108 protein-coding genes and 5 pseudogenes (1 of these 113 running past the window's edge) are annotated in these 115,343 nt (G+C 34.0%); 70 read left to right on the top strand and 43 right to left on the bottom strand.

Features of this window, described 5'->3' with window-relative positions; genetic code table 11:
* The 22 genes from AN161_RS17745 to AN161_RS17640 all read left to right on the top strand — a co-directional run.
* Window positions 1–812, top strand: partial view of a hypothetical protein gene (locus tag AN161_RS17745; protein ID WP_053595667.1) — the 3' portion only. 421 nt of this gene lie to the left of the window's left edge; only the last 812 of its 1,233 coding nucleotides appear in the window; its start codon lies off the left edge, out of view; it ends in the stop codon at window positions 810–812.
* A 417-nt stretch (window positions 813–1,229) separates the two neighbouring features.
* Window positions 1,230–1,793 (top strand): hypothetical protein, encoded by a 564-nt coding sequence (locus AN161_RS28275; RefSeq protein ID WP_053595666.1) that lies wholly within the window; start codon window positions 1,230–1,232, stop codon window positions 1,791–1,793.
* 82 nt (window positions 1,794–1,875) lie between these two features.
* Window positions 1,876–2,706 (top strand): hypothetical protein, encoded by an 831-nt coding sequence (locus AN161_RS17735; protein ID WP_053595665.1) that lies wholly within the window; start codon window positions 1,876–1,878, stop codon window positions 2,704–2,706.
* A gap of 10 nt (window positions 2,707–2,716) precedes the next feature.
* On the top strand, window positions 2,717–4,468 hold the full coding sequence (locus tag AN161_RS17730) for a hypothetical protein (protein ID WP_053595664.1): 1,752 nt from the start codon (window positions 2,717–2,719) through the stop codon (window positions 4,466–4,468).
* 32 nt (window positions 4,469–4,500) lie between these two features.
* The gene (locus AN161_RS17725) at window positions 4,501–6,009 is read left to right on the top strand and encodes a hypothetical protein (RefSeq protein ID WP_053595663.1); all 1,509 of its coding nucleotides are present in this window, start codon (window positions 4,501–4,503) and stop codon (window positions 6,007–6,009) included.
* Window positions 6,010–6,217: 208 nt separating this feature from the next.
* Entirely contained in the window at window positions 6,218–7,672 is a 1,455-nt protein-coding gene (locus tag AN161_RS17720) for a hypothetical protein (RefSeq protein ID WP_053595662.1), read from the top strand.
* Window positions 7,673–7,720: 48 nt separating this feature from the next.
* Window positions 7,721–8,185, top strand: a complete 465-nt coding sequence (locus tag AN161_RS17715) for a hypothetical protein (protein WP_053595661.1) — start codon at window positions 7,721–7,723, stop codon at window positions 8,183–8,185.
* Between the two features lie 46 nt (window positions 8,186–8,231).
* Window positions 8,232–9,200, top strand: a complete 969-nt coding sequence (locus tag AN161_RS17710; RefSeq protein ID WP_053595660.1) for a hypothetical protein — start codon at window positions 8,232–8,234, stop codon at window positions 9,198–9,200.
* 66 nt (window positions 9,201–9,266) lie between these two features.
* Window positions 9,267–9,707 carry a hypothetical protein gene (locus AN161_RS17705; protein ID WP_053595659.1) on the top strand — a complete coding sequence of 147 codons (441 nt, stop codon included), beginning with the start codon at window positions 9,267–9,269 and terminating at the stop codon, window positions 9,705–9,707.
* Window positions 9,708–9,721: 14 nt separating this feature from the next.
* Window positions 9,722–10,147 carry a hypothetical protein gene (locus AN161_RS17700; protein ID WP_053595658.1) on the top strand — a complete coding sequence of 142 codons (426 nt, stop codon included), beginning with the start codon at window positions 9,722–9,724 and terminating at the stop codon, window positions 10,145–10,147.
* A 1-nt stretch (window position 10,148) separates the two neighbouring features.
* On the top strand, window positions 10,149–10,445 hold the full coding sequence (locus tag AN161_RS17695) for a hypothetical protein (protein ID WP_053595657.1): 297 nt from the start codon (window positions 10,149–10,151) through the stop codon (window positions 10,443–10,445).
* Window positions 10,442–11,137: a hypothetical protein gene (locus AN161_RS17690; protein ID WP_053595656.1), complete on the top strand. Its 696-nt coding sequence runs from the start codon at window positions 10,442–10,444 to the stop codon at window positions 11,135–11,137. The genes AN161_RS17695 and AN161_RS17690 overlap by 4 nt, the downstream gene beginning before the upstream one ends.
* Window positions 11,138–11,211: 74 nt before the next feature.
* Window positions 11,212–11,655, top strand: a complete 444-nt coding sequence (locus AN161_RS17685) for a hypothetical protein (protein ID WP_143114894.1) — start codon at window positions 11,212–11,214, stop codon at window positions 11,653–11,655.
* A gap of 14 nt (window positions 11,656–11,669) precedes the next feature.
* Window positions 11,670–12,428 carry a hypothetical protein gene (locus AN161_RS17680; protein ID WP_053595654.1) on the top strand — a complete coding sequence of 253 codons (759 nt, stop codon included), beginning with the start codon at window positions 11,670–11,672 and terminating at the stop codon, window positions 12,426–12,428.
* A gap of 39 nt (window positions 12,429–12,467) precedes the next feature.
* Window positions 12,468–13,448 (top strand): Ig-like domain-containing protein, encoded by a 981-nt coding sequence (locus AN161_RS17675; RefSeq protein WP_053595653.1) that lies wholly within the window; start codon window positions 12,468–12,470, stop codon window positions 13,446–13,448.
* A gap of 81 nt (window positions 13,449–13,529) precedes the next feature.
* Entirely contained in the window at window positions 13,530–14,033 is a 504-nt protein-coding gene (locus AN161_RS17670; protein ID WP_053595652.1) for a hypothetical protein, read from the top strand.
* Between the two features lie 2 nt (window positions 14,034–14,035).
* The gene (locus AN161_RS17665; RefSeq protein ID WP_053595651.1) at window positions 14,036–14,536 is read left to right on the top strand and encodes a hypothetical protein; all 501 of its coding nucleotides are present in this window, start codon (window positions 14,036–14,038) and stop codon (window positions 14,534–14,536) included.
* Between the two features lie 85 nt (window positions 14,537–14,621).
* Window positions 14,622–15,803 (top strand): zinc-ribbon domain-containing protein, encoded by a 1,182-nt coding sequence (locus AN161_RS17660; protein ID WP_053595650.1) that lies wholly within the window; start codon window positions 14,622–14,624, stop codon window positions 15,801–15,803.
* A gap of 173 nt (window positions 15,804–15,976) precedes the next feature.
* Window positions 15,977–16,984, top strand: a complete 1,008-nt coding sequence (locus tag AN161_RS17655) for a site-specific integrase (protein ID WP_241774599.1) — start codon at window positions 15,977–15,979, stop codon at window positions 16,982–16,984.
* Window positions 16,985–17,190: 206 nt separating this feature from the next.
* Window positions 17,191–17,817, top strand: a complete 627-nt coding sequence (locus AN161_RS17650) for a hypothetical protein (protein WP_053595648.1) — start codon at window positions 17,191–17,193, stop codon at window positions 17,815–17,817.
* Between the two features lie 46 nt (window positions 17,818–17,863).
* A complete protein-coding gene (locus AN161_RS17645) occupies window positions 17,864–18,115 on the top strand; it encodes a hypothetical protein (RefSeq protein WP_053595647.1) in 252 nt (83 codons plus the stop codon).
* A gap of 189 nt (window positions 18,116–18,304) precedes the next feature.
* On the top strand, window positions 18,305–19,348 hold the full coding sequence (locus tag AN161_RS17640; RefSeq protein ID WP_053595646.1) for a hypothetical protein: 1,044 nt from the start codon (window positions 18,305–18,307) through the stop codon (window positions 19,346–19,348).
* 53 nt (window positions 19,349–19,401) lie between these two features.
* On the opposite strand, the gene AN161_RS17635 is transcribed toward AN161_RS17640, so the two are convergent.
* Complete coding sequence (locus tag AN161_RS17635; protein ID WP_053595645.1) at window positions 19,402–19,842, bottom strand: hypothetical protein; 441 nt, start codon at window positions 19,840–19,842, stop codon at window positions 19,402–19,404.
* Window positions 19,843–20,021: 179 nt separating this feature from the next.
* On the opposite strand from AN161_RS17635, the gene AN161_RS17630 reads away from it, so the two are divergent.
* The 31 genes and pseudogenes from AN161_RS17630 to AN161_RS17480 form a co-directional block, all read left to right on the top strand.
* Complete coding sequence (locus AN161_RS17630) at window positions 20,022–20,228, top strand: helix-turn-helix domain-containing protein (RefSeq protein WP_241774597.1); 207 nt, start codon at window positions 20,022–20,024, stop codon at window positions 20,226–20,228.
* 93 nt (window positions 20,229–20,321) lie between these two features.
* Window positions 20,322–20,831, top strand: a complete 510-nt coding sequence (locus AN161_RS17625) for a hypothetical protein (protein WP_053595643.1) — start codon at window positions 20,322–20,324, stop codon at window positions 20,829–20,831.
* 160 nt (window positions 20,832–20,991) lie between these two features.
* A complete protein-coding gene (locus tag AN161_RS27710) occupies window positions 20,992–21,903 on the top strand; it encodes an ORF6N domain-containing protein (RefSeq protein WP_075807288.1) in 912 nt (303 codons plus the stop codon).
* A gap of 177 nt (window positions 21,904–22,080) precedes the next feature.
* Complete coding sequence (locus AN161_RS27705; RefSeq protein WP_075807287.1) at window positions 22,081–23,508, top strand: zinc-ribbon domain-containing protein; 1,428 nt, start codon at window positions 22,081–22,083, stop codon at window positions 23,506–23,508.
* Between the two features lie 401 nt (window positions 23,509–23,909).
* A complete protein-coding gene (locus tag AN161_RS17610; RefSeq protein WP_053595642.1) occupies window positions 23,910–24,107 on the top strand; it encodes a hypothetical protein in 198 nt (65 codons plus the stop codon).
* A gap of 7 nt (window positions 24,108–24,114) precedes the next feature.
* Entirely contained in the window at window positions 24,115–24,447 is a 333-nt protein-coding gene (locus tag AN161_RS17605) for a type II toxin-antitoxin system PemK/MazF family toxin (RefSeq protein WP_053595641.1), read from the top strand.
* 158 nt (window positions 24,448–24,605) lie between these two features.
* Window positions 24,606–27,017, top strand: a complete 2,412-nt coding sequence (locus tag AN161_RS17600; protein WP_053595640.1) for a phage tail tape measure protein — start codon at window positions 24,606–24,608, stop codon at window positions 27,015–27,017.
* A 425-nt stretch (window positions 27,018–27,442) separates the two neighbouring features.
* Window positions 27,443–27,865, top strand: coding sequence for a PBECR2 nuclease fold domain-containing protein (locus AN161_RS17595; RefSeq protein WP_241774596.1), 423 nt, complete (start codon window positions 27,443–27,445; stop codon window positions 27,863–27,865).
* A 571-nt stretch (window positions 27,866–28,436) separates the two neighbouring features.
* The gene (locus AN161_RS17590) at window positions 28,437–28,646 is read left to right on the top strand and encodes a phage tail tape measure protein (RefSeq protein WP_053595638.1); all 210 of its coding nucleotides are present in this window, start codon (window positions 28,437–28,439) and stop codon (window positions 28,644–28,646) included.
* 331 nt (window positions 28,647–28,977) lie between these two features.
* Window positions 28,978–35,463: a phage tail tip lysozyme gene (locus AN161_RS17585; protein ID WP_053595637.1), complete on the top strand. Its 6,486-nt coding sequence runs from the start codon at window positions 28,978–28,980 to the stop codon at window positions 35,461–35,463.
* Window positions 35,463–36,059, top strand: coding sequence for a phage tail domain-containing protein (locus tag AN161_RS17580; RefSeq protein ID WP_053595636.1), 597 nt, complete (start codon window positions 35,463–35,465; stop codon window positions 36,057–36,059). The genes AN161_RS17585 and AN161_RS17580 overlap by 1 nt, the downstream gene beginning before the upstream one ends.
* A 2-nt stretch (window positions 36,060–36,061) precedes the next feature.
* On the top strand, window positions 36,062–36,718 hold the full coding sequence (locus tag AN161_RS17575; RefSeq protein ID WP_053595635.1) for a hypothetical protein: 657 nt from the start codon (window positions 36,062–36,064) through the stop codon (window positions 36,716–36,718).
* 11 nt (window positions 36,719–36,729) lie between these two features.
* Entirely contained in the window at window positions 36,730–37,368 is a 639-nt protein-coding gene (locus AN161_RS17570) for a phage tail domain-containing protein (protein ID WP_053595634.1), read from the top strand.
* A gap of 17 nt (window positions 37,369–37,385) precedes the next feature.
* Window positions 37,386–41,228 carry a phage tail spike protein gene (locus AN161_RS17565; protein WP_053595633.1) on the top strand — a complete coding sequence of 1,281 codons (3,843 nt, stop codon included), beginning with the start codon at window positions 37,386–37,388 and terminating at the stop codon, window positions 41,226–41,228.
* A 12-nt stretch (window positions 41,229–41,240) separates the two neighbouring features.
* On the top strand, window positions 41,241–41,708 hold the full coding sequence (locus AN161_RS30685) for a hypothetical protein (protein ID WP_053595632.1): 468 nt from the start codon (window positions 41,241–41,243) through the stop codon (window positions 41,706–41,708).
* Between the two features lie 15 nt (window positions 41,709–41,723).
* Window positions 41,724–42,884 carry a hypothetical protein gene (locus tag AN161_RS17555; RefSeq protein WP_053595631.1) on the top strand — a complete coding sequence of 387 codons (1,161 nt, stop codon included), beginning with the start codon at window positions 41,724–41,726 and terminating at the stop codon, window positions 42,882–42,884.
* 54 nt (window positions 42,885–42,938) lie between these two features.
* Window positions 42,939–43,688, top strand: a complete 750-nt coding sequence (locus tag AN161_RS17550; RefSeq protein WP_053595630.1) for a hypothetical protein — start codon at window positions 42,939–42,941, stop codon at window positions 43,686–43,688.
* A gap of 94 nt (window positions 43,689–43,782) precedes the next feature.
* Window positions 43,783–44,379, top strand: a complete 597-nt coding sequence (locus AN161_RS17545; RefSeq protein ID WP_053595629.1) for a hypothetical protein — start codon at window positions 43,783–43,785, stop codon at window positions 44,377–44,379.
* Between the two features lie 21 nt (window positions 44,380–44,400).
* Window positions 44,401–44,991: a hypothetical protein gene (locus AN161_RS17540; RefSeq protein ID WP_053595628.1), complete on the top strand. Its 591-nt coding sequence runs from the start codon at window positions 44,401–44,403 to the stop codon at window positions 44,989–44,991.
* 33 nt (window positions 44,992–45,024) lie between these two features.
* Complete coding sequence (locus AN161_RS17535) at window positions 45,025–46,239, top strand: discoidin domain-containing protein (protein ID WP_053595627.1); 1,215 nt, start codon at window positions 45,025–45,027, stop codon at window positions 46,237–46,239.
* 1 nt (window position 46,240) lies between these two features.
* Entirely contained in the window at window positions 46,241–47,482 is a 1,242-nt protein-coding gene (locus AN161_RS17530) for an SPRY domain-containing protein (RefSeq protein ID WP_053595626.1), read from the top strand.
* A gap of 46 nt (window positions 47,483–47,528) precedes the next feature.
* Window positions 47,529–48,716, top strand: coding sequence for a discoidin domain-containing protein (locus tag AN161_RS17525; protein WP_053595625.1), 1,188 nt, complete (start codon window positions 47,529–47,531; stop codon window positions 48,714–48,716).
* A 3-nt stretch (window positions 48,717–48,719) separates the two neighbouring features.
* Complete coding sequence (locus tag AN161_RS17520) at window positions 48,720–49,667, top strand: LamG-like jellyroll fold domain-containing protein (protein ID WP_053595624.1); 948 nt, start codon at window positions 48,720–48,722, stop codon at window positions 49,665–49,667.
* 17 nt (window positions 49,668–49,684) lie between these two features.
* Window positions 49,685–51,985, top strand: coding sequence for a LamG domain-containing protein (locus AN161_RS17515; RefSeq protein WP_053595623.1), 2,301 nt, complete (start codon window positions 49,685–49,687; stop codon window positions 51,983–51,985).
* Window positions 51,986–52,015: 30 nt separating this feature from the next.
* Window positions 52,016–53,926 carry a DNRLRE domain-containing protein gene (locus AN161_RS17510; protein ID WP_053595622.1) on the top strand — a complete coding sequence of 637 codons (1,911 nt, stop codon included), beginning with the start codon at window positions 52,016–52,018 and terminating at the stop codon, window positions 53,924–53,926.
* Window positions 53,927–53,947: 21 nt separating this feature from the next.
* Complete coding sequence (locus tag AN161_RS17505; protein ID WP_053595621.1) at window positions 53,948–54,397, top strand: hypothetical protein; 450 nt, start codon at window positions 53,948–53,950, stop codon at window positions 54,395–54,397.
* Between the two features lie 17 nt (window positions 54,398–54,414).
* Entirely contained in the window at window positions 54,415–54,702 is a 288-nt protein-coding gene (locus tag AN161_RS17500; RefSeq protein WP_053595620.1) for a hypothetical protein, read from the top strand.
* Window positions 54,703–54,748: 46 nt separating this feature from the next.
* The gene (locus AN161_RS17495; protein WP_053595619.1) at window positions 54,749–55,216 is read left to right on the top strand and encodes a hypothetical protein; all 468 of its coding nucleotides are present in this window, start codon (window positions 54,749–54,751) and stop codon (window positions 55,214–55,216) included.
* 196 nt (window positions 55,217–55,412) lie between these two features.
* Window positions 55,413–55,859, top strand: coding sequence for a hypothetical protein (locus AN161_RS17490; RefSeq protein ID WP_053595618.1), 447 nt, complete (start codon window positions 55,413–55,415; stop codon window positions 55,857–55,859).
* 17 nt (window positions 55,860–55,876) lie between these two features.
* Entirely contained in the window at window positions 55,877–56,158 is a 282-nt protein-coding gene (locus AN161_RS17485; RefSeq protein ID WP_198926908.1) for a phage holin, read from the top strand.
* Window positions 56,158–56,631: pseudogene (locus AN161_RS17480) on the top strand (N-acetylmuramoyl-L-alanine amidase family protein); the annotation flags it as partial. The gene AN161_RS17485 and the pseudogene AN161_RS17480, both read left to right, overlap by 1 nt.
* A gap of 492 nt (window positions 56,632–57,123) precedes the next feature.
* Here the strand turns inward: AN161_RS17480 and yfkAB (AN161_RS17475) are convergent.
* Together yfkAB (AN161_RS17475) and AN161_RS17470 are read right to left on the bottom strand one after the other, a co-directional pair.
* Complete coding sequence (yfkAB, locus tag AN161_RS17475) at window positions 57,124–58,227, bottom strand: radical SAM/CxCxxxxC motif protein YfkAB (RefSeq protein ID WP_053595616.1); 1,104 nt, start codon at window positions 58,225–58,227, stop codon at window positions 57,124–57,126.
* A 61-nt stretch (window positions 58,228–58,288) separates the two neighbouring features.
* Window positions 58,289–58,894: a zinc ribbon domain-containing protein gene (locus AN161_RS17470; protein ID WP_053595615.1), complete on the bottom strand. Its 606-nt coding sequence runs from the start codon at window positions 58,892–58,894 to the stop codon at window positions 58,289–58,291.
* 127 nt (window positions 58,895–59,021) lie between these two features.
* Between AN161_RS17470 and yfkAB (AN161_RS17465) the strand changes: the two are divergent.
* Window positions 59,022–59,900 (top strand): annotated as a pseudogene (yfkAB, locus tag AN161_RS17465) (radical SAM/CxCxxxxC motif protein YfkAB); the annotation flags it as partial.
* A gap of 109 nt (window positions 59,901–60,009) precedes the next feature.
* On the opposite strand, the gene AN161_RS17460 reads toward yfkAB (AN161_RS17465), so the two are convergent.
* From AN161_RS17460 to AN161_RS17450, 3 genes are all read right to left on the bottom strand, one after another.
* Window positions 60,010–60,969, bottom strand: coding sequence for an Rpn family recombination-promoting nuclease/putative transposase (locus AN161_RS17460; RefSeq protein WP_053595614.1), 960 nt, complete (start codon window positions 60,967–60,969; stop codon window positions 60,010–60,012).
* A 265-nt stretch (window positions 60,970–61,234) separates the two neighbouring features.
* The gene (locus tag AN161_RS17455; RefSeq protein ID WP_053595613.1) at window positions 61,235–62,242 is read right to left on the bottom strand and encodes an LLM class flavin-dependent oxidoreductase; all 1,008 of its coding nucleotides are present in this window, start codon (window positions 62,240–62,242) and stop codon (window positions 61,235–61,237) included.
* A 73-nt stretch (window positions 62,243–62,315) separates the two neighbouring features.
* A complete protein-coding gene (locus AN161_RS17450) occupies window positions 62,316–62,741 on the bottom strand; it encodes a hypothetical protein (protein ID WP_053595612.1) in 426 nt (141 codons plus the stop codon).
* 215 nt (window positions 62,742–62,956) lie between these two features.
* Here AN161_RS17450 and AN161_RS17445 point away from each other — a divergent pair, with 215 nt between their 5' ends.
* The 6 genes from AN161_RS17445 (at window position 62,957) to AN161_RS17415 (ending at window position 69,728) form a co-directional block, all read left to right on the top strand.
* Window positions 62,957–63,724 (top strand): TSUP family transporter, encoded by a 768-nt coding sequence (locus AN161_RS17445; RefSeq protein ID WP_053595611.1) that lies wholly within the window; start codon window positions 62,957–62,959, stop codon window positions 63,722–63,724.
* Between the two features lie 696 nt (window positions 63,725–64,420).
* Window positions 64,421–64,939 (top strand): sigma-70 family RNA polymerase sigma factor, encoded by a 519-nt coding sequence (locus AN161_RS17435; RefSeq protein WP_053595609.1) that lies wholly within the window; start codon window positions 64,421–64,423, stop codon window positions 64,937–64,939.
* Window positions 64,932–65,819, top strand: coding sequence for a DUF3298 and DUF4163 domain-containing protein (locus AN161_RS17430; RefSeq protein WP_053595608.1), 888 nt, complete (start codon window positions 64,932–64,934; stop codon window positions 65,817–65,819). The genes AN161_RS17435 and AN161_RS17430 overlap by 8 nt, the downstream gene beginning before the upstream one ends.
* Window positions 65,820–65,989: 170 nt before the next feature.
* On the top strand, window positions 65,990–67,114 hold the full coding sequence (locus AN161_RS17425; RefSeq protein WP_053595607.1) for an endospore germination permease: 1,125 nt from the start codon (window positions 65,990–65,992) through the stop codon (window positions 67,112–67,114).
* The gene (locus AN161_RS17420) at window positions 67,114–68,574 is read left to right on the top strand and encodes a spore germination protein (RefSeq protein WP_053595606.1); all 1,461 of its coding nucleotides are present in this window, start codon (window positions 67,114–67,116) and stop codon (window positions 68,572–68,574) included. Before AN161_RS17425 ends, AN161_RS17420 begins: the two co-directional genes overlap by 1 nt.
* Window positions 68,571–69,728: a Ger(x)C family spore germination protein gene (locus AN161_RS17415; RefSeq protein ID WP_053595605.1), complete on the top strand. Its 1,158-nt coding sequence runs from the start codon at window positions 68,571–68,573 to the stop codon at window positions 69,726–69,728. The genes AN161_RS17420 and AN161_RS17415 overlap by 4 nt, the downstream gene beginning before the upstream one ends.
* Before the next feature lie 61 nt (window positions 69,729–69,789).
* Here the strand turns inward: AN161_RS17415 and AN161_RS17410 are convergent, their stop codons facing one another.
* Window positions 69,790–71,547 carry an ABC transporter ATP-binding protein gene (locus AN161_RS17410; RefSeq protein ID WP_053595604.1) on the bottom strand — a complete coding sequence of 586 codons (1,758 nt, stop codon included), beginning with the start codon at window positions 71,545–71,547 and terminating at the stop codon, window positions 69,790–69,792.
* Between the two features lie 422 nt (window positions 71,548–71,969).
* Here AN161_RS17410 and AN161_RS17405 point away from each other — a divergent pair, with 422 nt between their 5' ends.
* The 3 genes from AN161_RS17405 (at window position 71,970) to AN161_RS17395 (ending at window position 74,281) form a co-directional block, all read left to right on the top strand.
* Window positions 71,970–72,731, top strand: coding sequence for a TerC family protein (locus tag AN161_RS17405; RefSeq protein WP_053595603.1), 762 nt, complete (start codon window positions 71,970–71,972; stop codon window positions 72,729–72,731).
* Window positions 72,732–73,052: 321 nt separating this feature from the next.
* Window positions 73,053–73,688 (top strand): Bax inhibitor-1 family protein, encoded by a 636-nt coding sequence (locus tag AN161_RS17400; protein WP_053595602.1) that lies wholly within the window; start codon window positions 73,053–73,055, stop codon window positions 73,686–73,688.
* A gap of 83 nt (window positions 73,689–73,771) precedes the next feature.
* On the top strand, window positions 73,772–74,281 hold the full coding sequence (locus AN161_RS17395) for a ferritin (RefSeq protein WP_053595601.1): 510 nt from the start codon (window positions 73,772–73,774) through the stop codon (window positions 74,279–74,281).
* A gap of 49 nt (window positions 74,282–74,330) precedes the next feature.
* Here the strand turns inward: AN161_RS17395 and AN161_RS17390 are convergent, their stop codons facing one another.
* The 17 genes from AN161_RS17390 to AN161_RS17310 form a co-directional block, all read right to left on the bottom strand.
* A complete protein-coding gene (locus AN161_RS17390) occupies window positions 74,331–75,638 on the bottom strand; it encodes a DUF4179 domain-containing protein (RefSeq protein WP_053595600.1) in 1,308 nt (435 codons plus the stop codon).
* Complete coding sequence (locus AN161_RS17385) at window positions 75,639–76,145, bottom strand: sigma-70 family RNA polymerase sigma factor (protein ID WP_053595599.1); 507 nt, start codon at window positions 76,143–76,145, stop codon at window positions 75,639–75,641. It lies immediately after the preceding gene.
* 147 nt (window positions 76,146–76,292) lie between these two features.
* Window positions 76,293–78,146: a dynamin family protein gene (locus AN161_RS17380; protein ID WP_053595598.1), complete on the bottom strand. Its 1,854-nt coding sequence runs from the start codon at window positions 78,144–78,146 to the stop codon at window positions 76,293–76,295.
* Between the two features lie 252 nt (window positions 78,147–78,398).
* On the bottom strand, window positions 78,399–79,280 hold the full coding sequence (gene rbsK, locus AN161_RS17375; protein ID WP_053595597.1) for a ribokinase: 882 nt from the start codon (window positions 79,278–79,280) through the stop codon (window positions 78,399–78,401).
* A 162-nt stretch (window positions 79,281–79,442) separates the two neighbouring features.
* Window positions 79,443–79,613 carry a hypothetical protein gene (locus tag AN161_RS30190; RefSeq protein ID WP_198926907.1) on the bottom strand — a complete coding sequence of 57 codons (171 nt, stop codon included), beginning with the start codon at window positions 79,611–79,613 and terminating at the stop codon, window positions 79,443–79,445.
* Window positions 79,610–80,821, bottom strand: a complete 1,212-nt coding sequence (locus tag AN161_RS17370; RefSeq protein WP_053595596.1) for an MFS transporter — start codon at window positions 80,819–80,821, stop codon at window positions 79,610–79,612. The genes AN161_RS30190 and AN161_RS17370 overlap by 4 nt, the downstream gene beginning before the upstream one ends.
* Before the next feature lie 14 nt (window positions 80,822–80,835).
* The gene (locus AN161_RS17365) at window positions 80,836–82,107 is read right to left on the bottom strand and encodes a helix-turn-helix transcriptional regulator (RefSeq protein WP_053595595.1); all 1,272 of its coding nucleotides are present in this window, start codon (window positions 82,105–82,107) and stop codon (window positions 80,836–80,838) included.
* Window positions 82,108–82,541: 434 nt separating this feature from the next.
* Entirely contained in the window at window positions 82,542–83,132 is a 591-nt protein-coding gene (leuD, locus tag AN161_RS17355) for a 3-isopropylmalate dehydratase small subunit (protein WP_053595593.1), read from the bottom strand.
* A gap of 30 nt (window positions 83,133–83,162) precedes the next feature.
* Window positions 83,163–84,572: a 3-isopropylmalate dehydratase large subunit gene (gene leuC, locus AN161_RS17350; protein ID WP_053595592.1), complete on the bottom strand. Its 1,410-nt coding sequence runs from the start codon at window positions 84,570–84,572 to the stop codon at window positions 83,163–83,165.
* Between the two features lie 16 nt (window positions 84,573–84,588).
* Window positions 84,589–85,689, bottom strand: coding sequence for a 3-isopropylmalate dehydrogenase (gene leuB, locus AN161_RS17345; protein ID WP_053595591.1), 1,101 nt, complete (start codon window positions 85,687–85,689; stop codon window positions 84,589–84,591).
* Window positions 85,690–85,890: 201 nt separating this feature from the next.
* On the bottom strand, window positions 85,891–87,429 hold the full coding sequence (locus AN161_RS17340) for a 2-isopropylmalate synthase (protein ID WP_053595590.1): 1,539 nt from the start codon (window positions 87,427–87,429) through the stop codon (window positions 85,891–85,893).
* On the bottom strand, window positions 87,416–88,450 hold the full coding sequence (gene ilvC / locus AN161_RS17335; RefSeq protein WP_053595589.1) for a ketol-acid reductoisomerase: 1,035 nt from the start codon (window positions 88,448–88,450) through the stop codon (window positions 87,416–87,418). Before ilvC ends, AN161_RS17340 begins: the two co-directional genes overlap by 14 nt.
* Window positions 88,451–88,552: 102 nt before the next feature.
* The gene (gene ilvN / locus AN161_RS17330; RefSeq protein ID WP_053595588.1) at window positions 88,553–89,068 is read right to left on the bottom strand and encodes an acetolactate synthase small subunit; all 516 of its coding nucleotides are present in this window, start codon (window positions 89,066–89,068) and stop codon (window positions 88,553–88,555) included.
* Window positions 89,065–90,831 carry a biosynthetic-type acetolactate synthase large subunit gene (gene ilvB, locus AN161_RS17325; protein WP_053595587.1) on the bottom strand — a complete coding sequence of 589 codons (1,767 nt, stop codon included), beginning with the start codon at window positions 90,829–90,831 and terminating at the stop codon, window positions 89,065–89,067. Before ilvB ends, ilvN begins: the two co-directional genes overlap by 4 nt.
* 457 nt (window positions 90,832–91,288) lie before the next feature.
* Window positions 91,289–92,959 carry a dihydroxy-acid dehydratase gene (ilvD, locus tag AN161_RS17320; protein WP_053595586.1) on the bottom strand — a complete coding sequence of 557 codons (1,671 nt, stop codon included), beginning with the start codon at window positions 92,957–92,959 and terminating at the stop codon, window positions 91,289–91,291.
* 356 nt (window positions 92,960–93,315) lie between these two features.
* Complete coding sequence (locus tag AN161_RS17315) at window positions 93,316–94,638, bottom strand: D-arabinono-1,4-lactone oxidase (protein ID WP_053595585.1); 1,323 nt, start codon at window positions 94,636–94,638, stop codon at window positions 93,316–93,318.
* Window positions 94,626–95,801, bottom strand: a complete 1,176-nt coding sequence (locus tag AN161_RS17310) for an amino acid deaminase/aldolase (protein WP_053595584.1) — start codon at window positions 95,799–95,801, stop codon at window positions 94,626–94,628. Before AN161_RS17310 ends, AN161_RS17315 begins: the two co-directional genes overlap by 13 nt.
* Window positions 95,802–96,772: 971 nt before the next feature.
* Between AN161_RS17310 and AN161_RS17305 the strand changes: the two genes are divergently transcribed.
* Together AN161_RS17305 and AN161_RS17300 are read left to right on the top strand one after the other, a co-directional pair.
* On the top strand, window positions 96,773–97,318 hold the full coding sequence (locus AN161_RS17305) for an isochorismatase family cysteine hydrolase (protein WP_053595583.1): 546 nt from the start codon (window positions 96,773–96,775) through the stop codon (window positions 97,316–97,318).
* A gap of 251 nt (window positions 97,319–97,569) precedes the next feature.
* On the top strand, window positions 97,570–97,827 hold the full coding sequence (locus AN161_RS17300; RefSeq protein ID WP_053595582.1) for a GlsB/YeaQ/YmgE family stress response membrane protein: 258 nt from the start codon (window positions 97,570–97,572) through the stop codon (window positions 97,825–97,827).
* Between the two features lie 356 nt (window positions 97,828–98,183).
* Here AN161_RS17300 and AN161_RS17295 read toward each other — a convergent pair.
* From AN161_RS17295 to AN161_RS17285, 3 genes and pseudogenes are all read right to left on the bottom strand, one after another.
* A pseudogene (locus tag AN161_RS17295) lies at window positions 98,184–98,534 on the bottom strand (lytic murein transglycosylase); the annotation flags it as partial.
* A gap of 103 nt (window positions 98,535–98,637) precedes the next feature.
* Window positions 98,638–100,461 carry a reverse transcriptase/maturase family protein gene (locus tag AN161_RS17290; RefSeq protein WP_053595581.1) on the bottom strand — a complete coding sequence of 608 codons (1,824 nt, stop codon included), beginning with the start codon at window positions 100,459–100,461 and terminating at the stop codon, window positions 98,638–98,640.
* A gap of 581 nt (window positions 100,462–101,042) precedes the next feature.
* On the bottom strand, window positions 101,043–101,402 hold the full coding sequence (locus tag AN161_RS17285; RefSeq protein WP_241774595.1) for a hypothetical protein: 360 nt from the start codon (window positions 101,400–101,402) through the stop codon (window positions 101,043–101,045).
* Window positions 101,403–101,571: 169 nt separating this feature from the next.
* Here AN161_RS17285 and mscL point away from each other — a divergent pair, with 169 nt between their 5' ends.
* Window positions 101,572–101,961: a large conductance mechanosensitive channel protein MscL gene (gene mscL / locus AN161_RS17280; protein WP_053595580.1), complete on the top strand. Its 390-nt coding sequence runs from the start codon at window positions 101,572–101,574 to the stop codon at window positions 101,959–101,961.
* Here the strand turns inward: mscL and AN161_RS17275 are convergent.
* Window positions 101,958–102,542, bottom strand: a complete 585-nt coding sequence (locus AN161_RS17275) for a hypothetical protein (protein ID WP_053595579.1) — start codon at window positions 102,540–102,542, stop codon at window positions 101,958–101,960. The genes mscL and AN161_RS17275 overlap by 4 nt on opposite strands.
* Window positions 102,543–102,741: 199 nt before the next feature.
* Here AN161_RS17275 and AN161_RS17270 point away from each other — a divergent pair, with 199 nt between their 5' ends.
* Together AN161_RS17270 and AN161_RS17265 are read left to right on the top strand one after the other, a co-directional pair.
* Window positions 102,742–103,857 carry a methionine biosynthesis PLP-dependent protein gene (locus AN161_RS17270; RefSeq protein ID WP_053595578.1) on the top strand — a complete coding sequence of 372 codons (1,116 nt, stop codon included), beginning with the start codon at window positions 102,742–102,744 and terminating at the stop codon, window positions 103,855–103,857.
* A gap of 2 nt (window positions 103,858–103,859) precedes the next feature.
* Window positions 103,860–105,026 (top strand): aminotransferase class I/II-fold pyridoxal phosphate-dependent enzyme, encoded by a 1,167-nt coding sequence (locus AN161_RS17265; protein WP_053595577.1) that lies wholly within the window; start codon window positions 103,860–103,862, stop codon window positions 105,024–105,026.
* Between the two features lie 72 nt (window positions 105,027–105,098).
* Here the strand turns inward: AN161_RS17265 and AN161_RS17260 are convergent, their stop codons facing one another.
* Window positions 105,099–105,527 (bottom strand): NUDIX domain-containing protein, encoded by a 429-nt coding sequence (locus AN161_RS17260; protein ID WP_053595576.1) that lies wholly within the window; start codon window positions 105,525–105,527, stop codon window positions 105,099–105,101.
* Between the two features lie 69 nt (window positions 105,528–105,596).
* Between AN161_RS17260 and AN161_RS17255 the strand changes: the two genes are divergently transcribed.
* Window positions 105,597–106,082 carry a GNAT family N-acetyltransferase gene (locus tag AN161_RS17255; protein ID WP_198926906.1) on the top strand — a complete coding sequence of 162 codons (486 nt, stop codon included), beginning with the start codon at window positions 105,597–105,599 and terminating at the stop codon, window positions 106,080–106,082.
* Window positions 106,083–106,257: 175 nt separating this feature from the next.
* Here the strand turns inward: AN161_RS17255 and AN161_RS30680 are convergent, their stop codons facing one another.
* The 12 genes and pseudogenes from AN161_RS30680 to AN161_RS17195 form a co-directional block, all read right to left on the bottom strand.
* Window positions 106,258–106,479, bottom strand: a complete 222-nt coding sequence (locus AN161_RS30680) for a hypothetical protein (RefSeq protein ID WP_241774594.1) — start codon at window positions 106,477–106,479, stop codon at window positions 106,258–106,260.
* A gap of 44 nt (window positions 106,480–106,523) precedes the next feature.
* Complete coding sequence (locus AN161_RS17245) at window positions 106,524–107,060, bottom strand: hypothetical protein (RefSeq protein ID WP_053595575.1); 537 nt, start codon at window positions 107,058–107,060, stop codon at window positions 106,524–106,526.
* Between the two features lie 105 nt (window positions 107,061–107,165).
* Window positions 107,166–107,714: pseudogene (locus AN161_RS30675) on the bottom strand (YwqG family protein); the annotation flags it as partial.
* A 50-nt stretch (window positions 107,715–107,764) separates the two neighbouring features.
* A complete protein-coding gene (locus tag AN161_RS31110) occupies window positions 107,765–108,037 on the bottom strand; it encodes a DUF1963 domain-containing protein (protein WP_053595572.1) in 273 nt (90 codons plus the stop codon).
* Window positions 108,038–108,180: 143 nt separating this feature from the next.
* Window positions 108,181–108,333, bottom strand: a complete 153-nt coding sequence (locus AN161_RS27690; RefSeq protein ID WP_075807286.1) for a YpzG family protein — start codon at window positions 108,331–108,333, stop codon at window positions 108,181–108,183.
* Between the two features lie 93 nt (window positions 108,334–108,426).
* A complete protein-coding gene (locus tag AN161_RS17225; protein WP_053595571.1) occupies window positions 108,427–109,212 on the bottom strand; it encodes a nucleotidyltransferase domain-containing protein in 786 nt (261 codons plus the stop codon).
* Window positions 109,213–109,240: 28 nt separating this feature from the next.
* A complete protein-coding gene (locus AN161_RS17220) occupies window positions 109,241–110,887 on the bottom strand; it encodes a sensor domain-containing diguanylate cyclase (RefSeq protein ID WP_053595570.1) in 1,647 nt (548 codons plus the stop codon).
* Window positions 110,888–111,007: 120 nt separating this feature from the next.
* Entirely contained in the window at window positions 111,008–111,256 is a 249-nt protein-coding gene (locus AN161_RS17215) for a hypothetical protein (RefSeq protein ID WP_053595569.1), read from the bottom strand.
* Entirely contained in the window at window positions 111,249–111,773 is a 525-nt protein-coding gene (locus AN161_RS17210; RefSeq protein ID WP_241774593.1) for an RNA polymerase sigma factor, read from the bottom strand. Before AN161_RS17210 ends, AN161_RS17215 begins: the two co-directional genes overlap by 8 nt.
* Window positions 111,763–112,140 (bottom strand): hypothetical protein, encoded by a 378-nt coding sequence (locus tag AN161_RS17205; RefSeq protein ID WP_053595568.1) that lies wholly within the window; start codon window positions 112,138–112,140, stop codon window positions 111,763–111,765. Before AN161_RS17205 ends, AN161_RS17210 begins: the two co-directional genes overlap by 11 nt.
* Window positions 112,141–112,148: 8 nt before the next feature.
* Window positions 112,149–112,907, bottom strand: coding sequence for an ABC transporter permease (locus tag AN161_RS17200; RefSeq protein WP_053595567.1), 759 nt, complete (start codon window positions 112,905–112,907; stop codon window positions 112,149–112,151).
* Window positions 112,904–113,626, bottom strand: coding sequence for an ABC transporter ATP-binding protein (locus AN161_RS17195; RefSeq protein ID WP_053595566.1), 723 nt, complete (start codon window positions 113,624–113,626; stop codon window positions 112,904–112,906). The genes AN161_RS17200 and AN161_RS17195 overlap by 4 nt, the downstream gene beginning before the upstream one ends.
* 267 nt (window positions 113,627–113,893) lie before the next feature.
* Here AN161_RS17195 and AN161_RS17190 point away from each other — a divergent pair, with 267 nt between their 5' ends.
* On the top strand, window positions 113,894–114,481 hold the full coding sequence (locus tag AN161_RS17190) for a hypothetical protein (protein ID WP_053595565.1): 588 nt from the start codon (window positions 113,894–113,896) through the stop codon (window positions 114,479–114,481).
* A gap of 219 nt (window positions 114,482–114,700) precedes the next feature.
* Here the strand turns inward: AN161_RS17190 and AN161_RS17185 are convergent.
* Both AN161_RS17185 and AN161_RS17180 read right to left on the bottom strand, forming a co-directional pair.
* Window positions 114,701–115,036: pseudogene (locus AN161_RS17185) on the bottom strand (transposase); the annotation flags it as partial.
* Window positions 115,037–115,052: 16 nt separating this feature from the next.
* Window positions 115,053–115,241: a hypothetical protein gene (locus tag AN161_RS17180; protein ID WP_082340200.1), complete on the bottom strand. Its 189-nt coding sequence runs from the start codon at window positions 115,239–115,241 to the stop codon at window positions 115,053–115,055.
* Between the last annotated feature and the right edge of the window lie 102 nt (window positions 115,242–115,343).

Below are 115,343 nucleotides of genomic sequence, written 5' to 3'. Positions count from 1 at the left end.
CGAGTAAAATCACAGTTAAACCTAAATCAGTTAAATTTGATATTGAAAATGTGCTTTCACAACTACAAGATAAAGTTAAAAAAGTAGTAATAAATAAGATTGATTTCAAAGGTGAAAATTTGTTAGAAATACCTCTAGTAGATATGCACTTTGGAATTAATGATTTAGAATATTACAGTGAAACATTAAATGAGATTTTGGAGCTAATCGAGTCTAAGAAATGGGACACTATTTATATTCCAATCGGAAACGACTTACTGCACCATGACGACTTTAAAGGACATACTAGCAATGGCACAGCAATTGAGAAAGTAGATATAGAGAATGCTTGGACTGATGCATTTACTTTCTACAGTTACATTTATGAGGCTTCATTGAAGAATTCGAATAATGTAGTATCTGATTACGTATGTGGTAATCATGATAAAGTTATGACTTACGGTTTAGTTAGGGCATTAGAAGTTAAGTTTCCTCAAGTTAAATTTGATGCTTCTATTGAAAACAAGAAAATGTTCACATGGAAAGACGTTGCTATTCTAAGTCTACATGGAGATAAAGGATCAAATCGAATTAGTAAAACCATTTACAAGGAATACGGTAAAATTATTGCCGACAAGAAGGTTGTCGAGATTCATAGTGGTCATCTTCATTTCTCACAATCTAAAGATGATTTCGGTGTAGTATTTAGAACATTGCCTACTAAAGCTAAAACTGATGAATGGCATAGAGAAGAATCATTCGTTGGTGCAGGTAAATATTTCAGTTTATTTGAATATAAATCAGATTTATTGAAAACTATACATAATATTTAGGTGATACATATGAAAAACTTAATATTTGATATTAGATTCTCAGTTTTTATATACATACAGCAGCTAAAAATTTTGTTAAAACGGTTATTTTATTTAAATTAATAAAATACATAACGTTTGTTTTTATTTTCATTGATTATTCATAGAACCTCTCCTTTTAGCACATCTATGCAGATTACTCCCCTTTCCTTTATAGGTGTGCAATAAAGTAGAGATGCTTATCGAGTAGGAAATATTGGGAAGTCATGAGCCTGATATGAGTGTACACATTCCTTACACTTTCCTACTCTTTTTATTATTTAGGAATGAAAATACATAAAGGAATGATGTATATGGGTAAAAATAAAAAATGGAACGATGAAGAAAATAATAAACTAAAAGAAATTTATTGTGATGCTAGTAAAGAAGAATTGGAATATGTTTTTAAAAGAAATTACAGTACAATTCATTTGCGAAAAGCATACAGAGATTGGTGTACAAACCAATAATTTTGCAAATTTAAGGAAATCTAAAATTTCAATATGTGTAGAATGTTACAGAGATATGACAAATGGTAAGTATAGTCCTTCATTCAAAGGCGGTATTGGTGAACTCAAAGATTTACTTAGAGGAATAATAGCTGATTGGAAAAAGGAAAGTATGAGGAAAAGCGATTACAAATGTGTATTATCTGGTGAAAAATTTGATGATATTCACCATTTATATGGATTTAATTTAATAGTCGAAGAAACATTATCTGAATTAAAATTATCTAGATTACCGCAGGTTAAAGATTATACAGATGATGAATTAGATTTAATAAAAAATACATTCTCCAAGATACATGATTCTTATCCTTTAGGTGTTTGTTTAGCACATGATGTACATGTACTTTATCATAGAAATTATGGATATGGAAGTAATACTCCAGAACAATTTGAAGAGTTTACATTGAGATTTGCCAAGGGGGAATTTGAAGAAGTTTTAAATAATATAAGTTAATACATACATAATTTAATTTCAATACAAGAGATGTCGTATAAGCGATGTCTCTTTTTATTTTGACAGCAAGGAGGTTGTTACTTTGAATAAGATAACATGTAATTGTTGCGGTAAAGAAAAGAAACCGGAAGATTTCTACTCGTCACCTTCTCAATTCATGAAGCATACTGGTAAAGTTGGAGTTTGTAAAATTTGTATATGGAATTATGTAGAGCCAACTGAAAAAGACAATTACAATATTGAAATAGTTAAAGATGCACTTAGAATGATAGATAAGCCTTTCATTCAAGACTTGTGGGAATCTGCTATAAGTGAAGCAGAATCTAGAAATACTAAATCTAACTACTTTAAATTGTATATGAAGAATATTGCCATGCCTCAAAACATCTCACTATCTTGGAAAGACAGTGATTTTGCATTTGTTATCAGCGATAATACAATTAATGTAGAGTCTAGTGAAGTAGATATTAAAAATGACTTCAACGATAAAGATAATAAATCGTACAACAAGAAGTGGATGGGGGAATACTCCCCTTCTGAGATAGAGTATCTAGAAGGTTACTTAAATGGATTACATAAGGATTTTAAAATTGTTACAGAGAATCATAAGGACTATGCAAAGAAAATAGCAAAAGCAAGTCTACATATGGACAATTGCTTCAGAGATGTATTAGAAGGTGTTAGTGGAGCAGATAAGCGTTATAAAGATGCTAAAGATGTATTTGATACACTTTCCAAATCAGCTCAATTCTCTGAAAGTCAACGTGGACAAAATGAAGTTGGATTAGGATGCTTTGGTAGAGTATTTGAATTAGTTGAAACTAAAACATTTATTCCAGAGCATATCCCTACCGAACAAGATGACATCGACAAAATGCTAAATGACTTTGGTCACATCTTGAAATCGTTGTGAGGTGATTTAAATGTCATCTTACAAACACTATAGTCATAAAAACAGAAAAATAAAAGACAACAACTACAACGACTTCGATAATTCAGCTAGTTATGATCCTGCAAAATTAGAAGAAATAGATATTGAGGAATGGGTCAAATTTATATCTTACTATCGTTATTACATTGATGAATTCGCTATAAATATTTTAGGGTTAAAGTTATACCCTTTTCAACGTGTAATTTTAAGGGCAATGGCAAGGCATGAAGAGTCAATGTTTATCGCTAGTCGAGGACTAGGTAAAAGTTACCTTTCTGCCGTATTTTTTATTTGCGTGGCGATACTTTACCCGTCAATAAAACTGGGCATTGCCTCAGGTAAAGGACAGCAATCACGTAACGTAATTGTACAAAAAGTTAAAGGTGAGTTATATAAAAATGAAAACGTAAAGCGTGAAATCGAGAATATTAAAACTGGTTCAGATGACTGTTCTGTAATTTTTAAAAATGGTTCTGAAATACGAGCAATTGTATTAGGTCATGACGGTGAAAACGCTCGTTCATGGAGGTTTTCGCAGATACTAATTGATGAAGCGAGGATTGTGTCAGACGATATCGTATCAGAAATTTTAGCCCCGATGACCAAGACTAGGCGTAATACAGTGATAAATCTGTCTATGATTTACGGAGATAAAATGCCAATAGAGAAAGGTAAACTTATATACATATCTTCTGCCTACTTGAAAACTTGTGATTTATATCAAAGGTTTATGACTCATTATAACAGTATGAAGGAAGGTAATAAGGAATACTTTGTATGCACCCTCCCCTATCAGGTAGGGGTTAATGCAGGAATATATTATGAAGACGACATAGTTAAAGAGAAATCCAAACCTAGTATGACTTCTGATAAATTCGCATATGAATATGAAGCTGTTTTTGTTGGAAATAGTAATGACAGTTATTTCCCTTATGACTTGACAGAAAGTGTAAGGTCACTTGACAAGGTGGAATACAGACAACCTAAAAAAGCAGTTAATTCATATGTAATTTCGCATGACGTAGCAATTTCGGACAAAGCTGGTAGCGATAACGCTTGTACAACGGTTATAAAATTAAAAGAAAAACCAAATGGATCTATAATCAAAGAGTTAGTGTATATAAAAACACATAACGGAATGTCTCTGCCTGAACAAGCTAAATATTTAAGAGAGTTGTTATTAAGATTTGAAAATACTCAAAAGTTAGTAATTGATGTTCGAGGAAACGGTGAAGCTCTTCCATCTTTATTAGCTGAATCTTGGGAACATATGAATGCCAATGGAGATATGGTTGAATACCCTCCTCTTATTCCTGATGATGGCAATCCTAAATATACAAATATTAAAAATGCAAATCCTTTAATCAGAGAGATAGCCGCAACGAATCAACTTAATAATACGATGTACACATATATGAAGACTTGTTTTGAAGATAAGAGTTTAAGATTAGCTGTCAATTCTGCTGAAATTGATAATGATTATAAACAAGGTAAGGTTACTAATGAAGAATTTCTAGTTCACGTTAATACTGATTTATTAATACAAGAATTAAGTAATATAAAACAAGAAATTAGTGGTCTCAGTAACATACTATACAATCGTATTGCTAAGGCAACTAAAAGAGACAGGGTTACGAGTCTAGGGTATGCCATGTATTACATCAAAGAATTAGAAATGGATAATAAGAACAATGTAAATTCTTCTATCGATGATTATCTATTTTTCATGCAATCAGGATTTTAATTAAATAAATACATAAAGAAAGGAGGGGTTAAATGTCTGAAGATAATACTTCATCAAATTACAACGAATGGATCGAAGTTGCAGGATTAACTGATTTCATTACTCAATATGGCTCTGGTAGTTCCTTACGAGATATTAGTTTAACTGATTTATATAGGTATCTACAGAATCCATATTCTAATATTAAAGAAATTCAAAAAGCATCAAAATATCTAACTAATAAGCATGGAATTATTAAAGAAGTATTGCGTTCATTGAAGTCGCTCCCTACTTTAGATTATATTATTTCATGGTCAGAAGTAGATGATGAAAAGAAACTTAAAAATTATGAACGTAAAGTTAATGACTTTTTACGTGAAATTGATGTTAAGCAATTTGTTCGAGATGGATTATTTGAAGTTGGTGAAATGGGTACAATCGTCACTTGTTTGCGTAGTAAGCGATATGTTCAATTTTTGGATATTGACGATTTACGAATTAATAAACAGCGTAACGGTAAATGGGTAGTAGAATTTGATTTAAATACTATTAAAAAATGTAAGAATGTAAATGACAAATTAGCTATTATCGAGTCGCTGCCTGAAGAAGTATCTTTAGCAAAATATAGCCTGTACATGAATAAAGGTGAAGATTATCGATACGTAGAATTAAAGGATGCCGATGTAATTAATATCGATGGTAACAGGAATATGCCCTATGGATTACCGTTAACTATAGGCTCGTGGTCTGCTCTGTTGCAAAAGGAGATTATTGATCAAGTTGAACGTTCAGTAGCAGACAGACTATTGAAAACAATAGTTATTCTTTCAGCAGGACATTTAGATAAAGACGGTACAAAGCCAGTGCCTAAAGAAGTTGTTACAGCTTATTTTAATGAAGTGAGTAAGTTATTTAAGAAAAAGAATGGTATAAATCCAAATTCAAGTACTGATAATTCAGGAACAGGAACTATTGCCCTCCCCCACTTCTTTAAATTAGATACATTAGATGTTGATACTGAATTATTTAAGAAAGAGTTATATGAAAAAATTGAAAATGATATTTATTCAAACTTAGGCATCAGCCCTGCTGTACTTTGGGGTGGTGGAGGTAATAACTTTAGTTCTGCCACGTTAAACAGTCAGAAATTCTTCAGATACATCCACACACTATTAGAAAAATTTGAAGTAATAATTAATAACTACCTTAAGAATATTTTACCTAAATCAGTTTCTTGTAATTTTGTTTTTGCTAAATCTACAATATTAAATCACGAAAAATATATCGATAAATATAAAGATTTATATATGCAAACAGGAACTTCTAAATTCTGGTTAGAATCACTCACTGGTCTTCCTTATGAAAATGTCATTGGACAAGCTGAATATGAGCGCAAAATATTGAAAACGGAAAGCGTCCTCTACCCTGCTTCAAATGCGTATACTCAAAGTGGTAAAGTTGATAATGGTGGAGCTCCTGAAGTAGATAATCCTACCAACGAAAATACAATTAAAAGCAAGTCTAGTGGCAGTAATAACAATCCTAAGCCATCAACAAGCTAAATGAGGTGAATTATATGAAAGGTTACTCCCCTACTTTCGAAGTTAATCCTAATACAGAAGTAGCGTCTAAAAAACAACATACTTTTATTGAATTGGGTATTAAGAAGCCAGTACATGAAAACGATTGTAAATGTGATATCTGCATTAATAAAGAAAATACATAAAAACATTTTAATGATGCCTAATTCAATTAGAAGGAGGTGAATTGATGACTAAAAAAAGGCAATTACTAACATCGTCTATTATAGAGATTTCAAGTAAAGATGACGTATCTAGAGAAATAGTAATGCTAGTACATAAGCTTGATACTACTAATGCGAACGGACTTGATTTTAAAGAAAACTATACAGAAACTTATATGAATTCTTTAATTAATAAACCTGTTGTAACTAAATACTTTGATAAAATTGAGGATTTAGGAACACACGAACAAATAGTTGATGATGACGGCAATATTGTTGGATTAGAGACAATTGCTATTGGAACAATTAAAGAAGTATGGATTGATAAAGTTGAGGATGATGAGGATGTGAAAGCATTATACGCCAAAGCAGACTTGTGGAACTATAAATATCCTGAAATTATAGCATGTGTTGAAAAATTATTTAATGAAGACAATGCTGATAGTTCAGTTGAAGTTGAAATTTATGCATATGAAGACAATCCTACTCAAGACTATCGTGTTGCAAAAGAGTATACATATTTATCTAATTGCTTGTTAGGTAGCAGCATTTCTCCTGCAGATTCAGATGCAGGAGTTATTTCAATAGCGCAACGTGAAATTGCGATGGCGGTAAAAAATGATCTACAAAAAATTAAAAATGAACAGAAAGGAGTAAATAAATTGGCTGAGAAAGAGTTATTTAACAAAGGATACAAAACTAAATTTCATATCGAAATAAGCGAGTTGAGTCATGATGACATTCGCCAACAAATCTATAATTTTATCAATCCTGTAAACCCTACAACAGAAGAGCGATCTTATAAATATTGGATTCGTGAAGTATTTCAGACGTACGTTATCGTTGAAGAATGGAACGATTCAAATAAATTATATAAAATTGACTACTCCTTAAATGATGACACAGTAGTTTTATCTTCTGACTATCAACAAGTAGAAATTACTTATCAAGTTGTAGGTACTAATATTAATGGAGAGTTAAATAAATTACAAACAGAATTAAATAGTACAAAGGAGGAGTTGTCTAAAATGGATAAGACAAATGAAGCAAAAGTAGTTGAACTTCAAAACAAAATTGAAGAATTGGAAGCAAAAGTAGTTGAGTTAAATTCCACTGTAGTTGAACAACAAGAGGCTAAAACAGCTCTAGAATCTCAAGTAACGGAGTTAAATTCTACTGTTGAAAAATTAGGTAAATATAAGGAGCAAGTAGAAACTGCTGAAAAAGAAGCTAAGTTAACAGAACTTTCATCTCGTTATGAAAAGTTACTTTCAGAAGAAACGTTTAAAACAACTGAAGTTCAAGAGGCTTTGCAATCGCTAGATGCACAAAAGTTAAATGAGATTGTTGTAAATGAGGTTGCTAAAAGTAAATCAATCACAGAAGTAAACTCTATTACGACTAAAGACATTATTGTAAATGCTAAACAAGGTGAGAATTTAATACCTCAAACCATTCTACAAAAGTATGAAATTAAGTAATAAAAATTAATAAATAAAATACATAAAATAAAGGTGGAAAAATAACTTATGGTAAAAAAATACGGTATTGTTCGATTAGATTTAATGGCAGGTCACGTTTATCACTATGATGCAGATGTTGCTATTGAAAATGGAGTGTTAGCAGAAATTGATTATACTACAGGCAAAATTGCTCCTACTACAGATGCAACGAAAGATCAGGTATTAGTAGCTTCAGTTACAAATCTATATGATTCAGAAGATGAGTCTGATTTTATCAATGAAGCAAAAGGAATGAAAGTTCGTACTTATGAATTTGAAAAAGGTGATATTTTCACTACTACTCAAGTAGATTTATCAGGTACTCGTACTACATTTGCTTCAATTGCAAAAGGCGATTATGCTTATGGTGTTATTGGCGGTAAATTTGCATTCGATACCACTGCACCTACAACTAAGCAAGTATTCCGAGTAATTGAGCGCACAGTTTTAAATGGTCAAGAAGCAGTAGCGTTACAAGTTGAACAAGCATAAAAATAATTAATAAAATACATAAATAATAAAGGTGGAAAAATAACTTATGGTAAAGTATAAAAAAGTTTTAGAATTATGTTCTGATGTACGTAAAGGTGAATCTTCAATTGAAGGAGTTTCTATTAACGAGCGTAAATCAGAATTAGTGGAAATCTTCTCTGAATTAATGAAAGATTATGAAGGAAATAAAAAAGAAATTAATGCAATCATCACTGAAAATGTTGATGTAGTATTAGAATCAAAATTAAAAGATGCGCTAGAAATCTTTGCAGAGATTGCTCCTGTACCTCATGGTACTAAAAAGAAATTCCGTGTGCGTAATGGCAAAATTAAGGCAGAATACGTTGCATTAGGTTCAGAGATTCGTCGTCAAAAAATCTATAAACAAGAGATTCCTGCTCAACCTCGTGCTATCGGTTCAAGCGTGTATGTTGAATGGGATGACGTATTATCTGGTCGCGCAGAAGCATTTACTGAAATTGTAGACGAAATGGCTGATGCTATTCTAGATGAAATCTTAAAAGATGTTCAAGCTTCATTTGTTGCTGCGATGGCAGATGCTCCTACTGCTAATAAATACTCAGGTGCATTCTCTTTAGCACAACTTCGCTCAGTAGCTAATACTGTAGGTGCATATGGTAAACCTGTAATTGTAGGTACGTCTGTTGCATTATCAAATATTACTTCTGATTCTGGATTCCAAGCATTAATGTCTGATTCTATGAAAGATGCATTTAATCGTGATGGATTCATTGGAACATGGGAAGGTAAAGCTCTAGTTCAATTACCTAATACATTTGTAGATGAGTCTAACACTGAATGGGAGTTAGACAATAACTTAATCTTTGTTGTTCCTGTAGGCTCAGATAAGCCAGTAAAAGTTACAAAAGAAGGCGGAACTGAGATGCTAGAGAAGCAATCATTTGAAGATGGTTCTATCACAAAGAAAGCTATTCAAAAAGCAGGAGTGAACGTTTTACAAGTACATAACTTAGGTATGTATACAATCGTTTAATATGATAAATGTGGGAGTGGATTATTCTACTCCTCTTTTTTAAATTAATAGGAGGAAAAGGATAATATGAAAAAAGTAAAAGTTATTAATAATGTACATAGTGTAGTAGGTTTTTATTTAAATCCACTACCCGAATCATTCCGTATTTTACCAAGACAAGGAGCATTCTTAAATTTAACAGAAGAAGAATTAGATTACATCAACATTAATCAAGCAATTATTCAAAAAGGCTTGATTTGGATTGATGACAAAGACCTTCGTGTTAAATATGGACTAGAAACTTTAGATGGCGAAAAAGCTAATGCTAATATTCTTCAATATGAAGAAATAAAAGAATTAGTAAATGGAAATTATAAAAAATTAGAAAAAGCTATCGGAGAAATTACAGAAAATGCGATCTTATTACAGTTTGTTGAGGCTGCTCGTGAAGTGAATTTAGATAGCAAAGCTAAAATTGATATCATTGAGAATAAATCCAAGATAAAAATTTATGAAAACGAAGAATAAGTAGGTGTTATCTTATGACATCTACATCATATTCAGACATTTTCGGTTTATTCCTTGATAAAGTCAATGACTACTATATAAAAAATCAGTTAGAGAATAATCCAGTTTTTGCAGATGAAATATTATTAGGCTATTTAAGGTCTGCTATACCGAAGTTCACATACTCTACAAAAAATCTATCTAATCGAGAGGATGCTTTATTTCAATTCAATATCTGCTTATCTGATATGGAAAAAGAAATATTAGCAACACTGATGATCGCAGAACATCTATCTCCAAAAATTATAAGCGAAGACTATGTGTATAACAAAATTGGGTCAAAAGATTATAATCAACACTCCCCCGCTAATCAACTTAAACAATTATTAGAGTTGCGTAAAGGGATAATAGATGAAGCCAACTTATTAATGATTGAATATTATTATAGGCAAGGTGTTTAGTATGAATATTTCAGATGGATACGTTAACTATTTGAAAGATAGATTCTATGAAACTCTTTGCTTATTTGAAGAAAAAAATGAAGGACTTCCACGTTATATTGAGTCGTTTAGTTATGAACTGTATGGGTTACAGTATTTAGTAGAAGACACAGTAACAGTTATTACTCTTTTAAACATTCTAGAACATTTTTATGATGACAGCCTTGCACCTAAACCAGATATAAAGGTGATTAGAGGAGAAGTTTTTCGCTGTATTAGCTTGATAAATAGGATGTTTAAAGTTGGTGAAACCACTTGAATTACAGAGATAAATATATACAACGTTTGAATAACGATGGTCATAATTCAAGAGACGCTTATCATAATAAATCTAAAATTATTGCTAAACAACAAATTTTAAACTCTCCTAATAGGTATGACGTTTATTTAAATCTTGATAAGTCTGTAACTCATTATTGCATCACTAAAGATAAAGATACATATAAAAAGCGAAAATTCATCTTCATTCCAGATACAAAAGTAGATATGGGACACTATGTTACACAAGGTGAACTTACTTACTTATTAATTGCTAAAGATACGAATGAAATTACACCACAATTTTTAGGAGAACTTTGTACTGCTGAATTTCCAGTAAAGTATGCAGATGAAAAAAAGTTTTTAGGTTATGACGATTTAGACAGACCTGTTTATGACATTATTCCAGGAGAAGTCACAAGATTACCATGTATAACAAAAATGAATGATGCATCTACAGCTATTGCAGATACCAATAACCCAGTGAATTTGTTAGATAATCAAGTAATGGTCATTATCCCATACTCTGAAGCACCTTCTATAAAATATAACGAAAAATTTGAGTTATACAATGATGCCTATCGTATTATCAGAATTGATCCATCATCTTCAATTAATAAAATAGGCACTCTAAGAATTACTGGTGAACGTGTTGAAAGTGTAAATAATCAGGAAGGAGATGATGAGGAATAGACTTCAAAGGTAATTTAGAAGAGTTGTACAAGGCTTTAGTTTCAAACAAAAAACTAATGAGACTCCTTCATTATGTGCCAAAAAATGCATTCGACTCCCCTCTTTCTCCTGATAAAAAAGACATAAATGAATTAAAAAATAAAGATGAAATTATCAAAAAAGTTATCTCCCCTACCGACAAAAGATACGATTTAGATTTAGAATCTCAATTCTGTAGAATTTGTTTTTACACTGGATCAAGACAATTACAGAAAAGTTATAATAACTCCGCTAGAAGACTACAGGATAATATATATGTAGCTGACCAGATATATAATTTTGATGTCTATGTGCATGTAGATATAGATAATGAGGACATGAGGCTAGGTTGGATTTGCAATACACTAAATGAAATATTAGATAATCAACAAATCACTGATATTGGAAATTTTAGATTGGCGTTCTCCTCTCCTATTGACAAAACTCCAGATGGCTTTATAGGATACAAAATGGCATATATTACAAATTCTCTACAGTAAAAGGAGGATTTGCTATGAAGATTGATTTAGATAATGTTTGGGGAAATCCTAAATACCATCGTAATATCCCAATCTACCCTGTTCAGATGGAAAACATTGAAGACTTATACGATACGGTACAATGCCTATTGCTTCCTAAGAATACAATTCAAAATCCAATGATTATTAAAATGTCTTATTTGGCATTTTTGATACTTATTAGTTCAGATGATGTTAATAAGCACTTCTTTGATAAATTAGTAACTCTAATAAAATTGATTAGTAGAAGTGAAAATATTAGGTTTGATGTTGATGAAAAGAATAGATATACGATTATTATTGATGACGAAATTGTAATTAGAGAAAGAGATTTTGACAAAATTAAAGTGATAATTGGCGAGCAAAATCTAATTGATGTTTCAGATGAGAGTTTAGGTACTGAGTTTGATAAAGCAAAGAGTGAAGCTAGAGCGTTTATGAATAAAAGAAACAAAAAAATGGCTGATTTAGAACAACAGATAATTGCTTATAAGTGTGTTTCGAAGTCTTCTTATGAGGATATAAAACAAATGACTATTTATCAATTTAGAAAAGAGTTAGAAAGATATGATTTAATCAAGTCTGCAGATATTCTTCAGAACGCTCAATATTCAGGAATGGTTTCGTTTAAAGAAGGAACTGTAATTCCTCACTGGTTAGATCACATTGAAACTAAGAATCCTGATGATGATATTGTCATGTCAAAAGAACAGTTGGATAAATTAGTCTCAGATAAAGGAATATCTAGTAATTAACAAAATACATATATTTTAAAGAAAGAAGGAATTTTATTAATGAAAAAATTATTCGCAGTATCAGTTGCAGATGCTCTACTTTTAGATCCTAAAACTGATAATCTATTAGTAAAAGGTAAAGCTTTACTTAGCTCTTCAATGGAACAAACAATTCAGGAGCAAGAGGTATACGCAGGTCGTGGTTCACAATTGCAGACTGTATACAACTATCAAAAAGTCGTTGCATTCCAACTCGAAGCAGCTGATTTCAGTCCTACGTATCTAGCTTTACAAACAGGCTCTGAAATTAAAAATAAGCTAAGTAAATACTATACTGAAGAAACTGTTGAGTTTGATGCAAATGGTAAAGGTGCACTCAAAGAAACTCCTATTGGAAATGTATACGTAGAAATGGACGCAGGTAATCAAACAATCATTCCGAATGATAAAGAAATTACAGTCCATACTCTTGCAGATAAAACAGCGATGGTCGTATATCAATATGAGACATTAGTAGACGAAATGGTGATCCCTGCTAACTCATTCCCTAAAGCATGTAAGTTAGTATTAACTTCTGGACTATTTGATGAAGATGGAGATCATGCTTATGAGGTACAAATTGAAGTTCCTCGATATAAGCTTGATGGAGCTATGTCATTATCACTTACACATGACGGTACATCACAGTCTACATTAAACGGTAAATCTTTAGTAGATGATAAAGGTAACTATGCTTATATTAAATATTTACCAATGGGAGATCAAAAGGTAGAAATTTCAATGTTGGCAAGCAATCCATCTGAAGTAGTATTAGATTCTACGATTGCGAATGATTCTGAGCAAGTAACCGTTTACGGCATTCGTGGTGGTGGATACGGTAATATCGTAATGGATAATGCAAAGTTAACCTTCACTTCTGATGACCCAACAATTGCAACCGTAGATACAAAAGGTAAAATTACTGCAGTAGCTATCGGTAATACAACAGTTCGTGTTACAGACGGCAAGTATAAAGAAGTAATTGATGTCGAAGTAGTTTAATTAAATAAATACATAATAATGAGTAGGGCTAAATCCCCTACTCTCTTTTTTATTATTTGAGGAGAAAAGGAGAATATAAATATGTCTAAACCATTGAAGTTGGCTGATATTAAAAATCAGGTACAGTTATTAAATGAAACAAAACGACATAATTTCACAAAAGAAACTCATATTGATTATGATGTCTTATTTTCTTATTCAAAAATGGATAATCTATTTGAGGATTTATCTAGCTTTATTAAGGAAGCAAAAACTAAAAATATCGACTATCTGAAAGACGATGCTCAAGTAATTGAATTCCTTCAATTTTTAATAGTAAAACACTTCACTTCTTTATACGGTGAATTAAAAAATCAATCTCTTGAAATGCATACAGCAACGATGTGGGAAATGTATAAACGTGGATGGCTTACGTTTATTTTAGATAAGCTATTTGATAAAGAACAGATTTTTATAGTCGTTGATAGATTCTATGAAAAAGCAGATATGATGACTGAATTAATTAAGATTGAAAAATCAGCACTTGAAGAGTTTAAAGATAAGATTGAGTCAGAAATGCTTAAAGCTAAAGGTAAAGGTAAATAATTATGGTTCAATTTAAAGATTTAAATCAACTACAACGTTATTTAACACGTGGAGATATTATCAGCACAGTATTTAAAGATAAAAATATTGAAAAAGTATTAGCAAGTGTAATGTCTAAAGCTGTACAAGATGTAGTTTATCGTCAATATGTACCTGTTGAATATTTACGTAGAGGTAATGATGGTGGTTTATCTGATGTTCGTAACATGAAGATTACTAAGGTTGAAATCGACAATGGAAAAGTTCGAGTACTATTCGAAAACTTAACTTTAGGACAAGGACACTTCTCCCCTATCTATGAACATGATTATGATTCATTAAGAGGGCAATTTATTACTGACACTATTGTCGATGGCTTAGATGAAAATTGGTATCGTACTGGTAAGTGGAGTGAGAGTAGAGATTTTGTAAAAAAAACAATTGAGTCTATCATGGATAACCCTAGTCACTTAACTGATGCAATTAAATCGGCTTATAGGAAAGTAGGATTTACAGTTAAGTAATATACAAAGTTAATACGAAATAAGGGGTTGGATAGAAATTTGCGAAAACAAATACATAAATATACAAACTAATGAAGAGTTGGATTTGGAAAGAGTTAAAAATTTAAAAGATAATGCAATGTTAAAAATAAATACATATTTATGGGTTGAATGGGATTTTGAAAAGAATAATGTTTCAGAATTGAATGTATACGATACAACTAAAAGTAGTGGAAAAGTAGCGTGGTGGATTTGTCCTAAATGTAAAAGTAGTTATGATGCAACAGTAAATCAAAGAAGGAAAGGTCAAAAATGTCCTTATTGTAGTGGAAGAAGAGTTAACGATACGAACTCTTTAGTTTCATTAAGACCAACTATTGCGTCTGAATGGATTGAGTCTATAGGTATAAACTTAACTCCAAACGATGTTACTTGCGGAAGTAAGTATAAGGTTCGATGGAAATGTGATTTTGGACATGAATGGGTAGCTTCGATTGATCGTAGGACTAGAGGTGATGGTTGTCCTTATTGTAATGGTGGAACTAACCTAATTTTAAAAGGTGTTAATGATATGTGGACTACTAATCTAGATTTAGCTAAGTTATTAGAAAACCCTGAAGATGGATATAAGTATAAGCAAACTAGTGGAAAGAAAGTGATATGGAGATGTCCAGATTGCGAGACTACTATTTCAAAGAAAATATCTGATGTTAAATGGCAAGGGTTATATTGTCCAGTATGTTCAGACGGAGTTAGTTTAGGTGAAAAAATAATGTATTGTTTGTTAAAAGAATTAAATATAGATTTCGATTATGATAGTGCAAAGTACTGGTCACAAGGAAAACGTTATGATTTTTATATTCCTTCTCATAAAATGATAATTGAAGTACACGGATTACAACATTATAAAGAATCATTTGAGCGTATTGGAGGCAAGACTTTACTTGAAGAGCAAGAGAATGATAAATATAAAAAACAATTAGCAAAAGAAAACGGGACAATGACTTATATAGAAGTGGATGCTAAAAAAAGTAATTTTGAATACATAAAGAATTCAATATTGAGTACTGACATCGTAAAGTTTTTTAATTTTGAAGCAGATGTATTTAATGAGATATCATTTGAGATAAAAAAAGGATTCACTAGTAGAGCATGGGAAATGTGGAATTCTGGAAAATCAATAAATGAAATATCTGAAGAACTAAAACTACATGATACTACAATCAGAAGATATCTCGAGTTAGGTTATTCTCTTGGTAAATGTAGCTTTAAAATAAAACAAAGATAACAATTGAAAGAATACAAGCTAATCCTGTACCCCTTATTAACGCAATAAAAAATGCATATAGAAAACTTGGATTTGAAGTGAAATGAGCTTCAAGTCTTTTTTATTATTATGAAAGGAGAATGGTAATATTGTCAGAAAAGGATAACAGTAAAGAAATTGAAATTAATAAGAATATGCTACGTGACAGAGCAAAGAAATTACCAGAAGTAACTGATGAAATGTGGAATGAAGTCAATAAAGAATTTAGAGATTTAGTTTCCGAATACATAGCATCTCAATCACACTCACCTCAAACTAAAAAACAGTATTTATCAATGTTGCGTCAATTCGGGTGGTTTATTTGTTCCTCCTTAAATAACAAACCTATTTATAAGATTAAGAAAAGAGATATCATTAGATACTTGTCTTATTTACGAGATGACCGTAGAATGTCTCCTTCCGCAATTGGTACTCGTAAAGCAGTTATTTCTAGTTTATGTAACTATATAGAAAATGTAGTAATGGATGATTTTGACGATGATGAAGAAAATCCATATAAAAATTTCAGAAACTTTACTCGTGGATTACCTGCTATTCCAAAAAGTTCAGTATATGAAAAGATTAAAATTACAAAAGATGAATATCTTGAAATGATGAAAGTCTTAGAAGATGATGAGAATTATTTAGGAATGGCTTGGTTAGCTACAGCATTTAACACTGGTGCTAGACGTAATGAAATTATTCAATTTAAGTCTGAAATAGCAACTTATGAAATCGATGAAAATGCTACATATATCATGAGTCATAATGTACGTTTAAAAGGTCGTGGTGAAGACGGTAAAATTGAACCTTATATGGTCAACTTTGAAGCATTAAAATACATAAAACTTTGGTTAGAAAAACGTGGATATGACCACGAGTATATCTTCACTAAAAAATATGGAGATGAGATTAAAGTTGTAGAAGAAGGATGGGCTAACTATTTATGCTCCAGTGTTCTTTCTCATATCCTTGAAAGACGAATAAATCCTCACTTGTTTAAAGCTAGTGCAGTAACTTACTTATTAGAGCAAGGAGTTCCGTTAGAATTAGTAAGTAAATTCGTAGCGCATCACGAAAATGTGGCTACAACGATTGCTCATTATGATTTACGTGACCACGCTGAAGAGAAGAATAATATCTTTGGCAGTCTGAATACGTAACTAAATGATTGAATTACTCCCCTACTCTTTTTAGGGGAATACTTGAGTTATTTAGATAATATCAGAATTTTATTAAATATATACAATAATCATTACTAAGGTAGTGGTTTTGCAAATGCATTTTCAAAATGACATTAATGTTATATAATACGTATAAAGAAACTGCTACATATATCTTCATAAACATAGCAAGGAGCTTTATACGTATGACTTCTCCATCTTCTGATAATAATAAAAATAAGGACGACGACAGCACTGAGCAATCTAAAAACGGTTTCTTTGATTTCTTATATTGCGGAGAAACTAAATTCATTATAATATTTATCGCAGCAATAGTTGTAATTAAGGTATTTTTTATTGATGAATTCAATTCTTTCTTAACTTATTTCAAAGGTTTTAACATGATGAATCAATTTTTGATTCCGTCATTATTCGGAGCTTTAGGCGGATACTGCTACATAATCATCGATGGTGTAAAAGGTGGGTATCGTCAAGATATCAAGCATATTAAGAAGAAGTTCTCATTTGTTGGTTCTGTAGCCGGAATTACAGCGGTCAATCTTTTAAATCCAAGTGGCACAGTATCTCAAGTAATGATCTTAGGTCTTATTGCAGGATTGAGTGGATTTTCGTATCTAAAAAGAAATGCTTTAGTTGATTCTCATCGTGAGGATTCCATTATGGAGGATTTAAAATCCGATAGCAAGGTTTTATCTACAGAAGAAGTCGATTCATTATCTTCTAAAGGAGAATCACCAAATGAAAAAGCAGAAGTAATCTATAGTAACATGCTCGAAATGATGAAACGTTATGAGGATAAAAATAAAAGTTGAACACATAATATTTACTTACAGCATATATTTTAGGAGGGGTGTTCTGATGAGCAAATTCCGTCCATTTGACTATCTGACAGAAAGCGAAAAAAATGAAGTTTTAAGCTACGAAGCCAAACTACAAAATTCAAAATCGGTTAAGGAGTTTATTGAAATTGAACGGATTTTAAAGGACTATAGAAGTCTAGGTATAGCACGTAGACATTTCAAGGAAATGGAAAATATACTGAAATCAGCAGGCGACTCTGATGACGATGAAGAAAGTTCTAATTATCGGACAATGATTAAGGTTAAGTAATTTTACATTTCACTTCCCCTACCTTGATTAAATGAGGAGGGGTCTTTTATTATCACAAATTAAATAACAAAATACATAAATTAAACTTGAATTATTTTCATTCTCCTGTTAGTATTAAATTGTAGATAAGAATTTTACTTCACATCTACTAATTAATAAAATACATAATTTAAAGGAGAGTAAATATTTATGAGTAACATTACAAACTTTACAGAAGGAAACAAAGATTTATATTTATTTGAACTGGATGGCAAGGTAGCAACTATTGCTCCAGAACTAACAGCTTTTGAAGGTTATACTGTCCCCTCTAAAGCATGGTTTGATATTAAAGATCGTGAAGAGTTCGAGGATGGCTTTGAATTCAAAACATTAACAGGCGAAGATTTAAAATTGTTTAAACAAGTATTAAAAGAAAGTAAAGACCTCAGTCTGGTCGTTACTGAAACAGTAAAGACCTTATACGAACAATATAAATCAGTTCCTCGTTTAGATATCGTTTTAGAAGAAGGCATCTTTGGTACTATGTATGCTTCTAACTCTGGAAATGCTAATAAGTTTAAAAAGTTTATGCGTCGTGAAGTTAACCCTAAATTAAACTCAGATGGCAAATTTGATATTGTTGAGAATGAAATTGCTAAAATTGAAGATGAAACAGAAAAACAGTTACGTCTAAGAATCTGGAAGTGTCAAAGTCTTTTTGAAATAGCTCCAACAGACACTTTAACAGCTATTCAGCTGAATAATTTAAAGAATGAATTGCATCAATATCTACAATCTAAACAAATAGAAGAAGTTCAAACTAAAGTTGAAACACTTGAACATAAAGTAAATCGTACAGCAATTATTCGTGAAGGTGATTGTACTGCTGAGGCTGTAGCTAAAAAGTTAAACATCTTCTCCTCTACAAGTAATAAACCGCATTCAGGATTCACAATTAATATGGCTAAGAAATTAGGCTTCTATATAAATCCTGAAGGAAATGCAGGTCATATGGACGATTATATTACTATCAATCTTGTTCAGCGTGGAGGTCGAGATGTCTCTACTGTAAAGTATAGTGAATTAGCAATTAAAGAAATTGAAAATTATATTTATGAAGAAGGATTAGTTTTTGCAGTAGAGTACAATAAACCTAAAAATAATGAAGATAAAGGCACATTTAAACGTGCTAAGATTGCTTTTGATACAGGTAACATTTGGGTGAATGAAACTACGTATAATTTATATAATTAAAATACGAAATACATAAAAAGGTGAGAAAATTAATCTCACCTTCCCTATTCAAATTAATAAATATCAACTACTCTAGCTGCAACAATTTCAACAACTTGCATGTCCAATTTAAAGAAATAACACTCATCCTTGAATGTAAAGTTTTGAATTGTGATGCTACTAGGTGTAAATATGTTATCAATGTCATTAAGTAGATCATCATGTACATCTTCAACTAGCACACATAAATCAAATTCAACTATCCCTTCCTCTATAACATTGAATGTGAAGTAATTGGTGAATTTGTATGTAGCTTCTGATAGAGATTCTATGGTCATGTTGAAATTTTCAATACTGAAATCTAGATGATTTTCTTCGTCATAGTTATAGTCTTGGTAAATTATTTCGAAAGTTTTAATTTTACCATTCTCGTAGATTGGCTTACCCATTAGCTCAACTTGTGATGGAATATTACCTTTTGCAATAAGTTTGATCGATGTGATTAATGTGTTCATTTTTATTCTCCTCTTCTTTTTTGAAATTTATTATTTTAGTTTTGTTAAATGAATACCTCACAAAACTTTATAATGCAATTATACACTCAATAGTTTATTAATCAATACATTCTTAAACTAATTAATGATTTATTAAATTTTTTAGTGTATAATATAGACAGAAAGAGAGGTATTTTATTATGATGACTGAAAAAATTAAAATTTTATTACTGAAAGAGGATGTGTCAATTAAAGAACTTGCTAAGAGGTTAAATACTACTCCTCAAAATATTACAAATAAATTTAAAAGAGATAATTTTAGCGAAAAGGAATTATTAGGTATTGCGGAAGCGTTAAATGTGGAATATACTGCAAATTTCATTACTTCTAAAGGGGAAAAAATTTAATTATAATAACTGAATAAATTGCAACATATATCATAAATTTCATAATTATGCTATCCTTATATTACATATTTTTGTATTTCAGGAGGCGTAATTATGAAATTTAACAGATTGTGGATGGTATTGATATGCTTTTCTTTCCTATTATCTGCTTGTGGAAAAGAAAATAATGAAAAAGTAAGTGCTAGCGCTGAACCAAAAGTAGATTTATCGAGTTATCCAGTTGGTGTTCAGGAAAGAAAAATCTCACTTGAATATTATAATATCCTGTTAGAGGCAAACACTAAACTAGGAGAATTTAATAAAAACCTAAAAAATGCATCTGGAAATGACATTGAAGAGAAAAAGAATTTATATAGAAAGTTTCTGGTATATGTAAATGGAGTTAGCTATACTCCTGTAAATGATGCAGAAAAAGAAATAGATAATTATTTTTCTTCGTTTTTATACAATGCTAAATTGTACTCTGAACATCAAATTAAATCTTATGATTCAAAGTCAGAATTAGATAGTTCTGTAGCAAAAGACTATGCTATCAATGCTCAAAATGATATGTTAATGGTCACTGAAATTATGGATAAGTATCAACTGTTCAATGAAAATTAACTACTATATATATTACAACCTACTCTCAAATGATTAGGTTGTAATATTTTATTTAATAAAATACATAAAATATACTTGAATTTGATATTCGTAAATGTTAACATTTAACTGTAGATAAAATTTATCTATAAAAATACACAAATATCAAAGGAGAGAATTAATGAGTAATTTAGCAATTAAAGAAACAGTAAAGGTTATGAGGATTGAAATTCCTAATATTCATGGAGGATTTGGAGTAGATAAGAAATCAATACTTGCGAAACATATTGCTGAAATTCACAGTAAACGTTTAGCTAAAGTAAATGAAGCAATTAACAATAATCGTAAACGTTTTAAAGATAATATTGATATTATCGATGCAAAAAACTCAGTCCTTTTCATGGACTCACTTATTGAGCATAACATCTTCACAAAACAATCTATTTCAAACTCAACAAACATCTATCTATTATCTGAAAGAGGATATGCAAAACTTGTTAAAATATTTGATGATGATAAATCTTGGGATTTATATGATGAATTATTAAATGAGTATTTTGAATTACGTGATGGAAACATCATACCAATTAATAATCAACCATCAACTGAATTACAAGTTTTACAAGGTATAGTTAATAATATGGTAGAACAAGAAAAGAAAATGTTAGAAGTGAATGATAAAGTCCTCACACTTGAAACGGAGTTTAATAAAGAGACTGTATCTGAAGGTTATAAAACTAACGATAATATCGCTCGTCATTTTGGATTGTATTCATTAAAGAGTAAACCTCACTTCAATTTTATTGACGCCATTGCAAAGCATTTAAGAATCTATAACACAATAATTGGCTATAAAGATGAATATGTAAATGTTATTCGCACAACAGTACATGGCGGTAATGTTGGTACAGCAGTTTATTATTCAGATAAAGCTTTAGAAATGATGAACGATTTCTTAGAGAATGAACTTTATCTTGATGTAGATTATTATAAACGTGGAACAAGGAACGGAAAGTTTAAAGAAGCTTATTTTGAATTAAGTGGTAAGACTTATAAATTCAATGAAAACACATATAAAAAATATTTATCTTGAGTTTAACGAAATAAATACATAATTCATAGTAGTTTTCCGTTGTTACATATGTTAATATTTAACTATAGGGATAGAGAAGGAAGTCATGAACCTACTTGACAAGTAAAGCATCCTAACTTTACTTCCCTATTTAATATAATTAGGAAAATATAAATTGCTGTAGGAGGTAATTTAATTATGTGTGAAGATACATATGTAAATATTCAAACTGGTGAAGTATTAGATATGGAAAGAGTATCAAGTTTAAAAGACAATGCAATGCTAAAACATTCCCCTCACCTATTCATTGAGTGGGATTTTGAGAAAAATGACGTAGACATTTATAAAGTAACTAAAGGTAGTAAAATGAAATTAAATTTTATTTGCAAACAGTGTAAAAGTAAACATATTGCTATGCCAACAAATAAAATAAGAAGTAAAATGTGTATTTATTGCAGAGGATTTAAAGTTAATGAAACTAACTCATTAGCATCATTAAGACCTGATTTAGCGTTGCAATGGCATCCAAATAAAAATAACACTTTATCACCTCATGACGTTACTTGTGGATATGATAAGAAAGTCTGGTGGTTAGGTAATTGTGGTCATGAATGGGACATGAGAGTTGTAGACAGAAATAAAGGTTCTAATTGTCCAATATGTGCAAACAAAAGAATTATAATTAATGAAAATGATTTATGGACTACTCATCCATATGTAGCAGTATTACTAAAAGATGAGTCATTAGGATATAAACATCATCATGGAAGTACATTTTGCACAGATTGGATATGTTCTAATTGTGGATTAGAAATAAAGAATAAAGAAATTAGAGTAATAGTAAAAAAAGGACTACCTTGTACTAATTGCTCCGATGGCTTTAGCCTACCTGAAAAAATGATGAGTGCAATTTTATCTCAATTAAATATAAACTTCGATTCTCAAAAATCTTTTTCTTGGTCAAATAATAAAAGATACGACTTTTACTTACCCACATTAAATATGATAATTGAAACACACGGCGCACAGCACTCAGTTAATCCTTATAAAAATGGAAGAAGTCTAAAAGAAGAACAGATTAATGATGAGTTTAAAAGAAGTGTCGCAATTGAAAACAAAATCAAAAATTATATTGAAATTGATTGTAGAGTTAATGACTTTGATTATATTAAAAAATCAATATTTAATAGTACTATGACAAATTTCTTCAACCTCAAGATTATAAATTGGGAAAACGTTTATAAAAAATCATTCAATTCTATGGTAAATGAAGTATGTGAGATTTATAAAACAACAGAACTTACTCATACCGAAATAAGTAAGAAACTAAATGTTTCAAGTAGTACAGTTATTAGATATTTAAAAATAGGTGCAAAAATGGGAATCGTAGAATATACTCCCAATGGCGAAAGAGGTATTCGTTCAAGTGGTATATTAAATAAAAAGAAAGTTGTCCAATTAGAAGGTTCTAATCTAATAAAAGTTTGGCAATCTATAGATGAAGCAAGTAATGCAATGGGATTGAAAAGCTCATCATCTATATCTATTGCTTGCAAAAATAATAATAGGACGGCTAAAGGGTTTAATTGGTCTTCCTTAGAACAATACGGTAAAATAGATAAGTAATGACTAATATTTAACTCTACTCCCCTACTCTATAACTTATATAACATACGCAGCCTTTAGGGCGTGAAATTGCATCACGTACATCGAAAACCAAAACCTTCTGGTCATCCTCCTAACTTTTATTTTGGGGGTTTTTACATAATCTTGCTCGCACGTTGTGTACGACTAAGTTAAAATTATATCGCAAGATGAGTGCGTTATAAATAGGGTTCACACGTTGAGTATGATCCCTATTTGAATACTTTTTATAGCATCTCCTTCAAAGTTATCATTTATTGTCGGAGGAAAAGTTAAACATTCTTGATAATATGCTAATATATGCTATAATTTTCTTAACTAAACTCTATCAAACTCTCATATATAATAGTATCTCTATTGTATATATTGGGAGGTGATAGACAATGAATGAAAAGGAGGATGAAGAAATGTTAGGAGTTCTAAATGAAGAAAAAATCGAAGCAAAAGAAGTTAGATTGAGTATTAAAAACATCGAACTTATCAAAGAACTAGCATCAAAACAAGAACCCCTTATAGTGGAAAATGGCATTGCTCAAATAGATTCTTCTCACCCCGATTATGAATTTTGGATGGAGGATTAATTGAGTTATGAAAGTTGGAGATATATACAAGATTGACTTTCCTTTTGAAGAAGGACGAGGCAGTAAATATCGCCCTGTCCTTGTTTTTATTTTAATTACTGAATCTACAGATTTTATCGCTTTAAAAATAACGTCTACTCCAAGACCGTCTAATAGAGTTAAAATAGATTACTGGAGAGAAGCTAATTTAAGAAATGAATCTTACGTTCAATTAGACAACTTTAAAAGAGTTAAGTTTAATAAAGGTTCTAGTTATGTCGGCACTTTAAATTTAGATGACTATAATAAAATAGTTTCTGAATTTGATAAGTTCCATGAAAACCTAACTGTTCATAAATAGCATACATAAGACAATTTTATACAGCAGCTGCTTTCCCTTTCATTTGGAAGGGTTTTTATTTATAAACTAAATACATAAAAATAAAAAGAAGAAGTTGAGTGATTATATTTCACTTGCCTTCTTCTTTTTATTTTGCAAATTAATAAAGGAGGATGAAAATGGCTACAAAAAATCCAATTGAATTGTTGATTGCCTTGGGCGTAAACGACTCATCGTCAAAAAATAATATTCAAAGTTATCTAGACAAGTTAAAAAAAGACTTAAAATTAGATGTTGAATTAAATGCAATCAAAGGTAACGGTAACACCTTTGAGAATATGCGTAAAGAAATTGAATCATTACAGAAGCAAGTCACTCAATTAAATCAAGAATTAAGCAATGTAGGTTCAAAGAAGTCTCACTCCCCTACCCTAGCTCAAGGTATTAAACAAGATGTCGTTGAGTCAATGAAATCTCTCGATCAGTTGAAGAATCATGTTAAGCAGCAAAATGGCGAATACAAGATTAAGACTGTCGTAGACTCACAAGGAATAGAAAAGATAGATGCTGTTGTTACCAGAGTGAAAACTGGATTAAACCAAATTCAGGAAACTCAACTAAAACCTATCCTTGACCCCTCTGGCACATTGGTTGGACTAAAACAAATCAATCAAACTGTACATAATATTAGCTCAAAAGACTTAAAAGTTAATGTAACCAAAGGTATTGAAGAGTTAAACAAATTTGCTCGTCAAGGTGAGTTATCAAAAGAGAAATATGAGCAATTCAGGAATAGTATTAGTTCTTCTATCAATAATACCGAATTAAATAAAGTATTAGAGTCCATGAGAAGTATTAATAAAGAAACTACTCATGAAAATAAAATGCAGAATTCAATGGCAAATATTAATCAGCAAGCTATCGAATTATCTCAAAAGTTAAATCAGTTTACTAAAGATAAGAATAATGCATTCAATCCTGTTGTTGTAGATAAGTTTTTGAGTAGATTGGATAAAGTAGCAGGTTCAAATTTCGATTCAATTACAGGAATGAAGTCGGCTAATAGGGATTTCTCTTCTGTAGAAAAAGAAATAAATACATATATTAAATTACAAGAAAAATATAAATCTGTTACGGATAATTTAGAACTATTACAGCGTCAAGGAAAAATTACCTCTTCTGATTTAGCTAAGTTTACTCAAGATGCAAAATTAGCTACTACAGTAACTGAGTTAGGTAATTTAAATAAAGAAATAAATAAATTTGCTAAGAATACACAAATTGATGCTCAAACTTCTAATGCATTTAAAAATATTGGTAATGAAGTAGAGCGATTAAATAGTAAATTAAAAAATGTAACAAATGGTTTTAATGTGCCTTCAAGCAATACTTTATTTACAAAGATTAAATCTGATATTGATTCGATTAATAATATGAAGATCAATACTCCTGAAGACATTAAAACTTTGAACAAATTAATTTCTGATACCTCTAAAAATATCCGTCAACTAGGACAAGATAGTAACAGTTTAAAACAATTTGAAACTAAGACTCGTGAGATTAATGATTTACTTCAAAAAATGAAAGAATCAGGATTGCTCACTAATAAAGAAATAAGCAAATTTGCTGATTCCCTATCAAGAATTGAAACTGGCAACCTAGCTCATGTTAATAATTTGTTGACTCAAATGAGTACTAAATTTGATAAGTTAAAAAATAGTGAAAAGAATTTAGATACATTTGAAAAACAGCAAAACTCCCTTTCTAGACTTAATTCAGAATTAACAAGAACTGAAAAGTTATTCCCTCGTACAATGGACAAGTCCAAAGCTGAGGAATTAAGAAAAGAGATAGAGAAACTTAGTAAGTTAAATATTATTAATCCTACTTCTCTGAAGAATAGTCAAAAAGAAATTGATGCTTTAAAAGAGAAAGTTAAACAATTCCATGCCGAATCCACTCAAGCTGCTAAAGGCTCTACTGGAGTAATGGAGGCATTTGGCGTAGCCATGCAGAAGTTTCCTATCTGGATGAGCGCCAGTACAATATTTTATGGCACTGTCCGTACTGCCAAGGAATTCGCCTCCATACTAGTTGATATCGACTCAAAATTAGTCTCTATTCAAAAAGTAGTAGATGATGGAACAGATATTGGCGCAGTTTTTGATAGAGCCACTCAATCAGCAGAGGCTTATGGTCAAAGTATAAGCAAGGCGCTTGATGCATATATCGAATTTTCACGTCAAGGTTATAAAGGCGACGAGTTAGGAACGTTAGCAGATGCAGGTTTAGTTGCATCAAACGTAGGTGAGATAACGGCTCAGGCAGCGTCGGAATACATGACGGCTTCTTTGGTGCAGTGGAAAAAAGATGCGTCAGAAGCTATGGGAATAATTGATAGTTGGAATAATATATCCAATAACTTTGCAACAACAACAGAAAAATTAGCAAAAGGTCAATCTCGTGCAGGGGCAACTGCTCGTGCAATGGGATTAGAATTTGATCAGCTTAATGCAATTGTCGGTACAGTTACAGCGTCTACCAAACAATCGGGTAAACTTCATCGCCCCTTTGCACAGCGATGTGCATAGCAAACCCTGAATATGCTGGAAACTCGTCTCACAGCCTTTATTAGTAATTTTTATTGGAAACGATATTAATATCTGAAAATATAAAGGACATGGTGAAAATCAGCAGAGATAGACCTAAGTGTAATATACATATGGTAAGCTCTCAACGACTATCAAGGGGTAACTCATAATTAAAATTAATCACATTCCACCATTTATTAAATAAAATATATAATATCGGCAATTGTACATTAAATAAAGTTATTTCGTATATTATATATTTAACTATATAGATATAGAAGGAAGTTATGAGTATTTTTGATAAGTAAGACATCCTAACTCCACTTCCCTACTAGTTTAAATAATCAAAATTTAATACTGATATCAAAAGCTTATTAGAGATAATTATTTCCAATTTACTTATAATTAAGTGGATTGGGGGAGTTATGATGTCAGATGATAATCGGTTAGATTTATTTGATTTAGATAATTTAGATAAAGAAGTTTATACTATCGGAAGAATTACTGACGAGATAATTGACTTACTAGGAATTACTATAAATCAAAAAGATATTATAATATGGAGAGATAGATTTGCGTATATCGATAAGCATAAAAATGAATTTGATAATGAAAAACAATACATAGAACATGTTAAAGCAATACCAGATGTCATTCGAAATCCAGAATATGTAGGTGTACATCCAAGTGGAAAGAGTATTGAGTTTATAAAAAAGATTGATAAAAATTTGATGATTGCAGTTAGGATTAACACCAAAGGAAATTTAGTATTTAGAACATCTTATCCAATTAAAGATTCTAAACTTAATAACTATATTTCATCTGGTAGGGTTAAAAAAGTGGAATAAATATTAACTAAAGTTATTTACATGTAAGCATAGATATGTTATATTGAACATAAGATATAAGTGGTAAGTTATTTAAGGGCGGAACAGGCAGCCGCCACACCAATATAAATTATTGGTCTTACAAGAGATGCAGATTGCCACCTGCTAAATAACTTATCTTTCGTTAAACACCCTACATTAATTTGGAGGGTGTTTTTATCAGTTTCTAACAGAAAGACCTCCACTTCAAGCAACCTGTAAGAGTGTTAAGTGGCTAGAAGTTCAAGTATGATTTAAAGAAGGATCACACATTATATATATGTCCTTTCTACATGAAATGTGTGAATTGAAATAAATTGCACTAGATATAAGTCCCCTACCTCATTTTATTCACAAGCTTTAAAAAGCATTATGTTTTCTTACGTGAAGAAAATAAAAAGATATCAACAAATAAAAATACATAAAAATATTTTATTTATCACCTTATTAAACAGTGGAATGTGATTAAAGGTGATTTTTATTATGAGTTAATGGTATAGTCTACTCCCACTTCTTTGTGAAGTGTTAAAATATAGCGAAAGCTAGGGTATATTTGGATGAAGTTGGAAACTTTGTTAAAAACGTATTACCTCGTTTAGTAAGTGATCCGGCTCAAGATGCATTAAAAATGGTAGATGTCTCTCTTACTGACAAATCTGGAAATATGCGCGACATTATAGATGTATATACTGATGTTGCAAACAAAGTGAAAGAGCTGAATGACGTCGAAAGAATCAGTGTCATGGAAGGCTTAGCGGGTTGATATTGGCTCGCTTTAAATGTGGTGAACTTTATTTATAAAGGTGTACATTTAACGTTAAGGAATTGTAGGAAATGACAATTAATAAATGTGCTAACAGGGAACATCTAAGTCTCATTTAAGATATGACAATCCTGTGCCAAGCTTGTGAGGAAACTCTCTTGAAGGTGCAACGACTAGAGTATACGGTCTAAGTCTCTTTTGATATGATCATGAAACTCAATAGCGCCACACATTATTTATAATAATGAAGATATAGTCTATTCCCTACTAAATATCAGGAAACTGAGGGTATGTAATTACTATATTACAAAAGAAATATCACATATCTCGTATGCAAGCATTATTAGATGATTTAGGTTCTGCAAAATCAATGTACAGAGACATGTACGAAACATCTAAGAATAGTTCCGGAAGTGCAATGCGAGAAAATGAAATTTACATGCGTTCACTCGAAGCACGAATTGCATTGACACGAGTTGAATTTGAAAAGTTAGCAGTATCAATAGGAGACGCCTTTCTCACAGATGGCATGGTGACATTTCTTCAATTAGCTTCAGGTGGATTAGGTACTATAACTAGTCTTGTAAATGGAGTTGGGTTACTCCCTATCGTTTTAGGCACTGCAGGTATGGCAACATTCGCTTTATCTAATAACTTTAGAACATTAAGCGCTAACGTTGGCAGCTCTATTATTTCATTGCTTGGATTTAGAGGTGCTGCAACAGCTACTACCACTGCAACTAATCTTTTGACAGCGACATCTAGAGGATTAGAAGTGGCATGGAAAGGTTTAGGTATAGCGTTTAAAGGGTTCATATCTTCTTTAGGCGTAGGATTGCCTTTAGTTGCCATTGGCTTTGTTATTGAAAAACTAATGAGTAAGATGGGCGAAGCTCGTCAAAAAGCTGAAGAGTTAGAATCTGCTAATAAAGAAATGCTTAATTCGTATAGTCAAAATGCTACAGATATTGATGAGTTATCAAAGAAATATGAAGAACTAGAGAAAAAAATGGCATTATCTAATGTCGACTCTAAAACTATTAATGAATATCGGGATATCCAAAATGAAATTGGCACAAAGCTCCCTTCTTTGGTTACTGGTGAAGATTCCTACGGTAATAAATTAATAGGTACAAGTGACGCACTTAAAGTTAAGATTGACTTACTCAAACAACAATTAGAGATAGATAAACAAATAGCTGATGCTGAAGCAAATAAGAAGAGAAATGAAGATATCGATACTTATAATTCAGATATGAACTCAGCTAAAGACAAAATGCAAGGACGTTTACAGGTATTAGCAAATTATGATGATAACTCTTTAAAGTGGGCTAAAAAACTCGATGTACCAAAAGACGTTGTAATTAGACTTGTTAATGATGAAGGCGAACCATTATATAAAACTGCTGACGAAGTTGCTAAAAAATTAGATGAAGTTAAAACTAAGCACCTCGAAGCTAAAAATTCAGGCAACGATGGTTTAGTAGAGTACTACAGTAAATTATTATTCATGCTAGAAGAGACATATAAAGCTGTATTACCACATGAACTTGAGATGAATAAGTCAACTGCTAACCTAAAAACGCAATATATAGCATCATTAAATGCCATGATTAGTACAAATTCATCATTGCAAGACTCTACAAAAGAAATGGCTCAAGTTTTCTCATCACAACTACTTTCAATGTCTGATTCTAGTAACATTAATGATCTAAAAAATGGTTTAGAAACACTATTCTCCTATAACGGTAATGACGAGTTATCTAGTAAAGCAAATGAGATAACTGCTAATATTTCTAAATCATTCAGTGATATGGCTAATGCTACAGAAGAAGATTTTGGAAAAACATCAACAAATGTTAAAGCTATGTTGGATGGTCTTCCAAAGCTTTTAAAAGATGTTATTAAAGACGAAGAAGACAGAAAAGCTGTAATGGATTTGCTTAACAAGACATATGAAAATGCAGTTGTACAGCATGAGAAAATAGCGAAAGCTGCAAAAGAAAGTGGAATAAGTTTTGAACAAGCTGCAGCTAACGCAGTTGAGTTCGGTGAAGGCGCAGAACAATCAGGTAACGCAGTATCAGAACTAGCCTCAAAAATGAGCGAATTCAAAGATGTAACTGAACAAATGGCAGGAGTATCTCAATCAGGAGTTGATGCATTAAACGACTTAATATGGCAGTACGACACACTATCCAATCAATTAGCAGGCTATACAGAACAACAACTTCAAGATATCTATGTTAAAGAAAATTTAACTGCAGAAGAACGCTCAGTTAAAAAAGTCTTAGATGATCGTGTAGCTATAATGAAGGAACTGTCAGGGATATACCCTGATTTACTTGGTAAAGATGGTAAAGCTATTGCCCTATCGGATGCGAAACGTAAAGCTATTGAACAAGAAACTAAAGCTAATGAGGTTCTTCTTAAAGCAAATAAGCTTTCTCGCGACGGTAAACTGAGTGCAGACCAAGACGCAATGTTATCTAGTACTAGAAAAACTATGCGTGTAATAGAAGATATAAAAAAAGAAATCGCAGCCTTAAATGTTTTACAAAAAGCTTTACAGGATACGTACAATAAAGCTATGGAAAGCATGAAAGGTGGAGACCCAAACAGTTATACTTACGGTATGAAGGCTGCTCGAGCAGGTACATTACTTGGTCAAGCTCAATTTAAAACAAGTAATTATACATCTGAATTAGATGCTCTGCAAAATTCATTAAATACTAACATCGGTAAAATTGATAGTTTCTCTACTGCCATTGAAAACTCTTCTAAGTCTACTAGCAGTAATACTAAAGCTACAAAAGAGAACAATGCTGAAAAAGAAAAATCCATTTGGATTACTGATAAGTATAAGCAAAAATTAGAAGAACTTAATTTAGCAATTGAAAAGCAGCAAAAGTTACAATCTAAGTATCCCGAATGGTCTAAAGAATATAAGAAATCACTAGAATCTCAAATTAAGCTTGAGAAGGAAAAGCTAGCATTACAACAAAAGCAAGCTAAAGCTATACAATCTCAAATTGCTTCAGGTAAGATTCAGCAAACTGGTAGCGTTTCAAGTCCATCTACTTCGAACGGTAAGATTAATGGATATAGTGGTAAAATTACTTCTGGTTATGGAGAACGTTCAGATAATCATCGTGGCGTAGATATTGCTATGCCTAAAGGTACTCGTGTAGATGCTCCTGCGTCTGGTACAGTCATCAAAGCAGGTTCAGCAACATCAGAAACAAATGGCAAGAAGATGGACTGGACTTACGGCAACTTAGTAGTTATTGAAGATAAAAATGGAATTAGACATTTACTAGCACACTTAGATAGCACTCTAGTAAAAGTTGGCGATCAAGTAGAAGCAGGAACTCAAATCGGTAAGTCTGGTAGCTCTGGTCATTCTACAGGACCCCACTTACACTACGAACAAAATAATTCTAAAGGTCAAACAATTAATCCTACTGCTACTTTAAATTCTATTCGTTCTGGTAATGGTACGGTAACCTCCTCTGCTTCTAGTCAACAAGCTGTAGTTTGGAATTATTTCAAAAATAAAGGTTTAAATGATAAAGCTATCGCAGGACTTATGGGTAATATTCAACAGGAATCAGGCTTTAATTCAAGTGCTGTCAATAAGTCTTCAGGAGCGTCAGGTATTTTCCAATGGCTAGGTGGGCGTAAAACAGGACTACAAGATTACGCTAAATCAGTAGGTAAATCTTGGACTGATATGCAAGTTCAATTGGACTATGCTTGGAAAGAGTTGCAATCTACTGAGAAAAAGTCTTTAGCATCTTTACAAAGAAATGATTTATCATCTTCCCAACATGCATCTGAATTTGAGAGATTATTTGAACGTTCTGGTGGTTCTGCTGTTGGTAAACGTCAAGACTATGCTAACCAATATTATAATCAATTTGCAGGCACTAATGGCGGTGCAGGAATTGGTATTGATACTTCTCAGCAGGCTATTGACCAAGCTAAATCAGATTTACTGTCACTACAGGGAGACGCTCTCAATACTCAATCTATCATTGATAATTTGAATGAAGAATTAGTTAAATCTAATCTCGCATATTACGATCATCTTATTGATGGCGTAGACCGTTCTATTCAGATGTCTAATATTCTCGCATCTCAACAATCGGAGCATTCAAAGGCGTATCGGGATGAGTTAGAAAAAGAAACTAAGCATCTAAAGTATAAGCAAACTTTACTGCATAACGAAGCTAACTTTATTCGTAATCAACTTAAACGTAAAGATTTGTCCCCTGCTTTAAAAGGTGAATTGACTACTCAACTAAGTGAATTATCATTGGCTTGGTGGGATGTTGCTGAAAGCATAAAAGATGTAAATGAGAAGATTCAAAATAGTAAAGTTGAATCATACATCGCAAAGTATGATGAGTTACGTCAAATACAAGATAAGACTATTAGCTATGAAAAAGCTAAACTTGAAGAATTGGATACTTCTTCCGCTAGATATGTGAAAACTCTTGCAAGTATAAACAATGCGATGAGAGAAAAACAAAACTCTAATCGCTACGAATTAACTCAATTAACTGCTCTAATAAACAAAAATGAGTTGCAAGGTGACGCTTTAGAGTATGCTAAAAACCGTATAGAAGAATTGACACTAAGTATTAAAGAATTACAGATTGAAATTCAAGATGGAGATTATGATATTTTAATTAATATTAAAACTCAATCTGATGAAAAAATTGGCATAATGGAATCTGCAATTAATCAAGCTGAAGCAATTCGTAAAATGTTTGATGAAGGCTCTGCTGATTACGTCAAATATACGAAAGTTATTCTTGCAGAATATGAAAAAATGGCTAAACAGCATTTAGCAACTAGAGACGCTTTAGTTGCAGAATTACAGCAGCGTGATGTTAAGGCTGAACGTATTAAGGAAATTAACAAGCTAATGGCAGAGGAACATCTAGCTTATGTAAATGCTACCCTATCCATCAAAGAGTATACAAAACAAGTTGAGGAAGCTAATAAATCGCAACTTGAAAGTGTTGCAGATAAAGCTATCAATGCATATAAAGAATACATTCAAGAGCGTAGAGATGAGCATATAAAGACTCTTGATGATGAAATTAAGCATGAAAATGAAAAGCACGAGCAAATCATGAAAAATCTTAATGATGAAATGGATTTGTTTAGAAAGAACGTTGAAGATAAGCTAAGACTTATTGATCGTCAAGAAGCTCAACGAAGTTATGACATGGAAATTTCAGACTTAGAAAAAGAGCGTAATAATGTTCAAAGCCAATTTGACGAATTAGCTTTAGATAATTCACATGAAGGTAAAGCTAAACGTAAAAAGTTAAAAGAACAATTAGATGAAATTGACAAGCAAATTGAAGAAAAACGTCATAGTCGTGAAGTCGAATTACGTAAAGAATCTTTAAACGATGCCTTAGAAGCTAAAGAAGAAGAAGTAAATGAAAAAATTGAACTTCAAGATAAAGAGCACGAAAATGTAATCAATAAGATTAATCGTGAAAAAGAATATTGGGAGAAGCATTACAAAGATTTACTTAATGATGAACGAAAATTTGCCGAAATGAGAGAGGCAATTCTTTCTGGTCATTTTGAGAAAATTGATGCTGAATTTCAAGAATATGTTCAAAAAATGATTAATACTATGCCACTTTTAGAAGATTCTCTAGACGGTACTATGGTAGCTGTCGGAACTTCTATTAGACAAAATGTAATTGATAATTTAAACGAAGCACTTAAATTAATTGATGAATTTAATGATAGTCAAAAAGCATCTGATAATGGTTCATTCAACTTCAATCCTTATGACGGTAATCAAGTTCAAACATCTAATGGCAATCTATCTCAGGGTGATTTACAAGTATTATTAGGTAAATTCTTATTTGACAACGTTGCTCCTAACACATCTGGCAGTGAAAAAGATAATATTCGTCAAATGGCAGAAAAATTGGCTGAGCAAGGTCGAAAAAATGGCAGCACTCAATTCACTAAAGATGACGTTAATTTTAATGATTCCATTAAAGGTCTTACTCAAGCCGATATGGACGCTTTATATGAATACTTTGATAGTAGTAAAGGAATGTTAGGCGGTAATTATGATAGTTTTATTGAGCAGTTTATAAGTAGTATTTCTGGCAATAAACATGAATCTACGAATGATGGAAGTTTATCTAAAGCAGATATGCAAGTTATGCTAGGTAAATTTATTTATGAAAAATTAGTACCTGATACATCGTTGAGCGCTAATACTAAAACAGCATTAAAAGCAAAAGCTGACGGCGTTGCCAAACAAGGTCGAAACGGTGGTTCAAAGATTTCAGAAAATGTGACATTCGATGCTATAAAGAGTACATACACTTCTGGACAAGTCAATCAAATGAAGTCATTCTTTGACTCCAATTTAGGTATGATTGATAATGCTAAAACTAGAGAGCTAATGCAAAGAAAGATAGCTTCGCTTGATACTGGTGGATTTATGAATTGGAATGGAACAGGTATCGATGGTAAAGGTGGTAAAGCCATCATAGCTCATCCAAATGAAATTATGTTGAATAAAGTTGATACCAAAGGATTCTTTGATTCAATTAATGTAATGGATAAGGTCATGAGCAACCTATCCCCTTTCCTATCAAAATTCGCACCTGCACAAAAAACATCTCCTGTTGTTAGTGGAGATACATATGGTGACATCAAAATAAACTTCAATATTGATAAAATGAATGGTGACAAAAATGACTTAAGTCGATTCAATAAAATGATTGACGATGATTTATTACGTAGAAAAGGAGTGAGAAAGTAATGTTGGAGTCTATTCATTTTATGTACGACAACATCTCATCGAAAGATATGGGTGTTAAAATTGCTTGGTCTAAAGGTGGATTATATGAAGAGATCTTTCTCCCTACACGTAAAATAATTGAAAAAAAAGTAGCTAATAACGAGAAACCTTACTTTCAGAGAGTGGAACATGAACCACTCTCTTTTAGTTTGTCTTTTTATTTAGAAAGTTGGGTTGAAGATAAGGATATAAGGAAAATTACACGTTGGTTATTTCAGCCATATTACAAACCTTTAGTTTTGGAAAGTAATCCAAACAGAGTGTTCAACGCTCTTGTTGAAGGCGATTCTAAATTGCTACATAACGGTTTAAAACAAGGTCATGTTGAATTTAACATTAGATGTGACTCACCTTATACCTATTCACATGAACATGTATTTAATAACTTAGAATTTAGAGATTCTAATGTAGGTTATCAAATTGTTGATGATGTGAGTACATTCGAACAAGGAAGTTTTATCAATACAAAAATCACATCTAATGGATTAACTATTGATAAAGTAGACAACTCTTGGGGAGCGTTATATCCCAACGTAAAGAGATGGGGTGAATTATAAATATGGAAACTACAGATCAACTTGATTTAAATATTACAACTGAGTCATCTTTTAGTGACGATGATATAAAACAGACAATTGTGAGTTATGGAGACAATTTTAAAAAAATAGAACAATACATGAAGAATTCCACCAACTCTATAGAAGATTTGAGTGACAATAAACTTTACAAAGTTGGTCATATACTATGGAATAAAACTCCAGTAATCACCTCATTTGTCGGATGGGTTGTAACTAGAGAAGGGATTCAAGCTAAAAATTGGCTGCCTAATAAAAATTACAGTATAGGCAATTTAGTAAAACCTCCTGTAGATAATGGTGGATTATATGAATGTGTTGTAGATGGTAAAAGTTCAACCACTCCTCCTACCTTCCTTACTGTATTAGATCAAGAGTTTTATGAAGTAACTGGTTCAACTTGGCGCAATGAATTCAACTATGAAGTAGGAAATTTAGTATTCCCTACAAATGGTAACAAGACACACTATTACATATGCGAAACAGCAGGCTATTCCTCCCCTACTGAACCTGAATGGGCGTCTATCAAAAACGATACTGCATTTGTAGATGGTTCAGTTGTATGGCGAAAGGCTAAAAATATTATTTGGAAAAGGGTCGGAACTAATTGCGAATTTAGACCATTTGGAAAAATAGAATAGGAGTTTTTAGAATGAAATGGAGTTCTTTAATAAATTCAACAGGTTCTTATATTTCTAAAAGCTATGAGATATCCAATGTTTCTTCTAAGTATTTAACTACAATACTTTCGAATATTATAAATATACATAATCAAGAAGTCCAATTTCACTATTCAGTTTCCTACGATTATGAAAATTGGACTTCTTGGAAGCCAATAAACTTTAACGATAATGACTTATTGAATGGACTTTCATTAGATGGATTAATTTTCAGATACAGAATTGTTATGAATGCAAAAAAAAATAATGAAAAACCCTATGTCCAATCTTTCTCTATCTCATTTGACCCTTATGAGTCGTTAGAAAATTTAGGTGATTTTGAAATAAAGCCTAAGCTGTGGATTAGGAAGAAGAATGGAAATGGTACTGTTGAGGTTACTAATATGAATACAAATCAAAAAATGATTATTGAAAATCTCATAGATAATGAAGAAGTTTTCATAGATTGTCAAAAAGAAGATATAGTTTCTGATAGGAAAAGTCTAGGAGTATATAGATTCGATGACCATAATGATGAGTATTTGAGATTAGTAATTGGTGATAATTTCTTAAAAGGTAAAGGAGATTTTGACATGGATATTAGACATCGATACGTCTTTATTCAAGAATGAGATGAGGTGATGATTACTTGAAACTAGGCGAAATAGATTACAATTTAAAACCAGATAATGCTAGGATTTTCCTTTGTAGACCTGACAAGAAAACAATAGCTAGAATTAGTGAAGCTTATGATATCAATTACAGCACTAAAGTACCAGTTTTAAATGAATTATCATTTAAGATACCTACTGTACTAATTGAAGATGGAATTCCTGTTGATAACAAAAATATTGATAAAATAAAAAACAGATATCTTTTTAAGTTGAAATTCGGCAATGTCACAGAATATTTTCTAATTAATGAATCTAATAAATCATATAGCGAAGATGAGTATATTGAGTTCACTTCTCTATCCCTTGGTGTTCAGTTAAGCGATAAGAATATAAGACAATTTGAAGTTGTCAGTAAAACTTTATCTCAAGTAACAAATGAAATTCTGTCGTCAGTAAACACAAAATGGAAATTAGGATATGTAGACAGTTACTTCGAAGAAATTTACCGAAGTTATGAAGTTGCCTCAAATAATGTTTTAGAAATTATTTATGATCTAGCTAATGTTTGGAATGCATTAATTGTATGGGATTCAGTTGAGTATAAAATAAACTTTTATAAACCTGATAACATCGGTAAGGATAAAGGTTTTTACATAAGAGATGGCAAATATTTAGAGTCATTTAATTTAGCTACAAATACAATTGATACTATTACACGTTTAAAAGTTTATGGTCAAGATGGTTTATCAATACATAGATTAAATCCAACTGGACAATCGTATCTAGAAGATTATAGATATTACCTCCACCCCTTCAAACGTGAAGATGAAGTTGTTATTAGTCATTCGATACATTTAAGTGACAGTTTATGCATTGCTTTAGAAGATTATAAAGTATTAGTGGAATCTTTATCTGAGAAGTTTACCAACTTAACTACAATGGTCACTACGCAAAAATCTATAGTTCAAACAGAAGAACAAAAACTAAGCGCCTTGAATACTCAAAGAATAATTATCGAGGACGAATTAGATTTATCCAATGCTAACTTTCAATCATCCTCCCATAACCATCGGGATATTATCCAAAGATTAGAAGAAAAAAGAGCAGAAATATCAACTCAAGAAGCATTCATTAGAGAATTAAGATACCAACTTGCTAATTATGAAGATGAATTAAACGATTTGAGGGATCATTTAGCTAGGGAGAATAATTTTACTGTTGAACAATTAGAAGAGTTATCAGATTTTGAAATTGAAAAGGAATATACAAATGACTCTATTGTAGATGATGAAGACTTGATTGAAGAAGGATATGAAGTATTTAGAAAATATCTAGAACCAAAAATAAAATTAGATATGAATTTAATTGATTTTCTATCTATAGTTGAATGTCAAAATGATTGGGATAAATTAGGCTTAGGAGATATCATAAGAGTTAGATATGATAGATTGCAAGTAAATGTTAAAGCAAAGATTACTGAGATTACTCATGATTTTGAAAATGAAAGTATCTCAGTCGTTATTGAAAATGAATTTGATGAAGGTAACAATTGGTTAGAACAATTAAATAAAGCAGGTAATACCTCCACAATAGTCCAGATGGATAAGTGGAAATGGAATTTATCTGAAGAGAATAACGGTGCTATCAATGACATCATCAATAATGAATGGGATGCTTTAAAAAATGCTGTAATGGCAGGTTACAATCAGAAGATCGAAATAAGTGAACGTGGGATTATTGTGAGAGACTTGGAAGATCCTTTAAGTTGGCTTGTTATTCAAAACGGATTTTTAGCCATAACTAATGATGATGGACAGTCTTGGAAGCACGCAATTTCAAAACACGGCGTATTTGGCGAGCGCATTTTCGGAAAAATAATTTCTGGAGTCAACTTAATTATCGAAGATGAATCAGGGATATGGCTAACACAAGGATCAAGGACTACAATTTATAATCGTTATGGTGATGAAGTGATGCATTTAGGATTAGTTTCAGAGAACAAAAAAGACGAAAACGGAAACTTAATTCCACAAGAAAACGAATGTTTTGGACTCGTATCTCAGAATCATATCACCAGAGTTGCACTGACAACATGTGAAGGTTTTTCAGTTAGCAAAAAAGATGGCGATGACTGGAAAAAGGTATTGTGGGCTAATACAGATGGTACGTTATATTCTCGAAACATGGTGGCTGAGAATATTAAAATTGTAAATAATTTAGATGAAGTCATCTTAGACGCAGAGAATGATTACTTTAATATTGGCTTATTTGATAAAATTGTTGCTGATGGTAAATTGACGACACTTGAAAAATTAGAGTTGATTAAAGAGCTGTATAAAATCCATTCCGATTACAAATTACTTCTTCAGCAAGCACAGAAATACATAAGAAGCGATAGAGACAATGTTACTGATGTAGATTCAGAATTTGATACAAAAACACAAACCTTCCCTACCGTTTACTCTACCACTGACAAATATTCAACAAGTGCTTTAAAAAATGCTTACTTAGAGTTAATGACTTATATTTCAAACTATATAAAAGTCATAAATAACGGTTATTTAGAATCAGAAAGCTTAAATATAGATATGTCTGACCCACTTACTGAATCCACGAGTTCAATTGACGATCGTGGTTTTTTTGTGCAGAAATTTAAAGATTACTATGATGAAGCTACTCGTCTACGTCAAGCAATTGAAGACTCCCTATTCTACTCTGGTATTCAAATGGGATCGTACAACAATAATCTTATTATGAATGATTTTGGTTTTATTGCTGTTCGAAGTGATGGTAAATATCGAGCGTACCTTAATGCAACGAATGGTTTAGCTCTTCAAAAATGGGAAAATGGGAAATGGACTAGTAAACTATTTGCAACTTTAGGTGACTCTAAATGGGAAGATGGCACACTTTATGCGGAAGGATTGGTAACAAAAAATCTTCGTATTGTTGATGGTGATTTGGGTGACTCAATTATACTTGACTGGAAAGATGGTATTACTATTTTTGGTGATCCTGATGGAGATGGAGTCAAAGAATCAGTAACTAGATTAAACGGTAATGTCGGAATATCTATCCATGTGAATAATGATAAAAAGTTTTGGGTTGGTATTGATGGTAGATTATATGCTAAAGACATTACTACTCATAATTTAAAAATTGTTGATGGTAAACTAGGTGAAAAGATTATCTTTGACCATGAGAAAGGCATTACTATCAATGGAAATAACGGTGAACAAATTCGCCTAAATGCTAACGAAGGCATAGCTATTGACGTAAAAAAAGAGCCTAGATTTTGGATAAATAAAGATGGAAACTTGTATGCACGAAAACTGTTTATTATGAACGGTGAGTTGGATGAATCTATTTTAGAGTCTTTGGATAAGGACGATAGCTTTATTTCTGATTTAACTGTTACGAGATTAAGAACATACGATAAGGATGATCCTTACAACTATGTTCATATAAAACAAAAATTCTTAAGATTTATGACAAGATTTGATTTAAAAAATCCTTCATCAGAACAAGCGAAATACGAAATGTACTTTGAAGGTTCTGGTGTGGAAGCCTACCCTGTTGCTATTTGGGGTACAGGTTCGGGAGCTAACACTGATTATAATAAAGCTAAACAATATAAAACTCCAAATGGATTCTTTACTGAGTATGTAGACGAATATGGTGAAAAACATTCCGTTAACTTAACAACTGATAGAGAAAAATCTATAGAACTTAATTCACCTAGAACTATTTCCCTCAAAGGCGGTAGTGGAAGTATTACAATGAATAACTCTAAATTAGAACTATCCTTTGGCAGCAATGTAATATCTATGACTACTAATGGTATAAAAATAAATGGTAATCGTATCGACATTAACTAAGGAGGTTATTATATGGCTTTGATTACACTAAATGGAGCATCTATAAATCAATCAACTGCTAACTCTCACATTAGTACTGAAAGATACATTCAGACAGGTACTCAATGTACATCATGGGACGATGATGGCTATTGTACTAATCGTGAACCTGTCTATAGTTGGGTTGGAGGCTATAGTGCTAACGCTACGATTAATGGAACTGTAAAAGCAAAACAATCCAATGTATTTATTCAAGGGAAAAATCCTGCTCTACTTGGAGACAGTACAGTTGAATCGGATTCTTATAGCCTGTCATCGAATGAACGTTATGCAGGCGGACAGCATAATAATGCTAATGGAAAAGTGTCCAGTGGAAACAGTAAAAATGTTTATATTGGCGGAGTTTTAGTAGCAACTAAAGATTCTACAATTCAAACACATGCAAATACTAGTACAACTGTAAAAGATGGGTTCAGTGCTAATGTTTATATTGGAGGATAGAAAGAAGGTGATAAATTGTCACTACCTATAAATTATTTAGAATTTAATAATCCTATTCATATCTTATGGCGTAGTGGATTGCCAAATGATCCATTTATAGACCGTTTAGATATTGTTCGTGTAGTGAATCAACGTGTCTTTTTATTAGAAATTCCTGATGAGATGTTTAGGGTAAGGATCACAGGTATGTTTGAAATTAACTACGATAAGTTTATGAAGTACAACTTAGATAAAAATGAATTCTACGTAGATTACACAAATGGATTTGTTTACTTTCATGTGTCAAAAGAAGCTGAAACAATGTCAATAGTATATAAAGGAAGAGGTTTAATCCTCTACCCTTCTACTCGAATTGCACATTACGATGGATCTGATTCGACAGAGACGCTGCATGAAATCATAGAAAAAAGCAAATCACAAGTTCAAGAATTAATTGATAGAACGGATAATTACGAAGAGTATTTGAACAATCTTGTCATTGCTATAAATAATTCAAATCATGCAACTGATCAAGCATTGATTGCTACTCAAAAAGCTAATGATGCTGCAGAGTTAGTTAAGGACGGTTATGAAACAACAGTCTTAATCTATCAGCCATACGTCAATACATATGATGAAATTGCTAGTAAATTCCCCTACCCTGAGGTTGGATGGACAACTCAAGTATTTGATACAGGTATACGTTATAGATGGAACGGAAAAGAATGGACTCCTATTGATGCTCTTGGTGGAAATGTCCCACTTGCAAGTGAAATTATTAATGGATTGATGAGCAAAGAACAATTTACCAAAGTAAAAAATATAACTAAATTTGTTAATGAAAGAGCAATTGTATTCTTTATTCCAAAAGATGTTTTACAAGGCGTGCAAGACCCAGAGTTTGAGTTTGAATGGGATGGTGAAATAATCGATGTTAAAGCAAAGGTTTCTTTTAAAGGACAACAACCTACTCCAGTTCAAATACAGAAATCCTCGAATTTTAAAGATTGGGTTGATGTTACAGACAACCCACTAACAATTGATGCAGATAACCATCGCAACAATAAAGAATTTAAATTAATTAATACAAAAGTTAAAGAAGGTGATGTATTTAGATTATACGTCCCTTCTTTTAATGTCGATGCTCAAACTTTAACTGTGAATGTGAAAATTGCATTGAACGACTCTCTAAATTAATTTAATAAAAGATGACTATTATTTAAATAAATACATAAGAAAGAAGGAATTTTAATGAGTGAAAGACCTATAGTTTCTTGGTACGAAGGTACAAATACTACAGCTACAGAAGTAAAAACTACAGTTAACTATGGTACGGTAGATGCATTTTCAGACTCTCCTCAGAAAACATACTTTATCTGGAATAATCGTGGAGGTACAAAAGACTGTTCAAAAATGGAAGATGTTAAATTTACTACTCGTGATCGTAATGGTGGTGATGGTAGTAGTGCAGGCAATATTGTAGAGGCAGTTCGTGATAACTGGTTTAGAGCTAGGGTTGATAGTCTAAATGAACAAGTGTTCACTCCTGTCGGCAAAGGTGGAGTTGGGACAGAAAATCCATCCGGTACGAAGTTTTTAGGTACAAATGGAACTACTACAAATATTCATTCAAGTACAGCTTCAGTATGGATAAAAGAAACTAAATTAACTATAGATGCGTATGTTAAACCTACTGTTGATAATGGTTTTATTTACAAAGCTGTCAATGCAGGTGAAACAGGTGCAACTGAACCAAGTTGGCTTACTGAAGAAGGAAAATCTGTATTCGATAATGGAGTCGAATTTGTTGCTATTAAAATTGATAAAAAACCAAACGCAAAAGAAATTTTAGGGCTAGCAAACAACACTAAAGCCGATGGCAGTAATGCAAATTTAGCAGGAGGAAACTTTGTACAAGTTACTGTATTTGCAAAAGTTCCTATCGATGCTTCTGCGGGGAAGAACACATTACTTAAAAGAGCAACTTTTTCGTACGTTTAATTAATAAAATACATAATACAACTTAGGGTTAGAGGATTATTCCTCTTCCCTATTTTTTTAATTAAAAATACTCAATACAATGAGGTGCATATAAATGATATTTTCAAATTCAAATAATTTACAAGCAATTGGCATCCCTTTTAATTGGAATGCTGATTATGCAAATGGTAAAAATTATGCTGAGTATGACCTACTTACGCATAAAAAAAATGATTTTTATTTAATACAGAAAAGTCAGGTTATACGTTTCGGTTTGTTTGGTCAAAGATTGAAGTTTTTCTTTGAGATGTCTGATGGCTCATTCTATTTACATGGTAGAAGAATAGAAATTGGCTATGAAGATGAAAATGGAGAAACATATTATTTAACATCAAACTTTAGAGACAAAGACCTTATTACATATAAAATAGCATCTACTGATTTTAGTAGTAAACAAGGGTTACAAAATACTAATATTGAATCGATTAATTTCGGATATAAAACAATTTACAATAAAAATGATGTGGAATTATTCTTCCAACCAGTAGTATCCCTCCCCTTTAATCAAAGTGCATTCATTGAAGTTAAATTGACATCCAATAAAAATTTGAATGGTCATATAATTTTTAAATCTAGAGGGATTGAAGTAGAACGCTTCTATGCCCCATTAGAAGCTAATGTGTCAGGTCAAATTAATTGGACTATTAAATAACTCAAGAAAGGAGTGCACTCTATGTCAACTGTAGGTGGTAATTTAGAAAAGAAAGAGATAGGATTACCTATTGGTGTTTCAGGAACTCACAATAACACAGAGATTGATAAAGTTACAGGATTCTTACGATTAGCTCAAACTGATATTGATGGTAGTGGAAAATCTATATATGTAGAAGAAGGCTCTTGGACTTCAGATGTTATTAATCTCGAAGATAAATTTCAGGACTTTGACAAAGTGTTTACAAATAATATAAATAATGGATCAAGTTCAATCGCTGTATTAACAAGAGTATCAGATGATGGCTACAATTGGTCGGATTGGATCGCTATTGCGGAAGATGGGGCTATTCAGTCTGAAACTAAACAATATATTCAAGTGAGAATTGATATATTTGCAGGATTTGTTACTGACCACTTTGTAATTTCAAATTCAGATTTTGAGAATAATGAGTTTGTTGAAAAGTTTAATGACATTAAACTAAAGCGTGAGTATCAATATGATATGAATTTAGATTCAAAATGGTCAGATACAGGAAGTTTACACAGTAAAAAAATCACTCGTAATGAATGGTTGAGGATTGATAGTTTAGAAGTATCTATTGATAAATAATAAAATGACTTTAATATAAAAGGAGGAAATGATTTGCCTATAGTAAATTTATGGTATGAAACTAATATGACTTCTGATACTTCACCTGCACCATTAGTTGCTAGTGCTAGTTCTTCAAATAGTGCAAGACCATCCTACCTATCATTTAGAGACTCTACAGTAAACACTTGGCAATCTGCTACCTTCAATGGAGCAGGAAGTAGCTCTTGGATAAAATTAAACTTTGGAGAACCTAAAAATGTTAACAAGATAAGAATGTGGAAAAACACAGGTTTAGCTTTAGCTTATCATCCATCTTATATATATATTGAAGGTTCAAATGATGATTTAACATTTAATGTTTTACACCATACAGGCTCATTAAATTGGACTGATGTTATCGAACTTACTTTTGAGAACGATGATGCTTATCAATTTATTAGAGTGCGTATTACTAACACACCTAACAGCACTCTAACTACAATTGGAAGAATATTATTTGGATATAATGGATTTGAACCTATTGATAAAACACTTATTTTAAATGATGGTGAGTATAAGAAATGGGATTCTAAGTATAAGCACGATTCTTTAGAAATGCCAGAAAATGATTTAGTTCTATCTACAACTTCAGCAGTCACAAGAGTAAATCATATAAAATTTGATAGTAACTTTATATTGCAAAAAATAGGATACAAAACAGAAGGTTCTAATAGTTTAACTCTTAAGATATATGAAAAAGACTCCCAAAAACTAGTATTTTCAATGCCTGTAAGTATCACAAAGGGTTGGAATTATATAAGTATTTCAGATGTAGAATTGCTAAAAAATAAAGACTATTTAATTGGGTTTTATGGCACAAACATCTATGGATATAAAACTCCTACAACCATTCCGATATCAATGGTTTCATCAAACCATTATATTAATGGGACAGTGTTTGGTAGGTACGATGCTTCAGGAGATTCATTTCCAACTACACTAAATAATACAACAGCCTTAATGATGAGTTTTGAAGGAACAGCAGTATCTGAGAGTGGCAGCAATTGGATGTCAGTGAGCACTACCACTCCTACTCTACAACAATTCCTAGAGCAAGGAGTGGATTCGTTATCTCCTCTATTTGACCGTAAAATTACAGTTTTAGAACCTATGGCGATGTCTAATAAAAATGAAATTTTATTGAGTGAGGAAGGAAAGGTATTTAGTAAGACAATTGACTTGAAAAAATATTTTGATATTAGAAGTATAAGAACTGAGGTGAAGTGATATGACAACAGTCCCTATAACATGGGATACCATAAACAAGGGCACTACTGTAACACTATCAAATGACAATTTAACTGCTATTATACCAAATAGAACAAAGACAGTAAGAGCTACTGTAGGAAAAATTACTGGCAAATGGTATTGGGAAGTGTATCTTGATGCATTAAACACAAATGGTGGTATGGTAGGTATTGTCAATTCAAAAGTAGATTTAAATGCAGACGTCCTAGCCACGAGAGATAATGTTAGATATATTTATTCAGCTGATGGCAATAAATATCCTGAGAATACAGCCTACAGCTCTTCTTATAAAGCAGGAGATACTATAGGTGTAGCATTAGATTTAGATAATGACACATTAGGATTTTATAAAAATGGAGTGTTTCTAGGCATTTCACACACCAATATTAAACTCTTGGGCGAGGTTTATCCTGCTGTGAGTAGTGGTGGTAGTTCAGTAGGAAATACGAATACAGTCAACTTTGGTGCAACATCATTTAAATATACAATTCCAAAAGGATATATGGCTTACAATAAGCAAAGTAAAATACTGCTTCGATCTAATAGTAAAACATACTCGTTAGAGTCAATTAATGTTCAGTACGAAACTAAAATGACTTCTAATACTGCTCCCTCTCCATTAGTTGCTACAGCTAGCAGTATTTACTCTACCACATTTCCTGCGTGGAAAGCTTTTGATGGCATTACTAATGTATCATCTGGAGCCAATAACAATTGGGCTTCATCAGATAATCAGTTCCCCTGTTGGATTCAAATTAAATATGGTGAAAAAAAGCAAGTAAATGCATTTTATGTGTATCATATCAATGGAGGAAATGAGACTGCTAGATTAAAAAATTTTACATTGCAAGGCTCTGACAATGGAAATGATTGGGCAGATATAAAAACCTATAATGACGTTCAATGGTTAGATTATTATCAATTATTTTATATGGGCAAGATTGTAGACTATCTATATTATAGACTTTATATAAAAAGCAATTATGGATTCTCCAGGGTTTCTATAGCAGAGATTGCTTTCGGCTATATTGAACATATCGTCAATGATATTCCAGTTATATCACGAAACAATTTTATTAGTTATGGTCAAAATGAAATAAAAGAGCTGCATAGTATATATACTAATCAAAAATACATTCTACAAGAGGAATCATCTAAAAACTCAGAAGGATTATGGACGACTCAATTAGATAGAAAACCACTCAGCATTAGTTTTAATTAGTGCTGAGTTTTTATATTTCTTAATATAATAAGAAAGGAATGATTAAATGGCAACAATTGGTCAAGCTTTAGCCTCTCCTGAAAGTGGATGGAAAAGATATGATATTCCACTGGTTAGTGATGATATTTTTAAAATAAATGGAGACTATGGAAAGCTATTTGAGTCTTATTATTACAATGGTACAGCTATCTTTTTAAGCTCTACAAGTAGCAACTTACTCTTCTACTTTAAGGGAACAAGTTTAAGGGTAACTGGAAGTGCATATTCTACACAATCAATAGATTCGACCGTGAATATAGATGGTGATATACATGTTATTGGTATCAATGTACCAAACTCGCAATTTGTTGGTCAAGCGCTTTTATTAGACGTTCAAGGACTAGAAGATGAATTTCACAAAGTAGAAATAAAAAAAGGTGTCACTTTTAGCGATATAGTGTTGGATGCTGTTGATATTAATGAGAGTGGAGAATTTAGATTCCCTTATAAGAAACTAGCTTTGAAAAATCCAACAACAAGTGAATTGTACTCTTTATCAGATAACACTCTTATTCACCTTCCTAACAGCTCAGATAAAAACATGATTTTACATGGTATTGAACAAGATAAAGAGATTCAATTAGATGTGCCTTTTACTAAACATGATTGTGTTAATGAATCACCAGTTGTCAATGTGAGTGGAAAAGTGTTTACGCAGAATATTGGTAAAATTAATACTTTGAGTATTAAGGAGGTAGAAGAGAGCGATAACAAACCTATCTATACATGGTATAGCACTAATATGACAGCCAATAATATCCCTGCCCCATTTATAGCTAGTGCAAGCAGTGAATACAATACAACATATCAAGCTTGGAGAGCTTTTGATGGTATTACTAATGTCAACGCATGGCTAACAGTAGCCAATACTACGATAGGGTGGTTAAAATTAGATTTAGGACAAAAAAAGCCTATAAACATTTTTAAAATGACTTGTCGAGATGGTTCTACAGATGCAATCACAAAGGCTATGCCAAAAGACTTTGAGTTGTACGGCTCTAATGATGATTCAACATACAGTCTTTTAGGAGTATTTAACAATCAAGTTAAATGGTCATTCCTAGAAGAGAGAGTTTTTACTGTAAATAATAGCAATGAATATAGATATCTGAGATTAAATATTTTAAGCAATGGTGGGTTTACAGAATATTCAAATATAGGTGAGTTAATATATGGATTTAAAAGAGAGGTGTAATAAATGGCAACAACAGAACAATTAATGGCACAATATGGTGTTGCATGGTTTGGTTTTGATGAGCCTAGTGGAAACACATATGACAAACTAGGTAATGGTTATGTTGGAGAAATGATTAATATCCAAAGACCAGAGGGATGGAATGGTTCAGGTCATTCCGCATTATTTAATGGTACTTCTAGCGTGATGACTCAAACTACAGGCAAAAACGCACTCATGCCTTCTACTGAAGTGGCTATTAGACTTAAGTTTAAATGTGATGTAGTTAGAGCAACAGATATGTACTTGTTATCAACCTTAAGTTCCTATACCACACAAAAAGGAATGTCTATTGGCATAATAAATAATGGAAAAATTCATGTTGGATGGACTAATGCTGGTAATAAGTTCTGCTTCTTTTATAACTCTCCTGATAATTTTAATGATGGAAAATGGCATGATATGTTTCTATCATGGGATGGTAAGATTAATTCATTAGTGCATATTTTTATAGACGATATGACAAAACCAATTGTAGTATTAAGGTCTCAATTTGCTAATGATGGTCACACCTATCCCAATTTTAACTTAGGTAGGTCTGCTGGAGCTACAACTAGATGGTATGCTGGACAAATTGACGATTTACAAATTTACAATAAAGCACTTTCTCCTTCCGATTTTACACAAAAGCGTTTAGCAATAAAAACAGCAGACAATAAAAATATTACTCTACCATCTACTATGAATCGTATAAAAGAAATTCCAAATATAGAAGAAAATACACTGTTAACTCAAGGCAGAATAATAAAAGAAATAGACTCGGCAACAGATAGACTGCCAGTTGATTTAACCAAAGCTACAACTGAATATGAGTTAGTTAGCAACACTCAAGCAGCATTAAATTCAAATAAAGTATTTACTATTCCTTTATCGACAGATTTTAAAACAATTAACATAGAGGATAATTATTAAGTAAGGAGGTCAATACAATGGCTAACAGTAAGGACAATTTAAAAGCTTATGGAAAACATTTTATAGGTTTTGACGAGCCCAGTGGTAATGCAATGGATTCCATAGGTGGATATACAGGTACTTTGTATAACGCTCCTACTCGTGTGACAGGATGGAATGGTCAAGGAAGTGCTATGAATTTTAATGGTACTAATCAGTATGTAGAATTTAATAATCCTATTCTGAATTTTACTGACAGTTTTGCTATTAGATTTAAATTTATGGTAAGAAATACTGGAACTAATACTATAATGACCACTCAAAATGATGGTACGAGAGGGAAAGGTGTTAGAATAGAAGTTTATGACTCCAAAGTATTGTTTGTAGCTGGTGATGGCACTAACTATATAACAGGTCAAAACACTATCATTCAACCATATTCTATTGTAGTGAATGAGTGGTATGATTTTTTAGTGGAAAAAGATAAAAATAGCAATCTTGTAAAATTATATCTAAATGATTTGACAAGCCCTGTGTCAACTATTGAATTGAACGGTTTGATATATCACTCTACTAATTTGAGAGTCAGTAGAAATGGTAGTGGAACAAACTTTTTTAATGGATATATAGACAATATAGAAATTTATGATAGAGTAATCTCCCCTATTCCTGATAAATACCTAGTACAACACAACTCACAATATAAATATCATGATGGTGCTTCATGGAAAACTACTACACCAACAGAAGACAATTTTATTAAATATGGTATGTCTCAATTATCACAGATAACAGAACCACAGTGGAAAGAGCTATCTGGTAATAAGTCCTTAATGATGTGGACAGATTTTAAAAATAAGCAGTTTGCTAATGCTGTATTAAATAAAGAATCATTCACAGCTCAAGAGTTATTAGGCGATACACCACAAATGATTTATTACACAGACTCAGATACTTCACAAATAGTAGTAGAAACAGGCGTTGAACCTTATTCAGTGTATGACTACATCGGTGATTTACCTACTATAGTGGCTTATACAGAGTCTACAGAGGATATTGTAGTATCAACTAGCACTGAACCGTTTGATATCCATGATGAGTTTGGCGATGAAGTAGAAGTTCTTTACTATACAGATGATGAGGCTGTAACAAATGCTGATTTAATCTTGGATGCAAATTGGTCTCCTGTTGATGAGTTAGAAAGTGACTTTGAAGTGGTAACATGGACTGACGAATCCCCTGATACTGCTCAGAGAACACTTGAAGTGACGGCTATACCTAAGCCTCAATTCATTAAATTAGTGAATCCCAAACGCCTATACGGTTATTTAGACGATGTTTTTGTTAATGATATTTCTCAATCATACCGAGATGAGGCTAGATACTTTATTACAGGAGAAGATAATTCTAAATGGTATGTGTGGGATAAATCAAAGCAAACATACACGGCAGCAGACACCTCAACAGAAGAAGCAATTCTTAAAAATGGTATGAATTATCATGAGTTAAATAGCATCACTGATAAACAATGGAGAACTTGGGGAAAACAGTATTTAAATATAGGCGTTTTCCTTAAAGACAATCCTCGTGACACAATTGTTTCAGTTGTTGAAAGTGTATCTTACCAAGATTACCTTCCTCGAAATACGACAATTATTAAGGACACGAGCCTTTACATCATAAATACTACTGCAAAAATTGATATTGAATTTAATGGTAACATTCTCAAAGGCGTTCTAAGTGATCCTGACTTAACACGTGTTCAATATCGTGTACTGCTAAATGGTGGACACTTCTACCCTACTGATGGAAGTTTCACTAAACTAGGCGAATCACCTCAAAACATTGAATTAATTATTGGTAGTAAAGATGTTAAGATTGACGATTGGAATACCTTAAAAGTAGAGTTTCAAGATTTTTTTGGCACTACTGATTATTGGCAAACTAGCTTTATCGGTACATATTCAGGTCTTATGTTTAAAGATGTGTACGGTCAATATTTCTCTAGTGAGATTGGAGAAGTATTAAATTATCTTGATTTCGGTGTCATTATTGCAGGTCAAACCACTATCGAACATGAAGTAATACTGAAAAACCAATATGGTTATGATGTTAAGGATATTCATTTATCCGCAAATACATCTAATTTCCCTACAGGAATGGCAATGGAATTTAGTGAGAATTTAACTCCATTTATCCCCTACCCTGAGTTAAAGCTGAATAGGACACTTCAAAATAACGAAGAAATGTCATTCTTCATTAGACTAAAAACAGAATTAGGCGCAACGCCTGACGCTAACGGTTCATTTGACATTATCGTGAGAGCAGATAAAGCCTAATCACAATACAATGTGATTGGATGTGGTTATATGGAGGAAATAAAAAACAATTCCTCTCAATCAAATGAAGATGGAATATTAATTGAACCTATTGAAAATTCATCTTTCATAAAAATTGAATATGAAGTTAAACCAAATAATAGATTTAAAGCAAAGTATAAATTATATGCAATTGGAAATGAAGATGTTCTAACAGAGATAACTGTAAAACAGTTTAAAAATTCAGATGTTGTAACTGAAATAACACCTAGAGCTTTTGGTATCAGCGAAAAAGAAACATATATAAATATCGTCTATCGTGGTAACTCAGATATTGTAACAGAGATACAACCTTACATACATAATTTCATTGAAGTGGAAATCGAAATACCTCCTCATAATAGAATGTCAGCCATTTATGATATACAACAGCCACCTATCGTCACAGACATCTTTAATCCTACTCAGGACGCATTTACTCGTGAAAAATTAGAATATCAATCTATTAACTATGGTGATTACCAATCTATGATTGTTGGACGTAGTGAAGATGATATTTGGCGTTCATTTGTACAATTTGATTTAAAGTTTACTCATTCGTCCTATATTTTAACTGACGCTAAATTAAGGTTGCATTATGATGGCGTAATTTCAAAAGATGTCGTTTTAGAAATACTTAATGCAGATAGAGAATGGTCAGAATACAGTATCACTAATTTAAATAGACCTACTCCTATTAAGTTAATTTCGAATCAGTTTACTATCAATGAAGATTTAAAATTTATAGAATTCAATGTATTCGATATTGTTAAAGACTGGGTATCATTAAAACAAGCTAATAATGGATTCATAATTCGCACATCAGTAGAAACCTCTAATAATTCCGTAACTTTTAAAACAAGAGAATCATCACTACCTCCAGAATTAATTGTGGATTATTACGATTCTAGAATTTTCAGCACTGGCAGAAGCGATGTAATAACAGAACTATTTGTTTATAAAAATGGTGAATCAGATAAACTTACTGAAATTACTGTAGGATCAACCTATGAATCATCAGACAGAGAAGCAACTATTTATGTACATAGAAAAGAATTTCCTCTGGATGAGGACATAGTTGTTGAAATTACAGTTACTAAAGAATTCATTCCTGTTGAATTGACAGTGGCTATTCCTGATAAGAGTGATATACCTACCACTATTGACGTTAGACTACAAGATAAAGATGACAAAGTTATAGCTGAAATTACGGTAAGTAAACCAGATGTGCTAACTGAAATTTCTTGTATGAGAAAAGATCATTCTGAATTTATATCTACAATATCCATTAGTAAACCTGATATAAATGTCGAAATTACTGTACCAATAAAAGATTCAAGTGATATATACGTAGAAATAGAAGCAAATGACGTTCACTCTAATGAGATACTAACTGAGCTTATTGTAAGTCGTGAATCAGTTTACACTGAAATTACACCAAGAGTTAAGTCAGATAGCAGCTTATATGCTGAGATAACAGTAAGTAAACCTGATACTCTAGCTGAAATTTATGTTACTTATTCTAGTGATATATTAGTTGAAATTGAAGCTAATATTAAAAGTGATATTCCAATCGAAATTTGCGTCTCTAAACAAAATATTGAAACAGAAATTGAAGTTAGAGCACATGATGGTAGCCAGACAAATTCCGAAATTTTTGTTGTTTTTACAGATGATATATTAGTTGAGATAACTTCAAATGCTACAAGTCAAATTCATACTGAAATCAATATTAACGCTATTAGTCAGATTAATGCTGAAATTACTATCTCTAAGCCAAACATACTTATTGATATTACTGTTCCAACCAGAGATGAATCTGAAGTTTTAGTAACTATTGAGCCACGTATTTTAACTGTAGACAACATCCATACAATAATTACTGTAAACGGTAAAGTATCAGGATATGCGTTTATTATGTAAAGAAAAAGGAGAAAGATAATTATGATGATGAAGAATTACGAAATTGGAGAATTACAATCATTTTTGTTCAATTTAATTTTAAAAGGTAAAGAATCTAGAATGCGAACACGTTTTATTAGTTTATTAGATAATCAAATAGAATTAATAAAAAAAGAAAGACAACTATTAATTAATGACTATGCTTCTAAAGATGATAAAGGAGATATAGTTACAGAAACAAAAGTGATAAATGATAGAGAGGAAATGATTGTTATATTCCCTTCTATTGATGCAGAAAAAGAAGCACAAATGCAAATTATGCTGATGATGGATGAGGATTTTATTATTGAAGAAACCGTAGATAAAATTGAAATGCTTAAAACTTTACAGAATATAATCTTAAACTGTGATTTAGAGTTTACTGGTCAAAAGGCAGTTCTGTATGATAGATTCTGTGAAATATTTGAAGAAATATATTTACTTGAAGACTAATTAAAGGAGGTGATTTAATGACAGTTCAGGTAGAATACATAAATTATAATGAAACAATTCAATCTGCTAAAGTTCCAATCGAGAAAGATGTTTATCAAGTAATTACTCCTGTTGTGAAGAAAGTAGAAATAAACGGAAAAGAAGAAATTGAACACTACATTGAAATTACTTTGCATGATGAGCGTCTAAGCAATACTATTACCAAACGATATGAACAAAAAGAAATGCTTGAGTATATTCGACTTTTACAAAGAATGGTGAAAGAAATTATGATTGAAGATGTTACTAGTAATTCTAAGTGTTAAATTAAAAAATACATAATTATAAAAATTAGAAAAGAGGAATTTATTTATGAAATACCGTGTAATTAAGGATATCAAAGAGAATGTTTACTCTGTTACATTTGAAGTTGTAGAACAGTCACCAGAATTTATTGAAGCAGTATCAGATCGAGGTCAAAAAGTTTTAAATGTCGGAGGTAAATTTACTAAGAAGATTATTGAAAATATAATCACTAAAGTTCCAATTGTAGATGAAAAAGGAGACCCTGTTTTAGATGATTCTGATAACCCTACCTTTAATGAAGTTTCAACTCCTACTGAACGCGAAGAAGTTTTGTTGAATATCGGTGATTCTTTCAAGTACTTCCCTAAAGAATTACCATTCACAAAATCCTTCTCTAAGAGTCAATATAATGAGAACGTGGAAGATGTAGCTAATTTATATGAAATTACTTTACGTGAACGTATTGATAAATTAATTGATGAATTAAAATCAGACGTAGATAATTTCAGCGGTACTAGTGAATATATTCGGTAACGTTTAATAATATACACATTTTATCTAAAAATAAGTGTATAACTATACATATAATACGAATAAATAACGTATAAAAGTAATAAAAGTGTATTAAAATGCATCAAATTAAAAGTGAATCAGGAAATTCAGTTTAGAGTAGGTGTGAGTTAATCCCTCCCCTACTCTTTTATTATTTTGATAAAAGTCGGTGATTAAATTGGAAAATGAAAAGCTTGGTGAAAGATTGGCAAGCGTGGAAACAGAATTAAAAAATCAAGACAATAGACTTTCTAATATGGAAAAAGATAAAGAGTTACTTTATCGTTTGACAGTTGTATCTGAACAGCAGCAAGAAATGAATAAAAATCAACAAATACAACTAAATAAAATGGACGAAAATCAGCAAAGACAATTAAACAAAATGGATGAAACATTCAATAACATCAATATCAATTTGACTAAATTAAATATGTCTCAAGATGAATTACAAAACAATGTTAAAACTATTGGTAAACGTGTTGATGGTATTGAGGAGGATTTGAAAGTTGAAACTAACAAAGGAACAATATCATTCAATGAAATTTTATCTAAGTATCTTTTATGGTGGATCATGATTCCAACTGTAATTGTCGGTGCTTGGATACTTTTTAAATTAGGACTATAAGAAAGGAATTGATAAATTTGAAAATCAACTGGAAGGTAAGAAAAAATAATCCTCAATTTTGGATTACATTAGGATTATCGATAATTACTCCTCTATTTGCCTACTATGGAATTACTGGAGCAGATCTAACTACTTGGAGAAGTGTATGGTATTTAGTTGTAGACGCAGTTTCTAATCCATACGTTCTAGCTTTAATTGGAGTAAGTACATATAACGCTATTCTAGACCCTACTACAGCTAATTTAAGTGATTCTAAAAAAGCTTTAACGTATGTCAAACCGAAGCGAGATGATATTTAATGGTAATAATTAAACAAAACTTAGTATCCTCTAGCAAATATAGCATCAAATGTCCTTATTCTATGAATGCTAAATTCATCACAGTACACAATACAGCCAATGATGCACCTGCAGCTAACGAAATTTCGTACATGATTAGTAATAACAATCAGGTGTCCTATCATGTCGCTGTGGACGACAAAGAGGTTATTCAAGCTATTCCTTTCGATCGTAATGCTTGGCATTGTGGGGATGGCGGAGGAGTTAATGATCCTGACGCTCTAACTAAAGGTAATCGCCTTTCTATTGGTGTTGAAATATGCTACAGCAAAAGTGGCGGTGCTCGTTACACAATCGCTGAAGAAAATGCTGTCCAATACATCGCTAAGTTATTAAAGCAATTTGGTTGGGGTATTGAGCGAGTAAAAAAACACCAAGATTGGTCAGGTAAATTATGTCCTCATCGAATTTTAAGTGAGGAACGTTGGAATAGTTTCTTGAAACGTATAGAAGATACAATGAATAACAAAAATGAAGTGACAGAAAAGGATGATGATAAAATGAAATTTACGAATGAGACAACTAAAGCAGCAGTACGTGATCACATTAAACAAACAATAGATAAAAAGTTAATTGATAAGTCATGGTTGGATAAATTTGACACTGGAACTATGACAATCGGTGATTATGAAGGATTGAAGCTTATCATTGCACAGCGTAGTAATTAACAACAAAGCCTACTAGACTATGTGACTCGCGAACAAGTATCAACAATGATTCATCGTATGGATCAATTTAATACTAAGAAGTTTAGTAAGTAGTTAATATTACATATATGAGCATGATGTACAAATAGCATTCTAATCAAATACATATCATAAAAGGTCAAATTAACACAAAATCAATCCCTATCCAACTAATATTACGGATAGGGATTTTTTCTTTAATAATTTATAGAAAATGTGAGTATAGCTTTCTCTTAATATTTATTTTACAGAACCACTTTTAAAAGTTTTGTCTGGATAGTACATGTTTTTAACTATAATATTAGAACCTAAACATTTAACAGACGGACAATGACAGTTAATACTGTTAGAAATATTAGTATTCAACCATTTATCATAAATATTCTTCAATGATTCCTCTTTAATATTACCCAATGCTGCCCCATCATCAGTGAAATCTGATACAGAAATATCTCCTGAAAAAATATTTAAATTCATTCGTGATCTTCCATCAACATCGTTTCTAATAGTTGTATTTGGAGTTCCATTAATTCTTTCTAATAAAGCTAAATCACGCTTATCAGAACTACAAGCATAGAATGGCAATGTACCGAATAATACCCAAATGTTTTCATTTCTAAAGTCAAGTATGTTATTGACTGTATCTCTATATTCATCTAATCCTATAGTTTCTAAGTTTTCAGCGTAGTCACTTGAATACATAGGATGAATTTCGTGCCTTTTACAAAGCATTTCACTAGCTACTTCATTATGAATCTTCTCAAGATAAGGGACTGTATTGCGATTCAACATAGTCTCTGCTGATACAAACATTCCACCTTTTGAAAGTTCCCTAGCATTATCTAAAATGTTTCTGTATAATTCCGCTCTTTTTTGTACAGGAGGTTTTCTATCCATCATTGCAAATCCTGTTTCGACAAATTCCTCTTCATTACACCAGTTATGAGAAATATGCATAACGTCTAAATATGGTGCAACCAATTCATAGTGATCCATAGGTAATGTTAAATTTGAATTGATTTGAGTTTTAATGTTTCTGCCTTTAGCATACTTCAAAAGTGGTAATAAATTATCTCTAATCCCCTTCTTAGTAAGCAATGGCTCTCCGCCAGTAAAACTCATTGTACGTAAAGTTTCAACTTCATCTAATTGTCTAATAATATCATCTATTGGAAGTGAATTTGCTTCTTTTGTTGTTAGTGCATAACCAACAGCACAATGAGCGCACCTCATGTTACATAAATTAGTAGTGGTAAATTCAATGTTTGATAGAGTCAGTCTTCCATACTTCTCAATGTCATGATAGCTTTCCCATGTGTCATACGGTTTATATATAGTATTCATGATTAAAAAATCTCCCTTTCTGCTATACAATTTTCGCATAGTTTAGGGAGATAATAAAGGGTTAGTTATTATATGTTATCTTAAAAGTTTCATTTTCATAAACTTTGATATGATCAATTAACGCTGAAAGTAATTTTTCTGTAAAGTCAGTAATTCCAGTATCTTTAGTAATTTGTCTCAGTAAATCACTTTCAAGTATGGTAGAGACTTCAGTATCACAAAATTCTTTTGACTTTAACCTTCCTGAGCAAATGTATCTTACGTTTTTACCTCCCTTCCTAGCATAAATTTTACCGCATTTAGAACAAATAATTTTTCTTCTGAATAACATCTCCATATTTGTTTTGTCTATTTTATCTAACTTTCCAATTCTTTTCTTCAAAATGTATTCAATTAAATCTTCATCGAAATCTAAATTATATTTGTTTAATAAATACTCTGTGAAATCTTCAAATTGCAACTGATGCTTTTTCAAAAATGAACACATTGCTGCGTAATTATACCCAACTGTTATGACAATATTTGCAATGTAAAACGAACTATCATATCTATTGATAAAATATGTCTTAAACATTGTTACTGCTTTCTTGTTTTTATCGCCTACTCTTTTCAGTTGATTCTGAGTAAGTGACTTCAAAAACATTATGTTATTGATTGGATTTGCCATTTTATCGAATTGCTCTGCGAATTCAGCAAAAGCATCTGATACTATATTTGCTTGATTACGTATTTCTTCAAAATAGTTAGCCTTAATATCAAATTCCTGTTTTACTTTTATTAAACCATTTATATCTTCTGTAACTACAGGAGAACCGATGATGTCTAAGAAATCCGTTCAAAACTATGTATTGCCTTTATTGAAATATGCGCATGGACGAGGCGTGCGAACACAAATCAACTCTAACCTAACAATGGAGCCCGAACGTTATTTACTGATTGCACCGTATTTAGATGTGCTACATATTTCACATAACTGGGGTACGATCGATGAATTCGTCGAAACAGGCTTTGCCATGATGGAGCGAAAGCCAACTTATGAACAGCGTGCAGCTTTGTTCCAACGCATGATTGATAACTCAAAAATGCTTGCAGAGCACGGTGTAATGGTATCGGCGGAAACAATGTTAAACAAAAAAACTTTACCATACTTAGAGCATATCCATCATCAAATCATCAACGAAATGAAATGTGCACGCCATGAGGTGCATCCGATGTACCCTTCAGATTTTGCAAGTGCCCTTACGTCTCTATCACTTGAGGAAACTCGTCATGCGATCCATCATTTACTAGATGTCCGTGATAAAAACACTTGGATGCTTTTTGGCACGCTACCTTTCTATCCATGTAGCATGAATGAAGAAGATCAAAAGCTCCTAAAACGACTAAGGGAAGAAAAAAACGTGACGATGCGTAATGATCCTGATGGTCGCTCACGCTTAAATGTTAATATATTTACTGGTGATGTCATTGTGACAGACTTTGGCGACACACCAGCGCTTGGCAATATTGCGAACGACGAATTACCAGCGATTTTTGATAAATGGATGGCAACAGATTTAGCGAAATCACTAAACTGTCACTGTCCAGCAGTCAAATGCTTAGGACCTAACGTCCTTGTTAAAAATATGTATTATAAAGATGCAGGGTTTGTTAGTGGCTCTGCTATAGTGTAAAATGAAAAATATCCAATGCATACATTTGCATTGGACATTTTTTATAGGATTTATGAAATTTTCGCCTTAACAATAAATGTTCTATTAAGCTATTATCTGTTGCTTCTTCTTATTCCTGATGTAAATTTAGACTTTTTATTCTTTCAATTTCTTCTCTCGATAAGCCTAATAAATCCATTATTTCTTCAATCGGTTCATGACGTTTTAGTAGTTTTTTCACTAACTCTATTTGCGCTTGTTTACGCCCTTGCTCTAGTCCTTGTTCTCTTCCCTTGTTGATTCCATCAATGTAACGGGCTTCTTCATCTAAGATATACTTTAAACGAGACTGGTAAGCAAGAATTGTTTCAGGGGATTGACTGATTTCTTCCCATGTATCAAATGCTGCGCGCAAGTTTTCATCCTTCATCGCTAACTCCTCCAATTCACGATATATCTCTGCATAAACTTTCTTTTTGCGACCATCGACCATACCAAGTAATAACAACCATCGAATTAATATGTCATCAAGAGCATCTAATTTTTCTTCATGCCAGAGAGTAATAAACTTGTTCATTTCTATAAAGTGAATTTCTAGTACATCTTCTTCTGGCATTAACCTCGATAATGTTGTGTCTTCATAAAGATGATACGTACTATGATAAGATTTATTATCTTTAAACATTGTAAAATTACATATATTGATCGTAATGGTTGGGCGTAATTCACTATATCCCATCCCTCTAGCTAGTTGTGACTCATACATTTTTGCCCAATAATATAGCGTTCTCTTTGTCATATCATGCTGATTGGATAGTTGAATTTCTACATTGATAAAGTCATCATTTTGTGTTTTTACAAGAATATCGAGCCTAGATTGTTTATCGTCCTGATATTCACCGCCCAATTCTTGCTGAATAAATGTTACTTCTTTAATAGTATCTCGTCCGGTTAGCTTTAATACCGCATTCAAAAAAACAATTGTCATTTTTTTATTTTTTTCATTTCCGAACAATTGCTTGAAGGCAAAATCAACCTTCAAATCAAAAAACTTTTCTAACGGAATTCTTCGTATTGCTTTTCGATTCATCAGGAATCACCTCTTTTTTATTACTATTATTATAGCATGGGCGTGCTATTAGACCTCTTTAAAACTTCAAAAACGTATTTGGCTCTTAAATATCTTTAAAAGTCTTCGGAAGCAACTAATTTTATATAAGAAAAGCCATGTTCACTTAACTGAACATAGCTCCTTTATTTCCAAAACTTCGTATCTCTTGCTAATTAGTAAGTTCAATATAAAACTTAAAGCAATAATTAAGCAATTCTTCTTTCTGCAAGTACTCCCGCCGCCGCTAAAGTAGTGGGGTTCTTATTAATTCCTTTGCAAGTAGCCTATAAGTATTCAAGCGACTTTCTAGTGCGTATTGGTTGCAGTTAAGCATCACTTCGTCAAATCCATATTGCTCTTGCTCTGCTACTAAAAATTCAGCGATTTCCTTCGGTGTTCCGACAAGATTAGCTTTTCGATTATTGGCGATTGTCATTTTATCCAACTCCGTAAGTGGATAATTCTTTGCTTCCTCAGGTGAAATCGCTTGAATGATTTGTCCCTTCATGAGATGGAGACGTGTAATATCAATCGGCTTTGCCAAATATTCCGCTTCCTCTAACGTATCTGCAACTGTCGCCGCATAGGTAACGATAATTTGTGGCTTCTCCATATAATAGGAAGGTATAAAGTAATCTCTATACGTATCAAATATATCCTTTGACATATTGCCAGTGAAAAACTGCGCATATGAATAACCTACACCTAATCTTCCTGCCTGCATAGCGCTTTGGCCACTAGATCCAAGTAACCAAGCCTCAGGTAATTGGATATTCACAGGTGCCGCTATCACTTGATCATAGACATCTTCCCCTGTTTTTTGATTATTCATCAGTTTTAAAATGATTTCGAGCTTATCGTATTGCTCTGTAAAACGCTGTCTTCGTCCCTCTGCTAGTGCATAAATAGAGGCATGGTCACCACCAGGGGCTCTGCCCACGCCAAAATCAATACGATTCGGTGCTAAGCCACTTAATGTTTTAAAGACCTCTGCCAGCTTATATGGAGAATAGTGCATCATCATCACGCCTCCAGTACCGATACGAAGACGTTTTGTTTTCGCTGCTAAGAAAGCCGCTGTAACCTCGGGAGCTGAACTTGCCAGTGAATGGCTATTATGGTGCTCCGCTAACCACATACGATGATAGCCAAGCTCTTCACCTAAGAGCGCTATTTGTTCTGTACGCCGAAAGGCCTCCTCAGCAGTATGATCTTTTGGTATAGGCATTTGATCTAAAATACTTAATCTCATTGAAAACACCCTCTCTGTCTAAGCATTCCTCCCTACTGTAATATAGGAAGTTCTTTTTACAAAGCAAAAGACCTTACTCATAGGCAAGCCGTTTTGCATGCCATGTGTCATAAACCATGCCAATAAGCAACTGGTTTTGTTCTGGACTCAATACGACATCATTAAATTTCATTGCATAAACTGTAAATTGTTCGGTTTGTTCATCTACTACGAACTGTAAAATGGCATGTCCTTTTTCATCTTCAAATGTAATATCACCTGATAATTCGACAACATGCTCCCCAGTTTTTGCCTGATAATATCGCCAATAGGGTTCAAAAAATGCGTAATTAAATGCATTCCTAACAGATACATCTGAAAAATTCCCCAAATACCCTTCTTTTACAGTATCGATATATTCATTATCAGTTATATCTTTTTTGACATTATACACACATCCGACAAGTAGCCCCATACAAACAACACAAATAAATACTCTTACATGATTTCCTAAACTCAAATGTCATCACGCCCCTTTACGCAAAAAACACAATCACCTACATAATACATTAAAATTTGTACATAAAGTAGAATATTTTAGATTTTTACAGAATTTAAAAATATCAAAAAAGCTTAAATCCTCAAAATTAATAGAAAAATATAATTTAAGCTATTTACAGTTACTTTTCATTTCGCTACTATCAGATTATTATTATAGAAAAGAGATGACCTGCTGTGCCTTTTGATTTAGATGTAAACATTTTACTCATTCTTATCTTTTTTGGCTTTCTAGCCGCATTTATCGATTCTGTTGTAGGAGGCGGCGGGCTTATTTCATTACCAGCTCTTATGTTTGTTGGACTTCCACCGTCTGCAGCCGTGGCAACAAATAAATTAGCAGGCACTATGGGGTCATTAACAAGTACTGTGACATTTTATAGCTCTGGAAAATTAGATATTAAATCTGTTTATAAATTGTTCCCTTTTGTTTTTATAGGTTCAATGTTTGGTGCATGGATTGTCCATCTTATGGATCCTAGCGTTCTAAAACCGCTAATGCTTGTCATGCTAGCAGCCGTGGCTATTTACACTATTTTCAAAAAAGACTGGGGTAGCATTTCTACCTATAAAAAATTAACACCTAAACGTTACGCACTTTTTGTGATGATCATTACCTTAATTGGCTTCTATGATGGCTTTTTAGGGCCAGGGACAGGCTCATTTCTACTATTCGCCTTTTTAATAGTTGGCTTTGACTTTTTAAAATCAGCAGGCAATGCCAAATTCTTAAATTTTGGAAGTAATATCGCAGCCCTTCTTATGTTTATATACTTAGGGCAAATAAATTATGCCTATGGTTTGCCAATGGGACTTGCACAAATCGCTGGAGCAATTGTTGGTTCTAAATTTGCCATTAAACGTGGTAGCGGGTATGTACGTAATTTATTTATCGTTGTGACAATCCTATTACTTTTGAAAAATACATATGACTATTTTTCATAATTGATTTGTTATATCTTTAAAAACCAAATTAAGCGATGCAATTATATTGATTGCATCGCTTAATTTGGTTTGTATGTTGTTTTAGTGTGACACTACTTTACAATCAAAGTAGTCAATTCTCAATTTGAGTATAGATTTGAATATGCCACTCCCTTTTTAGCCTTTTTCTAGCCTAAAATTCTTAGGAAAAGTTTCGTTGCAGTCAAATAAGTTTAAGGATATTTTTTTCGATTGCTCTTCCGCCTATTCAGATGCTCTTCCTTCTCCAAATAACACCGTTGCAACATCATTTCCAATTGTAACCAAATTACTCTTTCCCCTTTCTAAACAATTGTAAAAGGTATATAATTTGCTATGTTTTTCACCAACATAAAATATACAGCAAAGCATTATGGTGGGAGACTTATTGCCCGTTAATACGGGATAAAGTGAAACTTTAATCAGTGGAGGTTTCTTCATTCCCACTGATCTTCACCAATAGGGATTTTACAGTTTTTCTTTCACCTTATTCTTCGCTTTCACTTAAAGGGAGACCTACTACCCGTTAATGCGGGATAAATTACTATAAACCTATTACTTGTCTTTGATGTTAACAAAATAAGATAAGTTTTTTTATTGCTTTCAACTTTTTTTCCCCTTTCACACGTCTAGTAGTTGTATACAATTTGAAAATGTTAAAAAGGAGCTTCTTTGGACATGAAAACAAGAAATGCATTTCAACATGAAGAGGTGTTTGTCCAGTTTATTCGTGAACAGAAAGAACGTTTTTATTTGCTCGCGTATACCTATACGAAAAATGAACAGGACGCACTTGATGTTGTACAAGACAGTATTCAAAAAGCAATGCTTTCTCTCGATCGACTAGAAAATGTCGAGTATATGAAAAGCTGGTTTTATAAAATCGTCGTACGTACAGCCATTGATTTTTTACGTAAGCATAAACGCTTACAGGTGACAGACGATGATACATTGCAATATTTAACACCTGCACAAGAGGACGTCTACGAAAACGTGGATTTAGAGCATGCATTAGACGAATTACCTCTAATGTATCGAGAAGTTGTCATTTTACATTATTTTGAAGATTTAAAGCTCGCTGATGTTGCCAATATCCTTAACATTAAGCTGAGTACCGCTAAATCGCGTCTTTACAAAGCGTTAAAGCTATTGAAAATACAATTGCAAGATGCGAAGGGAGAAACAGCACATGGATGAAAAATTAAAAGAATTAGAAAAACAATATAATGAGGTACCCATTCCAAAGGAGCTCGATTTTGTGGTTGAAAACGCATTAAAGCAAGGCAAAAAGAAAAGAAAAAAACGTGTACCACAATGGTTACTTGGATCTGCAGCGGCTGCAATGCTTTTTACAGCTGGTTTAAATGTGAGTCCTGCCATGGCACGAACACTTTCAGAAATACCTGTTGTTGGCAGTGTCGTAAAAGTCTTAACTTGGACTGAATATGAAGTAAAAGAAGAGACATATGACGCAAACATTAAAGTACCTTCTATCGAAAACCTAGAAAATAAAGATCTTGCTAATACTTTAAATGAGAAATACCGTTCAGAAGGTAAAGCTCTTTATAATGACTTTATTACAGAAGTTGGTGATTTAAAGGCTAACGGTGGTGGCCATTTAGGCGTAGATAGTGGCTACGAAGTAAAAACAGATAATGACCAAATCTTGTCGATTGGTCGTTACACTGTCAATACAGTTGCATCCTCTTCTACAGTTATGCACTACGATACAATTGATAAACAAAATGAAATTTTAATTACACTGCCAATGCTATTTAAAGACGATAGTTATATTAAAACTGTCAGTGAAAACATTATTGAACAGATGCGTAATCAAGCTGCTTCCGACTCAGATAAAGTGTACTGGGTAAAAGGCGGAGGTCTTCCTGATGAAGAGGTTATTGACGGATTTACAGCTATTCACGCAGACCAGCAATTTTATATTTCTGATAAAGGGAAACTTGTGATCTCCTTCGATAAATATGAAGTAGCACCTGGCTATATGGGCTTACTGGAATTCGAAATCCCAACCGATGTCCTAAAAAATGATCTTGTAAGTTCTAAATATATTCATTAATTATTTGCTAATAATATAATTCCAAAATATGAGGTATTTGACGATTAAATTGTCAAATACCTCGTTTTTTTTTATAAGATTTCTTCTTTTAGAGGGATCTGTCAATGCTTATAATCCTCTCACTTTTTGTCTAAGCTAAAATGTATCAATTAACGTTAGAGGGTTTTCATATGAAAGGTCTAGGATCAATTAGTATTTTACATGTCGTTTTCTTATCCATGACTGTTATTGGCTTAAAAAACCATGTGACAATTATTCCACCGCTACTAGATGTTGCAGAGAGAGATGGCTGGGTATCTGTGATAATGGCCACAGTTATTATATTTTTTTGGCTATTCCTTTTAGTTTATATTCAAAAAAAGACAAATATGGAACCTATTAGGGACTGGTTAGATGCAAAAATTGGAAAAATAGGCTCTACCATTATCATTTACATTATAGCTATATATCTACTCATTCTCGCTGCCTTTACGATGGTTGAAACACTGCAATGGGTAAACACAACGTTTTTACCTCAAACTCCAGTCATTATATTATTACTCATTTATACAATTCTTTGTATGTTACTCGTTACAACAAGCTTACAAACCATTGTTATTTTAAATGTTTTTGTATTATTTGGTGTAGTAGTCTTTGGATTTTTTGTAGCATTTACAAATATACAGGTAAAAGATTACGAGTTATTACGTCCGTTTTTTGAACATGGATTCAAACCTGTTGTGAAAGGGATGATTTACCCGGCATCAGGATTTATTGAACTATTAATGCTTTTATTTTTACAGCACCAATTCAAAGAGCGTCTTCGTTGGTATCATTTTGGCATCATACTTTTCATTTTAATGGGGCTTACTTTAGGTCCACTCATGGGCGCAATTGCAGAATTTGGTCCAACCGAAGCTGCAAAGCAAAGATATCCTGCCTACGAGGAATGGGGACTAGTATCGATAGGTCGCTATATTGAGCATCTTGACTTTTTCTCTATTTACCAATGGCTTACCGGAACATTTATACGAGTTAGCTTCATCTTATATGTTATAGCGGATTTATTGAAAATGACTGGGGATCCAAAACGAATTTGGAAAATGCTTGCTCCCCCCTTCTTTCTACTTTGTCTGCCGCTAATTATTTTAAATGAAAACATATTTTTGAAGGTGAAAGGGAACTATATATTAACAGCTACTTTTATTTTCTTTTTTCTTTTGTCAATTTTTTTCGTAATAGTAGCTTCCTTTTCAGATAAATCTTCTAAAAAAGGAAAACCTGAAAAACAAGAAATGGAAAGTGGTGAATCATAATGCCTCAGCAGGAAAACGCTATAGACCTAAACACCTTAAAAAAACTATTTCAAAAATCAGCAGATATTCAATTTCAGGAATATACATTTAATCAAAAAAAGGTTCATTTCATTACCTGTGATGCAATGATAGACCAGCTACTGCTCAATGAGGTCATTATTCGGCGTGTTCAATTTCTTTATGACCATTTAGCTGATACATCCTTAGAAGAAAATATTACAAATCAACTTCATATCCCTACTCTTCAAAAAATCAAAGATAAAGAAGAAGCCATTACCTTTGTATATACTGGTTTCCTACTGCTTTATTTTGAAGAGGAAGAGCTTTTATATGCTAGTAATATTGCTAAAAAACCTAATCGAAATCCTGAAGAAACGAGAATGGAGGTTCTCGTTAAAGGGCCAAGGGATAACTTTATTGAAGACATCCGCGTCAACATTGCACTACTGCGAAAACGTTTACCTACGAACTCATTTTGTGTAGAAAAAGTGGAGTTAGGTAAACGTTCAAAAACAACCGTGGCTATTCTTTATTTTGACGATATTGTCGATATGGATATTTTACACGGAATTAAAAAGCAACTGGCAGCTGTAGATACAGATATTGTCTTTAGTGGAGATGTCTTAATGGAACGAATTAATAAAAACTCCAAGCTTTTCCCGAAATTCGATTACACCGGGCGACCCGATTATGCTATTCAGGCACTAATTAGAGGACGTTTTCTCATTTTCGTCGACGGTGTAGCATATGGCGTCATCACACCTGTGAATTTATTTTTATTATTAAAATCCGCGGAGGATAATGAATATCCTATCGTTTTCAGTTCTATAGAACGGATTTTGAGGATTCTTGGCATTTTAATTGGTTTGCTGTTGCCTGCATTTTGGCTTTCCCTAACGACTTATCATCAAAATCAACTACCATTCCAGCTTTTAGCAACCGTTGTCCAAGCCAAAACAGGTCTACCTCTCCCCTCCTCTCTCGAAATGCTACTAATGCTACTAATGTTTGAATTGTTTCGTGAAGCTGGCTTACGTCTGCCTTCTGTTATTGGAGGTACGATAAGTGTTGTTGGAGGTTTAATTATTGGTGATGCAGCCATTCGCGCAGGTGTGACAAGTCCAGAAATGATTGTAGTTATTGCGATCTCTACAATCGCATCATTTACTCTTGTTAACCAATCTCTTGTCACAACCATCAGTATATTGCGAATTACTTTCATTCTTGCCAGTGCTTTTTTTGGTTTATTTGGATTTTTTGTATCACTATACCTTACACTTCTTTACTTATGTAATATCCGAATCTATGGTTACTCTTACATGAATCTTGCAACAGATTTAAATTGGTCAACTATTAAAAAATCGATCTTCCGCTTATCACCAAAAGGCTACACTGAGCGTAATAAAGCACTTGCACCCCAAGATTACACTCGTACTTCTAAGAGTAAGGAACAGAAATGAAGAGAAATATTATTTTACTATCAAGCTTAGCTACTTCACTGCTTCTTTCAGGATGTTGGGATATTACGGAACCCCAAAGAATGGATTATGTTCATGGCATAGGTATAGATTATAAAGATGGTCAATATGAAATCTATATGCAATTAATTAACTTCGCCAATATTGCAAAATCTGAAAGGCTTAATCCTCAAGCAACACAGGCAGAGGTTGGACATTCTCAAGGAAAAACAATGGAAGAAGCAATTTTTAAATTATATCGATCCATCGACCAAAAAGTGTTTTGGGGGCATATGACTTACCTTATTTTCTCTGAAGAAGCAATGAAAAATGAAAATACCATCGCCATTATCGACAGTTTTTTGCGGCATAGTGAAACAAGGTATCAAATTTGGATCTATTGTACAAAGGATCCTATTCAAGACATCCTTCTTACAACGCCGATTTTGAATAAATCTCTTACATCGTCAAAGTTAAGTAATCCTTTAAATTCAAAAGAGCAAGAAACATTCATTGAGCCCGTTAATTTACGAAACTTAGTTATTGGCTTAAATGAACCAAGTCACGAAATTGGCATTCCTTATGTAAACATCAATAAAAACTGGGAAACGACAAATCGGCCAGCACAGGATATTGCTTTAATGGGGGTCGGGGTGCTATCTAAAAATGGATTTAAAGGCTTTATTGAAAATGAAGCTGCAAAAGGCATGCAATGGATGAATAATAGAACGCACAGAGGTGAATTAACCTTTAAGCTAGATGGTAACGAAAGTGATTATTTAACGACAACAATGAAAAAAATAAAGGTAAATATCAAACCACTTGTTAAAAATGATCAAGTAACATTTGAGGTAGATGTAAAATTAGATGCAACCCTAAATGGTTTCAAAACTAACGTTTCAGCAGAGGAAATAAGAAAAAAAATAATAAAAGAAGTGAAAAAAGAAATTAGAACAACGTATGAAGAAGCATTAGCGAAAGATATGGATATATATCGCCTTTCTGAACATCTATATCGAAAAAATGTGAAAGTATGGAGAAAATTAGAGAAGGATGGGAAAATCCCATTAACACCTAATTCCATTAGTAAATTAGAAATAGACGTTAACAATGTAAATCCTGGCCGAAAAACATTTGTAGAGACAATTAAAGAATAATCTAAGAAAATCCCCTCAAATTACATTACTATTTTGAGGGGATTTTTCAATCCGTTCGTCTTTAGTTTACTTCAACATACTCCTGCCTGGATGGCTCTTCTTGTCCCTTACGAAATTGAATATGATGGAGTTTAGCGAAAATTCCATTTTGTGCAACAAGCTCATCATAAGTTCCATCTTCTTCAATACCATTTGGTGTGACTACTAAGACTCGATCAGCATTGCGGATGGTTGCAAGTCGGTGAGCAATAACAAGGGTTGTTCGATTCTCCGCAAGCTCTGTTAATGACTGTTGGATAATCATCTCTGTTTCTGTATCCAAAGCAGAGGTTGCTTCGTCTAATATTAAAATCGGTGGGTTTTTTAGGAACATTCGTGCAATGGCAATTCGTTGCTTTTGTCCACCCGAAAGCTTTAAGCCACGCTCCCCTATTTGTGTCTCATAGCCATCTGGAAGCTCTGCTATGAATGCCTCTAAGTGTGCTTTTTTTGCCGCCTCACGAATTTCTTCCTCACTAGCACCTAATTTTCCATAGGCAATATTTTCTCGAATAGTACCTGTAAATAAGAAAACATCCTGCTGTACGATACCAATTTGCGAACGTAGTGAAGACTGAGTCATATTTCGCACATCAATGCCATCTATCGTAATGGCTCCACTACTTACATCATAAAATCTCGGAATTAAAGAACAAATCGTTGTTTTACCTGCACCAGATGGACCTACAAATGCAATCGTTTGTCCAGCCTGAATGTCAAAGGAAATATCCGTTAACACAGCTTTTGAAGTGTCATAATTAAATTGAACATCATTAAATGAAATATCTCCGTAAAGATGTGTAACTGACTTTGCTCCCTCACGATCTTGAATTTCTGGGTCTTGCTCTATTAACTCACGGAAGCGTTTAAAGCCTGCCATTCCCTTTGGATAAAGCTCTAGCAGTGCACTTATTTTATCGATTGGTTTAATGAGAACATTTGTATATAAAACAAAGCTTACTAGCTCACCATAAGATAGTTTGCCATTAAAGCTTAGCCATGCACCTACAACAAGTACGACTAACGTTAATAAACGTGTCATCATATAAATACTCGAGTGCGTTCCTGACATAATTTTATAAGCATACAATTTAGCAGAGCGGAAAAAGCCGTTTTGCTCCTTAAAGCGTTCAATTTCAAAAGCTTCATTTGTAAAGGATTTGACAACGCGTACGCCAGATACACTATCCTCTACACGGCCATTCACATCAGCAATTTTTCCATACATTGTTTTCCATGCGTTGTTCATTTTAATATTACTAAATGTAACAAGCCATGTTAAAAACGGCACCATAATCGCGGCGATTAACGCTAATGTTGGATTAACATTAAACATAATAGCAAAGGCCCCAATAAACGTCATTACGGCGATAAATAAATCCTCTGGCCCATGATGTGCAAACTCGCCGATATCAAATAAATCATTCGTAATACGGCTCATGATATGACCTGTTTTCGTATTATCAAAAAACCGGAATGATTGACGCTGGACATGTGTAAATAACTCTTGTCGCATATCTGTCTCGATATTAATACCTAGTTTATGCCCTAAGTAGTTGACGATAAAGGTAAGGACTGTGCTAAGTACATAAACAAGTAATAATAACACACTCACTTTGACGATCATGCCCCAGTCACCTGTAGGTAGTAGCCCGTCGATAAACCACTGAACAGCTAGAGGGAATGCAAGCTCTAAAATTGCCACAATGATTGCACTCGAAAAATCGATCACAAATAATCGTTTATGTGGCTTGTAATATGAAAAAAACTTTCTATACATGAATATCTCCTCTCTAAGTTGCTGAAATTTTTCACTTATCTCCAATAGTACCATTTGTTTGAACTGTTCGGAAAAGGATTTTTTCACCATAGCTTCACATTTTTATTTGCAATTGACTATAAGCATGCTATAATCCATGTATAAAGAATTGAATAGCTTTTGACAATTATGTCAAAGGGGAGTAGCTAGCAGATGTAAATGAAACATCTGATTTCACATTCGTCATTACATGGTCATTTGCCATCGGGTGTGAAGGCATATCTTTAATTATAAGATATTTTTCTGTGGTACTACAGTTAATTGCTTAGCAAGACCTTTGCCTATTTTTTAGGCAGGGGTCTTTTTATTTTGCCTAAAAAAGGAAAGAATAAGTTAAAAGCAGTACATTCATTTCTGTTCCAATTATAAAGGAGGAAATAAATTTGGAGGCAATTTTACTAGAATACGCATGGGTACTCGTCGTATTAATTGTACTAGAAGGATTATTAGCTGCCGATAACGCCGTCGTTATGGCCGTTATGGTTAAACATTTACCAAAGGCACAACAGCAAAAAGCACTATTATATGGATTAGTGGGAGCATTCATTTTCCGCTTTGCTGCACTATTTCTTATTACAACACTTGTTAATTTTTGGCAAATCCAAGCTCTAGGTGCTGCCTATTTATTATTCATGTCAGTTAAGCATATTTATGATTCGCGAAAAGCCGCCCAAAATCCCGAGGCAATTCAAGAGTCTAACAAGCAATCAGGCTTCTGGATGACAGTAATGAAAGTAGAGCTTGCAGACATTGCCTTTGCGGTAGATTCAATTTTAGCAGCTGTCGCCATTGCCGTTACGCTACCTCATATCGGAAATTTTGATGTTGGCGGCATTAATGTTGGTCAATTCTCAGTGATGTTCCTAGGCGGGATTATCGGTGTTATTATGATGCGTTTTGCGGCTCGTTGGTTCGTGAAAGTTCTCGATAAATTCCCATCACTTGAAACAGCTGCCTTCCTAATCGTTGGCTGGGTTGGTGTAAAGCTGGCTGTTCTAACACTAGCTCATGAAAAACTAGGTATAATTCCACATGAGTTTCCACACTCAACAATATGGAAGGCTATCTTCTGGATTGTCTTAATCGGCATCGCCCTTGGTGGTTATTTAGTTGGTGTGAAAAACCAACGGAAAAATGCAAAATGATACGTAAAAAAATTCGCCTGGTCATACATCCTGGCGAATTTTTTAGTTCTATAATATTTGTTCGTACAAGAATGCCCGATAGCCCTACCAAAAGATCACACAATGTTTATGTCACCAAAATAAGGAGGCTTGGCAGTCTATCGGCGGAAAGGAAAGTGTATTCCCCAGAATGCTTTGGGAAGATTCACAGTACCTCGCCTTACTTGATTTCAAACTAAATTTGTGGATTATGGTGATGAACCAAATTTTTCAATAGTTGAATCTTTTTAGAAATTAATTCGTATAGTAAGTATATTTTACAAAAGAAAGGGATTCTTTAACATGGCGTATGCTAACCGCAATCAAAACTTAAATAAAATTTTGAAACACTTTGCTTTTATGTGGGTATTGACAGTTATCGGAATGTACATAGCAACATTATTACCTCCTGCAATTGTCATGCCGCTATCCATTATTACTATTGTACTTCTTATCATTGCCTGCTTTGTGCGAAGGGTGAAACTTGCTAATTCCATTATGTATACAATCCCCTTTTTAATGGGAATTTTACTATTTTGGACAACACAATTTTACATTACGGAGCTAGGGCAACAGCTTGTTTTACTTGTTTTCGTAGCGACCGTAGCCATTTTCATTGTACTAGCACTGATTGGTATGATGATGAATAAAGACATTTCCAATTGGGGAAGCTATTTATTCACTGTATTAATCGTCGTAATTGTATTTTCGCTAATATTTATGTTTTTCCCTGTTAGCAATATGGTAGGTCTGATTATAGCAGGAATTACCGTGCTATTATTTAGCCTATATACTGTGTATGACTTTAATCAAATTAGACATAATCATGTTTCAGATGCTGAGGTCGTTGGAATGGCATTAAATCTTTACTTAGATTTTATTAATTTATTTACGAATCTTTTAGAAGTAATTTGGCGTTTAAAAAATGCATTTGATTAAAAAACGTAATTGAGAACCAATATCACTTATTGTATACTATAAGAGAAGCAGCAGGTATTTACTACAAAGGGAGGAAAACTTTTATGTTATCTGAAAAACTACACACAGCACTAAATGACCAAATGAATTTTGAATTTTACTCAGCACATGCCTATATGGCAATGGCAGCATATTGCACAGATCAAGATTATGATGGCTTTGCCAACTTCTTCTTAGTACAGGCTGAAGAAGAGCGCTTCCATGCGATGAAATTTTATAATTTCCTAAGTGATATGGGCTACCGCGCAACAATCCATGGCTTTGATAGCCCAGATAATCATTTCGAGTCTATTTTACATGCCTTCAAAACAGCCCTTTCACACGAGAAAGAAGTGACTCGCCGTATTTATAATTTATCGGACATCGCTTTAGATGAACGCGAGCACGCGACAATGGCTTTCTTAAAATGGTTCATTGATGAGCAAGTGGAAGAAGAATCAACGTTCGATACATTAATCCGTAAAATTGAACGCATCGAAAATGACTCCAACGCAATCTTTATGCTTGACGCTGAATTAGCGGGTCGTACATTTACACCTGATGCCGAAGCATAAAATTTGATTTCAATAAAAAAGAATCTGTAATAAGCAGATTCTTTTTTTTCTATTTCAAAGGAATTTCAACTGTTTGAGTTCCCTCTAAAAGATTTTCATAATGTGAGAAATAGATGCGAACTGGATTGACAACTCCAATTAGGTCATATGTTTCTGTTTGTTCAATCACATATTCATCGGGTCTATAGTGACTTCCTGAATTACTGTAAACAGTTTCGCCATTTGCATCTATTGCTGTACCAAGTAAACTGATATTTTTATTTTTATAAGAAGTTGGAACATTTATTGTTACCATTTGCTTGTTAACTTGAACCTCTAAGCCTGGGAGAGGTGGTTTGGATAGTACTTTCATTTGCTTAAAATCTACATCTATAAAATCCTGACCTTTTGGCAATGCTTTTACTTTACCAATGGATAAGGTCAACTTTTTGGGTTCCCTAAAATAGTTACTTTGCATAAAGAGTGTTTCTTCTCCATCCATTAACGTCCCTGTAGATACCAAACCATTACTGATTGTCGTCCACTCTTCCCCCTTTTCATCCAATAGACGAATATCATCAAATCCTAAAATGCGCATATCATTATGTGGATCAAGAGCGATTGTAATTCCTGTACGAAGTGGAGAAATGGAGACGGACTTGACGGTAATATGCTGACCTTCAAAGCTTAGTTTTTCATTCAATTGATAGGTTTTCGTTTTCGCAATCGACTTTTTAAGTGAAAATGGCATCGTAAATTCTGTTTGTTTTTCATCAGCAAATTGCAGATATAACTCAAATTCGGCATTGTCGTAATTTATAGGATCCTTAAATATAGCCTCAAGATTTTCTTCAATCAAAGATGTTTCCTTCGCACGATACCAGCTGTAACTTATTCCAGCAGGTAATACTTCTCCATTTAGACGGAGCTCTATTTCCTTGATTTCTAAATCCCGAACATCAAACGGTGCAGAAAATGTATAAGGTAAAATCATACCTGTTTCATCTGCAATAACTCCTTGAAGTGTAAATGATAATCCATTTTTCGTTTGGGACAATCCTAGTTCCTCGTAATAGTTATTATGGAGTATATCTTTGACACCTTTATCGTCCGTGATCATCTGAACAAGAGGAGCAAAACCTGGGATTTTTGCGATGGCACTAGCTAAAGCTGGAGATATACGAATCGACATTACAAATATCAACAGTAATGCACAAGTAACAGCAATACCTTTCCATGTACGTTGTCGATTTCGCTTTTCTTTTCGGAAGTGCATGACACTTTTTATGCGCGACTCCTCTAATTGCTCATGCGGAATGTCAATTTGCTCCAGCTCTTTGACAAATGTATCATAGTCATGCTTTTCTACCTGTTTCATCTATATCTCCCCCTTCATAAAATATAGTTTTAGCTTTTTCAAGGCCGCATGTAATCTCGACTTCACTGTTCCTTCTGGAATATTTTGCAGTGCAGCAATATCTTGATTTTTATAGTCTTGAAAATATTTTAGAAAAATAAGCTCTTGCTGCTCCCTTGGAAGCCTTGTAATGATATCTGTCAATTCAAAACGCTCGTGATTCAATGCAGTATCACCGATTTCTATGTCTTCCTGTAAATCCAGACGCATGCTTTTTTCCCGCATGTCATGACAAATATTGAGTAAAATTCGGACAAGCCACGTACCAAAATAAGCGGGTTCTTTTACGGTATGTATCTTTTTTAAGCAGCGGTATGTTGCTTCTTGCACCGCTTCAATGGCATCATGTTCATTTTTTAAATACGCATAAGCCGTCCGATACATAGTATTTTCGTATATTTGTAGCACTTGTAAAAATGCTGTTTCATCACCAGCCATCGCACGTTTTACTAGCGTTACTTCATTCAAAAAGCTCACCTCTTTCCTTACTCATCTATCTATTAGACAGCAAGGAGGATCATTTCGTTCAATAATTATTATAATTGCAGAAGGATTCATGCCAAAATAAATGTCCTAAAAGGAAAATTACACTTTTAGGACATTGTTTTTTTATTATTATTCTTTATTGTATTGTATATCTAATTTTTTAGGGATTTCTGGTATATCATTTGATTTTACATCTGTTTCTGTTAATGCTAAAGGATGTAACAGATATTTTTCTTCAACCTCAAAAGGAATGGCTTTGTTGTCCATTTTATTATTCATTTGGCTACGAGCAAGTAAACCATTGTTCGATAAATCGATGTTCAATATGCTGTCGATCGTTTCTTTAAGCATTTCTATATCTTTCTCTTTAAGAGGCATTTTGTCATCCAATAAAAACGGTTGGATACTTTCTTTTATGTATCCTTGTGCTTCGATTAAACATGAAAACTCATTTAATTTTGCTGCATATAATTTTAATTGGCGCTTTTCTTTTTCACGCTGATCATTGAGCTCTCGAACCTTCTCTTCAATGCGAGTTAAGCGTATTTTCGCTAACTCTGTGAGATGGCTTTGAATCGAATGAATATACTGTAGCATTTCTACTTCCGCTTCTTGCACTTTCTCAAATTGTGCAATACATAGTATTTGCTGCTCATTTAACTTATTGACACGTTCCTTGAAAAATTCATTTTGTGTATGGTGACCAAAAATTGCTTTCATTAGCCCTTTACCATGAATTTTTTTATGTTGTGCGTCCAATCGTTCATATTCACGTATATATTCACTATGCATATTTCGATATTCACGTAACATTTGCTGATAGCTGATCGCCTTTTCAGTAAAACTTTCTACGATTTCATCTTGTAAATAATCATTTTGCTCTATTGTTTGCAATAGTTGATACAGCGTTTGAACTTTTTTAAATACATTAGCCACCTGTTCATACTCTTGCTCATATTCAGTTACAATTGCTAAATCCCGTTGATAGCGTGAAAACTCATATTGCGTGTCGACAGCATATTTTTCAATGTTCTCAACAGCAGATTGGAATGGGTCACGTTGTGGAATAATCGTTAATTCGAAGCGGAATCGTTCTAGCCATTGCAAGAAGCGAATTAAAATGGCGTACGTTTTCTTATCACTATTTTCAGCAACTCGATGAATTTCTGTAATTAAATGCTCATACTGACTTTTTTGCCAAAGCTCATCATTGTTAGTCTGCTTAGCTTCAAGTGCTTCTGTTGCAGAGATAGCGACAAAATCACTTATTAAATGTCCAATTCGTTCCCTCTCAGTATTGATATACGTCTCTGTATTTTCATTTGAATCAATGGCATTGATGACACAAAGAGGTTCTACACCTTTGTTTTTTAACGTTTCCATCAATAATATTTCTGGATGAATAGCCATTGAACCTGAGCGTAATACCCAAAAGATTTCGTCAACACGGTTCATCAATGATTCTGGGAAGTAGGCCATTTCTCCTCCCCCAGCTTCCAATGAAACTGAATCAATGATTGTAACTGACTTTAATAAATCATTTTTCAAATATACTTCCAAGTAATCTAAATGTTCGCGTAGTATTTGAGATGCAAAAGTATCGCCCGTTGTTAATAATTCTAGCTTAGTCATATCGAATATCGCTACAACGCCATCTAAAAAATACGCCTTTATTTCTTCATGATCACCATATCGCAAGAATGTATTTACCCCTGTCGGATGCTGATCACTAATAGGCAAAACTTGACGACCTAAAAGTCCATTAACAAGGGTTGTTTTTCCAACACGTTCTTTCCCAACAATAAGAATCATCGTTTCGTTGTTAGCATCTTGAATGATACGATTTAAGTGTTTAGCTGTATCTTTTACATATGTATTTTGTCCAATAATGCCATGCAATTGTCGTAAATAATCAACAAGCTGTGGCAAAATATTATTCGCTGAGGCTGTATATTCGATTGGCACATTATCAATATTTGTCATCCCCAAAACCTCTTTTCGTATGTATCTAAAGTTATTATAAATGAAAATATTCCCTTATTAATACATAGTACTAAAAAATAACGACAAATAAGGATAAAATACTTACTTTCAGTTGTCACAAATAGGCAATCATTCTTATTCTAAAATACCTTCCATCTCAGATATTATTCCCCACTCAGACTAAAAGAAATATTCTCTATTAAAATTTATTAACAATTGATAGAAAATTATCTTGCTCTTTCTTATTAATTTTTATTCTCCAACCCCAGCCATGCGTCCGTAAACCGATCCAAGTGTTGGCATTCCACCTTGTGCACTGAATTTCTCCACTGATAAAGAAGCTGCAATATTTGCAAAATACACTGCCTGATCCAAAGATTGCCCTTCTATTAATGCAAAAGCGAGTGCACCGTTAAACGTATCGCCTGCACCTGTTGTATCTACTACTTTCGTCATATAGCCTGGAACATGAATAGGATATTCACCATCAAAGTAACGTGCTCCATCACTACCTAGCGTAATAATCATCTTATTAGGATATTTTTCTAATACTTGATCAAAATCATCTCCAAAAATTTCTGCACACTCTGTTTCATTTGGCGTGATATATGTGATATCCTCCATCCATTGCACATCAAAATTAGTCGCTGGTGCTGGATTTAATAACACAGGTACATTCGCCTCTTTACATAGTTTTATTGCATAAGCAGTCGTTTCAGTTGGGATTTCTAGCTGCATAATTACCATCTGACTTTTCTGAATGATTTCCTTCGCGGCCTCTATATGTGCAGGCTTTAATTCATAATTAGCCCCTGGTACTACTATGATACGGTTATCGTTATTGTAGATTAGAATATTAGCAATTCCAGTAGGTACCGATGTGCTCGTAATCGCTCCGGTTTGAATATGCTCTTGCTGTAAAACAGTACGCAATGTTTCACCAAAACTATCTGAGCCCACACAGCCAATCATTGCGACTTCACTTCCAAGACGTGCAGCAGCAACTGCCTGATTGGCTCCTTTTCCTCCTGGAATTGTTTGAAATTCTTTACCAAGGATAGTTTCTCCCTGCTTTGGAAAAACTCCCATTTGTACAGCTAAATCCATATTTATGCTACCTATAACTGTAATCATCTTTTTACCTACTTTCCTTCTTATTTTTCCATTCTAACCGAGAAAACTGTGGAAAGACAGAATCATTTACATTTGATTATTATGCATGAAGTCAAGGAACTACACTATCAAACTTGTTGCATGATGCGTAGCTCATATGGCTACAATCAGAGTGTAGCCCCTTTATAGTTTTCCTAATAAACCTTTCCTTGCCTCTAATTTAATTTTACTATCACAATCTTCACAGGAAAATTTCCCTTTCATATTTTGTTTATACAGTTTATATTTTCTTGTTCCTTCTACAACTTCAAATGTTTTCTTACAAAAAATACAACGAGCCGAATAGCTAATCATAAAGCTTCCTCCTTTAACTCTTTGTGAATTTTTTTGGAATATAGTACAAAATATAATGCTACTGCAAATAAAATACTTATAATACCGAAAATAATTGCAGTCATTTGAAGCGTAAACAATTCTGCAAACAGACCTAAAAATAAAGTAAAAGTAATTTGCATAATATTTTGAAAAATATTTGAAATACCGCCGAATCTCCCCATCATTTCGGGCGGTACACTTTGCTGATAAAATGTTTCATAACCAGTATTACTAAATGCCATAAAAAAGCCTAGAAAAACAAAACTTACAAATGCCCATATACTTGATGTCGAAGCATAAAAGGCAGTATAAAACAGCATTGTTAAGAACAATCCAAAAGCCATATAAGATCGAGTGGACCATTTTTTGGCGAAGCTTGCGGCAACCATTCCACCTAAAATTGCTCCTGCTCCTGCAGTACTCATAAATGCTCCATATAAGCTATCGGATAAAGCTAAATCTTGTTTTATAAATGTTGCTTCTTGAGAATCAAGCGCAAATGCAATCATTAACGCACATTGGAACAATAGATAAATCGTTATAAATAATGGATTTTGTCGGATGAAAGCTACTACAGTTAGATAATCACTTTTTAACGTTTGCCAAGTTAAACGTTGTCGCGAACTTTCCCTCACATCATCTACATCAGGTAATAAGTAAATGATTATTGCACAAACAAAAAATGTAAAGCTATTGAACCAAATCGTCACTGTAGTATTAAATAGCATGATGAGTAGACCTGCTAGTGCTGGACCTACTAAAAACGAACCTGAATTGAATGTACCAAGTATTGCGTTGAATCGTTGTCTATCTTCTGAGGGAACAAATTTTGTAATATAATATGTACTACTAGGTCCGAAGAAGCTACTCGCTATATTCGCTAAAAATAATAGAGCATAGATTAGCCAAATAGATTCCATAAACGGCATACAAAAAACGATAATACCTCGTATAATATCAGATGTAATCATCAACTTGCGTTTATTCATACGATCAATGAAGGAGCCTGCTACCAAGTTTGTTAAAACTCTTGCTATAGGCCCGACAATAAAGATCCCAGCCATTGCTGCAGGCGACTGTGTTAAATGCCATACAAATAAATTAAGCGCTACAAGGTAAATCCAGTTTCCTAAATTGGAAAAGCCTAAACCCCCAATTAACAAACTGTATTTTCGAATGATTTTCATTATAGCTTCCCCCTTCAACTCATTATTGTTCGAACCTTTTCACTTGCCACAAATGCTTTTTCATAACAATTGCTTGCTTGTTTATACACAAGAAGAGCTTTATAAAGCTCAGCAAATAATGGTGCATAAAATAAAGTTAAAGAGTAATATTTTTGTTGTTCAAAATAACATAATGTTCTTTCTTCTAACACTTTTAATGACGACAATTCAATCTTCTCATTGGAGATAAAACAAAGTATTTCAAATTGATATTCTTCGTGCTTCTTTTGAAACGATAAATTTTTATAGCTTTCAATCATTTGTTCCATCTTTTCAAAGTTTCTATAACGATATAAAGTTCGAATATAATTAATAACTGTGAGTGATTGACATTCAAAGGTTAATGCTCTTTCATAATTCTCAATGGCTTGTTCATATAATTCCTGACATTCATAGCAATGCCCTAAATTATTATAAATAGAACTCATTTGAGTAGGTGTTTGTAAATCCACCACATGTTCAACTAAGTCCAAGCTCGCTTCATATTCTTTAATCGATTTTTCAAATTGAAATAACGAATTGAAAATAACCGCTTTCATTAAATACAAATTCAATTGAAATAACGGTGCGTAATGATGAGTAAATACACTACTCGCTGCTTCAACATAATTTAACGCCTCCTGATTTTGATATACTCGGTTATAAGCAAACGCTAAATTATATAGACAATAAGCATACTCGAAATTTTTTCCATTCTTATAATAATGCTCCATGTCAAACTGATGATTCATGTCAATTAGTTCTACATATTGTTCCGTTAGTAAATAATAATTAATGATGGTCAAAATGTACATTTGCGCGATACGATTGGATTCCCATTGAATAAATGGTTTAATTTTTTTTAAAAGCTTTTCGGCTTCCATTATTTTGTTTTCAAAAAGTAAGTAACGACAATGAACAATTTCATATTTAAGTTGTATTTCATCTATATAATCCGTTTTAGGATATTCAATAATTTTTTGACATTCCTTTGAAGTTAATGAACGATGACTAATAATTTTCTCCCAAATCATCTCCAATTGTTCATTTAATTGTTCTTGGCCCTCTATATGTTGCTGTAAATCTATCTTTAATCGTTGTAGCAACAATTGATAAATTGCTTTATCGGCAATCACAAGACCGTTTTCAATTCGGCTCAAATACGAAGATGTACAAATTCCAATGGCCAGATCATCTTGTTTAATCTTCTGTTTTTTTCGGTGATGTTTAATTAACTGACCAAGATTTCTAGAAAAGATTTCATTCATTATCCCCACCTCTAATAATATATTATCAAAATTTTGCATCAATTTATTGTGTATTTTTACAAAAAATACACAATTGAATAACTAAAATTTAAAATCACATACACAAGAAAACCTTATTATTATCGGTACCATGTGAAACTGGTAAGGACTTAGGAATTTACCAATCCAGGAATTCTTCTCTTCCACTTGTGCATTTTACATTTCTACCTGAGCATTGCTCCCTTCAGTTTCAGTGTGATTCGTTTTTTATGAAAGAACATCCGACAAGCGCTGGAGAGTCGGAGGCTTTGGGCCAACCGTTGTTTTTTGCTTTCGCTACATAAGACATTTGTAGCTGACGCTTTGCTTTCGCTACATAAGACATTTGCTGAATGAAAATAAAAAAACTGAAGACAACAAATTTTGTCTTCAGTCTAAAGAAGTCGCTTGATCTATTAAAATGCAATACGTTTTTCTTCGTAAGCAGCGATTTGTTCTTCGTATTTAATTGTTAGAGCAATTTCATCCAAACCATTTAGTAATGTTTCTTTATAGTAAGGATCGATGCTAAAATTATATACTGCATCATCTTCACCCGTTACTGTTTGTGCTTCAAGATTAACTTCCATCGCGTATGGTTTTTCTAAGCCCTTTTCTAAAATTTCATCACATTCTGCTTCAGTTAGCTTGATAGGTAAAATCCCATTTTTGAAGCAGTTATTATGGAAAATATCTGCAAACGATGGTGCAATCACTACATTGAAGCCGTAATCTAAGATTGCCCATGGTGCATGTTCACGAGAAGAACCACAGCCGAAGTTATCTTGTGCTACTAAAATTTTGGAGTCTTTAAATTCAGGTTTATTTAATACAAAGTCCTTTATTTCATTGCCCTCTGCATCGAAGCGCCAATGGTAAAATAAATACTGACCAAAACCTGTACGCTCAATACGCTTTAAAAACTCTTTAGAAATAATTTGGTCTGTATCAACATTTTTACGATCAAGTGGTGTTATGACACTATTTACAATATTAATTGGTTCCATTTTCAATCATCCCTTCCGTGTAAGTGGAAATTACACAGTTTCCTTTACGAATTCACGAACATCCACAAAGTGACCAGCAATTGCTGCTGCTGCTGCCATTGGCGGTGATACTAAGTGTGTACGAGAACCAGCTCCTTGACGTCCTTCAAAGTTACGGTTTGATGTTGATGCACAGCGTTCGCCCGTTGGTACTACATCATCATTCATTGCTAGACACATTGAGCAACCTGTCTCACGCCATTCAAAGCCAGCATCTGTAAAGATTTTATCTAATCCTTCTGCTTCTGCTTGTTTTTTCGTCGAATAGGAGCCTGGCACAACGATAGCTATTACATTTTCATGTACCTTACGCCCTTCAATGACATTTGCAGCTGCACGTAAATCACTGATGCGTGAATTTGTGCAGGAACCGATAAATACGTGTTGGATATCGATTGAAGTTAATGGTTGACCTTCCTCTAAGCCCATGTAGGCAAGTGCTGTACGAAGAGCAGTTTTATCTGACTCATCCTCATAATCTGCCTGTGTTGGAACATTACTTGAGACACCTGAACCCATTGACGGATTTGTTCCCCAAGTGATGATTGGTTCAATTTCTTCTGCTTGAATGATTCGAACTGTATCATATGTTGCATCTTCATCGGATGCCAAGCTTAACCAATAATCTGCTGCTTCCTCAAACTTTTTTCCTTGTGGTGCATGTTTGCGTCCACGGATATAGTCAACAGTCGTTTGGTCAGGAGAAATAAGTCCTGCCTTTGCACCTGCTTCGATAGACATGTTACAAATTGTCATCCGTTCTTCCATAGAAAGTTTGTGGATAGCTTCTCCAGTGAATTCCACAATATGTCCTGTGCCGACACCAATACCGAATTTAGAAATAATCGCTAGAATAATATCTTTTGCAGCTACACCTACAGGTAGCTCACCCTCTACACGAATTTCCATTGTTTTTGGCTTATTTTGCCATAAAGTCTGAGTTGACAATACATGTTCTACCTCAGATGTACCAATACCGAAGGCAATCGCTCCAAACGCACCATGTGTAGACGTATGGGAGTCACCACAGACAATCGTTTTACCAGGTTGAGTTAAACCTAGCTCTGGTCCAATTACGTGAACAATCCCTTGGTCAGGATGCCCCATTCCTGCAAGCTCAACGCCAAATTCTTCAGCATTTTTAGCCAACGTTTCGATTTGGTTACGTGCAATTGGATCATGAATCGTTGGTAGATTTTTTGTAGGCACGTTATGATCCATTGTCGCAAAGCTTAAATCTGGACGACGCACTTTACGTCCATTCATTCGTAGACCTTCGAAGGCTTGTGGAGAAGTTACTTCATGAATTAAATGGAGATCAATATATAACAGGTCCGGTTTGCCCTCTTCCTGATAAACAATATGTTTACCCCAAATCTTTTCAATTATATTTTTGCCCATTGTCTTCACCTATTTCTTAAATGTATGTTGTCATAATGCTTTCTGAAACAAAGCTTGTATCAATCTCGTTAATTACTTTATCTGTCCATTCATTCGTCGAAAGTATACGACCGCCATCACGTGAAAGATCTGCTGTGAAATAGCCATCATCAAATACTGCACTTACAGCACGTTCGATTTCTGCAGCCTCTTCTTTTAAGCCAAATGAATATTGTAGCATCATGGCCACTGAAAGAATTGTTGCGGCTGGATTTGCAACACCTTGGCCTGCAATTTCTGGAGCTGAGCCATGTACTGGTTCATATAGACCGAAATTATCTCCGCGAATAGATGCAGATGGAAGTACGCCTAAAGAGCCTGTAATAACAGATGCTTCATCACTTAAAATATCCCCAAACATATTTTCAGTAACTACCACATCATAATGACTAGGATTTGTAATTAATTTCATCGCAACTGAGTCTACTAAATTGTGCTCCACTTGCACATCTGGATACTCTTTTTTCTTCGCTTCTACAACTTCGCGCCATAAACGACTTGTTTCAAGTACATTTGCTTTATCAACAGAGCATAATTTGCCTCCACGTAAACGTGCTAATTCAAAGGCATTTTCAACAATACGTTCAACTTCCGCAGTTGAGTAAACAGTTGTATCAATCGCGCCATTCTCAGTACGCATACGTGGTTCCCCGAAGTATACGCCGCCTGTTAATTCACGTACAATCATTAAATCGACGTTTTCGGCTACTTCACGCTTTAATGGTGAAGCATCTAGTAAACTCGGGAATGCCTTTACCGGACGTAGATTTGCGAATAAGTCAAAATGTTTGCGAATGCGTAGCAATCCTTTTTCTGGACGTAATTCAGGTGGATTATTATCCCATTTTGGACCACCAACGGCTCCTAGTATAACTGCGTCACTATTTTCACACATCTCAATTGTTTCATCTGGTAGTGGGTTATTGTGTTGGTCGATGGCAGCGCCTCCGATTGTTGCATAACCTAAATGGAAAGTATGGTTGAATCGCTTACCAATCACCTGTAATACACGTACAGCAGAAGCAACAACCTCTGGCCCTATTCCGTCACCAGGAAGTACTGTAATTTTTTTCTCCATCGTCAAAACACCTTTCTTTGTATAGCGTTGAATCCGCTATTTTAGTAAAGACTCTCACCTCTATTAATAAGTGAGAGTCATCAATTACGTTGTCGCGTAATTGGAATATCTAAAAAATGTCATAGTATAATTGCGTCTGGAATATGAAGTATGCATACAATTCATTCCACTATAATCTGTGACACTACTATAGAGCCTTAATTAACTCACAGGTTGTGCACGAAGGCTTACTTGAATTAAATGACGGTTAATGGCATTTAAATAAGCTTTGGCCGATGCTTCTAAAACATCCTGTGATGAGTTGCGTCCAGTTGTCGATACGTCATCATATCGGATATTAATCACGGCTTCACCTAGTGCATCGCGTCCCTTACCGACAGACTTAACGCGGTAATCAATCACATGAATATCTCCTTGTACAAGTTGCTCAAGCGTATTGAAAATGGCTTCCACCGAGCCTGAACCTGTTGCAACAACTGTCTTCTCTAGGCCCTCTGGCGTTAAAACAATCGCTGTTGCTGTCGGTATATTTTCTGTACCATATTGCACCTGTACCGTCTTTAGTTCGTAGAGTGGAACGTCTTCTATTTGAACTTGTTGTTCTGTAAGAAGAGTTAGTAAATCTTCTTCTGTAATTTCTTTTTTACGGTCAGCCAATTTTTTAAATTCAGTAAATGCTTTGTTTAGTTTTTCATCCGAAAGGTTGAAGCCCAGTGTTTCTGCTCGATCACGGAATGCTGCCCGACCTGAGTGTTTACCAAGAACGAGCGGTACCTCACCTTCACCAATAAGGGCAGGTGAAATAATCTCATACGTTTCTGGATTTTTTAACACACCATCTTGGTGAATACCTGATTCGTGCGCAAATGCGTTTTTACCCACAATAGCTTTATTCGGTTGAATAACCACATTCGTCAATTTACTGACTAATTGAGATGTACGTTTAATTTCTTGCAAATTAATACCTGTTTCTACAGGGTAAATATCGTTACGAATATGAAGGGCTACTGCGATTTCTTCAAGCGCAACATTTCCAGCGCGCTCCCCGATACCGTTAATCGTACCCTCTACTTGTGTGGCACCATTTTCAATGGCTGCAATCGTGTTAGCAGTTGCCATACCTAAGTCATCATGACAATGTGCAGAGAATTTTACTTTTTCAGCACCTTTTACGTTTTCAAGTAGGAATTTAAACAATGCCCCATATTCTTGTGGTGATGCATACCCTACTGTGTCAGGTACATTAATGGTTGTCGCACCAGCCGCAACAACTTCATTCATAATACGCACTAAAAATTCACGGTCTGAGCGGAATGCATCTTCTGCAGACCATTGTACAAGTGGAAAGAATTTTTTCGCATATTTTACAGCTTCAACCGCTTGTTCTACCACTTGATCGGGTGATTTTTTTAGTTTGTATTCCATATGAATTGGAGAAGTTGCTAAGAAAATATGAATATGCGGCTGCTCTGCCACTTTAAGCGCTTCCCACGTTGTGTCAATATCCTTTTGTACACAGCGAGCTAAACCTGTAACGATGGAGTTTTTCACTGTATCTGCAATGCGATTTACCGCATCGAAGTCACCAGGTGACGAAGCAGGAAAACCTGCTTCAATAATTGTCACCCCTAGGCGCTCTAGTTGCTTAGCGATTTCAATTTTCTCTGCTGTGTTTAGATTAATACCAGCAGATTGTTCGCCGTCGCGAAGTGTTGTATCGAAAATATCAATTTTTCGCACTTGTAGCCACTTCTCTCACAACTTTTTCTTTACCTTCATTGATGAATGGCATCATAGCACGTAATTTAGCACCAACTTCTTCGATTTGGTGATTTGCACCAGCTTCTTTGAATTTTGTATAGTCTGGACGACCGTTTTCATTTTCTTGAATCCAACGACGAGCGAATGTACCATCTTGGATATCCGTTAATACATCTTTCATACGAGCTTTTACAGAGTCGTCGATAATGCGTGGTCCTGCAACATAGTCACCCCACTCAGCTGTATCTGATACTGAGTAACGCATTGTTGCCATACCACCTTCAAACATTAGGTCAACAATTAATTTTAATTCGTGAAGCGTTTCAAAGTACGCTAATTCTGGTTGGTAACCAGCTTCTACTAATGTTTCGAAACCTGCTTTTACTAATTGTGTAGCACCACCGCAAAGTACTGCTTGCTCACCGAATAAATCAGTCTCAGTTTCTTCTTTGAATGTTGTTTCAAGTAGACCGCCTCGAGCTGCACCGATTCCTTTACCGTATGCAAGAGCTAAATCTTTTGCTTGACCAGTTGCATCTTGATGAATTGCGAATAAGCCTGGTACACCAGCACCTTCTTGGAATTGACGACGAACTAAGTGTCCTGGACCTTTTGGTGCAACTAAGAATACGTCAACATCTGCTGGGGGTGTAATTTGTCCGAAATGAATGTTAAAGCCGTGTGCAAACATAAGTGCTTTACCTGCTTCAAGATGTGGAGCGATTTCAGCCTCATATACAGCTTTTTGGCGCTCATCTGGAAGTAAAATTTGGATAACATCTGCTTCTTGTGCTGCTTCAGCAACAGTTTTTACATCTAATCCATCCGCTTTTGCTGCATCGAAAGATCCGCCTGGACGAACTCCTACTACTACATCGAATCCTGATTCTTTAAGGTTTAATGCATGTGCGTGACCTTGTGAGCCATAACCGATGATTGCGATTTTTTTCCCTTTTAATACTTCCTCGTTGATGTTTTGATCATAGTACATTGTAGCCATTGTTTGTTTCCTCCTAAATTTGGGTTTGTTTTTTTTCACTTCGGATGCACGTAAACCGACTAAGGGCTATGTATCCAAAGCTTTCAATTTTTTATATGCAAACTATTTTAAAATAGAGAGCTGCGGATTTGAGATTTTTTGTGTATCACGAACAGATGCAGTAGCCCCTGTACGCGTTAATTCTTTAATACCATAAGGTCGAATTAGTTCAATAAAGGCATCAATCTTTTCTGGATGTCCTACTACTTGATAGGTGACAACGTTTTTCGCTGTATCAATTATTTGTGGACGGAATGGTTCGACAATTGAATTCATTTCCAGTCGTAAATTTGGTGGTGAAATTACCTTCACAAGCGCTAACTCGCGTAGCACGATTGATTTGTCTGTAATGTCATTGACCTTTAGCACATCAATTTGCTTTGATAATTGCTTCACTAGCTGTTCAATTTTACGCTCATCCTCAACGTTCACAACAAAAGTCATTTTCGAAAAGTTTGGCTGTTCAGTATGACCAACTGTGATTGATTCAATATTGAATTGACGCTTCATAAGTAAACCTGTTACACGGTTTAAGACACCGCTCTGGTTAATCACTGTTATTGTAATTACTCGTTTCAATTCTTTTTCACCCCAATCATTTCATGTAAGCCTTTGCCTGGTGCTACCATTGGGTACACACATTCAAGCTGTTTAACACGACAATCAATTAACACTGGCTCATCAGAAAGTAGTGCCTCACGGAAAATACTTTCCGCTTCATCGATTGTGTTAATTCGGTAGCCCTTCAGATCATATGCATCAGCTAATTTAACAAAATCTGGTTGGATCGGCATTAATGAAGATGAATAACGCTCCTCATAGAATGTTTCTTGCCATTGGCGTACCATTCCTAGACAGCTGTTATTTAAAATCACTATTTTTACCGGTAAGTTGAATTCTTGTAGTATAGAAAGCTCTTGCGCAGTCATTTGGAATCCTGCATCACCTACAATGGAAACAACTTTTTTGTCTGGCTTCGCAAACTGGGCGCCAATTGCAGCCGGGAAGCCGAAGCCCATCGTACCAAGTCCACCAGACGTTACCCATCCATGATCATTGTTTAAGCGATAATATTGCGCAGCCCACATTTGATGCTGACCAACATCTGTCGTGACAATTGCGTCACCTTCTGTAATTTTATGCACAAGCTCCAATGCTTCCTGCGGTAAAATTTCTTTGTCCCCATGCTCCTTGCTGTACCATAATGGATATTCATTTATATGATTATTTAAGTATGCTAGCCATTCTGTTGTATCTGGACCCTCAAAGCCTTTTTTCAATAAAGCTTTTAATGCTTCTTTGGCATCTGCAACAATTGGAATATCTGTCGGAACATTTTTTCCAATTTCTGCTGGATCAATATCGATGTGTACGATTGTTGCATTTGGAGCAAATGTTGCTAAATTACCAGTTAAACGGTCATCAAAACGAGCACCGATATTCAATAATAAATCGGATTTTGTAATAGCTGTATTCGCTGTTACAGTTCCATGCATTCCTGCCATACCGAGGAATAATTCATGTTCTCCATGGATTGAACCAAGCCCTAATAACGTATTTGTTACTGGGATACGGTATTTTTCAGCAAATGCTGTTAATTCTTCTTTGGCATCTGCAAAGAGTACTCCAGCACCAGCTAAAATTAGTGGATTTTTGGCCAATGAAATCGCCTGAATGGCCTTTTGAATTTGTAAATAGTTCGGTTTGTATGTTGGCTGATAACCTGGTAAATATATTTCTTCAGGAGCTTGTGGTGGATTCTCTACATCAAATAACATTTGAGAAACGTTTTTCGGGAAATCCACTACAACAGGGCCCTTTCGACCAGTGCTCGCAATATGGAAAGCTTCTTTAACAATCCGCGGAATATCATTTACATCCTGCACCTGATAATTATGCTTCGTGATTGGTGTCGTAATTCCCATGATGTCCGCTTCTTGGAAAGCATCTGTACCAATCACAGATGTTGCAACTTGACCAGTGAAAACAACTAATGGAATTGAATCAATCATCGCATCAGCAATACCCGTTACAAGGTTTGTTGCTCCTGGACCACTTGTTGCAATAACAACACCTGGTTTACCAGAAACACGTGCGTAACCTTCTGCTGCATGGATTGCACCTTGTTCATGTCTTGTTAAAATATGACGTAGCGGATTTTTATACATTGCATCATAGATTGGTAGTACCGCCCCACCTGGGTAACCAAAAATAATCTCGACACCTTGATCATGCAATGCTTGCACTAAAACGTCAGCACCATCTTTCGCTTGATAGGTTTGTTCAGCTTTTACTGTTGTTGCTAATTCTTCTTTTTCATTGATAGAAACATTCGCACTCATCAAATATGCCTCCTTCTTATCATTCAATTTCACATTAGCGATGCGCATCATTGAAGTATTACAGCTAGATGTCTCCTTGTGAAGAGACTCTTGCTAGCATCGTTAAAATAATAAAAAGCCTTTTTCTCCACACGCAAAGAACTACCTTACGTAGGGATGAAAAAGACTTTCCATGGTACCACCCTTTTTTATAGCAAATAATTGCTACCTCGTGAATAAATGTAAGCATCTATGAACCAATGCGAAAAAATTCGCATCCAATACGGTGTCATAAATCATTTATTCATTAATAACGAGCACTTTCGATTATGCCCGGAGCTATCTAATGGCGAACACGCTTTTAATAGCTCGCTCCGAGGGGATGTCGGATCTAGTTGTATCGCCGGCTTCCAGCACGACCGGCTCTCTGGTAGATACAAGGTTCTAGAAACTTTAACCTCATCAACGCTTTAACTTATTAAATTTTCATAACGCCACCTGTAGAAGCGCTTGTTACTAATTTTGAATATCTTGCTAGCCATCCACGTTTGATTTTCGGTTCAAATACCGGTAGTTTTGCACGACGTTCATCTAATACCTCATCTGAAACTTCTAAATTGATCGTACGATTTGGTAGATCAATTGTGATAATGTCACCATTTTCTACTAAAGCGATTGGACCGCCTTCTGCTGCCTCTGGTGAAATATGTCCGATTGAAATACCGCGAGATGCACCTGAGAAACGACCATCCGTAATTAACGCAACCTTTGTACCAAGACCGCGACCTTGAATCGCAGACGTTGGTGCGAGCATTTCAGGCATCCCTGGGCCACCTTTAGGTCCTTCGTAGCGAATGACGACTACATGGCCCTCTTGAACTGTCCCATTATCGATATTTTCTTGTGCAGCTTCTTGTGAATCAAAGACAATTGCTTCGCCTCTGAATACTTTAATAGAAGGGTTTACAGCTCCTACTTTAATGACAGAGCCATCTGGCGCGATATTACCAAATAGCACCGATAAACCACCAACTGGGCTATAAGGATTGTCTTTCGTACGAATAACTTGATCATTTGTAATATGATAATCCTTTACAAGCTCACCCATTGTCACTCCTGCAACTGTTGGACGATCCGGGTGAATAGCACCTGGAATAGATGTTAATTCATTAATGATGGCACTAACGCCACCTGCTTTATTAATATCATCCATTGAAATATCTGAAGCAGGCATAATTTTTGCTAGATATGGAACACGCTCTGCAACTTTATTAATATCTTCAATGTTATAATCGATTTCAGCTTCATTGGCGATTGCTAATGTATGGAGGACTGTGTTTGTCGAACCACCCATCGCCATATCAAGTGCAAACGCATCATCAATAGCTTCTTTAGTAATAATGTCACGTGGCTTGATGTCTTCTTTAATCATACGGACTAATTGTTTAGCAGCTTCTTTAATAAGCTTATGTCGATCTTCAGAAGTAGCTACAATTGTGCCATTACCTGGTAAGGCTACTCCTAGCATTTCCATTAAGCAGTTCATAGAGTTTGCTGTGAACATTCCTGAACATGAACCACATGTTGGGCATGCATTGTTTTCAATATCTAACAGCTCTTCAGCTGACATGTTGCCAGATTTATGAGCCCCTACACCTTCAAATACTGAAGTTAATGAAAGTTGCTTGCCAGTAGCAGAAGTACCAGCCTCCATCGGACCACCAGATACGAAAATTGATGGTACGTTAGTTCGAACTGCTGCCATTAACATTCCCGGTGTAATTTTGTCACAGTTAGGAATGTAGAATACACCATCGAACCAGTGTGCATTAATAACAGTTTCTGCAGAGTCTGCAATAATTTCGCGGCTTGGTAAAGAATAACGCATACCAATATGCCCCATTGCAATACCATCATCTACACCGATTGTATTAAATTCGAATGGAATACCACCTGCTTCAATAATGGCTTCTTTGACAACATCAGCAAATGTACGTAAATGAACGTGACCTGGAATAATGTCGATATAAGAATTACAAACCCCAATAAATGGCTTGCCTAAATCTTTTGCTTTTACTTTGCCAGTTGCATATAAAAGACTTCGATGTGGCGCACGATCTACGCCTACTTTAATCATGTCACTTCTCATTTTAAACGCCCCTCATATATTGCTATGTTCGTTGCTATATACAAAATGTTCTGTCTATTTTGTTTTTGCGTATATGTTAATTGCCTTGAAGGCAACTAACTGCTGTAACGAACGTGTTAAATTGTTGTTATCATAGTACGAAAAAAAGGTCTCGTCAACAGTATTTTTTGAATTGTTTAAACAATTTAAATAATCCATCAAATTTGAAATCGTTTTCATGCTGATTAAGTATCACTTTTATCTCGTTTTGATAAATATTTTGACATTTCGTTCAAATTTTAATTTTTTTAATAATCTATCAATAATCTTTCCAAATCCTTCAAAGGCGAGCGGATAGCTATATAATGAGATAACGCTTACAATGTAAGTAATTTCCTTAAGTACCCTGTCAAAAACACATGATCAGGATCATATTGACTACGAATTGCTAAAAATTTTTCGATATCTGGGTATAGCTCATATACATATTTAGAAGTTAAATGACTTTGTTTGCCCCAATGTGGTCGTCCCTTATATTTCTTCATCATCGTATGGACCCATTCAAAATAAGGCTCTTCCAGCATTCCTTTATACATGTGAAAGGCAATAAACGCTGATTCCTGCCCTTGAGTAGGACTTAAAAAACCTGCTTCTCCCGCCGTCGTCCGACATTCTAACGGAAAATGTATATTAAAAATTCCACTTTTAAAGGTTGCGTGGATCTCCTCCATACATGCCTCAAATTGCGCTAATGGAATAGCATATTCACTTTCTTGGAACTTTACACTGCGTGGAGACGGATAAATTTCATAGCTAATCCCCGTTTTCTCCCCTTCGACAACATTGGCTGCTGCTAAGTTACTCATAGCACCACTAAACGATGGTTTCCATTTACAAAGCTCTGACATAGCAAAAAAAGCACCGTTTTCTACTATTTGAAGTTTCAATGTTTCAATTCTCTTACTCCATTCACTCTGATAAACAGGCGCTATAGCGTTCATACGCTTCACTTGAATCGTTTCGCTACCAGGGAAATAAAACCACTCAACATGTCGATGCTGTCGAATATCTTCTGCAAATAGCGCCAGCCCATTTGCTAAAGTATCTCTCATGCTTACATAATGTAAGCTATAAAGAGGTATTACCTTAATCGTTACTTTGACAAGGACACCAAGCATACCTAATGAAACATGTAAAGCTTCAGATAAATCATCCATGCCTCTCATATGTTCCCTATAAGTACCTGTACCATCTACAAAAGCCCACTTTGTTACAGTTGAGGATAACGACCCAAGTGTTACACCCGTTCCATGGGTACCTGTTGACACTGCTCCTGCAATCGTTTGTTCTTGAATATCGCCCATATTTATTAGGGCAAATCCATGCTTCGCAAGTAATGGACCTATTTCATATAAATACGTTCCACCCCAAAGAGTCGCTTCTTGTTTCTCCTCATTTACAGCTATAAGTCCACGCAGATTATGCAAAGAAAGTGCTATATTCTCAGGCATTGCAACAGCACTAAAGGAGTGAGCCGCACCTGTTACACGAATTGTTTTTCCTGATTCACGTGCATGTTTCACAATATTTGTAACCTCTTCAATAGATCGAGGTAAATACATCTCGGATGGATAAGAGATGACATTACCAGCCCAGTTCGTCCACTTCCCACCATTTTTCCACTTATCTATAGAAAACATTGTCCATCCCCCCTATAGGTTGTATAAGTTCCTACATACTTGTCCCCTCTAATTCCATGTAGTGCTTCAAATCTTTCACAAAGCTCACCAGCCTTCGCATGTCGAAAATACAGTGTGTCCCCAACGTTAACTTTTTTACGCTTTACCTTAACAGGTGTTTGAACTTCTCCTGCTCCTTCTAAGCTAAGATATGAAAAATAGGCAGGGTCATAGAATACCGGTAATCGATCAGCACCGATTGCCCCAGATGCTGTATATCCTCCACCATGACAAACAACTATATTTTTTTCTGGCTTTCTTGTCACACTTAGAGCAAAACCAGCTGCCTTTTCAAGCTGTAAATGCATAAATTGATCAAATAAAGCTGGTGCATAAAAGGCAGAGCCAACCGTAATTTCTGTTACTTCCTTCTGTTGTGCCGTGTATGCCATACTTCCTGAGCCACCACCATTTACAAAGCGTAATCTCGGAAAATAGGCTTTTATATGAGCAATTGCTAATCTACGAAACTGGGTAACTTGCTTTTTGGCTTGCAGTTGCATGACTTCTATCATTCTTCCTCTAACAGCATTGGCAGGACGATTGCCCACTCCTGCAATTTGAGCCTCATAGCCCATTGCTCCAACTACCTCAATAAATGCTTGATTTTTAATATATTCGAGGAATGGTGTTAGTGACTCCAGTGAATGAAGCGAAGAGCGTTTTGTACCGAAATAAAGTAGCTTAAAATCATTGGATACATTTATATCAATACACACCTGCACACGGACACCTAGCTCTTGCCCTAGCTCCGCTAAAAATTTGACATGTTCCTGCTTGTCCACCATAAAAGTGACAGTTTTCCCTGCCTTTACAAAGTGCAGTAACTGACGAACAGCAGCTTTTTCCATCACTGGGTATCCTAGCAGTAAATCATCAAAATGCTGTTGCAGTAGAAATATTGTCTCTGTAGCTGTAAACGTCATAAAGCCCATCATATTTGGGAGATTTTTTTGTAAATAGCGTAATATCTCCACAGAACGAACTGATTTCGTCGCAACGCGAATATTTTTCTCCCCACAAGAGTCGCGCACAGTTGTAATGTTGTTATCCAGTGCATCAAAGTCCAACCAAGCAAATGGCCGCTCTAATCCACGAAACGCTCGATCAAATCTAGTTGTCATCCTATCACTCCTTTGTTTGTACTATAGCTTTGACATGCGTCAGAAAAATCCCTTCTAATAAAGTACTCTCTAATGTACTCTATGCAAATTCATTGATAATAGCATATAGTTTTTTACAGAATTAAGGCTCAACACCATAGCGTGGGGTTGATTTTTGTTCCGACTGGGCGCTTCCCTGGGGGCGTCCGGTCGGAACGAAAATCAACTTAGACACATGACATACGTTTTCACAAAATGTCATCCCAAACATAAATAAAAATTACAGGACGAAAAAGATGAAATGCTAGAGACGTATTCAATCTACTAAACGTCATTAAAAATTTTTTTAAAAAAATAGATTAAATAATTTAATAAACAAAATGGCTTATAATCATGTCGATTAAAAGCCATTTTTTATGTATTAAAGCGAAAACAGTTGGCGAACCGTATACTGCAGTTCCTCTAACTGCAGGCGGTTGATACGACAACACCGACAGCATAATTATCGCCATTTAATGAACTAGTGTGTGTAATAAAGTTGATGTTTATTTTTTCTAGCTTGTCGTCCTTATCTAAAAGTCTGTAAGCTACATGTTCAAGTTAAGCCTTAACCGTACCTTTATTTAAATTCTCTCAGGACAATAAAAAACAACCGTGGACATATTATCAAAATTGCCTTCACGGTTGTTTTAATATTGGACAAGCATTTAACTCACCTTTCTATTTTTACGAGATTACGAGGCGAATAAAAATTCCGCTGCAAAATTTAACATTACTAGCAGATGTAAGCCTGCAATAAGAAGTCCTTGTCGATTTAAACGTTTCATAGCTGTCATATTCATATAGACCACTCTCCTTTTTTTCACATTATACTCTCAGAAAAATCAATTTTCAAACTATTCGTAATATTAAAATGTAATCATTTTTCTGACAAACAAGCCCATATATGGCATGATTAAAGTGAAATTATACCTATAGGGAGAGTGGAAAAATTGAAAAAGGCTTTATTAGTTATTGATTATACGTATGATTTTGTCGCTTCTGATGGAAAACTAACATGTGGAGAGCCCGGTCAAGTATTAGATAAAAAAATTTCATCCTTGATTCAAAAATTTATTGCTGATAACGAATTTGTTGTTTTTGCGAATGATCTACATGAGGAAGATGATCCATTCCATCCTGAATCCAAGCTATTTCCTCCTCATAATATTCGCAACACTAAAGGACGCCACTTATACGGGCAAGTTGGTGACATTTATAACCTTCACAAAGATGAAGTCTTGTGGCTCGATAAAACTCGCTATAGCGCATTTGCCGGAACCAATTTATCGATTTTATTAAACGAAAGAGGTATCAAAGAAATTCATTTAGTTGGGGTTTGTACTGATATTTGTATTTTACATACAGCAGTTGATGCTTATAATTTGGGCATTTCAACGGTTGTTTATGCAGATGGTGTTGCAAGTTTTGATGCTGCAGGTCATGAATGGGCATTGCGTCATTTTGAACATACATTAGGTGCAACAGTTGTTAAGTAATCAATTTGCCTTGGCGTAATTGTAATTTCTTTGCTACAGAAAAAACACTTACAGATATTTTTTGCACGAAAATGAAGCGTCAGAAAATGAGTTTTGTCTGTGCAAAATCGAAGCGTTAGCATCCGCTGAATGAAGATAAAAACCTTATTGAGAATTTGTAATAATTACTAAGAAGCAAAACGCGTAATATACTCCATTCAGGGCATAACTAAGTAATCGCCATTATATCTTAGTTTAAGGAGATGAAAAAAATGATTAGCTTCATTTGGTATTTAATCATCGGCGGAGTATTAGGTTGGTTAGCTGGCGTAATTTTAGGTAAAGATGTACCTGGTGGCATCATTGGAAATATTGTTGCGGGGATTGTCGGTTCGTGGATCGGTAGTATGGTTCTTGGTAACTGGGGTTGGCGAGTTAGTAATTTTTACGTATTCCCAGCATTAATCGGTGCTGTCGTGTTGATCTTCATCGTAAGCATTATTTTAAAGAGTATGCGTAAAGCAACCTAAATATGTAATAAAGGGCCATCTTTTTGATGGCTCTTTACATATATTTTTATCAAGGAAATTTTTATGAATGTTGTGGCGCTTTTAATGAAAGTAATTTCTGATCAAGACAATTCGCTTTAAAACTTTTATCAATTTCGCCTTGGCGTATTGATTACTCAAGAAAATTAGGTGTCCTATTAAATATGGCTCTTCGGCAAAACGAGGTGTTGATTTCCGTTCCGGCTGAAGGCGTCCGAGGAGTCGCCAGCCTTCACTCCAATCAACCACTTCCTTAGCATGAATCTCCTGGCATTTCACTCTAATTTATACACAATAATTTCAACAACATGTAAAGAGTCATCTTTTTTGATGGCTCTTTATTTTTCTGTATTTACAAGGACTGCTTCTTTTAGCTCATCATGATAGTCATTATATAAATTGAAATAATTTAACACCTTTTCAACATATTCATCACTGTGATTGTACTTAAAAACAGCTTGCTTTATATCACCATTTGCTGCACCGTTTTTCGATAAATAATTCGCGGCACTAAATATAGCGTCCTCAATATCATAAGGATCTGCTATGCCATCTCCATTAGCATCTACACCATATCCACCATATTTTTTAATAGTTTCTGGATTCATTAATTCAGCCTTTGATATATTCCCTTTTCCTAACCCTGAGCAGGAAGGATGTTGCCAGCCTACAAATGTACAAGGCATAAAGTAGAGTAAGAACCCAGCGCCTTGGCATATTACTATGCTAGGTTTCCAAGAACTCCTCCCCGAACCGTACGTACACCTCTCAGCGTATACGGCTCTCCACCTATCAATCTAATTTACCGTTGTGTAAATCAACGTGGCATTTCTTACATAATGCCATCGTTTTACGGTTTCTTTCAATCATACGCTTTTCCCAACGTTTTTTGCCTTCGAGGTCTTTTAACTTCTTAATATGATGAATTTCTAAATCCACATCTGTGGCATGACACCATTCACATTCCTTTGCTACAAGCCTTTCAATGAGACCTGTTCGGTTGTAAATAATGTTTCTTGTCTTAGAAATAACATCAATATCGGCATATGAAGATGGTAATAATTTCTTTTTAAATCCATCTTTATAGAAGAATGCGATCTTACTACCATTGGCTGTTTCGTATCTCACCGCAAAATCTCCGTTTTTACTGTATTTTCTGTGGATTTTTCTAACGCTTGATTTATATTTGTTTGCGAAAGTTTTATACATGCTATATTCCATGATGAATTTAAATCCATCTAGTTTATATACATTGTTCGCTAACTTGTAATAATTATATAAACCTCTGATTTCTGCGTTGTAAATCATCAATATTTCAAGGTCATCGTTTTGCAGAAGATGCGCCCGATGAATAGACTTCCATTTTTGTGTTTTTTCGTCTATTTCTAACGCTTTGTATTCGATTAATTTATTTCGCCATACTTCATGCGGTAAAAGAAGTTCACAGCTCATTGTACGTGTACGTTGTTTATGTCCACTCGCTGTGTATTTTGTCGTTTTATTATCATGACTAATTTTAATATCATATCCGAGAAACCTTGCTCTTTTACTAGAATGCGTAATGAGCGTTTTTTCTTGTGATAATTCAATTTTCAGTTCTTCACTTAAGAAAGTGCTAATGTCATGTTTTATTTGTTGACAATCTTCTTTACTACCGATTACACCGATTAGGAAATCGTCGGCATATCGCACATACTGTATCCGCTTGTAGTTTTCATCCATAGGGTCTTTATAGGGTAATTCCATCATGTGATTTTTCAACTCGTCCAAGTGTTGAAGTGCTTGTTCTTTTTCTTCCTCGTTCATTTCTTCCCATTTTTCCTTATACCTTGCGTTTGCTCGGTGTAGTCTAGCTTCTCTAGTACGGTATTCCGTTAGGCGTTTTCGTCCTTTTCCTTTATCAAATTTATCTTTGTAAGCTAATACAAAGTTATCTAAGTCATTTAGATAGATATTTGAAAGGATGGGGCTGATAATTCCACCTTGGGGAGTACCACTATATGTTTTGTGATATTGCCAGTCCTCTAGGAAACCTGCTTTAAGAAATTTCCAAATTAAGTCGATGAATTTATCATCATTAATTTTTCTTTTCAAAATTTCAATTAGCTTGTGATGATCAATGTTATCAAAGAATCCTTTAATATCACCTTCCACAAACCATTTAGCTCCAGTAAATCTGTCTTTTACTTGCATAAGTGCAGTATGACAGCTTTTTTCTGGTCTGAAACCATGAGAATGTATCGAGAAAGTTTTTTCGTACATAGCTTCAAGTAAACTTCTTACTACTTCTTGAACTAATTTATCTTCGAAAGATGGTATACCTAGTGGTCTTTTACCACCGTTCTTTTTTGGAATATAAACCCTTTTGGACGGTTTTGGTTGATAACTACAATCTTTTAGGCTTTCAATTAATCTTTCAATACGTTCTAGACTCATACCATCAATGGTTTGTCCATCAACACCTTGTGTCATATTGCCTTCTTTCGCATAAATCTTAGCGTAAGCCATTAAATAGAATTCCACATTATACAAGTTTCGATAGATTCGTTCGAATTTGTAATTTTCGCGTGTTGATTGTTTCGTTAGACTGTCTAACACAGTGTTTGGACTTCTCATAGAGCCTCACGCTCCTTTCCAATTTTAGTTAGACTTGATAAGCTGTTCCCCTTCGCCATGTGATGGGCTTTCCCCACCTCGGACTACTACGAGAACTCCGTTACCATATCAGATATTCAGATACATTTTATCATAGCTTTTTATTTAAGCGTTCTGACGTAGGTAATCACCATTTAGCACATATAAGAATAAGCACGATGTAATGTCGGATATGACGTTCGCCCTTTACTATTTACTATAGTTGGTCAGCGATAGACTACGCACTTTTGACACGCAGTTAATCAAAGTGTATTCAGAGATGGCTTCCAATTAACCATTCTGTTTCGCTGTATGACGTAAATAATCATCTTCCGTCATAGGTGGACCAATAACCCCCTCGGACTGTCATTCAGGCAGTTTAGCTTTTATCCTCGTTTACATCTTTTCATTTTGCTATTCAGTCGTATCGTGATGATTCGATAACTTATAGCTTTCCCAACATGCTACACTCCCCGATATTAGTTTCCCTCACGGATAAGTTGGGTAATGATAGGCATTGTAGTCTCGCCTACTCCTTGCTAGTGGATATTTCTTACATGACCTTATGGTCGCACTTGTAAATGTCCTTCTGCCCCAGCTGGTGAAACGAGCGACTTCATTGAGGAGAAGCGGGTTTCAATTCGATGATGGGCAGCAAGTAAAGTCCAAGGCACGCCGTATTTCTCTTCTGCTGCTACATAGATGGGAATATATTGCTCAGGAATTTTCATATCGAAATTTTGTTGAATTTCTTCTAGTGCTTTTTGCTGTGCTAATTTTTCAAATATCGGTAATGTTTGTAGCTCCTTCCATGCAAAAAAGGCGAAAACATAAACTGTTATCGCTATTGGGATTAATAAAGCTATCATGCCTAATTGAACGGAAGGCGATAGCACTGGTTTTTTCTTCTTTTTTTTCGCCATATGTCACACCTAATCTTTTATTCTATTTCTATATTACCAAATTTGTCGCATTTTGTAGTAAAATTTTCAGTATATAATTACCACTACTTTAATAGTTGAAAAAGGAGGGGAAAATATAGTAAAATATAATTCGATTAATTTATGTGGATAAAAATAGGAGGAATTTGTTTTGTGGAAAGACTTTAAAGAGTTTGCTATGAAAGGCAATATTGTCGATCTAGCAGTGGCAGTAGTAATTGGTGGTGCTTTCGGTAAAATTGTTACCTCCTTAGTTGAAAATATCATTATGCCATTAGTCGGTGTCTTAACTGGTGGTATTGATTTAACAAAAAGCTTTGCTTATGGTTCAGGTGATGCACAAATAAAATTAGGTGTATTTTTACAGTCTATTCTTGACTTTTTCATTATTGCCTTTGCAATTTTCATGGCATTACGACTTATGACCAAATTATCTCGTAAAAATGAAGAGGCTGTTGTGGAAGAACCAGCACCAGAATTGGATTCTAAAGAAGAGCTTCTAAAAGAAATTCGAGATTTATTAAAAAAAGAACAAGCTTAAATCGTATCTAACAAGAATCTGTCTAATTTTCTCGGATAAGCCGAGGAAAAAGGCAGATTCTTTTTGTTTAAGAGATTTATTCCTTTAAGGACGCAAATTCCATCAATAATTCCCTGTGCAATTTCACTAGTAGTTAGCCATCTAGAGGAGTTGTTGTTTTCTATGACAAATCCAAGTTTAACCTCTCGATAAATTATATTAGGAGGCATATGACTTTTTTTATGGTCATTTATGTAAGAGCCACTTCCTTTAATATGGTATAAAATCACATTTTTTGTGGTAGGAATTGCTTGCAAAAGTGACTCCCAAATTCTTTTATCAGAGCCATGTATCCAGACAATAATGCAATCAAATGATCCATTAGTTTGCTGAGATTCTATTAATGCCGATTTAAAGCTATTGTAATTTGTATAATCAGCTATTAAGGGTGTTAATTTCGAAGCATCTTTAGCTTCATTTATCAATCTTTGCATTTTGATCTGTTGTCTCCCGATAACCGTAACATGGTTCCCTTGCTTTATAAGCCATAAAGAGACATCCTTTAGCATTCCTGTTCCACCAATTACTAGCCAATGCTTCATATAACTCTCCTCCTTAAAGCATCTCCTACTATTCCTAGGTGATTTACCCTAAATAATCTCGCCAATTTTCTGAAATTATCTTGTTCTTCTTTAGTATACATGTTAAATTGGTAACAATTATTGAGAATATGGGAAAATGAGGTCTAGTCTTTCAGATAATTTGACTCCCCGTTATTATGATGAAGAAAAGAGTGACGACATGACAAACAGCAGAAGTATTGAAACAAAACTTGTACAACTTGGGAATTTAAGTGATCCTATAACAGGTGCTGTCAGCCCACCAATCCATTTATCGACAGCTTACAAACATACAGGTATCGGTGAATCTACTGGTTTTGATTATACACGTACAAAAAATCCAACTCGTGCCCTATTAGAAGCCGGAATTGCTGATTTAGAGGGCGGAGATATGGGCTTTGCCTGTAGCTCTGGTATGGCGGCCATTCAACTAGTTCTATCATTGTTTAAACCTGGTGATGAATTAGTGGTGCCTGATGATTTATATGGTGGTACATATCGACTTTTTAATTTCTTTGAAGAAACATATAATATTAAGCCTGTCTACTCAAAATTTGAATCGATTGAACAGGTAGAAGCATTAATCAATGACAATACGCGTGCCCTATTCATTGAAACGCCTACAAATCCGCTTATGCAGGAATTTGATTTGCAAGTGTATGCAGAATTAGCTCACAAGCATGGAGCATGGTTAATTGTAGATAACACGTTCTATACACCATATTTCCAACGTCCAATCGAATTAGGTGCAGATATTGTTATTCATTCGGCTACTAAATATATTGGTGGACATAATGATGTGTTAGCTGGTTTAGTTGTCGCTAAAGGTGCTGAATTAACAGAACGAATTGGCTTTATTCATAATGGTAGCGGTATGGTATTAGGTGCGATGGATTCGTGGTTACTTATTCGCGGCTTAAAAACATTGCATCTTCGATTAAAGCAGCACGATGCGAATGCGAAAGCAATTGCTGCATATTTAGAGGAAGAAGAGCTTGTGACAGATGTGCTTTATACAGGAAAAGGTGGCATGCTATCATTCCGCTTGAAAAACGCTGACTGGATCGACCCATTCCTTCGAAACTTGCAGCTAATTACCTTTGCTGAAAGCCTTGGTGGTGTCGAAAGCTTTATTACATATCCTGCTACTCAAACACATGCAGATATGCCTTATGATGAGCGTATTGAACGCGGTGTATGTGACCGATTACTCCGCTTCTCTGTTGGAATTGAGGAGGCTGAAGATTTAATTGCGGATTTAAAACAAGTATTCGATATCCTAAGAAAAGAGGTTTAATGATGAAGCAACATATTGAAACAAGCTTAATTCACGCAGGTGTTCGTGACGGCTATGAGAATAAAAAAGGTGCAGTCAATGTGCCTATGTATTTATCATCTACTTTCCATCAGGAGAGTATCGATGAATTCGGCGAATATGATTATGCTCGTTCTGGTAACCCTACACGTGATGCATTAGAAAAAGCAGTAGCAGAGCTAGAAGGCGGTGTACGCGCCCATGCATTTTCTTCTGGGATTGCCGCTGTATCTGCAGCATTAATGCTATTATCGCAGGGTGATCATATTGTGATTACGGAGGATGTTTATGGTGGAACATACCGCTTCGTCTCCAAGGTTTTACCACGTCTCGGTATTACCCATACTTTCGTTGATTTCACAGATTTAGCAGCGGTAGAAGCAGCCATTACACCAGCTACAAAGCTACTATATATGGAAACACCGTCGAATCCAACACTTGGTATTACAGATATTCGCGCAGTAGTTGCACTAGCCAAACAGCATAATTGCTTAACGTTTTTAGACAATACTTTTATGACACCTTTACACCAACGTCCACTTGAGCTAGGTGTTGATGTTGTTATTCATAGTGCTACAAAGTTTTTATCTGGGCATTCCGATATTATCGCAGGATTGACAGTTACTGCTGACGAAAAGCTTGGTCAGGAGCTATACTTTATCCAAAATTCATTTGGCAATATACTAGGTGTACAGGACTCCTTTACCCTATTGCAAAATATCAAAACAACCGATGTGCGTTTTAGTCGTTCTGCTGAATCGGCACAAAAGATTGCGGAATTTTTAGCTGCAAATTCTCTTGTCGAGCAAGTATATTACCCGGGGCTTGCATCACATCCTGGCTATGAGATTCATCATAGTCAATCCACAAGTGCTGGTGCAGTCCTATCCTTCCGCCTACCAAGCTATGAAGCTGCAAAAGCGCTTGTAGAAGCGATGAAAATTCCAGTTTTCGCTGTCTCTCTTGGTGGCGTTGAATCGATTTTATCCTACCCTGCTAAAATGAGCCATGCAGCAATGGAGCCTGAGGAACGTGCTAAACGTGGTATTACTGACGGACTATTACGTTTCTCAGTAGGACTAGAGCATGTTGAGGATCTCATCGCTGATTTCGCACAAGCATTAGAAGTGATTGCCGTAAAGGCTATATAATGAAATAACCGCGTCTCCAAATTATTGGAACGCGGTTTTGTTTAATATATGCAACTTATAAATGTTTAACAATCAATTGTTAACACGAGCTAACACTCGATACAAATAATCTCCATGTCCCTTTGCTAATGCCACTTCTTGCTCATCTGCTATCCAATAAAATGAAAATTCTAAGCCCGCCTCGTTTACACCTGTCGGACAATGCTTCCATAAATCTCGTTTTTCATTTGTCGTTAAATGATAAAAATAACGTTTTTGTAATACCCCTGAATGATGATTAAAATGATCCTGTGCAATTAACCCCTTAACTGCTAGATAGCATAAACCTGTCTCCTCAAACATCTCTCGAGTTACAGCCTCTAGCGGTGTTTCCCCTTCCTCTACCGTGCCTTTCGGAATTTGAATTCCTGCTCCTTCTGTATTTTGCTCAAATACTAGCACTTGTAACTGCCCCTCATGCTCTCTCGTAATATAGCCAAATGCCTTTTCAACAACTTGCATGAAGTCATCTCCCTTCATCTGATTTAATGTTACAATAAATAGAATAATTGGAATTGTAGGTGAAAAGTATTGAGTTCAATTATAAGACATATGCAAAAGAATGACATCATTTTTGTGCAAGAAATTGCCAAAAAAAGTTGGCATCAAACATACGAAGGGATTATCCCAAATGACATTCAAGATCGTTTTTTACAAACTGCTTATAGTAGTGAGCGATTACTAGGTCGTTTAGAAAATAGTCTATTTTTAGTTGCTATACTTGAAGATTCGATAGTAGGCTTTGCCAATTTTTCAAATGTTGTAGATGGTGAGGCAGAACTTTACGCCATATATTTACTTCCTGAAACGCAGGGCAAAGGAATTGGTACAGCCCTATTACGGGAAGGGATCAATTTGCTTCCAGATGTAACGTCACTTTTAGTTTGTGTAGAAAAGGAAAATGCGATTGGCATGAACTTTTATCAAGCGAAGGGCTTCAAGAAATTGGAGGAGTTTGATGAGTTATTTGATGGTCATTTATTGAAAACAGTTAAACTCGGCTTAACTATAACTTAGTGTAACGGAGCTATAACTTACTCCGTTACACATTTTTTATGTAATCTATGCAAGATGGATTTGCTCGGATTGGATGACAAGTGCTGTTAAACCTGAATTACTACCAGATTCATGTGCCTCTCCTGTTTGCCAAAGAACACCGTCCCCAGTTTTTAGGAGTACTTTCTCTTGATCCTCACCGCAAGCCCATCCTTCCCCCCTGAATCACAATAAATAACTGTGGTACAGGCGCCTCATGCATCCCAACAACACCACCAGGCTCTATATACATAAAGCCAATATTCGTAGGTTCTACTGTTTTCATGATCTTTGTATAAAAGACGTCTATCGAATCATAATTTATAACTTGATTAGACAAATCTTGTGAGAATTTAAATATTTCCATATATTTCCACATTTCCTTCCATGAATGGTTATATCTAATTCTATTATTCTCTCATGCTATGCTAATTCTTCCTGTGCAAATGCTAACAGCGCCCCATCTTCTTTCTTGAAATAAAAAGCAATGGCATCATAGCCATTTCTTTTTATTGTCTCCCAGTCTGCTGTATCTCCGTTGATCAGCTGTACGTAATTTTGGTCATCTATCTCATAATCGTCTTCTTCTTCATCATAGTCAATATTATAAAAAAACGATAATACAAGCTCTGTTGCGGGCATGTTATATTTTTGAAGTGGACGGTTGACACGTTGTTCTTCTGTATATTCATCACAAAAAAGCGCGTTATAGCCATGTATGGACCCATCAAACAGCAAAATCCCCTCCGCTGTTAAAGGATCCTTTGCGACGATTTTAGCAGTTGAGCCTGTAATGAAAGGCATGACCTCCCCCTCAAGCGATAACAAATCGCCATAATACCAAATTTCAAATTGTTGATTGCCAGTGCTAGAGAAAAGCTGTAATTGTGATTCAACATCGCTCAGTTGTTGTACATTTTCTGCAAATGGCTGTAAATACGTTGGAATTGGAATGATCATCGCTTTCTCTCCTTTTTGTCGGATAAAATACTAATCAATCGTTTGCTGAAATTTTTCGACTGCAAAGCGAATTTTAATTTGATTTTCCATGTCTCCCCGCCTCCTTTAAAAACATTGTAAAACAACCCATGCTTTATCAAATTGTTTATTTTTACAATCTTCCTCACGAATCCAGAAGTACAATCTGCCACTATCGCCCCACATAAACCCTAGATCATCCTCCGAATCAATTTGGAGTAATAATCGCCAATCAGTCGCTCCTGCTTCTAATTCCTTTCATAAAGGATTGCTATAACCTGTTGAGTCGCCACAATATAAGCCATTTGTCACCAGTTGACATTCCAAATACATGTCACCTTGAATCGCATCTGGATAACCGTCTATGCGATGAGTAGCCCTAGCATCTACCTCCATCCACTCGTATTCAAAATCTCTGTAGCTATCAGCCTCCTCTTCATTTAAAATTTCTTGTAAAAACATCGAGTATGGCGAGTCCCATGATGGAAGTGTCACTTCATTTTCAAATTGTAGCGCCGCGCTGTCGATGTTACCATGCTCGTGTAATGATGCGGGAATTTCCATTCTATTCAGGCTACTAGTCTCTTGAGAGAAGTAGAAAACTTTAAAGCCATCATAATCTTTCGGGTCGTATCCCCAAGGTTGCTCGACAGATCATAGAAAAAGGACAGCACACCATACGTGGGTCATAAGCTGTTTGTATCGTAAGGCTTTATTTCTATTAGATTTAGTTGGCAAAGAAAATACAATGGTCTATTGTCGTTTGTATAGGGCCATGAAAAATTTGATGGTACATCCGGACAGCCACCAATTTTTGAGCTACCAATCTGAATTTTTTCTTCAGGTATTTGGTTTACCATCATTCGAATGGATTCCTTTGCGAGAGGTAATAATTTCTCTGCTTTATGCGCTAAGCCAAATTCCTTTAATCCCTTTTTTAGTTTTTCTACGTTGCTCATTTATTTTCCCCTCCTAAAATCTCGTATTTTTTCATATATTCATTTTATCAAAACAAATAGAAAAACCCCATAAATTAACAATAAAACAAAAGAAAAACCCAGAATATGTTCTGGGCTTGATGACACTTACTTTTCTAGCATGATTAAAACTGTCGGGCTCTTGCTTCACTTCTCAAGATACGGTTATGGAGAGTAATCTCCGTTTCACCATTTACTTGAGATTTTGAATGCTTAATCCTTGACCAGTTGCGGTGGATTTTTTGAGATTTTGGGTCTAAATGTTCGAACCTACTCATTCGCGCCATCCTCCTCATCAATATAGATTTCATAAGTGAAACCTTTTTTAGTATGACCTTGCGATTAAAAATTATTCAGTTTTCTATATACCATTAATCCCACACCTCTTGTAATGTACTCCTAAATAACTCATCTAATTTTTGTGTAGAATCATCCACTTTAACATTAAGATTTTTACAGTATGTCTCAATATGCTTTATTTCTTTATCTAAATACTCATTAATACTTTCAATTCGTGGCTCCATATTTAGTTCTTCACCAGCCATTTTTCTCTGTAAAAGTTGCTGAATTTCCGTTTTTAAAGGACCATCAGAGATTATTTCATTTAATAATTCCTGAAAATCAATTGGTGGAACTGTTTCATTATTCTCTATCCATTTACATGCTAAAACTGGTCTTAGGACATAGAAATATTTTTTTATTTTTACCTCTGAGCCCTGTAAATACTCTCGATAATTGTTTTTAGCCATATTCAAATAGTGATATAAGCTTGCATTTGGATAAAATACTTCTTTTTCCAGTGACCGTACATTGTCAATAAATGAATATTGCTGGTCATAAACAATATTGCTTCGTAACCATTCTAAAAGAGGTGGATTACTTTTGCGAAATAGCCTTAATGCTTTTGTTATTTCCCAACCACTAATATCCAACAAATCATTGATAGGCACTTCAATGACATCCCTCTTAGCACCAATTCCTTGAGGGTCGATGGAAAGATACCACTGAGATTTATGAATATATATAAAACGAACATCATAATCACTATCCTCGGAAGGAAATCCCCAAGCTCGACTACCCGATTCTACAGCATATAAAATTTTTATATGATACTCTTTTTCGATTTCTTTTAATTTATTTAATATAATTTCCCTCATGTAAACACCACTTTCTTAATTTAGTCATTTAAAGCATTTGGCTTGTATCAACTATACCTGTTTTATCATATACTCTAAGCTGATTTCGACCGCTTTTCTTTGCAATATAAAGTGCTTGATCCGCGCTGTCGAGCAGTTCGTAAAATGTTGAAATATTTTTAGAATGACCGAATCCTGCGATGCCGATACTCACTGTCACATTAATCTCTAAATTATCCGCATTATAAGGATTTTCTTCAACATGTTGCCGAACTCTTTCTGCTATTTTTACTGCACTCTCCAGCGTAGTATTTGGAGATAAAATGACAAACTCCTCTCCCCCATACCTTGTAATAATGTCGATTCTTCGTACAGAATTTGTAATGATGTTTGCGACGTGCTTTAGTACTTCATCACCGGTTAAATGTCCATATGTATCATTGACCTTTTTGAAAAAATCAATATCTATCGCTATACATGAACAATGGTTTTGTTCTTCTAAACATTTCTGAAAAACAAGCTCTCCCTGCTCAATCAAATAACGACGATTATACAGCTTCGTCAACTGACAGGTAATTGATAATTCTTTCAGTAATATAGTATCTTTTCTCACCTTGGCACTCATTTCATTGAAGGATGAACAAAGCTCCTGAAATTCTTGCGCATAAGGTGCCATCTGTTGTGCATTTATTTGATAATCATAATAACCTTGTTCTACCTTGCCAACACCTGTAAGAAGCTGCTGGATTGGTTCTTCAATTTTTTTAGAGAGATGTAACATAATTTTAATCGTAAAAAATGAACCAACCACTAAACAAAAAGTGATCCATAGAAATCTAATGATTAATGGTTTATATGCCTCTAACAGACCAATTTCTGATAGGATAAACCATTTCCCTTGATTTATAGGCTTACTTTTAGCAAGAACCCACTTACCATTCGCGTCTTTATAAATATCGAGATTGCTTGTTGTATTTTTTAAAGCAAAGTTCATAATATGCTCATCGACTGGGTAATTTTCAGAAAACATTTGTGGTTTATTGTTAAATTCAGTGAGCATAGTGCCATCCTGATTGACAATGTAGGCATGACCTAAAAAGCCAACTCTCGATTCATGTAACAGTTGGTCGATAGTGTTCAAATTTACTGTTCCAAAAACAACACCATTAAATTGTTGTTCATTAATAATAGGCGAAGCAAATGCAATAATAGGCTGATTTGTGACTTTACTTATTAAAATATCTGTTATATATGCTTGTTTCGTTTTTTTAGCAATTTGAAAATATTCACGGTCATTCACATCCACACCAGCACCATTTGTACTGTATTCAGTAACTGTATCAAATTGCACGATGCCCTCTTTATTAACGAATATTAAGTCTGTAAAATTTGTTTTTTCTTTAAAATCTTGAAAAAAAGCTTGCGATTTTTCAACATTATAGTCCTTTACAAAATCTAAATTAGCTATTGTATGTATATCACTGGATCGCTCTGATAACCAGCTTTCAAAAAAATATGTTTGGGCATCCAAATAATGCGTCATCTCTTCATTTTGATGTTGAATGGTTTGCCGATATTCAATATAAAACGTTGGAATAAAAATACAAAGACCAATGATAAAAGTAATCCATACAAGTGTTCGATGAAGCTGACCTTTTATCGTGTTTGGCTGTGGAAACTTTTTTAAAACCCTCAAAGCACTAACCTCCAAATTAATCTAAATATTTCCTTAAAATGGGCAATAAATAGTATTTATTCATTAAAAATACCACAACCGAATGATTGTGGCAGTGAGAAATTTAATATTAAGAAAAATTTATTGCAATAAAATTTGAAGAATTGTAATAAATACAGCCGCGACAATGGGCACTACTTTCAAAGAGGTGTAGCCGATTGAAGATGTACATATTGGCTCTAACGGATCCTTCGTTGGTGAAGCTAAATACTGAAGAAAACGTTGCCAACGACTTTTCTTATATGTCAATAGCTGCTCGGGAATCTCCACTTTATCGTCATCTAAGCTGTTTTTTAACCATTGCTCTTTTTGAAATTCATCCTTAAGCATCAAAATCCTCCTTTAGCTCTTCCTTTAAAGTCCTCATCGCATTATGTAGCCTCGATTTAACTGTACCAAGCGGAATGGACAAAATTTGTGCAATTTCCTCCTGCGGTAAATCATGATAATAAACAAGCAAAATAACAGCTCGTTGCTTTTCGGGTAATTGAAGAATCGCTTCTTGAATCGTTAATTTCTCGTCAGCAGACATTCGATGACTTGACGTCGGTACTAAAAACGGGAAGAGCGTGCGCCATTTTTTCCGCCGGTTCAATTTATTAATCATTAAGCGATAAGCGATTTGAAATAAAAATGCTTTAACCGTTCCCTTTTGTTGGTCAAAATCTTCTTTTATATATTGTAAACGCTCAAAGGTATCTTGCACAATATCAATGCTTAGCTGATCTTCCCGAGTATAGCGAAATAAAAAGCAGTACAATGGCTCATACAAACGACTATAGAGCTGTTCAAAGCCCTCGACATCTCCGTTTTTATAGGCCTCCATCCACTCTTCATTACTTATCATCTAGCTCATCCCCCCAATGAGCCTTAATGGACTTCAACGTCATGGACACACGTGAAACTAAGTATGCGACTATTACAATGACCCATGCTTGCGATTGATTTGTAAAAAACTGCACATACGGATTTTCGATTGTTTGAGAGAAAGACAAAAGCATGTTTAATGCCTGCACACAAAGTATTGTATATATGGCTAAAACGAGCGTTAAAGTATCAAATACATTCCACCGTAAATAAATTGTTGTTTTTTTATAATTAATTTTTCCATTTTCGCGAACAACATATTTTTTATTCATCGGGATTGTAATTCCTAAAATAATAATAGTCCAAACTCCAACGACAATAAAAGATACAATAAATCCAATTCCCATAAAATCACCTACTGACTGGTATATACTTTTTTAGCGATGGCTGCTAACACCAGGCTAATCATTGCTAAAATTATACAATATTGATATTGCGGAAGCCACGTTTCGTCAAATAAATTCAAGTACATTTGCAAACTATCAAATAAATAAAGCATTGGATTCCAGATTAAGAAAATAAAATAATCTTGAGGGTTTTTCTCTGCAAGCGTTAAAAACAACGATGTCATCTGTATTGAAAACATAAATAGTAACATAATCGGCACTAGCATGCTTTGAGCTACTTTCTCGTTTTTAAATAGACCTGCTAATATAAAACTCAATGGATATAATGCCAGTAAAACAAAATTACTCATTAAAATAATCATAAAATAAGATAAAAGTGAAATATCAATGATGAAGGAATAGCCAATGAGTATTAGCACTAAAAATACATTTAATAATGTAAAGACACCTATTCCCATCCCAATATAGTAAGTGTGTGGCTTAATACCTGTTCGATGTATCCATTGGAAGGTTTTATTAACCTTCATATCTACCAAATAAATTGTGGCACTGGAAAAAGCAAAGGAGAAAATTAACATTATAATAGAGAGTGGAAGAAACTGACCTTTAATCATAATATCGATAAAATTGGTAGCATCTCCAGTAATCATATTTTTACATATAACTGAACTAATCATAAACATAATAGCTGGAAGTACATTTCCAAAAACCATTCCTGGATTACGCACACTTTCTAACATATACATTTTTGCAATTTGTTTAATCATCCTGCTTTCCCTCCTAAAATTTGGCCTGTCACTTCATAGTAGAGACCTTCGATTCCCGGCAATTTCGCCTCTGTGTATTTTTGATAGAGATCATCCTGTGTGCTATTTTCAATAAGCTTACCTTCTTTTAAAATGACTACATAATCAAATAGCGGTTCTAAACCTGCCACCTCATGACTAATAATAATAATCATTTTGTTACGTTGACGAATTTCATCTTGTAAGTAAAACATCAATTGCTTTTTCTTCGTTAAATCTAAATCAGCAAACGGCTCATCTAAAATGATGATTGGTTTATTTAATAAAAAAGATAGATAGATTGATACTGCTTTTCTCTGACCGCCTGAAGCATTTTTCAATAAGATGTGGTCATAAGTCGGTAACCCTAATATTTCATATAGCTCTTCCAAATCAACCTTATTGTTCGTCAATGTAGTAAAAAGAGCCATTACTTCACGAATTTTAAGATGCTGATAACTCGAAAAAAATTGGTACTGTAGCGCTACTTGCTCATGCACATGTTGGGAAGCATCATTGAATACAATGGAACCACCATCCGGTTTTTCATCCCCGGCTATACATTTTGATAATGTAGATTTACCCGCTCCATTCTGACCTAATAATAAATAACAATAGCCCATTTTAAATGTGGCTGACACACCATCCAAAACGTTCACACCATTATATTTTTTCACAATATCCTTCACAATAAGCTCCAAAATAAACCCTCCTAATTTTTATGTTCACTGACTATACAAACGGCAATTGGAAAAGGTTCATTTTATTTTTTTAAAAATGAAATTAAATTATATGTTTCTATAAAATGATTTTTTATGTAAAATACATATTTATTGGGAATTAAGTAAACAAAAAGGAATATCATCTTAATATGGCTCTGACAGATGTTTGAGAGCGGTTAGGGCAAGAAATTTTTATCTTGTTTTTCCTGTACGATTAATAATACTAACTTAAAGGGAGTTACCTAAGTGCGCGATTTTGAAGAACTTAAGTATTTTTTAGAACCTCATTTTGGTTTGAAGATAGGATGGGAGCTAATCGAATACGCTGTTATTGAACATCGACAACAAAGTAAAACAGAACGATCCGAATTCAAAAAAGAACTTTTATATATGAAACAACTGTTAGAACAAAATCAATATGAAAAAATACAACAAATTATTAAGAAGAATAATTTAGAAAATACAAAGCTTTACAATATTGATAAAATACAAAAATTTATTGATAAGGTTTTACCTATTATTGAGAAATATGAATATAAAAAAGGTATCCCTTATGTCCCATTTAAAGCTTTAAACTATTTGTTTGATACAATTATTACTCCACCTAAAACAAAATTATCGTTCGACTTTATTGCTATAGATATTAAAAGAGAAGGGGATACATTTATACATCATATCTTGCAAGATTTAAAATATGTAGAAAAAGCCTTTATGGAGAAAGATGAGGCTAAGATTCAAAAGTTACTACAACTTTCCAGAGAAAAAGGGATTACTATTTTTGAATCAGAGCATCGAGATGAATTTATCCAAGTAGTAACGAACGAATTAAGTTAAGAAATAAGTATGTTTTATAAAAAAATTGCCCCTAAATAGCCACACACCGAACTTTAAAATATTGGTGAGAGTGCTTTTCAGTCGGACACTGTATACCCTAACATGCAAAAAGACCTCTCACCGTGGGAGGGCACTGAAAAACTTACGTTTTCATAAAAGCGAACCTTTTTAAAATAAGGCACTTCTTAACAGGAAGTGCCTTATTTCTGTCTCTATTCCTTATTCATTTTCGTTTAGTAGCTTTAATATCCGTTTCAAATTGACGGCGAATATCGTTGTAGCACCTTGAATTTCCATGCCAAATAGACCCGCAGTCGATGCCGTATCGTACCCGTGTCCGTTTTTTAATTCACTATTCTTTGCTTCTACTTTATAGCAATTTGCGGCTAATCGCTTAAATGCTTCCGTATTTTGAAATGCTTCTTGTTCGGCATGTGTATCCGACTTAATTGTGACAGAATATGTTTTACTTTTTGCGCCTTCTTTATAACAGCCCTCTCTCATTGGACATACTTTGCATTTTTCAATATCAAAATAATATGTCTGACTTTGACTCTTACTCGTTCCTTTTTTACCCGCACGTGCTTGGAGGAATGGCATTACGTCCATTATCTAAACAATATTTTGTTTTTAACTCTTCTAAAATGAATGAAAAATCAACAAGTTCATTGATTTGGCGAAGCATATTATCTTTTGGCACAACAATATCGTAGATCGCCATATATGGACTTAAATTAAGGGTTTCTTGATTTGAAATCATCGGGGGCACCACCTGCACATTAATGTTCTTTTATTATAAAGGAAAACGTGACTAAAATAATAGTGTGATACATTGCGTTGTTTGGAGAAGCATCGCTCGACT

The sequence above is a fragment of the Lysinibacillus sp. FJAT-14222 genome, from assembly GCF_001278875.1.
GTDB lineage: Bacteria > Bacillota > Bacilli > Bacillales_A > Planococcaceae > Lysinibacillus > Lysinibacillus agricola.
Note: the sequence above shows the minus strand (reverse complement) of the source record. Positions and strands in the feature narration are given on the sequence as shown.

Bases quoted from the DNA above. Each gene is read 5' to 3' on its own strand.
- AN161_RS28275 (WP_053595666.1), top strand. From the start codon at position 1,230: ATGTTTTTAAAAGAAATTACAGTACAATTCATTTGCGAAAAGCATACA.
- AN161_RS17730 (WP_053595664.1), top strand. From the start codon at position 2,717: ATGTCATCTTACAAACACTATAGTCATAAAAACAGAAAAATAAAAGAC.
- AN161_RS17725 (WP_053595663.1), top strand. From the start codon at position 4,501: ATGTCTGAAGATAATACTTCATCAAATTACAACGAATGGATCGAAGTT.
- AN161_RS17720 (WP_053595662.1), top strand. From the start codon at position 6,218: ATGACTAAAAAAAGGCAATTACTAACATCGTCTATTATAGAGATTTCA.
- AN161_RS17715 (WP_053595661.1), top strand. From the start codon at position 7,721: ATGGTAAAAAAATACGGTATTGTTCGATTAGATTTAATGGCAGGTCAC.
- AN161_RS17710 (WP_053595660.1), top strand. From the start codon at position 8,232: ATGGTAAAGTATAAAAAAGTTTTAGAATTATGTTCTGATGTACGTAAA.
- AN161_RS17705 (WP_053595659.1), top strand. From the start codon at position 9,267: ATGAAAAAAGTAAAAGTTATTAATAATGTACATAGTGTAGTAGGTTTT.
- AN161_RS17700 (WP_053595658.1), top strand. From the start codon at position 9,722: ATGACATCTACATCATATTCAGACATTTTCGGTTTATTCCTTGATAAA.
- AN161_RS17695 (WP_053595657.1), top strand. From the start codon at position 10,149: ATGAATATTTCAGATGGATACGTTAACTATTTGAAAGATAGATTCTAT.
- AN161_RS17680 (WP_053595654.1), top strand. From the start codon at position 11,670: ATGAAGATTGATTTAGATAATGTTTGGGGAAATCCTAAATACCATCGT.
- AN161_RS17675 (WP_053595653.1), top strand. From the start codon at position 12,468: ATGAAAAAATTATTCGCAGTATCAGTTGCAGATGCTCTACTTTTAGAT.
- AN161_RS17670 (WP_053595652.1), top strand. From the start codon at position 13,530: ATGTCTAAACCATTGAAGTTGGCTGATATTAAAAATCAGGTACAGTTA.
- AN161_RS17665 (WP_053595651.1), top strand. From the start codon at position 14,036: ATGGTTCAATTTAAAGATTTAAATCAACTACAACGTTATTTAACACGT.
- AN161_RS17655 (WP_241774599.1), top strand. From the start codon at position 15,977: ATGCTACGTGACAGAGCAAAGAAATTACCAGAAGTAACTGATGAAATG.
- AN161_RS17650 (WP_053595648.1), top strand. From the start codon at position 17,191: ATGACTTCTCCATCTTCTGATAATAATAAAAATAAGGACGACGACAGC.
- AN161_RS17645 (WP_053595647.1), top strand. From the start codon at position 17,864: ATGAGCAAATTCCGTCCATTTGACTATCTGACAGAAAGCGAAAAAAAT.
- AN161_RS17640 (WP_053595646.1), top strand. From the start codon at position 18,305: ATGAGTAACATTACAAACTTTACAGAAGGAAACAAAGATTTATATTTA.
- AN161_RS17635 (WP_053595645.1), bottom strand. From the start codon at position 19,842: ATGAACACATTAATCACATCGATCAAACTTATTGCAAAAGGTAATATT.
- AN161_RS17630 (WP_241774597.1), top strand. From the start codon at position 20,022: ATGATGACTGAAAAAATTAAAATTTTATTACTGAAAGAGGATGTGTCA.
- AN161_RS17625 (WP_053595643.1), top strand. From the start codon at position 20,322: ATGAAATTTAACAGATTGTGGATGGTATTGATATGCTTTTCTTTCCTA.
- AN161_RS27710 (WP_075807288.1), top strand. From the start codon at position 20,992: ATGAGTAATTTAGCAATTAAAGAAACAGTAAAGGTTATGAGGATTGAA.
- AN161_RS27705 (WP_075807287.1), top strand. From the start codon at position 22,081: ATGTGTGAAGATACATATGTAAATATTCAAACTGGTGAAGTATTAGAT.
- AN161_RS17610 (WP_053595642.1), top strand. From the start codon at position 23,910: ATGAATGAAAAGGAGGATGAAGAAATGTTAGGAGTTCTAAATGAAGAA.
- AN161_RS17605 (WP_053595641.1), top strand. From the start codon at position 24,115: ATGAAAGTTGGAGATATATACAAGATTGACTTTCCTTTTGAAGAAGGA.
- AN161_RS17600 (WP_053595640.1), top strand. From the start codon at position 24,606: ATGGCTACAAAAAATCCAATTGAATTGTTGATTGCCTTGGGCGTAAAC.
- AN161_RS17595 (WP_241774596.1), top strand. From the start codon at position 27,443: ATGATGTCAGATGATAATCGGTTAGATTTATTTGATTTAGATAATTTA.
- AN161_RS17585 (WP_053595637.1), top strand. From the start codon at position 28,978: ATGCAAGCATTATTAGATGATTTAGGTTCTGCAAAATCAATGTACAGA.
- AN161_RS17580 (WP_053595636.1), top strand. From the start codon at position 35,463: ATGTTGGAGTCTATTCATTTTATGTACGACAACATCTCATCGAAAGAT.
- AN161_RS17575 (WP_053595635.1), top strand. From the start codon at position 36,062: ATGGAAACTACAGATCAACTTGATTTAAATATTACAACTGAGTCATCT.
- AN161_RS17570 (WP_053595634.1), top strand. From the start codon at position 36,730: ATGAAATGGAGTTCTTTAATAAATTCAACAGGTTCTTATATTTCTAAA.
- AN161_RS30685 (WP_053595632.1), top strand. From the start codon at position 41,241: ATGGCTTTGATTACACTAAATGGAGCATCTATAAATCAATCAACTGCT.
- AN161_RS17550 (WP_053595630.1), top strand. From the start codon at position 42,939: ATGAGTGAAAGACCTATAGTTTCTTGGTACGAAGGTACAAATACTACA.
- AN161_RS17545 (WP_053595629.1), top strand. From the start codon at position 43,783: ATGATATTTTCAAATTCAAATAATTTACAAGCAATTGGCATCCCTTTT.
- AN161_RS17540 (WP_053595628.1), top strand. From the start codon at position 44,401: ATGTCAACTGTAGGTGGTAATTTAGAAAAGAAAGAGATAGGATTACCT.
- AN161_RS17530 (WP_053595626.1), top strand. From the start codon at position 46,241: ATGACAACAGTCCCTATAACATGGGATACCATAAACAAGGGCACTACT.
- AN161_RS17525 (WP_053595625.1), top strand. From the start codon at position 47,529: ATGGCAACAATTGGTCAAGCTTTAGCCTCTCCTGAAAGTGGATGGAAA.
- AN161_RS17520 (WP_053595624.1), top strand. From the start codon at position 48,720: ATGGCAACAACAGAACAATTAATGGCACAATATGGTGTTGCATGGTTT.
- AN161_RS17515 (WP_053595623.1), top strand. From the start codon at position 49,685: ATGGCTAACAGTAAGGACAATTTAAAAGCTTATGGAAAACATTTTATA.
- AN161_RS17510 (WP_053595622.1), top strand. From the start codon at position 52,016: ATGGAGGAAATAAAAAACAATTCCTCTCAATCAAATGAAGATGGAATA.
- AN161_RS17505 (WP_053595621.1), top strand. From the start codon at position 53,948: ATGATGATGAAGAATTACGAAATTGGAGAATTACAATCATTTTTGTTC.
- AN161_RS17500 (WP_053595620.1), top strand. From the start codon at position 54,415: ATGACAGTTCAGGTAGAATACATAAATTATAATGAAACAATTCAATCT.
- AN161_RS17495 (WP_053595619.1), top strand. From the start codon at position 54,749: ATGAAATACCGTGTAATTAAGGATATCAAAGAGAATGTTTACTCTGTT.
- yfkAB (WP_053595616.1), bottom strand. From the start codon at position 58,227: ATGAATACTATATATAAACCGTATGACACATGGGAAAGCTATCATGAC.
- AN161_RS17470 (WP_053595615.1), bottom strand. From the start codon at position 58,894: ATGGCAAATCCAATCAATAACATAATGTTTTTGAAGTCACTTACTCAG.
- AN161_RS17460 (WP_053595614.1), bottom strand. From the start codon at position 60,969: ATGAATCGAAAAGCAATACGAAGAATTCCGTTAGAAAAGTTTTTTGAT.
- AN161_RS17455 (WP_053595613.1), bottom strand. From the start codon at position 62,242: ATGAGATTAAGTATTTTAGATCAAATGCCTATACCAAAAGATCATACT.
- AN161_RS17435 (WP_053595609.1), top strand. From the start codon at position 64,421: ATGAAAACAAGAAATGCATTTCAACATGAAGAGGTGTTTGTCCAGTTT.
- AN161_RS17430 (WP_053595608.1), top strand. From the start codon at position 64,932: ATGGATGAAAAATTAAAAGAATTAGAAAAACAATATAATGAGGTACCC.
- AN161_RS17425 (WP_053595607.1), top strand. From the start codon at position 65,990: ATGAAAGGTCTAGGATCAATTAGTATTTTACATGTCGTTTTCTTATCC.
- AN161_RS17420 (WP_053595606.1), top strand. From the start codon at position 67,114: ATGCCTCAGCAGGAAAACGCTATAGACCTAAACACCTTAAAAAAACTA.
- AN161_RS17415 (WP_053595605.1), top strand. From the start codon at position 68,571: ATGAAGAGAAATATTATTTTACTATCAAGCTTAGCTACTTCACTGCTT.
- AN161_RS17410 (WP_053595604.1), bottom strand. From the start codon at position 71,547: ATGTATAGAAAGTTTTTTTCATATTACAAGCCACATAAACGATTATTT.
- AN161_RS17400 (WP_053595602.1), top strand. From the start codon at position 73,053: ATGGCGTATGCTAACCGCAATCAAAACTTAAATAAAATTTTGAAACAC.
- AN161_RS17395 (WP_053595601.1), top strand. From the start codon at position 73,772: ATGTTATCTGAAAAACTACACACAGCACTAAATGACCAAATGAATTTT.
- AN161_RS17390 (WP_053595600.1), bottom strand. From the start codon at position 75,638: ATGAAACAGGTAGAAAAGCATGACTATGATACATTTGTCAAAGAGCTG.
- AN161_RS17380 (WP_053595598.1), bottom strand. From the start codon at position 78,146: ATGACAAATATTGATAATGTGCCAATCGAATATACAGCCTCAGCGAAT.
- rbsK (WP_053595597.1), bottom strand. From the start codon at position 79,280: ATGATTACAGTTATAGGTAGCATAAATATGGATTTAGCTGTACAAATG.
- AN161_RS30190 (WP_198926907.1), bottom strand. From the start codon at position 79,613: ATGATTAGCTATTCGGCTCGTTGTATTTTTTGTAAGAAAACATTTGAA.
- AN161_RS17370 (WP_053595596.1), bottom strand. From the start codon at position 80,821: ATGAAAATCATTCGAAAATACAGTTTGTTAATTGGGGGTTTAGGCTTT.
- AN161_RS17365 (WP_053595595.1), bottom strand. From the start codon at position 82,107: ATGAATGAAATCTTTTCTAGAAATCTTGGTCAGTTAATTAAACATCAC.
- leuD (WP_053595593.1), bottom strand. From the start codon at position 83,132: ATGGAACCAATTAATATTGTAAATAGTGTCATAACACCACTTGATCGT.
- leuC (WP_053595592.1), bottom strand. From the start codon at position 84,572: ATGGGCAAAAATATAATTGAAAAGATTTGGGGTAAACATATTGTTTAT.
- leuB (WP_053595591.1), bottom strand. From the start codon at position 85,689: ATGGAGAAAAAAATTACAGTACTTCCTGGTGACGGAATAGGGCCAGAG.
- ilvC (WP_053595589.1), bottom strand. From the start codon at position 88,450: ATGGCTACAATGTACTATGATCAAAACATCAACGAGGAAGTATTAAAA.
- ilvB (WP_053595587.1), bottom strand. From the start codon at position 90,831: ATGAGTGCGAATGTTTCTATCAATGAAAAAGAAGAATTAGCAACAACA.
- ilvD (WP_053595586.1), bottom strand. From the start codon at position 92,959: ATGAGAAGTGACATGATTAAAGTAGGCGTAGATCGTGCGCCACATCGA.
- AN161_RS17315 (WP_053595585.1), bottom strand. From the start codon at position 94,638: ATGTTTTCTATAGATAAGTGGAAAAATGGTGGGAAGTGGACGAACTGG.
- AN161_RS17310 (WP_053595584.1), bottom strand. From the start codon at position 95,801: ATGACAACTAGATTTGATCGAGCGTTTCGTGGATTAGAGCGGCCATTT.
- AN161_RS17300 (WP_053595582.1), top strand. From the start codon at position 97,570: ATGATTAGCTTCATTTGGTATTTAATCATCGGCGGAGTATTAGGTTGG.
- AN161_RS17290 (WP_053595581.1), bottom strand. From the start codon at position 100,461: ATGAGAAGTCCAAACACTGTGTTAGACAGTCTAACGAAACAATCAACA.
- AN161_RS17285 (WP_241774595.1), bottom strand. From the start codon at position 101,402: ATGGCGAAAAAAAAGAAGAAAAAACCAGTGCTATCGCCTTCCGTTCAA.
- AN161_RS17275 (WP_053595579.1), bottom strand. From the start codon at position 102,542: ATGAAGCATTGGCTAGTAATTGGTGGAACAGGAATGCTAAAGGATGTC.
- AN161_RS17270 (WP_053595578.1), top strand. From the start codon at position 102,742: ATGACAAACAGCAGAAGTATTGAAACAAAACTTGTACAACTTGGGAAT.
- AN161_RS17265 (WP_053595577.1), top strand. From the start codon at position 103,860: ATGAAGCAACATATTGAAACAAGCTTAATTCACGCAGGTGTTCGTGAC.
- AN161_RS17260 (WP_053595576.1), bottom strand. From the start codon at position 105,527: ATGCAAGTTGTTGAAAAGGCATTTGGCTATATTACGAGAGAGCATGAG.
- AN161_RS30680 (WP_241774594.1), bottom strand. From the start codon at position 106,479: ATGTGGAAATATATGGAAATATTTAAATTCTCACAAGATTTGTCTAAT.
- AN161_RS17245 (WP_053595575.1), bottom strand. From the start codon at position 107,060: ATGATCATTCCAATTCCAACGTATTTACAGCCATTTGCAGAAAATGTA.
- AN161_RS31110 (WP_053595572.1), bottom strand. From the start codon at position 108,037: ATGAGCAACGTAGAAAAACTAAAAAAGGGATTAAAGGAATTTGGCTTA.
- AN161_RS27690 (WP_075807286.1), bottom strand. From the start codon at position 108,333: ATGAGTAGGTTCGAACATTTAGACCCAAAATCTCAAAAAATCCACCGC.
- AN161_RS17225 (WP_053595571.1), bottom strand. From the start codon at position 109,212: ATGAGGGAAATTATATTAAATAAATTAAAAGAAATCGAAAAAGAGTAT.
- AN161_RS17215 (WP_053595569.1), bottom strand. From the start codon at position 111,256: ATGCTTAAGGATGAATTTCAAAAAGAGCAATGGTTAAAAAACAGCTTA.
- AN161_RS17210 (WP_241774593.1), bottom strand. From the start codon at position 111,773: ATGATAAGTAATGAAGAGTGGATGGAGGCCTATAAAAACGGAGATGTC.
- AN161_RS17205 (WP_053595568.1), bottom strand. From the start codon at position 112,140: ATGGGAATTGGATTTATTGTATCTTTTATTGTCGTTGGAGTTTGGACT.
- AN161_RS17200 (WP_053595567.1), bottom strand. From the start codon at position 112,907: ATGATTAAACAAATTGCAAAAATGTATATGTTAGAAAGTGTGCGTAAT.
- AN161_RS17180 (WP_082340200.1), bottom strand. From the start codon at position 115,241: ATGATTTCAAATCAAGAAACCCTTAATTTAAGTCCATATATGGCGATC.